The 115,343-nt window shown below is 37.9% G+C and carries 108 protein-coding genes and 5 pseudogenes (1 of these 113 running past the window's edge); 87 read left to right on the top strand and 26 right to left on the bottom strand.

What is annotated here, in order from left to right; genetic code table 11:
- From V7108_RS20305 to V7108_RS20260, 10 genes are all read left to right on the top strand, one after another.
- A protein-coding gene (locus tag V7108_RS20305; protein WP_335569240.1) for an NADPH-dependent FMN reductase crosses the window boundary here: on the top strand, nucleotides 1-299 show its 3' portion. It extends 265 nt beyond the left edge of the window; 299 of the gene's 564 nt are visible here — the last part of the coding sequence; its start codon lies off the left edge, out of view; its stop codon occupies nucleotides 297-299.
- A gap of 801 nt (nucleotides 300-1,100) precedes the next feature.
- Nucleotides 1,101-2,285 (top strand): MalY/PatB family protein, encoded by a 1,185-nt coding sequence (locus tag V7108_RS20300; RefSeq protein ID WP_335569239.1) that lies wholly within the window; start codon nucleotides 1,101-1,103, stop codon nucleotides 2,283-2,285.
- 526 nt (nucleotides 2,286-2,811) lie between these two features.
- Nucleotides 2,812-4,488: an extracellular solute-binding protein gene (locus tag V7108_RS20295; protein ID WP_335569238.1), complete on the top strand. Its 1,677-nt coding sequence runs from the start codon at nucleotides 2,812-2,814 to the stop codon at nucleotides 4,486-4,488.
- 100 nt (nucleotides 4,489-4,588) lie between these two features.
- The gene (locus V7108_RS20290) at nucleotides 4,589-6,277 is read left to right on the top strand and encodes a sensor histidine kinase (RefSeq protein WP_335569237.1); all 1,689 of its coding nucleotides are present in this window, start codon (nucleotides 4,589-4,591) and stop codon (nucleotides 6,275-6,277) included.
- Between the two features lie 9 nt (nucleotides 6,278-6,286).
- Complete coding sequence (locus V7108_RS20285) at nucleotides 6,287-7,390, top strand: response regulator transcription factor (protein ID WP_335569236.1); 1,104 nt, start codon at nucleotides 6,287-6,289, stop codon at nucleotides 7,388-7,390.
- A gap of 75 nt (nucleotides 7,391-7,465) precedes the next feature.
- Entirely contained in the window at nucleotides 7,466-8,398 is a 933-nt protein-coding gene (locus V7108_RS20280) for an ABC transporter permease (RefSeq protein WP_335569301.1), read from the top strand.
- A gap of 22 nt (nucleotides 8,399-8,420) precedes the next feature.
- Nucleotides 8,421-9,302 carry a carbohydrate ABC transporter permease gene (locus V7108_RS20275; protein WP_335569235.1) on the top strand — a complete coding sequence of 294 codons (882 nt, stop codon included), beginning with the start codon at nucleotides 8,421-8,423 and terminating at the stop codon, nucleotides 9,300-9,302.
- A 22-nt stretch (nucleotides 9,303-9,324) separates the two neighbouring features.
- Nucleotides 9,325-11,253, top strand: coding sequence for a beta-galactosidase (locus tag V7108_RS20270; RefSeq protein WP_335569234.1), 1,929 nt, complete (start codon nucleotides 9,325-9,327; stop codon nucleotides 11,251-11,253).
- A 259-nt stretch (nucleotides 11,254-11,512) separates the two neighbouring features.
- Entirely contained in the window at nucleotides 11,513-12,994 is a 1,482-nt protein-coding gene (locus V7108_RS20265) for a sulfatase-like hydrolase/transferase (RefSeq protein ID WP_335569233.1), read from the top strand.
- A gap of 195 nt (nucleotides 12,995-13,189) precedes the next feature.
- Nucleotides 13,190-13,570 carry an EAL domain-containing protein gene (locus V7108_RS20260; RefSeq protein WP_335569300.1) on the top strand — a complete coding sequence of 127 codons (381 nt, stop codon included), beginning with the start codon at nucleotides 13,190-13,192 and terminating at the stop codon, nucleotides 13,568-13,570.
- Between the two features lie 228 nt (nucleotides 13,571-13,798).
- Here the strand turns inward: V7108_RS20260 and V7108_RS20255 are convergent, their stop codons facing one another.
- Both V7108_RS20255 and V7108_RS20250 read right to left on the bottom strand, forming a co-directional pair.
- Nucleotides 13,799-14,287: a sigma-70 family RNA polymerase sigma factor gene (locus V7108_RS20255; protein ID WP_335569232.1), complete on the bottom strand. Its 489-nt coding sequence runs from the start codon at nucleotides 14,285-14,287 to the stop codon at nucleotides 13,799-13,801.
- 870 nt (nucleotides 14,288-15,157) lie between these two features.
- On the bottom strand, nucleotides 15,158-15,949 hold the full coding sequence (locus V7108_RS20250; protein ID WP_335569231.1) for a histidinol-phosphatase HisJ family protein: 792 nt from the start codon (nucleotides 15,947-15,949) through the stop codon (nucleotides 15,158-15,160).
- 223 nt (nucleotides 15,950-16,172) lie between these two features.
- Between V7108_RS20250 and yidA the strand changes: the two genes are divergently transcribed.
- The 11 genes from yidA to V7108_RS26945 all read left to right on the top strand — a co-directional run bounded on the left by yidA (nucleotide 16,173) and on the right by V7108_RS26945 (nucleotide 24,624).
- Nucleotides 16,173-16,985, top strand: a complete 813-nt coding sequence (gene yidA / locus V7108_RS20245) for a sugar-phosphatase (RefSeq protein ID WP_335569230.1) — start codon at nucleotides 16,173-16,175, stop codon at nucleotides 16,983-16,985.
- A gap of 145 nt (nucleotides 16,986-17,130) precedes the next feature.
- Nucleotides 17,131-17,502, top strand: a complete 372-nt coding sequence (locus V7108_RS20240) for an aminoacyl-tRNA hydrolase (RefSeq protein WP_335511990.1) — start codon at nucleotides 17,131-17,133, stop codon at nucleotides 17,500-17,502.
- Nucleotides 17,503-17,604: 102 nt separating this feature from the next.
- Nucleotides 17,605-18,813 carry a HAMP domain-containing sensor histidine kinase gene (locus V7108_RS20235; RefSeq protein WP_335511992.1) on the top strand — a complete coding sequence of 403 codons (1,209 nt, stop codon included), beginning with the start codon at nucleotides 17,605-17,607 and terminating at the stop codon, nucleotides 18,811-18,813.
- A 565-nt stretch (nucleotides 18,814-19,378) separates the two neighbouring features.
- Complete coding sequence (locus tag V7108_RS20230) at nucleotides 19,379-19,588, top strand: hypothetical protein (protein WP_335569229.1); 210 nt, start codon at nucleotides 19,379-19,381, stop codon at nucleotides 19,586-19,588.
- A 27-nt stretch (nucleotides 19,589-19,615) separates the two neighbouring features.
- Nucleotides 19,616-20,608: a DUF3895 domain-containing protein gene (locus V7108_RS20225; RefSeq protein WP_335569228.1), complete on the top strand. Its 993-nt coding sequence runs from the start codon at nucleotides 19,616-19,618 to the stop codon at nucleotides 20,606-20,608.
- Between the two features lie 253 nt (nucleotides 20,609-20,861).
- Nucleotides 20,862-21,869 carry a bifunctional metallophosphatase/5'-nucleotidase gene (locus tag V7108_RS20220; RefSeq protein WP_335569227.1) on the top strand — a complete coding sequence of 336 codons (1,008 nt, stop codon included), beginning with the start codon at nucleotides 20,862-20,864 and terminating at the stop codon, nucleotides 21,867-21,869.
- Between the two features lie 326 nt (nucleotides 21,870-22,195).
- Nucleotides 22,196-22,777, top strand: a complete 582-nt coding sequence (locus V7108_RS20215; protein ID WP_335569226.1) for a hypothetical protein — start codon at nucleotides 22,196-22,198, stop codon at nucleotides 22,775-22,777.
- A 265-nt stretch (nucleotides 22,778-23,042) separates the two neighbouring features.
- Nucleotides 23,043-23,177: a hypothetical protein gene (locus V7108_RS20210; protein ID WP_335569225.1), complete on the top strand. Its 135-nt coding sequence runs from the start codon at nucleotides 23,043-23,045 to the stop codon at nucleotides 23,175-23,177.
- A gap of 12 nt (nucleotides 23,178-23,189) precedes the next feature.
- The gene (locus V7108_RS20205) at nucleotides 23,190-23,453 is read left to right on the top strand and encodes a hypothetical protein (RefSeq protein ID WP_335569224.1); all 264 of its coding nucleotides are present in this window, start codon (nucleotides 23,190-23,192) and stop codon (nucleotides 23,451-23,453) included.
- 292 nt (nucleotides 23,454-23,745) lie between these two features.
- The gene (locus V7108_RS20200) at nucleotides 23,746-24,390 is read left to right on the top strand and encodes a hypothetical protein (protein WP_335569223.1); all 645 of its coding nucleotides are present in this window, start codon (nucleotides 23,746-23,748) and stop codon (nucleotides 24,388-24,390) included.
- A 78-nt stretch (nucleotides 24,391-24,468) separates the two neighbouring features.
- A complete protein-coding gene (locus V7108_RS26945) occupies nucleotides 24,469-24,624 on the top strand; it encodes a YolD-like family protein (protein ID WP_420489204.1) in 156 nt (51 codons plus the stop codon).
- 312 nt (nucleotides 24,625-24,936) lie between these two features.
- On the opposite strand, the gene V7108_RS20195 is transcribed toward V7108_RS26945, so the two are convergent.
- Together V7108_RS20195 and V7108_RS20190 are read right to left on the bottom strand one after the other, a co-directional pair.
- Complete coding sequence (locus V7108_RS20195; RefSeq protein WP_335569222.1) at nucleotides 24,937-25,347, bottom strand: spore coat protein; 411 nt, start codon at nucleotides 25,345-25,347, stop codon at nucleotides 24,937-24,939.
- A 514-nt stretch (nucleotides 25,348-25,861) separates the two neighbouring features.
- Nucleotides 25,862-27,181: a short-chain fatty acid transporter gene (locus V7108_RS20190; protein WP_335569221.1), complete on the bottom strand. Its 1,320-nt coding sequence runs from the start codon at nucleotides 27,179-27,181 to the stop codon at nucleotides 25,862-25,864.
- A 540-nt stretch (nucleotides 27,182-27,721) separates the two neighbouring features.
- Here V7108_RS20190 and V7108_RS20185 point away from each other — a divergent pair.
- Nucleotides 27,722-27,862: a hypothetical protein gene (locus V7108_RS20185; RefSeq protein WP_335569220.1), complete on the top strand. Its 141-nt coding sequence runs from the start codon at nucleotides 27,722-27,724 to the stop codon at nucleotides 27,860-27,862.
- A gap of 304 nt (nucleotides 27,863-28,166) precedes the next feature.
- On the opposite strand, the gene V7108_RS20180 is transcribed toward V7108_RS20185, so the two are convergent.
- Together V7108_RS20180 and V7108_RS20175 are read right to left on the bottom strand one after the other, a co-directional pair.
- Nucleotides 28,167-29,447 (bottom strand): SH3 domain-containing protein, encoded by a 1,281-nt coding sequence (locus V7108_RS20180; protein WP_335569219.1) that lies wholly within the window; start codon nucleotides 29,445-29,447, stop codon nucleotides 28,167-28,169.
- Between the two features lie 184 nt (nucleotides 29,448-29,631).
- Nucleotides 29,632-29,786 (bottom strand): annotated as a pseudogene (locus V7108_RS20175) (tyrosine-type recombinase/integrase); the annotation flags it as partial.
- Between the two features lie 231 nt (nucleotides 29,787-30,017).
- Here V7108_RS20175 and V7108_RS20170 point away from each other — a divergent pair.
- The 11 genes and pseudogenes from V7108_RS20170 (at nucleotide 30,018) to V7108_RS20120 (ending at nucleotide 40,410) form a co-directional block, all read left to right on the top strand.
- Nucleotides 30,018-30,370, top strand: a pseudogene (locus V7108_RS20170) (VOC family protein).
- A 368-nt stretch (nucleotides 30,371-30,738) separates the two neighbouring features.
- A complete protein-coding gene (locus tag V7108_RS20165) occupies nucleotides 30,739-30,957 on the top strand; it encodes a hypothetical protein (RefSeq protein ID WP_335569218.1) in 219 nt (72 codons plus the stop codon).
- A gap of 21 nt (nucleotides 30,958-30,978) precedes the next feature.
- Complete coding sequence (locus tag V7108_RS20160) at nucleotides 30,979-31,392, top strand: VOC family protein (protein WP_335569217.1); 414 nt, start codon at nucleotides 30,979-30,981, stop codon at nucleotides 31,390-31,392.
- 286 nt (nucleotides 31,393-31,678) lie between these two features.
- Nucleotides 31,679-32,137, top strand: coding sequence for a helix-hairpin-helix domain-containing protein (locus V7108_RS20155; RefSeq protein WP_335569216.1), 459 nt, complete (start codon nucleotides 31,679-31,681; stop codon nucleotides 32,135-32,137).
- 758 nt (nucleotides 32,138-32,895) lie between these two features.
- Nucleotides 32,896-34,182 carry an ADP-ribosylglycohydrolase family protein gene (locus V7108_RS20150; RefSeq protein ID WP_335569215.1) on the top strand — a complete coding sequence of 429 codons (1,287 nt, stop codon included), beginning with the start codon at nucleotides 32,896-32,898 and terminating at the stop codon, nucleotides 34,180-34,182.
- A gap of 45 nt (nucleotides 34,183-34,227) precedes the next feature.
- A complete protein-coding gene (locus tag V7108_RS20145; RefSeq protein ID WP_335569214.1) occupies nucleotides 34,228-35,097 on the top strand; it encodes an AbaSI family restriction endonuclease in 870 nt (289 codons plus the stop codon).
- A gap of 336 nt (nucleotides 35,098-35,433) precedes the next feature.
- A pseudogene (locus V7108_RS20140) lies at nucleotides 35,434-35,517 on the top strand (hypothetical protein); the annotation flags it as partial.
- A gap of 87 nt (nucleotides 35,518-35,604) precedes the next feature.
- Nucleotides 35,605-35,976: a YkvA family protein gene (locus V7108_RS20135; protein ID WP_335569299.1), complete on the top strand. Its 372-nt coding sequence runs from the start codon at nucleotides 35,605-35,607 to the stop codon at nucleotides 35,974-35,976.
- A 1,141-nt stretch (nucleotides 35,977-37,117) separates the two neighbouring features.
- The gene (locus tag V7108_RS20130; RefSeq protein WP_335569213.1) at nucleotides 37,118-38,011 is read left to right on the top strand and encodes a hypothetical protein; all 894 of its coding nucleotides are present in this window, start codon (nucleotides 37,118-37,120) and stop codon (nucleotides 38,009-38,011) included.
- A 91-nt stretch (nucleotides 38,012-38,102) separates the two neighbouring features.
- A complete protein-coding gene (locus V7108_RS20125; RefSeq protein ID WP_335569212.1) occupies nucleotides 38,103-39,059 on the top strand; it encodes a hypothetical protein in 957 nt (318 codons plus the stop codon).
- A 109-nt stretch (nucleotides 39,060-39,168) separates the two neighbouring features.
- Nucleotides 39,169-40,410: a helix-turn-helix transcriptional regulator gene (locus V7108_RS20120; protein ID WP_335569211.1), complete on the top strand. Its 1,242-nt coding sequence runs from the start codon at nucleotides 39,169-39,171 to the stop codon at nucleotides 40,408-40,410.
- A 29-nt stretch (nucleotides 40,411-40,439) separates the two neighbouring features.
- Here the strand turns inward: V7108_RS20120 and V7108_RS20115 are convergent, their stop codons facing one another.
- Nucleotides 40,440-40,649, bottom strand: coding sequence for a hypothetical protein (locus V7108_RS20115; RefSeq protein WP_335569210.1), 210 nt, complete (start codon nucleotides 40,647-40,649; stop codon nucleotides 40,440-40,442).
- 1,013 nt (nucleotides 40,650-41,662) lie between these two features.
- Here V7108_RS20115 and V7108_RS20110 point away from each other — a divergent pair.
- From V7108_RS20110 to V7108_RS20095, 4 genes are all read left to right on the top strand, one after another.
- Nucleotides 41,663-42,100: a CBS domain-containing protein gene (locus V7108_RS20110; protein ID WP_335569209.1), complete on the top strand. Its 438-nt coding sequence runs from the start codon at nucleotides 41,663-41,665 to the stop codon at nucleotides 42,098-42,100.
- A 59-nt stretch (nucleotides 42,101-42,159) separates the two neighbouring features.
- Nucleotides 42,160-42,459 carry an MTH1187 family thiamine-binding protein gene (locus tag V7108_RS20105; RefSeq protein WP_335569208.1) on the top strand — a complete coding sequence of 100 codons (300 nt, stop codon included), beginning with the start codon at nucleotides 42,160-42,162 and terminating at the stop codon, nucleotides 42,457-42,459.
- 39 nt (nucleotides 42,460-42,498) lie between these two features.
- On the top strand, nucleotides 42,499-43,014 hold the full coding sequence (locus V7108_RS20100) for a type 1 glutamine amidotransferase domain-containing protein (RefSeq protein ID WP_335569207.1): 516 nt from the start codon (nucleotides 42,499-42,501) through the stop codon (nucleotides 43,012-43,014).
- Nucleotides 43,015-43,456: 442 nt separating this feature from the next.
- On the top strand, nucleotides 43,457-45,601 hold the full coding sequence (locus V7108_RS20095; RefSeq protein ID WP_335569206.1) for a sensor domain-containing protein: 2,145 nt from the start codon (nucleotides 43,457-43,459) through the stop codon (nucleotides 45,599-45,601).
- A 424-nt stretch (nucleotides 45,602-46,025) separates the two neighbouring features.
- Here the strand turns inward: V7108_RS20095 and V7108_RS20090 are convergent, their stop codons facing one another.
- Complete coding sequence (locus V7108_RS20090) at nucleotides 46,026-46,493, bottom strand: VOC family protein (RefSeq protein WP_335569205.1); 468 nt, start codon at nucleotides 46,491-46,493, stop codon at nucleotides 46,026-46,028.
- An 884-nt stretch (nucleotides 46,494-47,377) separates the two neighbouring features.
- Nucleotides 47,378-48,841: a S8 family serine peptidase gene (locus V7108_RS20085; protein WP_335569204.1), complete on the bottom strand. Its 1,464-nt coding sequence runs from the start codon at nucleotides 48,839-48,841 to the stop codon at nucleotides 47,378-47,380.
- Nucleotides 48,842-49,336: 495 nt separating this feature from the next.
- Here V7108_RS20085 and V7108_RS20080 point away from each other — a divergent pair, with 495 nt between their 5' ends.
- Complete coding sequence (locus tag V7108_RS20080) at nucleotides 49,337-49,459, top strand: hypothetical protein (protein WP_335569203.1); 123 nt, start codon at nucleotides 49,337-49,339, stop codon at nucleotides 49,457-49,459.
- A 107-nt stretch (nucleotides 49,460-49,566) separates the two neighbouring features.
- Here V7108_RS20080 and V7108_RS20075 read toward each other — a convergent pair whose 3' ends face one another.
- The gene (locus V7108_RS20075) at nucleotides 49,567-50,040 is read right to left on the bottom strand and encodes a GNAT family N-acetyltransferase (RefSeq protein ID WP_335569202.1); all 474 of its coding nucleotides are present in this window, start codon (nucleotides 50,038-50,040) and stop codon (nucleotides 49,567-49,569) included.
- Between the two features lie 712 nt (nucleotides 50,041-50,752).
- Between V7108_RS20075 and V7108_RS20070 the strand changes: the two genes are divergently transcribed.
- The 7 genes from V7108_RS20070 (at nucleotide 50,753) to V7108_RS20040 (ending at nucleotide 56,564) form a co-directional block, all read left to right on the top strand.
- Nucleotides 50,753-51,820 (top strand): hypothetical protein, encoded by a 1,068-nt coding sequence (locus V7108_RS20070; protein ID WP_335569201.1) that lies wholly within the window; start codon nucleotides 50,753-50,755, stop codon nucleotides 51,818-51,820.
- Complete coding sequence (locus V7108_RS20065; RefSeq protein ID WP_335569200.1) at nucleotides 51,807-52,553, top strand: hypothetical protein; 747 nt, start codon at nucleotides 51,807-51,809, stop codon at nucleotides 52,551-52,553. The genes V7108_RS20070 and V7108_RS20065 overlap by 14 nt, the downstream gene beginning before the upstream one ends.
- Nucleotides 52,554-52,758: 205 nt before the next feature.
- Entirely contained in the window at nucleotides 52,759-53,352 is a 594-nt protein-coding gene (locus V7108_RS20060; RefSeq protein WP_335514109.1) for a DedA family protein, read from the top strand.
- A gap of 254 nt (nucleotides 53,353-53,606) precedes the next feature.
- Nucleotides 53,607-54,233 carry an IS607 family transposase gene (locus tag V7108_RS20055; RefSeq protein WP_420489203.1) on the top strand — a complete coding sequence of 209 codons (627 nt, stop codon included), beginning with the start codon at nucleotides 53,607-53,609 and terminating at the stop codon, nucleotides 54,231-54,233.
- The gene (locus V7108_RS20050; RefSeq protein WP_420489202.1) at nucleotides 54,209-55,375 is read left to right on the top strand and encodes an RNA-guided endonuclease InsQ/TnpB family protein; all 1,167 of its coding nucleotides are present in this window, start codon (nucleotides 54,209-54,211) and stop codon (nucleotides 55,373-55,375) included. The genes V7108_RS20055 and V7108_RS20050 overlap by 25 nt, the downstream gene beginning before the upstream one ends.
- A gap of 180 nt (nucleotides 55,376-55,555) precedes the next feature.
- Nucleotides 55,556-56,038 carry an LURP-one-related/scramblase family protein gene (locus V7108_RS20045; protein WP_335569199.1) on the top strand — a complete coding sequence of 161 codons (483 nt, stop codon included), beginning with the start codon at nucleotides 55,556-55,558 and terminating at the stop codon, nucleotides 56,036-56,038.
- Nucleotides 56,039-56,315: 277 nt separating this feature from the next.
- The gene (locus tag V7108_RS20040; protein WP_335569198.1) at nucleotides 56,316-56,564 is read left to right on the top strand and encodes a YjcZ family sporulation protein; all 249 of its coding nucleotides are present in this window, start codon (nucleotides 56,316-56,318) and stop codon (nucleotides 56,562-56,564) included.
- A gap of 128 nt (nucleotides 56,565-56,692) precedes the next feature.
- On the opposite strand, the gene V7108_RS20035 is transcribed toward V7108_RS20040, so the two are convergent.
- Nucleotides 56,693-56,968 (bottom strand): hypothetical protein, encoded by a 276-nt coding sequence (locus V7108_RS20035; RefSeq protein WP_335514104.1) that lies wholly within the window; start codon nucleotides 56,966-56,968, stop codon nucleotides 56,693-56,695.
- Nucleotides 56,969-57,231: 263 nt separating this feature from the next.
- On the opposite strand from V7108_RS20035, the gene V7108_RS20030 reads away from it, so the two are divergent.
- The 16 genes and pseudogenes from V7108_RS20030 to V7108_RS19955 all read left to right on the top strand — a co-directional run bounded on the left by V7108_RS20030 (nucleotide 57,232) and on the right by V7108_RS19955 (nucleotide 73,922).
- Nucleotides 57,232-57,432 carry a hypothetical protein gene (locus V7108_RS20030; RefSeq protein ID WP_335569197.1) on the top strand — a complete coding sequence of 67 codons (201 nt, stop codon included), beginning with the start codon at nucleotides 57,232-57,234 and terminating at the stop codon, nucleotides 57,430-57,432.
- 65 nt (nucleotides 57,433-57,497) lie between these two features.
- Nucleotides 57,498-57,602, top strand: a pseudogene (locus V7108_RS26940) (helix-turn-helix domain-containing protein); the annotation flags it as partial.
- Nucleotides 57,603-57,642: 40 nt separating this feature from the next.
- Nucleotides 57,643-58,575, top strand: coding sequence for an ABC transporter ATP-binding protein (locus tag V7108_RS20020; RefSeq protein WP_335569196.1), 933 nt, complete (start codon nucleotides 57,643-57,645; stop codon nucleotides 58,573-58,575).
- Complete coding sequence (locus V7108_RS20015) at nucleotides 58,568-59,512, top strand: ABC transporter permease (RefSeq protein WP_335569195.1); 945 nt, start codon at nucleotides 58,568-58,570, stop codon at nucleotides 59,510-59,512. The genes V7108_RS20020 and V7108_RS20015 overlap by 8 nt, the downstream gene beginning before the upstream one ends.
- Before the next feature lie 977 nt (nucleotides 59,513-60,489).
- Nucleotides 60,490-60,684, top strand: coding sequence for a hypothetical protein (locus V7108_RS20010; RefSeq protein WP_335569194.1), 195 nt, complete (start codon nucleotides 60,490-60,492; stop codon nucleotides 60,682-60,684).
- Between the two features lie 32 nt (nucleotides 60,685-60,716).
- A complete protein-coding gene (locus tag V7108_RS20005) occupies nucleotides 60,717-61,541 on the top strand; it encodes an aldo/keto reductase (RefSeq protein ID WP_335569193.1) in 825 nt (274 codons plus the stop codon).
- A 646-nt stretch (nucleotides 61,542-62,187) separates the two neighbouring features.
- Entirely contained in the window at nucleotides 62,188-63,435 is a 1,248-nt protein-coding gene (locus tag V7108_RS20000; protein WP_335569192.1) for a sugar ABC transporter substrate-binding protein, read from the top strand.
- 95 nt (nucleotides 63,436-63,530) lie between these two features.
- Nucleotides 63,531-64,460: a carbohydrate ABC transporter permease gene (locus V7108_RS19995; RefSeq protein ID WP_335569297.1), complete on the top strand. Its 930-nt coding sequence runs from the start codon at nucleotides 63,531-63,533 to the stop codon at nucleotides 64,458-64,460.
- Between the two features lie 13 nt (nucleotides 64,461-64,473).
- On the top strand, nucleotides 64,474-65,298 hold the full coding sequence (locus V7108_RS19990; protein ID WP_335569191.1) for a carbohydrate ABC transporter permease: 825 nt from the start codon (nucleotides 64,474-64,476) through the stop codon (nucleotides 65,296-65,298).
- Nucleotides 65,299-65,310: 12 nt separating this feature from the next.
- The gene (locus V7108_RS19985) at nucleotides 65,311-66,570 is read left to right on the top strand and encodes a Gfo/Idh/MocA family protein (protein ID WP_335569190.1); all 1,260 of its coding nucleotides are present in this window, start codon (nucleotides 65,311-65,313) and stop codon (nucleotides 66,568-66,570) included.
- Between the two features lie 37 nt (nucleotides 66,571-66,607).
- Nucleotides 66,608-67,360, top strand: a complete 753-nt coding sequence (locus V7108_RS19980) for a GntR family transcriptional regulator (protein ID WP_335569189.1) — start codon at nucleotides 66,608-66,610, stop codon at nucleotides 67,358-67,360.
- Nucleotides 67,361-67,777: 417 nt separating this feature from the next.
- The gene (gene nagA, locus V7108_RS19975) at nucleotides 67,778-68,953 is read left to right on the top strand and encodes an N-acetylglucosamine-6-phosphate deacetylase (protein ID WP_335569188.1); all 1,176 of its coding nucleotides are present in this window, start codon (nucleotides 67,778-67,780) and stop codon (nucleotides 68,951-68,953) included.
- 175 nt (nucleotides 68,954-69,128) lie between these two features.
- A complete protein-coding gene (locus V7108_RS19970; protein WP_335569187.1) occupies nucleotides 69,129-70,091 on the top strand; it encodes an XdhC family protein in 963 nt (320 codons plus the stop codon).
- A gap of 188 nt (nucleotides 70,092-70,279) precedes the next feature.
- Nucleotides 70,280-72,598: a xanthine dehydrogenase family protein molybdopterin-binding subunit gene (locus V7108_RS19965; RefSeq protein ID WP_335569186.1), complete on the top strand. Its 2,319-nt coding sequence runs from the start codon at nucleotides 70,280-70,282 to the stop codon at nucleotides 72,596-72,598.
- Nucleotides 72,598-73,434, top strand: coding sequence for an FAD binding domain-containing protein (locus V7108_RS19960; RefSeq protein ID WP_335569185.1), 837 nt, complete (start codon nucleotides 72,598-72,600; stop codon nucleotides 73,432-73,434). The genes V7108_RS19965 and V7108_RS19960 overlap by 1 nt, the downstream gene beginning before the upstream one ends.
- Nucleotides 73,434-73,922, top strand: a complete 489-nt coding sequence (locus tag V7108_RS19955) for a (2Fe-2S)-binding protein (RefSeq protein WP_335509664.1) — start codon at nucleotides 73,434-73,436, stop codon at nucleotides 73,920-73,922. The genes V7108_RS19960 and V7108_RS19955 overlap by 1 nt, the downstream gene beginning before the upstream one ends.
- 146 nt (nucleotides 73,923-74,068) lie before the next feature.
- Here V7108_RS19955 and V7108_RS19950 read toward each other — a convergent pair whose 3' ends face one another.
- Nucleotides 74,069-74,512: a hypothetical protein gene (locus V7108_RS19950; RefSeq protein ID WP_335509666.1), complete on the bottom strand. Its 444-nt coding sequence runs from the start codon at nucleotides 74,510-74,512 to the stop codon at nucleotides 74,069-74,071.
- A gap of 302 nt (nucleotides 74,513-74,814) precedes the next feature.
- On the opposite strand from V7108_RS19950, the gene V7108_RS19945 reads away from it, so the two are divergent.
- The 3 genes from V7108_RS19945 to V7108_RS19935 are packed head-to-tail and all read left to right on the top strand — an operon-like array spanning nucleotide 74,815 to nucleotide 75,787.
- Entirely contained in the window at nucleotides 74,815-75,069 is a 255-nt protein-coding gene (locus V7108_RS19945) for a spore germination protein (RefSeq protein WP_335509668.1), read from the top strand.
- Between the two features lie 22 nt (nucleotides 75,070-75,091).
- Entirely contained in the window at nucleotides 75,092-75,334 is a 243-nt protein-coding gene (locus V7108_RS19940) for a spore germination protein (protein WP_335509670.1), read from the top strand.
- A 21-nt stretch (nucleotides 75,335-75,355) separates the two neighbouring features.
- Nucleotides 75,356-75,787: an Hsp20/alpha crystallin family protein gene (locus V7108_RS19935; protein WP_335509672.1), complete on the top strand. Its 432-nt coding sequence runs from the start codon at nucleotides 75,356-75,358 to the stop codon at nucleotides 75,785-75,787.
- Between the two features lie 662 nt (nucleotides 75,788-76,449).
- Here the strand turns inward: V7108_RS19935 and V7108_RS19930 are convergent.
- Both V7108_RS19930 and V7108_RS19925 read right to left on the bottom strand, forming a co-directional pair.
- Nucleotides 76,450-76,959, bottom strand: coding sequence for a hypothetical protein (locus tag V7108_RS19930; RefSeq protein WP_335569184.1), 510 nt, complete (start codon nucleotides 76,957-76,959; stop codon nucleotides 76,450-76,452).
- A gap of 240 nt (nucleotides 76,960-77,199) precedes the next feature.
- A complete protein-coding gene (locus tag V7108_RS19925; protein WP_335569183.1) occupies nucleotides 77,200-77,787 on the bottom strand; it encodes an undecaprenyl-diphosphatase in 588 nt (195 codons plus the stop codon).
- Nucleotides 77,788-78,037: 250 nt separating this feature from the next.
- On the opposite strand from V7108_RS19925, the pseudogene V7108_RS26935 reads away from it, so the two are divergent.
- Nucleotides 78,038-78,561, top strand: a pseudogene (locus V7108_RS26935) (CBO0543 family protein).
- 127 nt (nucleotides 78,562-78,688) lie between these two features.
- On the opposite strand, the gene V7108_RS19910 reads toward V7108_RS26935, so the two are convergent.
- Nucleotides 78,689-79,171, bottom strand: a complete 483-nt coding sequence (locus tag V7108_RS19910) for a PepSY domain-containing protein (RefSeq protein ID WP_335569180.1) — start codon at nucleotides 79,169-79,171, stop codon at nucleotides 78,689-78,691.
- Nucleotides 79,172-79,596: 425 nt separating this feature from the next.
- Nucleotides 79,597-79,785, bottom strand: a complete 189-nt coding sequence (locus V7108_RS19905; RefSeq protein WP_335509688.1) for a hypothetical protein — start codon at nucleotides 79,783-79,785, stop codon at nucleotides 79,597-79,599.
- A 449-nt stretch (nucleotides 79,786-80,234) separates the two neighbouring features.
- Here V7108_RS19905 and V7108_RS19900 point away from each other — a divergent pair, with 449 nt between their 5' ends.
- From V7108_RS19900 to V7108_RS19835, 14 genes are all read left to right on the top strand, one after another.
- Nucleotides 80,235-80,531, top strand: coding sequence for a WXG100 family type VII secretion target (locus V7108_RS19900; RefSeq protein ID WP_335509690.1), 297 nt, complete (start codon nucleotides 80,235-80,237; stop codon nucleotides 80,529-80,531).
- Nucleotides 80,532-80,711: 180 nt separating this feature from the next.
- On the top strand, nucleotides 80,712-84,104 hold the full coding sequence (gene esaA, locus V7108_RS19895; protein WP_335569179.1) for a type VII secretion protein EsaA: 3,393 nt from the start codon (nucleotides 80,712-80,714) through the stop codon (nucleotides 84,102-84,104).
- Nucleotides 84,079-84,576, top strand: a complete 498-nt coding sequence (gene essA / locus V7108_RS19890) for a type VII secretion protein EssA (protein WP_335569178.1) — start codon at nucleotides 84,079-84,081, stop codon at nucleotides 84,574-84,576. The genes esaA and essA overlap by 26 nt, the downstream gene beginning before the upstream one ends.
- Before the next feature lie 16 nt (nucleotides 84,577-84,592).
- Complete coding sequence (locus tag V7108_RS19885) at nucleotides 84,593-84,844, top strand: EsaB/YukD family protein (RefSeq protein ID WP_335569177.1); 252 nt, start codon at nucleotides 84,593-84,595, stop codon at nucleotides 84,842-84,844.
- A 22-nt stretch (nucleotides 84,845-84,866) separates the two neighbouring features.
- Nucleotides 84,867-86,090 (top strand): type VII secretion protein EssB, encoded by a 1,224-nt coding sequence (gene essB / locus V7108_RS19880; RefSeq protein WP_335569176.1) that lies wholly within the window; start codon nucleotides 84,867-84,869, stop codon nucleotides 86,088-86,090.
- Between the two features lie 120 nt (nucleotides 86,091-86,210).
- Nucleotides 86,211-90,749 (top strand): type VII secretion protein EssC, encoded by a 4,539-nt coding sequence (gene essC, locus V7108_RS19875; protein WP_335569175.1) that lies wholly within the window; start codon nucleotides 86,211-86,213, stop codon nucleotides 90,747-90,749.
- Complete coding sequence (locus V7108_RS19870) at nucleotides 90,742-91,140, top strand: chorismate synthase (RefSeq protein ID WP_335569174.1); 399 nt, start codon at nucleotides 90,742-90,744, stop codon at nucleotides 91,138-91,140. The genes essC and V7108_RS19870 overlap by 8 nt, the downstream gene beginning before the upstream one ends.
- Nucleotides 91,133-91,432: a WXG100 family type VII secretion target gene (locus tag V7108_RS19865; RefSeq protein WP_335569173.1), complete on the top strand. Its 300-nt coding sequence runs from the start codon at nucleotides 91,133-91,135 to the stop codon at nucleotides 91,430-91,432. The genes V7108_RS19870 and V7108_RS19865 overlap by 8 nt, the downstream gene beginning before the upstream one ends.
- The gene (locus V7108_RS19860; protein ID WP_335569172.1) at nucleotides 91,429-92,139 is read left to right on the top strand and encodes a DUF5081 family protein; all 711 of its coding nucleotides are present in this window, start codon (nucleotides 91,429-91,431) and stop codon (nucleotides 92,137-92,139) included. Before V7108_RS19865 ends, V7108_RS19860 begins: the two co-directional genes overlap by 4 nt.
- Nucleotides 92,132-92,461, top strand: coding sequence for a hypothetical protein (locus tag V7108_RS19855; RefSeq protein ID WP_335569171.1), 330 nt, complete (start codon nucleotides 92,132-92,134; stop codon nucleotides 92,459-92,461). The genes V7108_RS19860 and V7108_RS19855 overlap by 8 nt, the downstream gene beginning before the upstream one ends.
- A 4-nt stretch (nucleotides 92,462-92,465) precedes the next feature.
- Nucleotides 92,466-94,163: an EndoU domain-containing protein gene (locus V7108_RS19850; protein ID WP_335569170.1), complete on the top strand. Its 1,698-nt coding sequence runs from the start codon at nucleotides 92,466-92,468 to the stop codon at nucleotides 94,161-94,163.
- A gap of 28 nt (nucleotides 94,164-94,191) precedes the next feature.
- Entirely contained in the window at nucleotides 94,192-94,605 is a 414-nt protein-coding gene (locus V7108_RS19845) for a hypothetical protein (RefSeq protein ID WP_335569169.1), read from the top strand.
- A gap of 417 nt (nucleotides 94,606-95,022) precedes the next feature.
- Entirely contained in the window at nucleotides 95,023-95,256 is a 234-nt protein-coding gene (locus V7108_RS19840) for a hypothetical protein (RefSeq protein WP_335569168.1), read from the top strand.
- A gap of 170 nt (nucleotides 95,257-95,426) precedes the next feature.
- The gene (locus V7108_RS19835; RefSeq protein WP_335569296.1) at nucleotides 95,427-96,923 is read left to right on the top strand and encodes an IS1182 family transposase; all 1,497 of its coding nucleotides are present in this window, start codon (nucleotides 95,427-95,429) and stop codon (nucleotides 96,921-96,923) included.
- 364 nt (nucleotides 96,924-97,287) lie between these two features.
- On the opposite strand, the gene V7108_RS19830 is transcribed toward V7108_RS19835, so the two are convergent.
- From V7108_RS19830 to V7108_RS19815, 4 genes are read right to left on the bottom strand one after another with little or no spacing between them, the layout of a single operon-like run.
- Entirely contained in the window at nucleotides 97,288-99,069 is a 1,782-nt protein-coding gene (locus tag V7108_RS19830) for an ADP-ribosyltransferase (RefSeq protein ID WP_335569167.1), read from the bottom strand.
- Complete coding sequence (locus V7108_RS19825; protein WP_335569295.1) at nucleotides 99,069-99,371, bottom strand: DUF5344 family protein; 303 nt, start codon at nucleotides 99,369-99,371, stop codon at nucleotides 99,069-99,071. The genes V7108_RS19830 and V7108_RS19825 overlap by 1 nt, the downstream gene beginning before the upstream one ends.
- Nucleotides 99,372-99,404: 33 nt before the next feature.
- Nucleotides 99,405-99,635, bottom strand: a complete 231-nt coding sequence (locus V7108_RS19820) for a hypothetical protein (RefSeq protein ID WP_335569166.1) — start codon at nucleotides 99,633-99,635, stop codon at nucleotides 99,405-99,407.
- The gene (locus tag V7108_RS19815) at nucleotides 99,635-100,342 is read right to left on the bottom strand and encodes a DUF4176 domain-containing protein (RefSeq protein WP_335569165.1); all 708 of its coding nucleotides are present in this window, start codon (nucleotides 100,340-100,342) and stop codon (nucleotides 99,635-99,637) included. The genes V7108_RS19820 and V7108_RS19815 overlap by 1 nt, the downstream gene beginning before the upstream one ends.
- A gap of 973 nt (nucleotides 100,343-101,315) precedes the next feature.
- Between V7108_RS19815 and V7108_RS19810 the strand changes: the two genes are divergently transcribed.
- Nucleotides 101,316-101,612 carry a hypothetical protein gene (locus V7108_RS19810; protein ID WP_335569164.1) on the top strand — a complete coding sequence of 99 codons (297 nt, stop codon included), beginning with the start codon at nucleotides 101,316-101,318 and terminating at the stop codon, nucleotides 101,610-101,612.
- A 217-nt stretch (nucleotides 101,613-101,829) separates the two neighbouring features.
- On the opposite strand, the gene V7108_RS19805 is transcribed toward V7108_RS19810, so the two are convergent.
- Both V7108_RS19805 and V7108_RS19800 read right to left on the bottom strand, forming a co-directional pair.
- Nucleotides 101,830-102,246: a PTS sugar transporter subunit IIA gene (locus V7108_RS19805; RefSeq protein WP_335569163.1), complete on the bottom strand. Its 417-nt coding sequence runs from the start codon at nucleotides 102,244-102,246 to the stop codon at nucleotides 101,830-101,832.
- Between the two features lie 113 nt (nucleotides 102,247-102,359).
- Entirely contained in the window at nucleotides 102,360-103,289 is a 930-nt protein-coding gene (locus V7108_RS19800; protein WP_335569162.1) for a hypothetical protein, read from the bottom strand.
- A gap of 330 nt (nucleotides 103,290-103,619) precedes the next feature.
- Between V7108_RS19800 and V7108_RS19795 the strand changes: the two genes are divergently transcribed.
- A complete protein-coding gene (locus V7108_RS19795) occupies nucleotides 103,620-104,303 on the top strand; it encodes a hypothetical protein (protein ID WP_335569161.1) in 684 nt (227 codons plus the stop codon).
- 110 nt (nucleotides 104,304-104,413) lie between these two features.
- Here V7108_RS19795 and V7108_RS19790 read toward each other — a convergent pair whose 3' ends face one another.
- The gene (locus tag V7108_RS19790) at nucleotides 104,414-104,905 is read right to left on the bottom strand and encodes a hypothetical protein (protein ID WP_335569160.1); all 492 of its coding nucleotides are present in this window, start codon (nucleotides 104,903-104,905) and stop codon (nucleotides 104,414-104,416) included.
- 172 nt (nucleotides 104,906-105,077) lie between these two features.
- Between V7108_RS19790 and V7108_RS19785 the strand changes: the two genes are divergently transcribed.
- Nucleotides 105,078-105,797 carry a VCBS repeat-containing protein gene (locus V7108_RS19785; protein ID WP_335569159.1) on the top strand — a complete coding sequence of 240 codons (720 nt, stop codon included), beginning with the start codon at nucleotides 105,078-105,080 and terminating at the stop codon, nucleotides 105,795-105,797.
- Between the two features lie 903 nt (nucleotides 105,798-106,700).
- Here the strand turns inward: V7108_RS19785 and V7108_RS19780 are convergent.
- Nucleotides 106,701-107,609, bottom strand: coding sequence for a nuclease-related domain-containing protein (locus V7108_RS19780; protein ID WP_335569158.1), 909 nt, complete (start codon nucleotides 107,607-107,609; stop codon nucleotides 106,701-106,703).
- A gap of 561 nt (nucleotides 107,610-108,170) precedes the next feature.
- On the opposite strand from V7108_RS19780, the gene V7108_RS19775 reads away from it, so the two are divergent.
- Nucleotides 108,171-109,127, top strand: coding sequence for a siderophore ABC transporter substrate-binding protein (locus tag V7108_RS19775; RefSeq protein WP_335569157.1), 957 nt, complete (start codon nucleotides 108,171-108,173; stop codon nucleotides 109,125-109,127).
- A 68-nt stretch (nucleotides 109,128-109,195) separates the two neighbouring features.
- Here the strand turns inward: V7108_RS19775 and V7108_RS19770 are convergent, their stop codons facing one another.
- Nucleotides 109,196-109,483 (bottom strand): HNH endonuclease, encoded by a 288-nt coding sequence (locus tag V7108_RS19770; RefSeq protein ID WP_335569156.1) that lies wholly within the window; start codon nucleotides 109,481-109,483, stop codon nucleotides 109,196-109,198.
- 145 nt (nucleotides 109,484-109,628) lie between these two features.
- Between V7108_RS19770 and V7108_RS19765 the strand changes: the two genes are divergently transcribed.
- The 4 genes from V7108_RS19765 to V7108_RS19750 all read left to right on the top strand — a co-directional run bounded on the left by V7108_RS19765 (nucleotide 109,629) and on the right by V7108_RS19750 (nucleotide 114,867).
- Nucleotides 109,629-110,861 (top strand): aminopeptidase, encoded by a 1,233-nt coding sequence (locus V7108_RS19765; protein WP_335569155.1) that lies wholly within the window; start codon nucleotides 109,629-109,631, stop codon nucleotides 110,859-110,861.
- A gap of 81 nt (nucleotides 110,862-110,942) precedes the next feature.
- Nucleotides 110,943-111,824 carry a GNAT family N-acetyltransferase gene (locus V7108_RS19760; RefSeq protein WP_335569154.1) on the top strand — a complete coding sequence of 294 codons (882 nt, stop codon included), beginning with the start codon at nucleotides 110,943-110,945 and terminating at the stop codon, nucleotides 111,822-111,824.
- A gap of 34 nt (nucleotides 111,825-111,858) precedes the next feature.
- Nucleotides 111,859-112,143 carry a hypothetical protein gene (locus V7108_RS19755; RefSeq protein ID WP_335569153.1) on the top strand — a complete coding sequence of 95 codons (285 nt, stop codon included), beginning with the start codon at nucleotides 111,859-111,861 and terminating at the stop codon, nucleotides 112,141-112,143.
- Between the two features lie 453 nt (nucleotides 112,144-112,596).
- Nucleotides 112,597-114,867 carry an excinuclease ABC subunit UvrA gene (locus tag V7108_RS19750; protein WP_335569152.1) on the top strand — a complete coding sequence of 757 codons (2,271 nt, stop codon included), beginning with the start codon at nucleotides 112,597-112,599 and terminating at the stop codon, nucleotides 114,865-114,867.
- Between the two features lie 56 nt (nucleotides 114,868-114,923).
- Here V7108_RS19750 and V7108_RS19745 read toward each other — a convergent pair whose 3' ends face one another.
- Entirely contained in the window at nucleotides 114,924-115,223 is a 300-nt protein-coding gene (locus V7108_RS19745) for a DUF3243 domain-containing protein (RefSeq protein WP_335569151.1), read from the bottom strand.
- Nucleotides 115,224-115,343: the final 120 nt, after the last annotated feature.

Below are 115,343 nucleotides of genomic sequence, written 5' to 3'. Positions count from 1 at the left end.
AATCGGTTACATCTGGTTTAAAAGATGCCATTGATTATCTATATGTTGAATGGAACCATAAAGCTGCTGGGATTGTAAGTTATGGTTCTACCCTTGGTGTTACCGTAACAAATGAGTTGCGTTTAATTTTAAGCGTTCCAAAAGTGGCAGTAGTAGGGCAAAGCGTAAATATGAGTCTTTTTACAGATTTCCAAGATATGACGAAGTTCAATCCAGCACCTCACCATGAAGGAGCTTTAAACACAATGTTGGATGAAGTGGTTGCTTGGTCTAATGCCCTGAAAACAGTTAGAGGTTAAAAGGCAGAATTTATTAAAATAACAAAAAGGAAAGAGTGGGCCATAGGGACGGTTCTCATGGTTTTTAATTGAGGTTATTTTGAGTTATGGTTAGAATTCTAAAAGTGTATAAATGAAACTCGAATCAGACAGGTTAATTCAATATTAGTGCTCGATTTTACTACACCTCTTAGAAGTTCGACGAAAAGGTTTAGTAGCTATGGCAGCAGTCAGGGGAGGCCAGGGGAACCGTCCCCCTGGCTGTGGCTGGTATTTTTAGAAATAATAAATGTAAATGAAGTAATTTGTAAAATAGTGTATGATAGTGTTGATACAAATGTTTTTCCTTTTTCTTCGCTGAAGATCCCCACGCGTGTTTATCCAACCATGAGAAGATTTCCTTGAACTTTTTTATTCCATTTTAGTCTTATTTATATAATCATGTATTTGTGCCTTATCTAGCTTCTTTATACTATTTGAACAAGCAATGGTAATTAGCGGTGGCACTAAAAGTAGGCTCTGGATGCGAATACTGGCCGATGTGTTTCAGGTAAGAATTATCACTCAATCCAATACGGGTGGGCCATCGCTGGGAGCAGCCATTTTAACGGCTGATCCCAGCGATGAAGCTTACCCATATTTACAGATAGCATGTGAGCAGTTGGACATTTCAAATCATATATATATATGCCAATTGAACAACATGCCATCATTTACTAGAAGATGTTCCCTGTTTTTCAAAAAATATATTCTTCTTTAAGAGGTGTATTTGAAGATATTTATTTGGTTGAAGATAGCTTATTACGTTAGGAGCAGCTGTTTATGAACACTAACTTTGATGAGGTTGTTGACCGTCTGCATACGAATTCTGCTAAATGGGACGGGATACCGGACGAATATGGTAAAAATGTAATTGCTTTATCTGTTGCGGATATGGATTTACGCGCACCGCAGGTCCTCGTTGATAAAATGACCGAAGTTGCTCAGCATGGGATTTATGGCTATACGGAACTTTTCCCACCATATTATGCAGCAGTTCAAAGTTGGTTTCAGAGGATGTATGACTGGAAAATTGATCGAGAATGGATTGTCTTTTGTCCGAGGATTGTACAAGCGGTATCCCTGATCATACAGCATTTTATCGACGAAGGAGACAAGGTTCTCGTCCATACCCCGTCCTATATGCCGATTACAAATGCGATAAAGGTGAATAGACGGAAATTGGTTGAAAGCCCGCTTTTATTAAAAAATGGCCGATATGAAATCGATTTCGAGGATACAGAAGCGAAGATGAGAACGGGGGTGAAAATCCTCTTACTGTGCTCACCACACAATCCAACCGGCAGGGTTTGGACAAAGGAAGAACTATGGCACATAGGAGAATTATGTTTAAAATATAATGTTCTTTTGATTTCCGATGATATCCATGCAGATTTTATCCATGGCAAGCATCGCCATACTTTTGTAGGGAGTCTCTCAGAACAGCTAGCACAGCAATCAATCATTTGTACTTCTCCGGGTAAAACCTTTAATCTAGCAAGCTTAGAAATTGCGAATATCATTATTCCTAATGAAAAATATCGTTCCAAATTTAAAGAATCTATGATTCAAGCAGGTATTCATAATCCAACCTTTTTTGCTGTACCTGCTTTAGAGACCGCTTATACATCCTGTGATGACTGGCTCATAGGTGTAAAGGACTATATTAGTGACAATGTATCTTTTACAAAGGAATTTTGCCGAGAACATTTACCGAAGATCAAATTAATCGACCCTGAAGGCACTTATTTAATATGGATGGACTGTAGAGACTGGAGTATGAATGAAGCTGATTTAAAGCAATGGATTTTAGAGGAAGCGAAGGTAAATGTAAGCTTTGGCTCTTCGTTTGGCAAGAAATACGAAGGCTTTATCCGCCTGAATCTGGGAACACCACGAGCCCTCTTACACGAAGGATTAAGACGTATTGCACAAGTTTATAGAAGTACAAAAACTATAAAAATATAATTAAGGGTGAACTCGATGATGGGAACACTATTAATCTGTTTCGCTGCAATTTCATTTGCTGGGACTTATACTGTTACCGGATCCCTTGAATTAATCATTAACAAAATGATGAGTTTTGTTAAAAAAATGGGGATGAATATAAAGCAAAAACATCCTATACTTTTAGAGTTCCTCTTCCAAAAGATGTACTAATTGAAATTGAATAATCGCTAGTATCAGGTAGAATTCTGGAAATTCCAGTGCCAAAAATTTTATAAGATTTAAGAGGAAGGCTCCCTATTTTGGAGGTACAGCATGTTGTGAAAGAGTTCAGTCCCGCTGCTTTGCTGAGGGACTGAACTCTTTTACTATTATTTAATTATTACACCTATCGGCAACTTTTTCATATAATGTTGAATTCTATCTGTATATTCGAAACAGTTATAATAATACCGTGAATATTAAAATGTTACTATGCCAATTTGAACTAGCCTCCCTTAAAATAGAGATTGTAATCGCTTACTATATTCAAAAAGGGGGATAATAAATGCTAAAACATGTTAAGCAAATGGGAGTATTAAGTCTAATTTTATTGTTTAGTTTTTCTTTATTAGCATGTAGTAATGAAAGCAAAAAAGTATCAGGCACGGAAAAAGAGTTGCTCACTTCTGATAGTAAGGAGCTGCCAGAGAAATTCGATAAAGAAGTTACTTTGACAACGGTAAGACATGTAGCAGGAGATGTAACCTTTAAGTCTGGTGAAAGTATTGAAGATAATGTAATGACGCGATGGGCTAAAGAGAAATTCAATATTAATATTAAATATAATTGGACAACAAGCGGTCCTCCAGATGCATTTACTACCAAAATAAGACTTGCATTATCAGCAAATGAGGAAATGCCAGACATTATTGCGTTGCGAGATGATGTCACACAAGATCTTATTGACTCAAAAAGATTTATGCCGGTAGGAGAGTTGTTTGAAAAATACGCATCCGAAACGTGGAAAAACGCGATGGGAGAAGATCCATCGGTTTGGAACGCATTCATGCGTGATGGTGAAAAATATGCGATTCCAATCCTAGACTATTCTATGAATGGAGACCCTGTCTTATTTATCCGTGAAGATTGGATGCAAAAATTAAACCTAGAAGCCCCAAAAACAATAGAGGATCTTGAAAAAATCATGGATGCATTTGTGAATCAAGACCCAGATGGTAATGGAGTTAATGACACCTTTGGATTAGCTACTGGATTTAAAAACAATTTTAATACATGGATGAGTGATTCAGGTTGGGTATTTGGTGCTTACGGAACAATGCCAAACCAGTGGAACGAAACAAGTGATGGAAAACTTGAATATGGATCTATCAATCCTGCCGTGAAAGACGGACTTGCCACAATGAATAAATGGATGGAAAAAGGATATATCCATAAAGAATCCGGCCTATGGGATGAAACGAAGGCGCAAGAATTATTTGTTTCTGGTCGTGCTGGAATCATCGCCGGGCCACATTGGATGGCAAATTGGCCGTTAAGCGACATCAAAAAGAATATAGATGGCTCACAATATAAAGCATATCCGATTCCTTCAGGACCTGATGGAAAAGCAGGAAGGCATGGTACATTTAACTATAATGGTGCGGTTCTCATTAATAAGGAGGCTGACCCTGAAAGCATTAAGGCATTTTTCCTTTATCAAAATTATCTATTTGATCACTATGCAAACCCTGAAGAAAGTAGTGAATTTGAATATGGGTTTGCAGAAGGCTATGATTACGTCTTAAAAGACGGAGTACCTACAAAGGATGTACCAGGTGGAGCTCACCCAGTAGGTAAATATTCTTTGACTTTTGATGTGGCAAGAATTCCGTCAATACAGATGAATACCCTTTATAACCTTGCAAATGGGGCTGAACCAAAAACACCATTTGAAAAGAAAGCAAAACACAATGCTGATGTTAATCCAGAAGTATATGAAGCTGCAAAAATTGTTGTGGAGCAAAAAGACATCACGATGCCAAGTATGTTCACAGGGGCACCAACTGAAACAATGAAATCACGAGGGCAAGCGCTCGATAAAATTCTTGATGAAGGCTTCAATAAAATTGTATATGGGGAACTTTCAGTCGATGAGTTTGATAAAATAGTAGAAAAGTGGAAAAAATCCGGCGGGGATGCAGTTACAGAAGAAGTGAATAAGTGGTATGAATCCGTCAAATAAATGAATGAATAATCCGGGTCACTGTTCCATATGACCCGGGTTTCACTCGTACATAACAATTCATTTCGTTAAAAGAATGATGATATGAAAGGGCTCAACTATGAAATGGCGTAAAACTCTCTTTTTCAAAGTGGTTATGATTCTATTATTGTTTGCAATTCCAATTACAACTTTTTACACATACTCGTATTATAAAGGTTTACATATTATGAAGAACGAGCTAAAAGAGCGAAATTTAAATCGCCTTTCTCTTGTTAGAAATCAAATTGACAGGAACTTTGATAATTTGTCAATCCTTTTATTATCTTTGAGCGGGCATTCAAGTGTTCAAGAACTCAGAAATATAGAGCTTTACAATAATTATCAGCAATTTAGGGTGAAATCCGAATTGAATGATCAATTATCATTGCTTAAGGGAATCAGTTCTTGGAAGGCAGATTTTGCGGTGTATGTACCTAACAATGGGATTACGTTAAAAACATATGGAGATGACAAAAAAGATGTAATGGTTGCAAGTGAATGGGAGGTAAGAACAGATCCTGCAACTGGCTCATCTTATTATATCAAACATATTGTACAGCCGCTTAATAGCATTATTAACCACAAAACGCCAGATATTATTATTGAAGTAAAAACTCCCGTAAAAAATATAGAGAACTATTTAGCGCAGTTAAAACTAAATCAATATAATGATCCATTTATGTACAAAATTGATAGTCAATCCATTTTGTCTTCTTCTAAAAACAAAGACAAAATGACAGAAATGATTAAGGGGATTCCTATTAGTAACCATTTAAATAAGGGGAATGTGATCGTTAATTATAACGATAAGCAATATTTAATAAGTTATATGAAATTAGAAAATCTAGACTGGATGATTGTAGATTATATGCTCGTTCAAGATGTTTTTGCTTCTTTGGCCAATACAAGAAATATGTTTTATACGTTTGTTGCTATTATGCTGCTATTAAGCTTGCTAACCGCCTATTTATTATATCGGAATATTCAATTTCCAATAAAAAATTTAATCAAAGGAATTCAATATATTAAGAGTGGAAACTACTCGGTTAAAATTCAACCGAATAAAATACAGGAATTTGAGTTTGTGATTTCTAGTTTTAATGAAATGACTCAACAATTAAAAACGTTAATCGAAGAAGTCTACCAAGAAAAAATACGATATCAAGAAATTCATTTAAAGCAACTACAATTTCAAATTAACCCTCATTTTTTGCATAACTGTTTGTTTATTATTAAGAATATGGCAAAGTTGAAACAAACCGAAGCAATAGAAGCGATGTCTTTGCATCTAGGAAACTACTATAGGTATATGACAAATATAGATCATAAGGAAGTAACGATTGGCGAAGAACTAGAGTTTATTCGAAATTATTTAGATATACACAAAATTAGATCACAAAGATTTACTTATGAAATGAATGTTTCCGATGAAATTCTTAATCTTTTGATTCCTAGGCTTCTTATACAGCCTTTAGTAGAAAATGCGTTAGAGCATGGTGTGAGAATAGGCAACGAGGGAATCATTCAAATTTCTGGAAGCAAGATTAATGGAAAGAACATTCTGATCATTGAAGACAATGGCAAGGGATTAACGGAAAAAGAAATAATAGAGTTAGAAAAACAAATTCAATTACCGGTGAGTAGTGAGGATGGACATGGTGTTTGGAATGTCCAACAGCGTTTGGCATTTCACTTCGGAGAAGGGGCAAGACTTAATTTCAGCACATCTTCTTTGGGTGGACTAAAAGTAGAAATGCGTTGGAAGTGAGGTAATTCTATGTTTAATTTGTTAATTGTGGACGATGAACCGTGGATTGTAGAAGGGTTGGCAAGTCTGGACTGGGGAAAATTAAATATACAAAACGTATATAAGGAAACTTCCGGTCAAAAGGCGCTACAAGTGATGAAGGAGAATCAGATTGATATTGTTATCACGGATATTCGAATGCCTGATATGACAGGTATTGAATTGATTGCATCTGCAAGTAAAGGAAGAGTGAGGAAATATATTATTCTTTCTGGTTATGCTGAATTTGAATATGCCAAGCAAGCTATACAGCTTTCTGTCTGTGATTACCTGCTTAAGCCTGTTCCTGATGAAGAAATTATGGAAGCGGTATCTAAAGCTATCCATTCAATTCAAAACGATCAGCGTTCCTTTGAGGAATTGATGAAAAGCATGTCGCTTATCGGAGATGGTCCCTTCTTATCGACTTTAGACTTTTTATATGAAAAACCTCAATTGATTGAGTTAATGGAGTACGGAAATTGGGATGTTGCTGAAAAAAAGATAAGAGATATTTTTACACAGCTGGGAGAGAATGTACATTATTCTCATGAATTCACCCTTCAAGTATATTTTATGATTTGTAATACATTTACGTACTTTACTCATAAACATGGATATTTACTAACAGACATAATCAGAAGTGAATTTCATTCAATGTACCAAAGGGGTTCCAAACATTCAATACAGGAATTACAAGAAATAACTTTAGCCACTTTTCTAAAAATAAAAACAAACATTAACAAAGAGAAAGATACCAACCACTTTACAGTAATTGAACAAGTCAATCATTATATTGACAGTCATCTACATAAAGATATTTTCTTGCAGGAAGTGGCCAATCATGTTTATTTACACCCTACCTATCTATCAAAACTTTATAGAGAAAAAACCGGGAAAACATTTAGCGATTGTGTTTATTCGCGAAAAATGGAAAAAGCGGCAGCGCACCTTAAGGAGTCTAATGAAAAAATATATAAGATAGCCGAAGGGGTTGGCTACAAAGATTCTTCTTATTTTATAAAAAAATTCAAAGATTATCATGGGGTTACACCCCAAGAGTATCGCTTCCATACGTATCCCAACATACGTTAGGCTGATAGAACAAAATTAATCTAGGGCGGGTGAAGAGATGTGAATGTACAGATTAATAAAAATGAAACGACTTCTATTCATGTGAAGAAGAAAGTTACAGTCAAAAAACAAAAATGGAACCTAAAACGAAATTGGCCTTTACATATGTTTATGCTACCTGCGGTATTATTGGCGCTTGTCTTTAATTATGCTCCTCTACCCGGGGTGGTAATGGCCTTTATGGATTTTAAACCATATCTAGGTTTTTCTGAATCGTCATGGGTTGGGTTGGAGCACTTCAGGAGAATGATACAATTTGATGATGTAAGACAAGTGATTTGGAATACGTTGATTATTTCCTTTTTAAAAATACTATTTAATCTGGTTATTCCGATTATATTTGCCATTTTACTAAATGAAGCACGTCGATCATTATTCAAGAGGACCATTCAAACCCTCGTTTATTTGCCTAACTTTTTATCATGGGTTATTCTTGGTGGAATTTTACTAGATATGCTGTCTGTAGACGGTGGGATTGTAAATAAGTTCCTTGTGGCATTGTTTGGAATCGACCCTATCTTTTTCCTTGGTGATGGTGATTGGTTTAGATTTACTGCTGTTGTGACCGATGTTTGGAAAGAATTCGGATTTGGCGCCATTGTATTCCTGGCTGCGCTAGCTGGAATAAATCCAGATTTATATGAAGCTGCAACCATTGATGGGGCGAACCGTTTTCAACAAGTACTACACATTACATTACCTTCATTGATTCCTATTACCGTGGTAGTGGCGACTCTTGCATTAGGTAGTGCATTGAACGCGGGCTTTGACCAAATCTTCAACTTATATAATCCACTGGTCTATGATAAAGGCGATATAATTGATACTTTTGTATATCGCGAAGGCCTACTAGGGGGGCAATTCAGTTTTGCCACGGCTGTTGGATTATTTAAATCGGTGATTGGAATGATTTTAATTATCACAGGTTATAAACTTGCCCATAAGTATGCTGGATATCGTATTTTCTAATGGAGAAAAAGGAGTGTGACCCATGAATTATAAAAGCGTACCCTATACGATTTTTACCATTTTTAATTATACCTTTCTAGCTTTATTAGGAATTATATGTGTGCTGCCCCTTATTCATATTTTGGCTGTATCATTTAGTGGATCGGCACCCGCCAATGCGAATTTAGTCACATTTTTTCCGATTGAATTTACTTTGGATGCATGGGAAAAAACCTTAGGTAATGAGCGGTTTCTTCGTTCATTATGGAACGGTATTTTTCGGACGGTGCTGGGAACAGCAATCAGTTTATTTTGTATAACACTCGCTGCTTATGCACTATCGAAAGAAGACCATGAATTCAAGGGTAGAAAGTTATATGTCTATTTTTTTATCTTTATTATGCTCTTTCATGGAGGTCTAATACCATCCTATATTTTGATCCAAAAGCTAGGATTAATTAATACGATCTGGGCATTGGTATTACCAACCGCGATTAATGTGTTTAATATGATTTTGTTAATGAACTTCTTTCGCACAGGGGTGCCGAAAACATTAGAAGAAGCTGCGATCATTGATGGTGCCAGTCATTTTAAAATTCTCTTTCAGATCTATCTTCCAATTTCCATGCCTGCGATTGCGACTGTAGGATTATTCACAATGGTGAGTCAATGGAATTCATGGTTTGATGGATTAATCTACATGACAGATGCGATGAAATATCCTTTATCTACCTTTTTACAAACAGTTATCGTACAACAAGATTTATCACAAATGAATGTAGATCCAGAGGAATTAAAAAATTTATCAGAAAGAACGTCTAAATCTGCACAAATCTTCATTGGTGCTTTACCAATTCTACTGGTATATCCATTCTTACAAAAATACTTTGTAAAAGGGATTGTATTGGGATCGGTTAAAGAATAGGTTAAACAAGGAGGAGTAGTTGTTGAGACAGTCGATTGATTTAGAGCAAACCCGTTTTGAGTTTCCACCAGAGGGTGGTGAAATAGTGGTAGCAGGTATGCAGGAACTAGATTGGAGTAAGGCCAATTATTTAATATGTAAAATTGAAACGAAAAATGAATGGTTGGTTCCGCTCATCTTCCGATTTTATAAAGAGCAAGATGAGTATTTACAAGTAACAATGGGAACCATTCCTCAAACAGAGGTGATCGTGTCGTTCCCACTATCAGCCCTAGATCGGCAGAAGGTCTTTTTACCTCGTACACCAGGGAAACTGAAAACGCTTATATCAGGTACCGGATTGAGTAAGGAAGAAATCAGTAGAATCACGATAGGCACAAGTAAATCTTTTCAGTCCCAGTTATTCGAAATTAAAGATCTCTATCTTGATGTAGAAGAGCCAGAATATCTATTACCAGATAAAGTAATGGTGGATTCTTTCGGACAATCGAAATGGAAAGACTGGCCTGGTAAAACAAATAGTGAAAGCGAGCTTGTGACATATTTAAATCAACAGGTAGGTGTGGAAAAGAAGTTTCCGTCTGAATGGAGTGCTTATGGAGGCTGGAAAAAGAAGCAGTTTGACTCAACTGGCTTTTTCCGAACGGAACATGATGGAAGTCGTTGGTGGCTGATCGATCCTGAAGGGTATGCTTTTTGGAGTGTTGGTCTAGATTGCGTTCGACCAGAAATTCAAGGATTGTTAGAAGGACTTGAAAAGCAGTATGAATGGCTTTCTGAAACAGATGAATACAAGGATATGTATTATCAAGAAAAGGATCTACAATTTGTGGACTATTCAATTGCCAATCTCATTCGGGCTTTTGGGAATTCTTATCGGGAAAAATGGAACGTTATGACGGAAAACCGATTGATAGAGTGGAGAATTAATACAGTTGGAAACTGGTCTTCCGGAGATTTTATTAAAAACACAAAGCTTCCTTATGTTTGGCCGTTGAAGGACTTTCCAGGAACGAAAAAAAAGATCTTTAGAGATTTCCCTGATGCGTTTAGTGAGGAATATGTGGCAGAGGCAAAAAAATATGCAAAGCAGCTTGAGGAATTTAAAGATGACCCATATATGATTGGCTACTTCTTAACAAATGAGCCTCTTTGGGCTTTTGCTGAAAATGTGAATCTAGCAGAAGAGTTACTAGAGAAAAATGAGATTCTTTCATCAAAATTTGTTTTCATTGATCGGATGAGAAAAAAATATAATGGAAATATCGAGCGATTTAACCAAGCTTGGAATGTGTCATTCAATGATTTTAAGGAGTTGCTAGCACCATTAAAAAAATCATCGACCTTATCACAGCAAGCAAAAGACGATTTAGAAGCATTCACTCGAGAATTAATATACAAATATACAGAAGTTGTCTGTCAAGCGGTTAAAGAAATAGATTGCCGTCATTTAAATTTAGGTATGAGGTATGCATGGATTTCTTCTGAATTCATCTTTGAAGGGAGTAGCTTGTTTGATGTTTTTACATTGAATAACTATTCAATGGTACCGAATAAAGAAGATATCATGGAAATTAGTGAGAAATCGGGATTACCCGTTTTAATTGGAGAATTCCATTTTGGATCCGTTGATGCAGGTCTTCCTGCTACAGGACTGAAGGGAGTGGCAAGCCAGGAGGACCGTGCAAAAGCCTATCGGTACTATATAGAAAATGCCGCTACTATACCCAGCTTAATCGGGGCTCACTATTTTACTTTGTATGACCAAAGTGTATTAGGAAGATTTGACGGTGAAAACTTCCAAATCGGTTTACTAGACGTGTGTCACAAACCTTATGAAAATTTTACTAACGGAATTACCAAATCCAACGAAAGAATCTATTCCGTCGCGGCAGGCACACAACAACCATACACACACAATGCAAAAGAAATCCCACGAATCGGCTTTTAGGGATACAGGGATAGGGACAGGGGATAGTCCCAAACCCCATCAGTTTGCTTGCAGATTACACCTTTGCTGGACTTAATTTCAAAGGAATGTACTTCATTTTCAAGCAATATTGCTGGGATTGATTGCACCACCTCAATCAATTATTATTCCTCAATTTATTATCACGAGAAGCATTCCTTTGTTTGATGGCAATGATATCTTGGTAACAGAGGATCGGGGTGGTTAGATACTAATTTAGGATAGTAAAGGTGTGTTAAGGATGGTAAATAAAAGAAAATCTCAAAGGCCTAACGTTATTGTTATTATGAGCGATGATCATGGCCATTGGGCGCTAGGTTCGGCTGGAAACACTGAAATTCATACACCAAATCTTGATTCTTTATCCAAAGCAGGTATTCGTTTTGAAAATTTCTTCTGTGCTTCTCCTGTCTGTTCACCTGCAAGAGCTTCGTTTTTAACAGGACGAATTCCATCTCAACATGGTGTTCATGATTGGATTCGTTCTGGGAATGTGGCGAAGCATGAATTAAATCCTGAAATTAAGAATGAACCTATATTTGCAGACGAAAATGAACGAATCGAATATTTACATGGCATTCAGGCATATACGGACATTTTATCAAAGTCTGGATACCAGTGTGGACTTAGTGGGAAATGGCATTTGGGAGACAGCTTAAATCCTCAAAAGGGATTCTCTCATTGGTTTACTATTGCAAGGGGAGGCTGTAATTATTATGAATCTGATATTGTAATAGATGGTGATATTAAGATTGAAACGGAATATATAACGGATGTAATTACAAAAGATGCCCTTTCTTTTATTGATAAACAGGCGAAAACTGAGGATCCATTTTATTTAAGCGTTCATTATACAGCTCCTCATTCTCCTTGGGAATATGGACAGCATCCAAAAGAAATGATTGATTTGTATAAGGATTGTCCGTTTGAGTCGGTGCCAGAAGAACCAAACCATCCCTGGCAAATTGACAGTGCACCACGTGGAGAAGGGGAGAAAAGAAAGGAACTTTTACAAGGTTATTATGCAGCCATTACTGCTATGGACAGAGGTATTGGAGAAATTTTAAATAAGTTAAAGGAGATAAATCTATTAGAAGATACACTCATTTTCTTTACGAGTGATAATGGAATGAATATGGGACATCATGGCATTTGGGGAAAAGGAAATGGTACTTTTCCACAAAATATGTTCGATACGTCAGTAAAAGTACCGACAATTGTTTCGAGACCAGGTCATATTCCAGCAGGAGTTGTAAATATGGATCTGTTAAGTCATTATGATTTCATGCCAACACTTCTAGATTATTTAGGATTGAAAGATGAGTATGCCGCGGAGCGTCCCGGTAAGAGTTTTGCGCCGCTTCTGCGCGGTGAATCACTTAACAATCCTGATGATGTGGTCATTTATGATGAATACGGGGCTGTTCGAATGATTCGTACACAGAAATGGAAATATATTCACCGTTATCCATATGGGCCTCATGAACTGTATCACTTAGTCGAAGATCCAGAAGAAAGACACAACCTTGTTAATATGGAAAGTACGTTAGTCATTCGTGAATCACTCAAAAGCAAGCTTGATGATTGGTTTGTCCTATATGCGAATCCCCATAAAGATGGCGTGAGAGAATGTGTCACTGGGTATGGTCAATTGGGGTTAGCGGGTACGTTTGCAAAGGGAAGGAATAATTATAAACAGAGAAGAAACAGGAATGATTATTGAAATAGGGAAATGGGTGAAAGCAACGGCATGCCTCCAAAATAAGGCATGGTAGGATGCAGAATTACCAGCGATACCCATCTCTATCAATCTCTCGGCGCATCGTTTCTTACAAAAAGACTTACTCTTAAATATAAGAGAGATATTAGAAAAAACGAAACTTGATCCAAAGTATCTTCAAGTAGAAATAGTGGAAACATCTCTTCTAGAAACCGAGAAAGTAGTTTTTCAATTTTAGACGAATTAAGGAAAATAGGAATCAAAATTCTTATGGATGACTTTGGTACAGGTTATTCATCACTATCTTCCCTTAAACGATTTAAAAAGAGAATCGATACTTTAAAGATTGATCAGTCCTTTATTAACGCGTTGAGTCGAACAGACGCAGAGGGCTCTAATTTTATTACAAAGACCATTATCCAATTAGCACACCATCTAGAAATGTTAAAAGAGTATAATTGCAACAATATTCAAGGCTATTTATTTTCCAAGCCTCTCCCAGCTGATGGGTTTGCTGTAGTCTTAGAGTATGGGAAGATGGAACCTTCTAAGATCCTCAATCCTCTGGAGACGGTCTGAGGATGCTGAAAATATATCCCAAAATCGCCAAATGAAATATAAATATGCAGACTTAAGCCCATTCATTGTACGAGACTGAAAAAAGCAGCCTGAGGAACCATCATCAGGCTGCTTTTGCATTTTAACTGCTAGGTTCTGTTATTACTCGATTGTTATCTTTGAACAGTTTTTGCATAATGAATTTTAGCTTCGTCTTCGATTCACAACACCGTTAGGATTAAAAAAATATTAGCTTTCCATTGCCATCTTTTCTTTCAATTTTCTCTTTGCCCCAGACTTCCACTGCTTAACGGCAGATAGTGACACCTTCTCCCTTTCTGCAATTTCCTTCGTCGATAGTTGTCCAATAGATGTGGCAATGACCCACTTTGCTTCTTTTTCTGTTAGACATTCACAATAGCTTTGAATGGTTTCTTTCTCGAGAAAGAGGGAAGAGGCCTGATCCTCAATCGTTTCCCAGAACTCTTTCTCCGAGTGAATATACCGATCGTTAAATTGATTGTTCTTGGTCATTTGGGATAACATTTTTCCCTTCATATAGGTGTAAGCGTAATTCGAAAAGCAGCCCTTTCGTTCATCGAAGGTCTGTGTCGCTTCCCAAAGCCCAATTAATCCCGTTTGGTAGAATTCATCTTGATTCTTGTAAATATGCAGCGATTGGATAATCTTATAAATCATCGGTTGATACTGTACAACAACTTCGTCAAAGCTCTCCACTAGTACGATCCTTCAGGCAGCGCGCTTCCGATTTATTCCTAGGTAGCTCTACCATAAATCATTCGCGGAAAACCTTCGAATCAAGGAAAATCAAATTTAACGCAAAAAAATAGCTTAAACGTGCAAAATTCGCTTCAAATTGGAACGAACTGCTCCTTGATTTGATTTGTTTATTGAAAAGGGTATGAGTTAAAAGATATTGTCATACTTTGAAGCTTTTCTCGACAAAAAATTTCCTAGAAAATGAGAAAAAACCCTTTTTCAAAAGGGATAATTGCAATTTTAATCAAACGATTAGTTGGTATGTGTGATTGTTATTAATTGTAGGAATATGTATTTACCTAGTTTTTATTGTCAGAGTTGGGGATTAATCTTAACCACCACGCTTTTTTTACGACAATTATTATTCTAGAAACATGTAAATTTCGTTTATTAAAAGGGTTTAGCCAGTATTTAATCAAATGATTGATTAGTGGAATTGGTACTAATCAAACGTTTGTGTAGAATGGCTATAAATGCTGCTATACCTATGTCTAACTCTCATTTGTGAGAGGGGATTTTGTCGAGAAGGGGGCCTAGTAGAAAACTCCCTTGCAATGTTCCGAAGAACTATGGAGGAAAACGAAATTTAAAAGAGTGAGGGTTTGATCGAAGCTGACCCAAAACTATGGATAGAGTAAGGCTAAACAAGCAGGATTGTGTCCGAGGTCATGTCAACATCGGACAAGGGAGAGCTAAAAAAGCAAGAGCGAGTCTGAAGTCGGGTCAACATCGGACAAGGAAGAGCCAAAAAAGTAAGAGCGAGTCCGAAGTCATTCTAACTTCAGAGAAGGAAGAGGCAAAAAAACAAGAGCAAGTCCGAAGTAGTGCTTAGAATATTTTAACCGCTATCGGCTTCCTTTTTTCAAATTTATAAATATAGTTGAAGCCACATTGTTTGGCAAGCGCGTAGGCCTCCGCAAGATTTGCTCCTACATCCTTAGCGGTGTGAGAGTCGGAACCAACCGTTAAAATTTCTCCGCCTAACTCTTTATACAGACGGAGGATTTCAATCGATGGTAATGTTTGTTTTAATCCCGTTCGAAGTCCGGATGTATTAATCTCCATTCCTATATTTCTATCAATGGCTTTTTTCACAATTTGCTCGATGATTTCTTGATGTTCTTGAAAATTATATAGACCGTATTCTTTATACGCATATCGTTTCATTAAATCGAAATGCGCGATGATATCTATATCTGCTGTCGAGACCATATGATATAGTTCGGTAAAATACCGTTCGTAGGCGGTTACTGGATCTTCTTTGAGGGCCAGACGAAGCTTTTGATTCTTCAGATTATGCACGGAACCTAAGATGAAGTCCAAATCTAGTGGCTGAAGTGTTTCATCATATTGTTCTTTTAAAAGGTGAGGCTCACACAGTTCAATTCCAGCCTTTATGGTTAATTGAGTATGAAATTGTTCCTGACAGTACCGAATCTCTTGTAGGTAGTTTTCAAAAACCATGTGGCCGTAGGTAGGAGCCAGCGGATTAACGGAGAAATGCTCGGTAAAACAAATTTCCTTAATCTCGTTTTCTATTGCTTTTTTGCATACTTCCACCATGCTAGCTGTGGAATCAAAGGAATGATTGGTGTGATGATGGTAATCCATTGCATACATCGTTTTTTCACCAGCCTTTTTTACAACTACTATAGTGAAAACTTTCACAATTGTCTAGAATGAGGTTTTTCTGATCACGCTGCCTCATTAATTTTGCGCACTTCATAAACAGCTAATAGTGCACTGGCCTTTATGAATAGTCTGGAAGTCTGGATTATTAATTGTCCTTCTTGTAGTATGGAAATATGCTATATTCACAACCAAGAATTAGGGGGACCAACATTTGTATAAATTAGTTGCAATAGATATTGATGGAACGCTGATGAATGATCGAAAAGAAATCACAAAAGAAGTAAATGACGCCATTCAGGCTGCTAAAGCGAAAGGTGTGAAGGTGGTAATCTGTACGGGGAGACCAATCGTTGGTGTCCAATCGATTATTGAGGAATTGAAATTAAATGATGAAGATGACTTTGTGATCACCTTTAATGGTGCGCTTGTGCAAAATACGTACTCACACGAAGTAGAATCCCAAATTACCTTATCCTATGAAGACTTAAAAGAAATACACGAGTTAAGCAAGAAAATCGGTTCACCGCTCCATTACTTTGATACAGAACATCTTTATACACCACATCGAGAGATTAGCACATACACTATTCATGAAGCCCATATTAATAAAATGCCTCTCAACTATTTGCCAGTTGATGAAGTACCGAAGGACATGCTTATTCCGAAAGTAATGTTTATTGATGATCCAGAACGTTTGAATACGAATATTGCAAAAATACCTGAATCATTCTGGGAGAAATATACGTTTGTTAAAAGTACCCCGTTCTTTTTAGAAATCCTTGACCCACGTGTCAGCAAAGGAAATGCCGTCAGACTGCTTGCTGAAAAACTTGGCATTAAACAGGAAGAAGTCATTTGCATCGGAGATGGAGAAAATGATCTAAGCATGATTCAGTATGCAGGCATGGGAGTGGCAATGGCAAACGCGGAATCTGTTGTAAAAGAAGCGGCTCAGTTCCATACATTATCTAATAATGAACATGGAGTAGCCTATGCGATTGAAAAATTAATACTTAACAATTAACATAAATGTGGTGGAACTGTGGGGAGACCCCAATTCCACCGCATTTTATTTTTAACTGGGTTTGGCAGGGGGAATCAAAGGGCAGTATCACTGTCCTTTTTGGAAGGATAAAGCATTTTTAATAATATTTAATGAAGGACTGATAATGAAGATGGATAAACGAGATCTTGTTCAATATTTCATTGTAAATTCAGACTTAATAATGTCAAAGGGTAAAACGGCAGCACAAGTGGCGCATGCGGCAACTTTAAGTACGATTAACCTGATGTCTTCACAATCATCTTTTCATGAAATGCATGATGATTTTGTAGAATGGATACAGACTGGAATGAAAAAAATTATTTTAAAGGGAAAACAAACCGAGCTGGAAAAGTTAGAAAAAAGAGGATTTTTCAGTATTCATGATAGTGGTTTAACCGAGATTAAATCGGGTTCTTTGACCGTTATTGCACTGCCGCCGATGGAAAAATCTGAAGCGAAAGAAATCGTTGGTCATTTAACTCTCTTAAAAAACTAAAGGGGGTCAGACCCCCACTAACGTCCCTCGGGATTACCCTAGTATACCTATAAATGGTATATTTTAGAGAGTGCATTTAAGATTATGATAAAAGAGGTTTGTATGACTACGAATAAATTGAATAAAAGAATCTATTATATTGTCGTGTGGATCGTAATCGCCATTATGATTTCAGGTTTGTTAATTGATAACCCGCGTTTAGGTGAATTCGGAGTTGTTTACATATCACACAGCATACTGGTGTTCATTCTGTCTCTTTGTTTACTGATTTATCCTAAGAATGGTACTGCTGTTCTTAGAGTGACCATCATCATCGTCGCATCCGTTTATTTTTACGTCCTTTTCCTTTTTTATCCTGATACGTGGTCCACGTTTATATTTCTATGTTTTATTCCAGCACTTTCAATCTTGTTTTTCGATTCAAAGCTTTTTTACTTTTCCTTGTTATTAAACACTATATTAATCATGATAGTATTTGGATATATTCTTTTGATTGATCGAGGACTGCAATATCCCTATATAGAAGAGGATCCATTAGGAAATTTCTTTAACTTTATTGCTAGTCAAATCATTATTTATTTTATTTTTTATTTAACAAGTGGAAGAATTAAAAAACAACAAATCTATTACGAACAAATACAACATTCTGAGCGTTTGAAGACGACCGGCCAGCTTGCAGCGGCTGTTGCCCATGAAATTAGAAATCCTCTGACCGTTGTGAAAGGTTTTTTGCAGCTATTTGAGCAAGATTCTTCCTTTAGTGATGATCGAAAAGGACAATTTTCTTTAATGATTGATGAATTAAATACGGCTGAACAGGTTATTTCGCAATTCTTATCGATTGCGAAACCAGATAAAGAGAATGAAACTGAAAATGTCAATGTAAATGTTGTTCTTCAGAGTGTTACAGATTTGCTTCATTCATATGGACTTTTACACGATAATCGGATTGAATTAAAAGTAACCGGAGATTGTATGATTTCAGCTAACATCATAGAGTTTAAACAATTATTTATAAATATTATAAAAAATGCCATTGAGGCTTCCAATATTGGTGACCTGGTTCATGTGACCACCGAGAGGGAAAAGGAATTTGTCGTCATTAAAGTAATTGATCATGGACAAGGAATGTCAGAAGCACAAATTGCATCCTTAGGTACTCCTTTTTATTCTTTAAAAAGTAAAGGAACAGGATTAGGGATGATGATTTGCTTTAACATTGTGGAAAAATATAAAGGCACGATTGATTTCCATTCCTCTATAGGTCATGGAACTACAGTCACGATACGGTTTCCATCTTCCAAACCTTGATTGTATTCATTTTGTGCATAGTTTAACCAGAGGTATAAAGATAAGCGGAATGTAAGGTTGGCTTTACCTTGGAGTACAAGTTGAAGAGCAATCTAATAAAACATACTTTGTTTTGACAAATTCCACTCCTAGAATCAAGAAGAAACCCATATATCTTAGGGTTCATGCGCTATTTAATCAAGCGTTTGATTAGTAGAATTAGAGTTAACTAATCGTTTGATTAGAAATGCATTATGTGTAGTTATTACTTCGTTTGCTCGTTATTAGCAGGAAGAAAATTGTCGAGATATTGATTAAATACTAACAGGTTATTAGCAATTAAAACTCAACATAGGAAGGGTCTCTTGCATATTTGTGTAAGGGACCCTTTCCTTTCCAGCTAACTAAAAATAGATATTTTCTCAGTTCTCCCTATTAATATCCCTTAACTAGTCAATTTATAAGAACTAAGAAATTTTACTAATCTAGTAAAAACACATGGGTGATATTACCTATAATGTTATAATTTAGATGTTATAAATTTAAAATTCAGCTTTTTTAGAATGTGCATAAAGGGGTTGCTAAAATGACGAATTCAGAAGTAGTTCTTGGCTTTATTAAAGACAAAAAGATTCAATTTTACTGTGACGATTGCTTATCTGAAGTTTTACATATTCATCCCAGACAACAAATAAACCAAATTTGCAACCATCTAAAAAACAGTATGGTTATCGAACGGAGAAGGGAACAATGTCACTCTTGTTCTGAACATAAGCTGGTTAACAAATTATTATAGATAGGTTAAGGAGGTTGGATAGAAGTAATGAATATGACGCTAACAAATGATGAACGTGAATCATTATTATCAGTATTGACTGACCAGCAGAGAACCTTCATACAAGAGCACGTTAAGAGAGGAAAAAAAACTATTTTTGCTAACCAGATGGCAATGGACAAAGGAATTATTTTGCCCGAGTCTGCATCTATTGATGAAATTGAAATGTTACTAGATGAATGGATATTAGAAGATTATATAGATAATGGATTTGTGAATTCTGAAACCCCATGTGAGTGCGGGCGGCCTTTAAGATATCAGTATATTGTGAAGCATAAGAGTACGAATGAGAAAAGACGTTTCGGAATTACTCACTTCGAAGAACATACAGGAATACCAAGTGAACTTGTAAATGCCATAAAAAGGGGATTTACTACTATTGATTATGAAATGGATGAATTGCTTAACAAAATTACTCAAAATTGGACACTAGAGGAAGTAAGTTCAAATATTCCAAGTGAAATTGTCCTTCCGAAAGATATAAATGATCATCTTGCAAACAACGTCCCGTTGCTTGAACGGCAAATAAAACGGTTGAAACAATTAATAAATGAATTCGTATCACAAAGAGAATTAAAACGTCCAAGAGTGATAGATATGCCAACCATTAAAGAATCTACCGAAACCGATAACTACACAAAAGAAGCTAATCAATTCACATTGGAATTTGATTTATTTGAAGATACAAAGGATCAATCAGCAGCTCAAGAAAAAGAGAAGAAAAAAATACCATTAACCAATAACTTAACAGTTGCCGTAAAAGATAAGGTTCTTCACTACCTTGAAACCGTTTCTAGTGTCCGGATTATTTGTGAATTATTAATTAAAAATCACATTGTTGCTGACCAAAGATACATAACAGGTAAACCAAAGATTTATCCAATGGTTTGTGTCTATTTAGAAGACCTCATTAACCAAAATGTTGTTTACCTTGAAGAAGTTAATGGTACAGACGATAGAAAATATAAATTTAAACAATAGATTTTAAGGAAAGGCCTTCTCTAATCTAGATAGAGAAGGCTTCTATATTAATCTTCGTTTTAAATGCTTAAATATATCATTTAAGAACGGTTATGTGTTATTCAAGACATGAAAATACAGAATCGTTCCCTAGGAGAAGGATAGTGGATAGGAATGCTCCATCTTATCATGATTTTAATCCCAAATTAATCATAACTTTACAATCCTGTTTTACTATTTAATTGAGTAAAGAATAGGAGGAGAGTGTACGAATATGATGAGGAAAAATTTATTGATGGGCAGTTTTTCATTGGCGATGGCTGCTGCTTTAGTCGCGAATCCTTTTACAGCTGAGGCTGAGGGGAAGCTTAAGGAGGGAGAACAGTTTGAACTCACCATTCTCCAAACGAATGACTTACATGGTCATTTAGATGATATACTTACGCTGGATGATGGAACGGTTCATCACAATTCAATTGCGAAATATGCTACCATCATTGAAAATGTTCGTAATGTAGAGGAGAATGTGATGCTCGTTGATGGCGGGGATGTCTTCCTGCGCGGCGAGTTTCAGGCGGGTCAAGGAGAGCTTGAGACATCACTTTTGAAGGCAATGGACTATGATGCGATGGTTCTTGGAAACAACGACTTTCGCGTATACCCGGCTGGAGAGGGTACGCCGTATAGCCGTTATGAACAGTTAAAAGATTACCAACGTAATGTGAATTTCCCAATTCTCACTGGTAATGTCATTAACAAGGAAACTGGAAAGTACATACAGAATGTTAAGCCTTGGAAGGGGTTTACTTTCGATGGTATTAAAGTCGGTTTGATCGGCCTTACTTCGATGAAACCTGAAATTCGCGGATGGAATGATGTTGCGGACCTCGATTTTATTGAACCGGTTGATGCCTTGAAAGCATTACTTCCTGAAGTAAGTGAAAAGTCGGACATTAACATTGTCCTTTCTCATGCCGGAAATCCGGAAGACCACAACTTGGCTAAGATTCCTGGAGTTTCAGCGGTACTTGGCGCAGATACACACAAGGTCATCAAAACGCCTGAATACGAGTTCAACGGTGAGGTAATGGTGCCGATCACTCAAGCTGGCGGCGAACAAGAGAATTATTTAGGTCGCCTGGATTTGACTTTTGAAGTTGTTAACGGTCAAATGAAGTTGGTAGAATCGGATGGATTCCTCTACGATGTTACCAACGTTTCTGCAGATCCGGAGATACAAGCGATTATAGATAATTATCGTGCAGGGATGAATGCACAATAATATAGTTGAAGTAGGATTGGGGCTTGTCCAGAAAGTCGGTGAAAACCAACTGACTGGCAGCCCTTTTGTTTTTCTTCTGTTACCTCCCTCTACATGGAGGGGTGTTTCATAAAAGAACTCGCGTATATCCTCATCAATCCTTGCACTTCATAAATCAAAAGAATCCGTAATCCTATATTTGAAGAACGACCTAATTTTGTTAAAGGGTTTGGTATCAGTTTCTCCTTGTAAAAAACTGGATTAAATTTAGTTTTTCATTGCTAAAATTGGGTAGTTGCTTCACAATGGTATGGACAAAGTAAGACGACTAGCGGGAGGATTTAACGGTGCATTTATTAGTAGAAAACAAGGAACAAAGAGAAGAATTTATGAATCTATGGAGTCAAATTGCCAGTGAGAGAAAATATCAAGTATCAACGCTTACGGATAGCTCAGAGGCTTTTATTTTAAAGGATAAAACTGCAACGAGTGTTGGAACAATCGAATTTGTACCATGCGATGCCAATCTCTTGGAGAATAACGATTTAGTGGATATATCGAAAGAAACGCGCATCCTGCAAAATCTAAAGCATTCTTACCAGGTTCGAAAAATGGGAGTGAAAAAAGAGTTTGCCTCGAAAGCTATTCTTTTGGATCTGCTTGAGCTGGCAGCCATGCATGCTAAGAATAAACAGGTTCGCTTTTACGTCAGCTATTTAGAGCTTAGACATTATGAAAAATTAACGGAAACTTTTAAATTTAGAATTGAAAAAGTTGGCGAGGAAGTCATGTTTGGAAAGAAGAAGTTAGTCCCAGCATTAATTGATGTTGAAGATGCTATTCAGAACACTCAAGGTTATCCAATCTATATTAAATCCATTGCTTACTTAGTAAAAGGTACTCAAAAGGTAAAAGCGTTTTTTGCATAAGTTATTCTTAGAGAAGGAATAGCTAATATTGATTTTTTTAACAAAATTGGTATAATGAGGGATAATAAAACCCTAACAACTAAATCAAACAATAACTCATTGAACATTTGATAAATATGACAGCTAGAACGGTAAGAAATGCAAGGAACCTGGATTAGGGGCGAAGTGTGCCTATCCATTTGGTTTTATTTGCTCTCTGCCTTTCTGTGCTGTCTTTTTTTATTTTGTCTGATCATGGGTAATTGGTGGAAAGGAGGGATGGGAGGTGCCGTTAGAGTATATTTCACTATCATGGGATTTACCTATAGGGGAATTTGAACTGGAAATAGGTTTTGGTAATGAATATTGTGACAGTCTAGAAGACTTCATTGATGAATGCCTTGGAGAAGAGGGGGTATAGGAGGGAAACAAGTTGACGAAAGTTAATGGCATGAAGAGGTATGAGTTTCAAGTTGATCCAAAGGAGTTTACGATTACACCTGAGTTGGAGGAGGATTTTAAGCGGTTCCCAAAGGGGAAACCGGCCTTTGGCGCATCGCTAGAAGAATATGCGGAAGTACTTCCGAAACGGATTATGGAACAATTCCCTGACCAGAAGGGGTATGTCGTGATTAACTTTGAAACAGGATTGGTGATAGTGGATATCTTTGAAAAGGAAGAAGCCATACAGGGGTAAGAAATTGGTAAACAAATGTGCTAGAGCTTATAAGGTAAAGGGTTCCGTTTTCGGGTGCTTTCTTAGTAAATGACACAAGGCTTCTGCAAAATTTATTTAACTTTGACATAGCAATTGACATCATTTTTATGGATGGACATTAAGGGTTTACACTTAAAAAAAGACAGCCAAAACCGCTGTCAATTTCAGTGCAGCTTTAAGTATTAACATTATTGATCCTTCTTCAACGTTACGATACTTTAATAGGTATTTTAGTTTTTTCGGTAAAATGTTAAATGATGGAGGGGATGTTTTGAATAAATTTCTAAAAATCACACTTGGTGTTTTGGGTGTCATCTTATTAGGAATTGGACTACTTGTAGTTACCTTTGTATTAGAAATGAAGCCTGATAAAGATGAAGAGGAAAAGATAAAGATTCAAGCGGAGCAATATTTAGAAGATAAATTTAATGATAACTTCGAGGTATATGACACTCTGTATGATAATATGGGAAACTTTGGATTTGAATATGCTGCTAAGGTTAGGGATAAGAAAGGTAATACAGAATTTTTCGTTTATTATGATAATGAAACAAAACAAATAGTTGACACATACATTGCTGATAAATGGGAGGATGATTTAGAAACTGAAATACATCCTTTTATTATAGAGAATTTTGGAAAAACAACAGATTTTCATGTTTCCATTATCAATGATAAAATTGGGCAGGAATTGGGTATTGACCCTGTTAATCCTAAAAGTTATAAAGAATTTGACGTTGCACCTACCATCCGTATTACTGTTCATCGAAAAAGGAGCGACGGGGACGAAAAAATTCTCAATGAGTTCATATCTTTTCTAAAAAGCGAAGATAAATTGCAACATGGTTCGGTTATTTTGGAGTATATCGCTGAAAATGGTGTAATTTTAGAAGATGAATGGGGTAAAGAATTTTAATTAGATATTTTCTTCAATTAACGGGTTGCGTTCGTTGAACCTGCGTATAGTATACGCAACAGAATACAATCATGCGGAATGCTAACAGTATGGGATGATGGATTTACTCACGACATTACTGGTCGTGTTCATTACGTCGATCCTATAACTCATGAGCTGCGGATTGTACTAAAGTCTGGGAAATTTGAACGGGTGGCTTTCGATAATTTAATTGGAGTGAAGGTTTTGAATTAAGCTAACATAGAATATAGAAAAGCCATTTCCTTGGCTTGCAAGAATAGTTATTAATGAATGTAAGAGTTATTACGGGGATTCTTGGAGCGAAGTCTTATCTGACTTTTTACCTGAAAGGAAACAAGAAAGCAGTGAAGAATCCCATCTCCGAAGTGTTCAGAAGAAGAGATACATTACGACGTCTATGATCTACGGAAATATTATAGTTTGCAAATGATTAAAAGGAAAGGTGAATAATAATTATGACAACACTTGAACCAAAGTAATGACATAATTATCATCTCCTTTCCTCTAAAATATTAAGGTGTAAATTTAACCAACTTTCAAAGCTATTTCAGCTAACAAATTAATAGCAGCTTGTACGACTGCAGTAATTTGTAGCTCAGTTTGAGTAACAGTAATGGCGGAAGAATTGTCGATTAAGATTGATTGAGATTCTGATTGAGACGCTGATAGACGCTGGGAAATCGCTTGAAGAGTTTTAACATCTTTATTGCTTCTACCTAGCGCTGTAATAGCTGCTTCGATGGCAGCCTGTAAAGCTGCTTGTACGACAACTAATGCCTGAGCTTCAGTTTGAACAACATTAATGTTATTAGAATTGCGAACGACTAATGACTGGAGTTGTCTTTGTGAAGTGGTTAATGATTGCTGAATTGTTTGGTCACCACTAACAGAATCATCGTTTCTGAAACTGACCCACTTATATTCACGTGAACGCATATTTTTCACCTCCTTAATAACAGATTACAAAATTAATATATTCGAAAATAGTGAAATGAATTGGACAAACAGACTGAAGAAAATGTGGAAATTTTAAATAAGTGGATTATACAAGAACAAACTTCCTTTTGTGACTTTATAGGGTTGAATTAATAGTTCGCAATTCGAGTAAAGTATAACATGATAAAAATTGCGACAAAAAAGACCACCCAAAAGAAGGGGAGTCAGTTTGGGTGGTCTCACGACAACATTAACTCTAGAAATTAGGAGGAAATTCCGAGACAGTGTCAATCGTATTATGAACAATTTTTGTACATATATTCCGTAAGGTTGATATTTATTAAACTTTATTTCTCCCACAGTTTCTAGGGGATCAGACCCCCGCTTCACTAAAATTTTAACGCATTAAAGTACTGTGTGACAATTAAATTATTAAAGAAGCCTCCCAACAATAGACCCAATCAACATAAAAAGAGAGGATGATTCATTTTCTCAGAATCATCCTCACTGCTGTTTAGAAGAATAAGAATCCTAGTGAAATGACTACACCGCTGACAACAAGGACCATTACAAGGTACCCCATGATGTCCTTCGCCTTCAGACCAGCGATTGCCAGTGCTGGAAGGGCCCAGAATGGCTGGATCATGTTGGTCCAGGCGTCGCCCCATGCAACTGCCATCGCGGTTTTTGGAAGTGAAGCACCAAGTTGTGTCGCTGCATCCAGCATAATAGGGCCTTGAACTGCCCATTGCCCTCCGCCAGAAGGAACGAAGAAGTTGACAATTCCAGCGCTTAAAAAGGCAAGCATTGGGAAGGTAAATTCATTTGAAATGGCAATAAACGCATCAGAAATGACCGCGGCTAATCCTGAGGTCGTCATCAATCCCATTAATCCAGCATAGAAAGGGAATTGGATGATAATGCCGCTCGCTCCTTTGACCGCATTCAACACAGCTTCCAAGAATTGTTTTGGAGTACCGTGAAAGAGAATACCAAGGAATAAAAATAAGAAATTGACGATATCGAGATTTAACTTAAATCCATTAGTAGCGAAATAGTAAAATAGAAAAACAAGTCCAAGTAACCCAATTAATAAAGAAACAAGTTTGCTGTTTTCAAGTTTGTCAGCAGGTGTTAGAGCATCCTTTTCAATGGCCGCTGCCTGGATATCACCCTCCAAAAGTACGGGGTCAACCGTTATTGTTTGTTCCTTTGACGGCATACTTAAGCGGTTGATAATCGGAATGGTTACAAGCAACCCTAATACAATCACGATATTAAAGGTTGAAAAAATTGTTTCACTTGTTGGTATAACACCGATTAGATTTTCTGTAAAGTGTCCTGGAGTGGCAATTGTCAATGGGACAGACCCTGAAATTCCTCCATGCCATACGAGAAACCCTGAGTAGGCGCTCGCAATTAGCAGCCTGTAATCAACATTTTTTACTCTTTTCGCTAATTCCTTTGCAAACAAAGCGCCAATGACAAGCCCGAATCCCCAGTTAATTAGGCTGGCAATCATCGATACAATCGTGACGATGACAATAGCTTGCCCTGGTGACTTGGCAAATGAAGCAAGAGATCCTAACCCTTTTTTAAAAATATAGCTGCTTGCCAAGACATGTCCTGTTACCAATACGAGAACCATCTGCATCGTAAAGGACAAAAGTCCCCAAAAGCCATTTCCCCAGTGCTGGACCATTTGGTATGGTCCGTTATCTGTAAAAATAAGGCCTAGTCCAAATACAACAAAAGTTAAAATGATGACGAATAGAAATGGATCTGGCAAGTACCTCTGCATGATGCGGTTAAAAAATGATACCAATACTTTCATAAAGTTCTCTCCCTTTGATGTGTTATTGCAACAATAGTATGTATTTTATAAAGATTCAGAAATACCTTCCTTTTCCTGTGGATTTTTTGTAAATTTGGGAAATTGGTTGAAAATACCCAGTAAATTAGGATTATAATATTTTAGTAGAATCAGTTTTTACCAAATGATTGAAGTGCTGTAAAGCCAGTGTTTTATCCCCCTTACTACGAAGAATATTGTCGAGAAGTGGATCTAGTAAAAATGGCGGAAAGCTTTTAAGGGATTGATAGGTTTCCTGACATTAGATTTGGATTCTATAATTCATGATAAATTGAAAGAAACGCGTATCCTAGAACATCTAGAGTATTCCTACCAAGTTAGAAAAATGGGGGTAAAAAAAGATTTTGTCTCGAAGGCTATTCTTTTGGATCTGCTAAAACTTGCAGCCATGCATGCTAAGAATAAAAAGGTTCGCTTTTATGTTTGCTTTTTAGAGCTTAGACATTATGAAAGTTAACGGAAAAGTTTAAATTTAGAATTGAAAAAATAGGAGAGGAAGTCATGATTGGGAAAAAGAAATTCGAGCCAGCATTTATTGATGTTGAAGACGCTATTCATAACACCCAAGGATATCCAATTTATATAAAATCTATCGCCTACTTAGTAAAAGGCTCTCGAAAAGTAAAAGCGTTTTTTGCATAACCAAATTGCTGAGGTATAGTTTGATGAACCTTATTCTAGCCATCCCTGTTGGGGTGGTTTTCTTCTGTTTTAGTTCAATTTGAAAAAGGAGAATCAGAGATATCGGTTGGTTTGCTGGAAAAAGTTCATTTTAGAGAAGGTTGTGGGACTTTTATTCATTTGTTTGATTAGAGCAGAATGGTTAATGGCGACGGGGAACTAAGAAGAGCGGATACGTTTTTTCCTGCCATAATCTAACACAATAAAAGGGCCATTCCTACTCATTTTCATAGCGGGAATGGCTCTAGATTCGTTTGCATGAATCCTATTGAATAGAAAGGAGGATCATTTTCTTGCCTCTTTTTGCTTCGAGCGTTATGGTTACTTTTTCTCCTTGATGGTCGAATAGTTCGTTTATCATGTTGCCTTCTGCCTTTGCGGTGTATGTGCTTCCGTTGGACGTGATAAATCGGAAGGTTCCATTCGGTTGGACACCCCCAATGGAAGCTGTCACCATTATCTGATTCGCAGTAGTGACTGTTGCTGCAGGGACTTTGATTTTTTGTCCAATTTGCAGCCGGGTTGGTTCCAAGGCTGGATTGAGTGCTTGTATGGTTGAGGCAGGGACCCCTAAGGCTTTGCCGATTTTTGTAAAGGTATCCCCGCTTTTAATCACATACACAGTTGGATTAACTGTTGTGCTGCTGGTGTTACTAGACTCATTTGGTGCAGGAGCTGGCTGTTTTTTCGTTAAAAAGGTTTCACTCACATACGCTGTTTTGCCATGGAATTGAATCTTGGCCCACCCTTTTGAACTGGAGATTACAGTTACACGATCATCTAATTGAAATGAACCTAGTACAGCACTGCTGGTAGTAGCAGCTGCACGAACTCTTAAGGATGAGGCCGTTACATACATGGTTTTCGTTTGAGCTTCGACTGTAGGTGTGCCTGCTTGTGCAGGTGCGTTTGTGAGGTAATCCGCGCTGACGAAACAAACCCGCCCTTTGATCAGAATGCCAGCCCAACCATCTTCAATAAATGCCACCTTCACGACATTCCCTTTTTTATAGGTTCCAATTATACTGCTTTCCGTTGTTGGCTGTGAGCGAATATTTAGTGTGGTAGCGGTCACCGTTCTGTCTTCTACTTTTGGTAAAAGAATTTTTTTGCCGTCAATGGAAGTCAGTCCATTAGCCTCTAATATTTCTTGGGCGGTGACACCATGCTGCATCGCAATGGTTTCAATTTTTTCGCCGCTTTTTACCTGATAGGTGTATTCTTGAATATGAATGGCTGCATTTGCTGTGCTGGTGTACAAGCCAAGGACAACCATAAAAATGCCTGTCACTACCAGTTTTTTTACAACATTTTTTTGAATCCATTCGTGAACCTGTGATACATATGTATTCCAATTAGTACGGATATCCTTTAAAAACCCTTGGGCGTCTAGTACATTTCGAATATCAAAATGGATACTCTTATAATATTCGCGTTTTTCCATTCTTGTGGTGAAAACAGGTACACTTTTTGCTAGCTTACCTTTTCCGTAGGTTTCTTTCCTGCTAAGTGTCCATTCACCATTTACAACTAATTGTGTAGTCAAAATAATCAATTCCCCTATTCTCTCTCTAAATTAACTCTTACTATGTAATATTCGTAATACTTCACCATTTTCTGTCCCAAAATTGTCATAATTAGTCGAAATATGATTATGTTGGAGGTATTTCCACCTTTTGTATGAGCACCTATACCAAAGGAAATGCATTGGCTTAACTTTTCCAGCATTTCTAAAAATAGTTTCTATAAAATTCTCTTCTAATGCTTCCGCTTAACTGAGCATAAATTCTAGTGGTCTCGCTTTTTTCGTGTCCTAGTAAACTTTGAATAACATCGAGAGAGATCCGTTGTTCAATAGGGGTGTTGCATAGCTGTGGCGTAGTTGGATGTTGAAGAAGGAATTTTTCCAATAGATGTTGAAATGCTTTAAGACCTAATTATCTCCAAATGTGGTGTTTTAAAATGAAAAGGATTACCTGAAACGGAAGTAGCGTTTTTTAGACGTACAGGGAGTAATTTTGGACCACAAGAAGATATAACAACAAATCTGTCAAATTTTAAAATAATACATATTTACAAGGAGTTGAGGATATTGAACACCCTGGTTTTTAAGGGTATGGAAGGAGTTTTTATTCCTGTGAAGGACCTGCTTTTTCAGCAAAATGGTATGAAGAAATACTTGGCTTTAAACGAATATACATTGAAGAAGAGGCAGCTGTGGTGCAGATTAGCGAGCAATCCCCAACGGTAGTATGTTTGGTAAGAACCTTAAACCACAAACCAATGAGGTTTCCAGAAAATAAGTTTGGGGTGGGAAAATATTATAATTTTATTCCTGCCGACATAGAAGAAACCCACAAACTTTTACTAGAGAATAATTTAAAAGTGAATCCAATTGGAGGAGCAGGAACAACTAGGTTTTTTACATTCTATGATCCAGATGATAATCCATTAGGAGTTTGCCAATAGCACATCTTTTTTCATTATAAATGCAGTAAGCCAACATAGATCAATATCAAATCCTTACTTCAATGCAGGAAGTAAGGATTTTTTGTTGAATTAATAAAATTAGAATATTATGGAATTTTGTGTGACTGGAGAAGTTAATATGCCGTTTATGATGGTTAGAAAAGAATTTAAGCTTGTTGGATTAAAAGGTAGGGGGGGAGTTTGGTAACTTTGGTCATGTAGTACCCTTGCTTGCAAAGCAGCTGTTACGCCGCTCAAACGAAATCCAACATTCACAGAGACCGAAATTGCATTATTTGAGCCTAAAAAGGATGAGGAGCATAAGATAGGTCATTATTATGTAGGGCTAATGGTGAGTGAGAAATTAAATGAAGTACCAACGGGAATGGAAAAATATTGAAACAAATAGAAGTTACATCACTACAAGAGGGAATATATCAAATTTGGGAGAACTTCATTTGAATTTATTGAATTGGGGAGAAGAACAAGGTTATCAAAGAGACCTTGATGCTTATATTATCGAGACATATCACCCAATAGGTGAAGGAGATGAAGAAGTACAGATTTATTTAGCAATTCAGGCTTAAAGATTTGAAAGGAGACAAAAAATGCGTGAGAAATTATTAAGGATCGGAACAACGTATATACCAGTAACGAATGTAGACCTTTCTTCTGATTGGTATGTAAATAAATTAGGAGCAGAGTTAGGCTACAAAGATCAAGACAAAGCTATTTTAAACTTTGCCAATCAAAGCATTTTTCTTGTGAAGTCTAATGAAAATCAAAGCGCCAATTTCTTTGATAGTTATGGTAATGAGCGCTTTTCGCTAACATTCGAAGTGAATGGATTAAATGCCTTAGAAGCCATACACAAAGACTTTAAGCAAAGTGAAATTAGAGTAGGAGAGATTGAAGACAGAGGGCACGCTGGAAGAAATTTTGTTTTTTATGATTTAGATGGTAATAAATTTGATGTATGGAGTGAGCTTAGTCCAATCTTTAAAGAAAGATATCTTATTTAAATAAGGTGATGTTAATAAATCATTGCCTGTTAATTGTAGGATAATGGAAAACTTGCGTTAGGAATTATGAAAAATGGGAAGCTGGTTTATTTTACATATTATTGTTTCATCGTAGGAGCATTACTTCAAATTTTCTTCTAACGGATATTAATTTATGAACTTCCGGTTGCGTTTCTTTCAGATCAGCTGCCATTTCAGGCGCTTTTTCTTATTTAACTATAGGGTTTGTTTATGAAGATTACGTGAATAAATGAATATTTAGTATTTGGATGAGGAGGTATTATTTATGAGTTCCATTCCTAAATTGCCCTTAACAGACGGCGAAAAATCAAAACTTAGAAAAGCGAAAGTAAAAATTAATGAAATACATACTTTTACTAGAGAACAAATAGCTCTTATGTTAGACATTTCTGTTGATAGAGCTAAAGTTTTAAAGGGGTTAGCAGATTTCCAAAGCGTCCCTTCTATTGGTTCTAAATTATCTGAAAAACTGGTTTTTGAGTTGAACCTTTTTTCATTATCTGAAATCAAGGAAAAAGATGGTGCCAAACTCTTTGATGAATTAGAACAAAAATTAGGTGTATGGACTGATAGTTGTGTTGAAGACCAAATTCGTTGTGTGATTAACTATTCAAACAATCCAGAGAGTAGTAAACAGTGGTTTGATTTTACAGAAGAGAGAAAGTCTTACCGTGACAAAGTAGGTTTTCCTAGTAATAGACCAATAAAAGCTTGGTATGAATAAAAATGGAAAGCAAAATCAGATAAAACTTGTGTAGAATTATCTCTTAACCAACGGGGGGCTAGGGTTCATCAAGGTGTTGCTGCGGCACATCTTTTTTTATTGAACAAACGAAGGTTTCGCCTTTTTATGTCCCTCCTGGACAGAAATCTAGAAGGATGAATTACGATCATCAGAATTTCGTACTCTTTAATATCCTTTAGAAAATTGAAAGATTATTTCCTCGACAATAATTTTTCTGAAAAAAACAGATAAAAGCTCTATTTAAAAGGGTTTACTGCCCTTTTAATCAATCGATTAGTTAGTAGGAGAACTTGTTGATTTTGCAGGAATTTGTATATTAATTGTTTCTATTGTTAGTTTTGAAGATACATTCCAAAAACTACAACCATAAAACGACAATTATTTTTCTTGAAAGCGGGCAAGAGTTCGTTTTATAAAAGGGTTTACCCGAATTTTAATCAAATGATTAATTAGTAGAATTGGCACTAATCAATCGATTGATTAGAAAAGCCTTAAATGCTGTCAATCCTGTGTTTTATCCTTCATAGTACGAAGGAAATTGTCGAAAAGAAGATCTAGTAAAAATGGTTGAAGCACAGGTATCAGTCCGTTTTTTTTTATCTTTAAATTTGTCTAGAGAAACTTATTACGTCGTTCTGGGTTGGTACAATACTGGAAGATATTAAATTAACGGTGTTGTTCCTCAAAGGTAACAGCCTAGAACTATTAAACAAAAAATTAGGATGGGAGCGATGTTCATGCTAGATAAGATGAAAGGCGGTTTGCTTGGATTTGCCGCTGGGGATGCAATGGGGGTAGCGACTGAGTTCATGAGCCCTGAGGAGATAAAAGAGCAGTATGGGGTGGTAACGGAAATCTTAGGCGGCGGTGTGTTTGGCTTTGAAAGCGGAGAAACGTCCGATGATACGGACATGACGATTGCGGTGGCAAAGGGTATTATTGCAAATTCTACTGACCCTATTGAAGACATCGGCAAGGAATTTTTGAAATGGAGGGCTACGAATCCAAAGGATATCGGGATTACGATTGCCACTACTTTTCGCAATTATCAGGGGGATTGGTTTAATGCGGCTGAGTTAACCCATCAACACCTTGAACAGAGTGGCGGAAACGGCACCCTCATGAGATGTTTACCAATTGCATTCGCCTATTCGGATATTAAAAAAATGGAAGAGGTGTCAATTCTTCAATCGAAAATGACTCATCATGAGGATTCAGCCTCCGAGGCATGTGTGATCTATAACCGTATTGCGAGACGACTTCTTCATGGTGAAGAGTTGAAAAGTGCAATAGCAACTGAAATCAAGAACACCCAATATGATATTGATTATAGTAAAGAACCTGATTGTCCCCCGAGCGGCTATGTGGTTCATACCCTAAAGTGGGTATTCTACTGGCTGCTCAACAAGGATAGTTTTCTTGATGTCATGATTGGTGCAGTTAACATGGGCAATGATAGTGATACCATTGCAGCCATTGCTGGCGGGCTAAAAGGGTTGGAAGTGGGCTACGGCAGGATACCTTATAAAGATTTTCTTCTAAACCACAAATATCTGGATGAGCTGGCGGAAGTCCTCTTTGAAATTAGAGACAAAGACACGTTAGAGGTAAAAGAAAACCAAGCAGACTATCTTCAGGAGGTAGTTAACGTAACTCACCAGATCTATGAATTGGCTGAGCGGGGAGGTAAGCCTGCTGCGATGATGAATAGTTTGAGGGAAAATCTATTTTTATACAGAGCTTCGCTTTTAGAAGACCAAGTTGATTTTAAAAAGAAATATGATAAATGGTGGAAAATACAAGTTCGGTTCAAGCGCTCTAGACGGCTAATGGATCTCGGCGCACCAGACGTTATTATCCAAAACGAATTATATTGGTTAAAATTAGAGGCTGAACATCTGAATCAAATACACCAAGGCGTTGAGCCCGAATATACGAGTGATGAATTCGAAGAATTAGAGAGTTTAAGACAAACTGAGCTTGCTATGGAAGATGATATGAGGCAACAGGGGTTTATTAAATAGAGGGGGGCTGGGGTTTCCCAGCCTTTGTATAAAGGGGGAAAAGGAATGACAAAATTAGAATTTATTCTGAAGCAGTTGGCTAAAACAAATAAGAAAAACTATGAGAATTATGTGGTGACAAGAATTTGGCATATTCTCGACGATTTAGATATTAAGTTTATTACACAGCAATATGTTACAAGAGACGATGGCAGGTATGCGCTAACCGACATGTACTTTCCACAGTTCCATCTTCATGTTGAAGTGGATGAATTGCACCATGAAAATGATGTGAATATCAAATCGGATAAGATTAGAGAGCAGGATATTATCCATTCTACAGGGCATGAAATACATAGAGTGAAGGTTGTTAATGGAATAGAAGAGATTCATAGACAAGTCCAATCGATTGTTGAGCATATACAAGCTTTAAGGCTTCAAATGGGGGAGGATTTTGTTCCTTGGGATATTGAAAAAGAAGTCTCTCCACAAACCTATATAGATTTGGGATATATCGACCTAAAAGATAATGTTGCGTTTCATCGCTCTTTTGAGGCATGCAATTGTTTTGGGTACAATTGGCGGGCGTTAATGAGAGGCGGAGCCAAGCACCCCATTGAAGAAGGGGTAACGATTTGGTTTCCAAAACTATATCCAAACACCGAGTGGGATAATAGCATTTCTTCGGATGGAATGATCATTCGTGAAAAACATATTGACCCTGTTCGAGCAATCGAGCACATCAACGATCATATAGATTCAGGGATTCACAAGCGAATTGTATTTGCAAGGGTAAAAGGGCCGCTGGGTGATATTATGTATCGCTTTAAAGGTGTATTTCGGTTAGATATAGCAAAGACAAGAGAAGAGGGAAATCTTCATTGGGTAAAATATTCGGATGTGGTTAAAACCTATGCTCCGTTGGGAAGGAACTAGATTCCTTGTATGGCTGGCTGCCAGGTTACTGTAGCGAAAGACTTAACTATTGGTAAAAAAAGTTTTATGAAATGTGGGTGTATGGTAAAATATTCCCATGTTTATAAATGATGGAGGGGTGCCAAATGGCTGAGATCGTTTGGGGGAGTCCTGCTAGTCTATTTTATGGATTGGGGCAACCTTTTTATTTATAATCCTAATTGTTTTATGTTTGGAGTCTCAACTGAGTATTTCATTTTTATATGATTTAGATGGGTAAGTTTAGTAATTCTTTATATACTACTTTTATACTAAATTGTATAATATATCTAAATAATTCAACTGGAGTGAACAAAAATGCCTATGATTATTGCCGAATGCCCACATTGTTCTCAAAAAAACAGAGTAGAAAGTGAAAGATTATCACTTGCAAAATGTGGTATATGCAAGCAGTCACTATCAAAAGATAATATTCAGCGGGAATTTGGAGAGAAAATAGCAACCACACAAGAAGAAATTGAAAAAGAAATGGAAGCAGCGGGTAAGAATTTTTCAGATGAAAAGTTTTGGGGGAAATTAAAGAAATTTGCAAAGAAAGCAGGTTCTTCTGTTGTCTATGCCGTATTACTTTTGTATTATACCCTGCAAAAACCAAACGTGCCAATGAAGGCAAAAGCTATTATCATTGGAGCATTAGGATATTTCATTCTACCATTTGATTTAATACCAGACGTTGCAGTTGGTGTGGGTTACACTGATGATTTAGGAGCTGTAGGTTTAGCATTATTGCAAGTTGCGATGTACATCGATGATGACATAAAACAGGAAGCCAAAGCTAAGCTTAAGGATTGGTTTGGAGATAATGTAGACACATCAGATATTGATGCAAAATTGGGATAAACAAGCATTTTTTTAGAGGAGAGGACACCCTCTCTTTTTTATTTATGAAAAGTGCTCTTATTTAGTAATACCTTACCCTAAAAAGATAAATAGGCAAGACCAGAGTACTATCTAATAGATTAGCTTTTTTAAATCAATGTAAAACTCTTAATTCGGTATATCGAAGATTAGTTAGAAATTAACTAACCAAATCAGTTGCCCCGGATTTTTGGGGAGGTATTGTAATTTATTTGAATATATAAAGAGAAAAAATCAGTATTGTGTAGTGATGCACTTAATCTATAGGGTGCTTTAGTGGAAAAAATAGCTAAAAGAGTCTAAATTATGCAAGTTTTTTACACTACTTGTATATTTCGGCTCTTTTTATATTAATAAAACATACTGCCTTAAATAGCTTTTAATATCATTGTGTTCCACAAAGGTTTTTAATCTAACTTCCGATTAATTGTGTCACTTAAATGAGTAAAAACTGTGTCATTATATTTGACGGTCACAGTATTGTGCTTTTAAAAAGAGGTACACAACTTTTGTCATTTGTAGTGCTGTTTTGAGTCCCAATCTTATTGATCTTTAGCTGCAGAATCCCTCAGCTAGGATCAAGAGGGTCCGGACTTATCAGGTGGAGGATAAGGTTAATAACCGAGCTGATAAATAGACGGAGAAATTTCGCTTAATAAGTGATTACTATTAAAAATGGCTTAAATTGACGGAGAGATTCCGCCTATTAACTCGAAAAACGTGAAAATGAGGGATTGTGCTTTGCATAACCGGAAATTCTCCCCTTCTTGACCCCGAAAAGAGCTCCATTCTGTAACTAACCGGAAAATCTCCGCTTATTATACTTTTGCTTGTAAATAAAGAAGCCCGCCGATTGTACAATGGCCAGTTTAACCTTTTTATATATTAAAAACCGATTCCAATATGATTGTCATTACGCCAAGTATTATAAGGGAAGGGCATTTTCTATAGTATCTGTACATTTTAAGTACAACAACCTAATAAGTCGTTGTGTTGTTATACACTAGTTATAAATCCCATGCAAGATATGCTCTCAGACTAGTAATAAAGTCTCGAAAATAATCTATGTAAAATATGTAAAAAGTGGGATAATTATGATGATATTTTTGAAAGGGTGAAACGATTGGATATCAATATCAATACATTAAATTCATTTTTAGGGTACGGAGACTTTCGAAATGCAGACATGCTTGTTTGGAGTAAGCATGAAGGTGCGAATAATGATTTTCTAAAACAGGAGCTTGATGCGAGAATTCGCCATTTTGGAAAAAACGAAGAATATTGGTTGGATAAAACGAACCGATTAAACGGATATTGGCATTCCTCCGCTGAAGAGGCAGGGGAAATTAAACGTTCCCTAATGGCTGATGCAGGATTACAGCAAATGGATGGGGGAGGTGTTCCATTTGTGGTGAACTATCCATCTCGAATTCTATTGGCTTTAGAGGAAGCACTCGAAAAAAAGAGTAATAGAAACATTGATCAATGGTTTAACTCATTAGGTACTGATCGTTATTCTGCGAAGATCCAGCATACCTTTGGCGAAATCTATGAATATAATCCATCATCTAACTGGAAAGCAGCCCTATCCCATTATCAGCCTCTTCCAAGAAGAAATGGCACCTGGCCGTATGCTGATTTATTCAATCACAAAGATTATGCTAATGTATTCGGTCTCGGAGAGTTGCCAGAGAATCAAGCAATAGCAGCAATCAGAGATCGACGTGAGGAAATTTTTGCTGACCTGCTAAAAAGATATCCAAAGAAGCTCATCTTTTGTACCGGTAACTATACAGGTTACCAAGATTCATTTTATAACTTCTTTAAAAGGGAATTTGACTTAACGCTTAAACCTTTTAGAATAGGAAGACAAGTTAAAGGGTTGTCTGGTGTGTTTACCTATGAAGGAAATAAAACAGTAGTAATCAACACACAAGGATTTGCATTCGGTGGCGGCTTAGCCCTAGATGAAGTCCGACTAATTACAAGACTTATTTACAGTTACTTAAAGGATTGAACCCCTATCATTGTTGATTAAATGGTTTATAGCTACTTATTGTGTTGTTCTACACTACCTTCGGTGACAGGCACCGAAAGGGAGGGGTTTTATGTTAGGCATATTAGAGGGATTCTTAGAGAAGGTAGTTAAGTTAAAAGATGTTAAGGAGGAAGCTTGTCGTAATGGTCTGTTGATAATTCTTGCGCAGGAGATTACCCATCATTATCGTTTTTTGATTCCTAATGAGCGAAATAAGCTGGAGGCTACTAGCTTTCAACAGTGGCTGGAGAGTGCACCAGTCATTAATGAAGCCAGAGAATTCAATGATGAGTTTGATTTGTACTTTGTCTTAAAGGGAGAACTTGATAAAGCCAATCCAAGCAGCGAAAGAATATTGGAGTATTTAATTGCGAACTCAATCATATTGAAAGAAGGAGAGGAAGTAAGGAACTTTTGTACCTATTACAAACCTTTCACTAAGTCAGGTTCATGTTTTGCTCGAAATCATCGGATTTTCAAACGAACTGAACTCGCTGAGCCATATAGAGTTGCATTTAATAATTATTTAACCAGCCTTATGTTACGAGAAAACATTGAGTTTAATAGAATTAGTTATGATTATAACTTTATTATGAATTTCAATTTATTGTACCCAATTGTTGGCTATCAGGAAAGAATCCAGTTAGCTATCAAAAGCCCATCTGATGCAAGGATGTTGCTCTCAACAATTAATAATTGGATCAAAAAGGATTTAGAAGGTCTTTACTTCAATGATTTATTTAAGAATAGTACAAAAGTAAAAATATGTATTCCTTTTAACAAACTAAGAGACTATGGTTTTTCTGATTTAGAACAGTTTGAAGAATATTATGGTGAAAATAGGAAGGTGTATCCTGAGAGGAATCCTTCTGGATATAAGTATGATATAAGTAAGAATCTCTCGTTAATCGTAACTAAAAATACAGCGGACCAAAATATTATTTTTTGTTGTGTCACTTTAGCATTGGGACGAAAGGATTTATTTAACCGATTATATAAGAAGGAAGTACAGTGCTCCATTCAATAAATAGAAATAAGGGAGGAGTTATTCTCCCTTTATATATTAGAAATACATAATAAGTTGTTCTACAGTACCTACGGTGACAGGCACCGTTTGTACCAAAGGAGGAGCGTTAATGTTAGAAGCATCAAGAGTTTATGGTTTTAAGAAGGATGGTGAACTGGTTACTCTTTTTGTTGATTCGGTCCGGAGAAAGGGGGAGTATTGGCTTGAGGTTAAGGGGCCAGATGGGGAGGCCCAGATTTCTGATAAGGTTTATTCCTGGGATGATGCAGTTGGTTTGCTAGAGGGGCAAGATTGGACTAGGTATGAAATGGCCAACATGGATTTTTCCTTTACTGACAGTATATTGGAAGCAAAGGGAAGGAAGAAAACCAAAGCTAAATCCAAACGCTTTAACGCTCAACAACGAGTATTGGAAATACTTAAAAGGCTCCAAAGAAATGAAACGATTGAAATGGAAAACTCTATTAAAGTGTTTGGCATTTCGCGAACCATGATACAACGTGATATTAAAGCAATAAATGAATTTTTTGCCCATAGCAATAAAGAAGTAGAATATGTTCGAGGGAAAAAGGGATATGAGTTAAGTGCAAAAGGTGATTATTTCACCATTGATGATGCTTTATTTGTTCTTATTTTTCTATATGGTTCTCGCGCTTTAAATAAAGAGGAGATGAAAGGTCTTTCAGATAAAATAATTGATCTTTTTTCTAAGTCAGAACAGATTAAATTGAGGGAGTTCTTCCAAAGTTACCTGTTTCACTATCACCCAGTACAGGAGCAAAATCTTTTCGAACTGTTCTACATGTGTTTTCAGGCGATTTCTCAGAAGCGTATTTTAAAATTTGCCTATACCAATAATGCAGGCCAAACGAATATACGTGAAGTAGTACCTTTAACGATTTCATACCATGATCGTAAATTTTACTTGATTGCTCGAAGGAGAGGGTATGAGGATGGTAATCCTTCTCTTTGGCAAATGGATAGAATTGAAGACTGTAAGATTACGAATCAAAAATTTTCATTGTCTTCATCAGATGCGAATGTTGGTGAATTTCTGCAGCAGGCATTTTTTATGCATAGTGGGGACCTGCAAAAGGTTAGGCTGAGAGTAAAGGAATCCAACCTTCCCTATTTGAAGAGGCAATTCCCTTTAGCTTCCATTGCGCCTACTACTAACAGTGAGTGGTTTGAAGTCCGCCTTGAAGTAAGAGGATTAGCCGGGATAAACTTGTGGGTCCTCCAGCAAGGGCAATATGTTGAAGTTATAGAGCCAAAGGAGCTTCGCGAAAAAGTGAAAGAGGATATTTCGCAAATGTATCAAATATACTTTGAGCCTGCAAATGTAAAATAAATGACCAAAGGTAGTGGTCGTTTCCGAGTTTAATAGTTATTGCTGTTATCATACGTTTCCCATTTTGGACAATATGAACCTTCACCCATTTCAACTCCTCGAAAGGGCCCGAATGGCTTTTGGCACGATGCAGCAGGTTCATTTGCGTAAAAATGAGAACCAGTAAAATCAATTTCCCTTTTGCCTGACCAATAGCGGCAGGAAGCACACACTTGCTGATCCCTATTCCAGCTGCCCATAAAATCATCTCCCTTTTAATTGGTAGCTTCATTGTAAAATATATGAGCAGCATAATAAGTTGCTATGATCTCAATTAAAGAAAAATTGTTAAGTAGCTAAATGGAGTCCTGGTTGCTTCTGGTATTTTACCGAGGTTGATACCTTGTTTCGTAGCTGCAGCTGAATAATTTCCATTGATAAATTCGAAGTTTACCAACAACTCAAATAAAAAGAAATGGCTCACGATACTGAGCCATTTTCTGATATTTACTTATTTTTAAGTAAGGAGTCAATATATTCCTTGGATTCTTTTAAACCAAGTCCAGTGGCCATTCTATATCTTTTTACAGCTTGAATTTTTTTACCTTCCCTAAGAAGACTTCTTAATTCTGCCTCAATGTTTTCTGAAGCTCCATCCGTTACACCAATTTGTTTTGCAATTTTATCTAACGTTACGTTTAAACGTGCAATTTCACTTTTTAATAGAATGCTATCAATTACTTTGCTAACGATTAATATTCCGCCTATAAACCAAATAACGTTTTAATCCATATTTTTTCTCCCTCTTCCTAACCGATATACTCACCCATGGGGAACGAGACTTCCACTGTTAGAGTTTCTGTTCGAACTATCTCCTCATTTTCTGAAAGGCACACTAGTTTATTTTCATTTCTAAATATCAATTTTGCGAGATACATTGATTTTCAGGCCATGGACTCATCATTGTATAAGGAATAATTAGTTTTTCAAAAGTAAACTCCGCCATGTTGTTCCCTTATAGGGTATTTAATATTAGGAATATACTTCCAATTATAAGAGAATGGTTGCAATTACTTCAATAACTTTTGATCATTCATACAATACTTTTTCAAAGGGTGCTTTCTAGCTACTGAGACCCTAGTTTACTAGCAAATAGCATGAATTAGCAGTTAAATTGCCTTGTTTGATTGCGAAGATGAATTTCAGAAAACACGTTTAGAATATGATGTGGCGGGTAGTACATAAAATGAGAAATCATAAAGGAGGAATGAACATGAACGTAGCTGAAGTAATGACTGCCAATGTTGATTGCTGTAAGCCTGAAAGTACTTTTAAAGAAGTAGCTTTAAAAATGAAGGAACTTGATGTAGGGGTCATTCCAATTTGTGATAATGAAAAATTAGTAGGAATCGTAACCGACCGAGATTTAGTCATTAACGGATTGGCCCAGGATTTATCGGCTGAATCCAAGATTTCTGCATTAGTAACCGATGATGTTGTAAAAGGGAGCAAAGAAATGTCAGTGGAAGAAGCTGCTAAAGTCATGTCGCAGCACCAAATTCGTCGCCTTCCCATTGTAGAAGAGGACAAATTGGTTGGAATCGTCTCCCTTGGTGATTTAGCTGTAAATAATCAATCGAGTGACGAAGCAGGACAAGCCCTTAAAGATATTTCGAATCCTGCCAAACCTAAGAATTCACAAGCTAATTAGAAAGTCCGGTGTTTTCCGATACTAATGCTTTTTAAAAAATGACAAAGGGGTGCAAAGAAATGCCATTATTAGAGATTAGTATAGTTCCAGTTGGTACAGATTCCACAAGTATTAGTTCACAAGTGATCGATGCAGTACAGATCATTGAGGAAAAAGATTTAAAGTATGAGGTGACACCTACGGCAACTGTTTTAGAAGGCGATATCGACGATTTGTGGGAAGTGGCCAAAGAAATGCACCAAACTGCACTCGATGTGGGTCCGGAACGAATCGTTACCACTATTACAATTGACCATCGTACAGATAAACAAATGGATATGGAGCAGCAAATTGACAAGGTTGAAGATCAATTGGATTAGATGAAGAGAACGGTACGTTTTAGATAAGGAGTTGTAATAATGAGTAAAAAAATTGCTGTTTTAGTAACGAATGATTTTGAGGATTCCGAATATGCCGAGCCTGTACAGGCCTTTAAGGAAAAGGGGCATGAGGTAATCGCAATCGAAATGGAAAAGGGAAAAACCGTGAAAGGAAAGCAGGGAAAGAGCCAAGTCGTTATTGATGAAAGCATTGATGATGTCTCCCCTGAGGAATTTGACGCTCTCTTCATTCCAGGAGGATTTTCACCGGACAATCTTCGTGCGGACGAGCGTTTTGTCACTTTCGCAAAAGCATTTATGGATGCAAAAAAACCAGTATTAGCCATTTGCCACGGACCTCAGCTGCTGATTACAGCTAAAACACTTGAAGGGCGTGATGTAACAGGCTATAAATCCATTCATGTAGATTTAGAAAATGCTGGCGCTAATTTACACGACAAGGAAGTGGTCGTTTGTCAGAACCAACTGGTCACAAGCAGACAGCCGGATGACCTGCCTGCCTTTGTGCAAGAGTCCCTGCGAATAGTAGGATAATAGGTAGGGATGGATCGGAATTAAAAGAGGTTGGCTCCGTTCCATGCATTATCCAATAATGAAAATGGAGTAGCCTATTTGATTGAAAAATGAATAAGAGTCAGACCCCCACTAAACTAAAGCTAACACCTTTAAAGCCCAGCAACATCCAGGAAAAAGTCGATAATTTAAAAAAGTATCGGCTTTTTCCAATTTAAAAGTAGATTTTTAATCTTGATACTTTCTGTTTCAGTAACAAAAACAATCATTCCGGTCCTTTCAAAACAGGCCAGATGTAAAGTGAAATTGGTGAAACTTAAAAAAAACTGGTAAGAAATAATTGGGAATTAAATCACAGAAGTATAGGGAGTTCGTGCTATAGTAGTATGTGGAATTAAATTCAAAATTAGAAAAAATCACTTTTATCGGTTAATCGTATCAAATGATATAAAGGGGTAGGATGATGGTTAACACTTCAATTGAAGATTCGCTAAATGTTTGCTCTAACAAGAATGAAATAGTAGATTCTGATCTGTTTTATCGTTCACTATTTAAGTATAACCCTGATATGGTCTTCTTTTTAGATATTTATGGAATCATTGCAAAAGCGAATGGGGCATTTTCAGAAACCCTTGGATATACACACGAGGAAATCCAATTAAGCCCATTAGAACAATTACTACCATCAAATGAAACTTCAATTTATAAAGAACTTTTAAAAAAGGTCGTTGCCGGAGAAACACAATATACATACACAACCTTCTTACATAAAAATGGAAGTGCCATTGATATTAGTCTAAATATGATGCCTGCCATATCCGAAAACAAAGTGATCGGCATTTTTGTCATTGCAAAGGATATTACAACTATTAAGAAGTCTGCAATCCAGTTGGCTGAGTCTGAATTGAAATTTACTAGTATTGTAGAAGAAGCTCTTTTTGGCGTTTATATCGTACAAGAGGATGGGAAAGTCTCATATGGAAATAAGAAATTTTATGAAATAGTAGGAATAACGGATAGTAGAACGGAAGTGAATTTTCGGGATTATGTTCATCCAGAAGATTTACCTAATGTTGATTCACTCGGTGAAGTGCTAATGAATAGCAGCAATGGTATTACCCATGCATACAGAATAATTAGGAAAAATGGCAGTGTCTTGCATATTGAGTCGCATGCAGCAAAGATTTATCTCGAAAATAAGCCATATATAGTAGGGTCACTTCAAGATGTAACAGAACGTAAAGAGGCGGAAGATTTAAATGAATATTTAGCCTATCACGATTTTTTAACCGAACTCCCCAACCAAAGGTTATTGAATAAAAAATTGGAACAAGCGTTAATCACAAGTAAAAGATTGCAACAAAAGTTATCCGTTATGTTTTTAGACTTGGATCGTTTCAAGTATGTGAATGATACATTAGGTCATTCCATAGGGGATAAATTACTCAAAGAGGTTTCGGAAAGATTAAAAATGTGTCTTAGAGATGATGATGTTCTAGCACGGTTAGGCGGCGATGAATTTGTTGTTTTATTACCAAACACAGGAAATACAAACCAGGTTGTCGAGTATGCCAAAACCATCATTGAATCATTAGAAGAACCCTTTCATATTGAGGAATATGAACTATTCATTACGGCAAGCATTGGAATCAGTACCTTCCCTGATGATGGAGAAGACGCTGAAACTCTTATTAAGCATGCCGATTCGGCTCTTTATAAAGCGAAAGCAAAAGGGAAGAATACGTATCACATCTTTACCTCTTCCATGAATAAAGAAGCTTATAAATTATTTGCATTGGAGTCCGACCTCAGGAAAGCATTGGATTTGAATCAATTGGAGTTATATTATCAGCCCCAAATTTCTGCGGTCACGCATGAGATTATTGGTGCAGAGGCACTTATTCGTTGGAATCACCCGGAATGGGGAATTGTCTCCCCTGGTGAATTTATTCCGATAGCAGAAGAAACAGGAATGGTCATTGAAATAGGGAAATGGGTGAAGGAAACAGCATGCACCCAAAATAAGGCATGGCAGGATGCCGGTTTACCGGCCATTCCTATATCCATCAATCTCTCGGCTCATCGTTTCTTACAGAAGGATTTACTCGAAAATATTAGAGATATATTAGCAAAAACGAAACTTGATCCCAAGTATCTTCAAGTAGAAATCGTGGAAACATCTCTTCTAGAAAATGAGAAGGTGGTTTTCTCGATTTTAGATGAATTAAGGAAGATCGGAATTAAAATTTTCATGGATGATTTTGGTACAGGCTATTCATCCCTTTCCTCCCTTAAAAGATTTAAAGGGAAGATTGATACCTTAAAAATCGATCAGTCCTTTATTAACGAGTTAAGCCGAACCAACGAGGATGGCTCTAACTTTTTTACAAAAACGATTATCGAATTAGCACAACATCTAGAAATGGATGTGGTTGCTGAAGGTGTCGAGACAATCGAACAACTAGAAATATTAAAAGAGTATAACTGCAACAATATACAAGGATATTTAATTTCCAAACCAGTCCCAGCAGATGAGCTCGCTGTGCTCTTAAAAGATGGAAAAATAGAACCACCTAATACGAAAGAAGCGGATCTTATGGCTTTTTAATTGGTGGTATTAGAAACTTAAACGTAGGGATGGACATCTACGTTTAGTGTATAATGATTTAAAAAAAACAGGTGCCGAGCAATATATTATGCCCGGCACCTGTTTTTTTTAGAGAAGAGATTGAGTAACTTTCATCCTCCAATCTATTGATTTACAAGGAAATTGGGATTGGGAGGAATAATCTCACTCTTAAGAAGCTTAATGAATTTATCGACAATAAAGATAGACTAGAAGATTTGATTGAGAGAAAGAAAGGATAATTGGGGATACAAATCATGTAGGATTTGTATCTCTTTTTTTTGACCATGGGGGTGGTTTTTTTTAAAAGGCACAACTAGGGATCTCTACTAGTTGTGCCTTTACTCTTTCTTCCACTTAATTAATTTAAAAAATACAATCATAGCTATGGAAAATCCATGTCCTATTAATTCTGCATTCGTTTAACTAAATTCTCCCACTCTTCAAATGACAACTTTTCGGTAATATGTTTTAGTTCATTTGGAACATCGACATAACACATCAACTCTAAACTATTCCCATCAGGGTCCTCAAAGTATATCGATGCATTGCCTTGATTGGGTCTTACGAAAGGTTCAACCGATGTTCTTCTTCCAAAGGGAACGGCTTCAACTTGGATGGATTCAAGCCATTTTAAAGATTCTTTTAAATCCGGATATGTAACTCGAAAAGCTATATGCCTTAAAGAAGGGTGGTAGGGTGTTTGGAACGTATCGCCTTCCCACAATCCCAACCAACTTGTACCTTCTTCTATCCAAAAGAAGGCGGTGTCTTCATCACGCCAAGCTTCCTTCAAACCTAATTTTTTGTAAAATCCAATCGATGTTTCTAAATTTTTCACAGGTAAGTGTGCTTCATACAGGCCCTTAATCATAAACAAAACCTCCTTGCATTAATCATACCAACATCATATCTTAATTAATTCATAAAATAGCTGTAAATTCTCTACGACTTTAGATGTAGAAACTAGCGTATTGGGTTCACCAAAACGGTCATCACGTAATGAGGTCAAATCTTAATGTAGAAAACGGAAGTTATCCTGTCATTTTTTACTTTGCCAAAAGAAAAAAATTTGGTGATGAATTTGCGGTTAGATGATAGAATGTTGTCAAGAACTGTGTGTCTATTCAAAATTTGGGGATATTTCGAAAAAATAAGTTAATGATAGCGTTTGCATAAATATTTAGTATATTGAATATTTATTCATGACGTGCTACTATAATATCAAGTTTAAATTCTTCTGAGTTTAGACCTCCTAAAACGGACTTAGCCTAGACCACTAAGTTCATCTTTGGCCTTTGATCGTATCGATCAAAGGTCCTTTTTGTAGTAGTGAAAAAAGCCCCCAAAAGAATCAATAGAAAATAAATTACCACATTTTTGAAACAAACCTATAGTCAAGGTCGTCTAAATATTTGCTCCCTTTAGAAAAAATTGTTCTATGACCCAGCACCTTGCTGGGTTGAAATCTTTTTAGCTTTGGGGAGTAAGAATATCCTGCTTGTTACAGCAACAACAAGATTGTGATGATCGGAAAGCCATAGGGAAAGCCATAGGGACGGTTCTGGTGGCTTTTTGATCCACCAGAACCGTCCCCATGGTCCTTCCCATGGTCCTTAAAACTTTGTAAGTGGGAATCGAAAGAAAAGATGAGTGTCACTCCCTGAATATTCTTGTTTCATAAAGGTATCACCCAAGAAACGCATTCCTTTTTAATTTTAAAAGAACCACTGAGATTAAACTCAGTGGTTCTACTAATTACTTCTTATCCTTTGACAAGAAGTTAAAAATATTCGCTTCGCCTGACCCATAAAGTGGATCTACACCAACTTTGCCAAAATCAATGGCACTTTGTCTGATGGCTGCTGCTACTTGTGCAGGGTTATACTCAGGATGAGCGGCTTTAATGACTCCAGCTACTCCAGCTACTTTCGGTGCTGCCATGGATGTACCATGCAAATAAGAGTACCCATGCCATTTTCCATCGCTAAATTGCGTTGTAGCATTATTTCCCCCACCTACTTCATAAGTAGGATAAGTAGATAATGTGCGATACGTAAAATCACGTTTATTTAAAAAGTCCCCTGCTGGATCTTGACGGTAAAGACTATCGTATAATGGACCATTATCACCGCCAGGACCAGCAACATCAATGGCATTACCGTAATTTGAGTAGAAGGCAATATTTCCAGTTGACCATTGATTTGATGAAGAAACCGTAATTACCCCAGGAATTTGTGCTGGAACCACACGAGATGGACCCTTAATGTCCAAGCCGTAGGTAGTCTTCCAATAAGCTTGCATATCATGTAAATTGTTTAGATCTCTTGAGTCGTTACCAGAAGATACGACTACTGTTACCCCTTTTTGAATCGCATATTGAACGGCACGGTGATAGGCAACCATAGAAGCGGAATCACCTTTCTCTTCTAGGTTATGAGCCATCCAGCGCCAGCCGCCAATGGACATATTAATAACTTCCACGCCATCGTTTGCTGCTGCTACAATGGCATCGGTAATCCATGATTGCTGTGCTCCTCCGGTTGCTCCAAAAACACGATAAGCTCTGACAGTTAAATCTGGACCAACACCCTTTACTTTGCCGTTAGCAGCAATCGAACCAGCTACATGTGTACCGTGGCCATTTTTGTCCCAAGCATCAGTAGTTCCTGGAACAAATGTTTTTGATCCAGCCTCATCTGCATTTGCCTTTAAATCCGGATGGCTAAAGTCAATACCTGTATCGATTACTGCAACTACAGTATCTTTATTTCCATCATTTAGATCATAAGATTTCCCATCGTTAGTAAGACGGTGCATGTCCCATTGTTTATCCCAATAGCTGTCTGCGTTTGCATCTAAAGTAACTTTTTGTCCATTAGGAGTTCCTGGGGTGAAATTGACTTTGGTATCTGGGTCTGTTTCTAAATATGCTTCAAGTTCTCTACCTGCCGTTTGTATGTTTGAATCTTTTTTTACATTGGTAAGGAAAGTAGGATTAGCGGATGCAACTTCAACAATGCCAACTTCCTCTATGATTCGTTCTACTTTCCCTCCTGATTTTTCAATTCTCTCAGAGAAATTGGATGGCAGTTTCCCCTTATACGCTACAATATAATGTTCCAGCTCCGGTGCAGCCTTTGCTTTGTACGGTTGTACCCCGACTAGTAGTGAAAATGATAGTGCAGAACAAATAGATAGTGCAGCTAGTTTCTTCTTCATTTAAATCCTCCCATTATATGTAATTGTATGTGATACACGTAGAATTACATTCTATTACAAGCTCTTAAATATATTTGTCGAAATACAAACCTAAAAAATGGGAATGTTCCGACAAAATGCAATACAAATGCCTGTACTTCCGGCTAATGAGCTATCTTTATTTCGAAATAGATGGATCTCCTCTTGCACTACATTTAATAAATCGATTAGTTAAAAAAGAAAAGCAGCGAATATTGACGAAGTATTATTGATGGGATTACTAGAATATAGATAGTAGTAGTTTTAATAAATGGGGAAATGATAAGGGGTAAAACAATAGAAGGATTTAGAAAATGGAATTAAATTTTTGTTCCTACTGATTGTATGCATCAGTGAGATTACACTTGCATATTTCTTTCGGAATAGTATTTTAGAAAACAAAGAAGACCACCCTCGCCGTGAACTGCACCCGAATTGTTAGACACACAGCTAACAATCGGAGGTGCAGTTTTTTATATGTCTAAATTTAATAATGAGAAAAAAATAGAAGCGGTTATTCGTTATCAACAGGGGGCTGAGGGGATAAAATCTATTACGAAATCCATTACAATGTTTTTAGTAAGAAGAAAGGATTGGTAATTTAGGATATTGGAAGAAGTAAATAATGTTAGTTAAAGGGCATTTCATAGGACAGAGCACAAAGATAACCCTTTAGGAAGAGTGGTTATTTGTAGGGGGATATAGAATCAAGAAATATGATTTTTACAATACATAGAATAGATTAACTCATCTTCACCAGCCTTTATGACTCTGCCAGTATCCTTAAAACCAACAGATAAATATAGTTGTTTTGCTTTTTCATTATCGGGAACAAAGGTTATATATATTTCGTCACACTTAAATAGATTTACCATTTCCTTTATGACTAAGTTTAATGCTTGCTTCCCATACCCATTCCCTTGGTATTTGTAATCAATCATGATTCTGCAAATTTCAAAGCCAGAAAGTTCCTCTGAATATCCATACATGGTAAAACCGACTGGAGTTTCATCTTGATAAATGGCTTTTACTGTCCAATTCTCTTCAATACTGGCTTGGGCTAAGGATAAACTGTTTGAGGCAATTGTTTTCTCGAATATTTTGTTTCTTTGATCTTCCGCACTACTAAGTCGCACAATGTCTAACCAATTTTGTTTATTTATTTCTTTTAATGTAATCATGTAATTTCCCTCTAATCATGTTTTTACTATCCTTAAATAAATTCTCCTTTTGATGAAAATAACCTTTCTTATCATCCTCACTACCCGACATAATTTGAATTGTGCCCAAACTTATTGAAGACTGGCGGATGGGCAAGAAATACTGGCGGATAGCGAGAAATACTGGCGGATAGCGAGAAATACTGGCGGATAGCCAGAATTACTGGCGGATGGGGAGAAATACTGGCGGATAGCGAGAAATACTCTCGAATGGAGGAATATACTCTCGGATAGCGGGGTGCCGTCATCGGAAATCAACTCTAATAATTACATATATTAACAAAATGGTAATTGTAGATAAATAGGGATTAATGTCTAATGTTATAATAAATGGTAATATTAGGTAAGTGCGAGCTACCTGGGGTTTCTGTTTCTTAGGATCAAGAGGACATGTTATTTTTTAAAATTAAAAAACATGTTTTCATAGACAGGGTTTTATTTCTAAAAATTTTTTTAGGATTCTGACTAGGGAAGGTACAGCCATTTGATAGGCAGGAAATATGTGGTGAATTGTCGAAGTCTGACTGGTATTATAGTAAAATGGAAGAATATAGTCCCATGGGGTGAAGTAGATGGTAAATGGAAGTTGTGATTTTTCAACAGGGAATCTAAATAACAGAATGAGCGTGATGGCAGGGGAGTTCCGGACACTTGACTTGAAGGTGAAGAGTACATGATTGCCGATTTGCTTACTAGATTGGAAGAAGAGAAGGACCAATGGATGTATGAAGCGATTGCTCGTTTCCATGAAACTGTTCTGCTGGTTGATGGTCAAAAATATACGTTCACCACGGGGGAGACACTTGAAGATCAACTGATTCAGATTCGAAATCTCGAGCATAGCTTATGGAAGCAGAAAAGTCTCGACCTCGAACAGATGGAGAAGGAGATGCTATCAATCAAGGATAGTATCGATAAGGATCAGCGGGACCTAGAGAATTTAGCGTCAACTCTTGATGATTTACATAACGAACTTGCTGTTTATGAGGAGAAACAAAAGAGTTTGGACGGGATTCAACTAGAGAAATTTACGTGTTATTTGCATCACGAATTCAACTTTGATAAAAAAGATCAAGTGGTCTTCAAGGAACGGAAAATATCCAGGTTGATGGAAAGCTATCAAAATGTTGAGATGGATATACTTGATTTTTACCAAAGGCAGTTATCCAGCATCTGGCTGGTATTGACACACAGCATGGAAAATCTTCCATCCACCGCAAAGTTTGATTTTAACACCAAGCCGCCACGAACGGTTCTATCCTTGAAACATGGCCGTGGACTTGATCAATATATAAAACCAGGGAATTTTGAAGAGGATTATCAAATTGTGCTGGATACCTTAGAACGAAATAACGCAATGGTGTATGACTATTATGAAAGCCAGGTGAATCAGTTTGTGCAGGATAGCACAGCCGAAATCACCCGCCTTCAAACTCTTGCGAATGAGCAACAACGGTCAGCAAATGAAAACATATTAGAGCTGCAGGAAAAGAAGAGGAAAAAGGAAGCTCAGATGATAGAGCTTCAAGATAGATTGAGTAATGCAAAGCAGGAATGGGTACAAGATTCGCTGCGGCCCCAACTGCTGGATGATCTTTTAAAAGAAGAGTTTGTGAAGGCCGTATCTGGCTGGCAGGAGAAGCTGTTCGCGGAGAATGCCTCGGATGAGGAACGTTGGGTGTATCACCATTATTGTCAAATAATTCTAAAGCAAGCGGAGAGGATTTTTGAAAATGAATAGTTCTACAATGGATGAGAAATATACTGAGGCGATTCAATCACTTAAGAAAATAAATAATGAACTTTTCTATGATGAGCTTAAGCAGCTGATAAAAGACAGGGAAGAAAACATTGCAGAATTGAATGGTGAAGTCCATGAAACGATTGAACACCTGCAAAAAAGGATGGAGCAGTTCCCTGTACAAGTCAGCGAGCACCTAAAAGAAGGGGTCTTGAACCAGCAGATTGAGTTATTTGATAACCGGATGGAACGTTTTGATGAGAATAACCTCGTACTGGAAAAGAGAATTTCCTTTTGGCACCAGCAATATCAGGAGTCTCTAGAGAAGACTGAAAAGCTTTTAGCCGAGGCCAAAGGATTGCAGCCGGATGACCAAGCCTTTATCGCAGGGGAATCAGAAAGGTTGATGACGGCTGTAAGGCAGCTGACGGAAGCGATGAGCGAGCAGGCTTCCGCCTTGAATGTGAAATATGAAGTGGTGAGTGAACGGTTAGATATGATTTTAAAAGAGATTGCAGCTGTCGAAAGTAGAAACAGGGAAGAAATCGATCAGTTGACGCAGCAGGTGCTGAAAGGCAAAAGAGACATCCAGGACAAATGGGAAGAACAGTGGAAGCTGAATGTAAAAAGTGGAGAACGGAAAGATAAGATGTTTAAAAAGTGGCTGATTGGTCTGGCACTTGGGCAGGGAGTCTCGGTTTTATTGATGGTTTTGTATTTTATAATGAAGTAAATGGGAGGGCAGCGATGCCTTCTTTTTTTTCATTGTTTATAGACCATGGGTAGACCATGGGGACGGTTCTGGTGGTCGGAACAGACCAATTAAAAACCGTGAGAACCGTCCCACTGGTACTTGTATGGTATAATTTTTTATTGTGGGTTATTTATGTATAGTTTATTGCCTGATGTTAAAATGAAAAAATGGTGGAGGTACTTAAATGGAAGCTCTAATCATGCAAATGGTGGAATCTTTTAAAGAACTATCTTATTTTGGGATTATGCTAGCATTAACATTTGAATTTGTACCAGCGGAGCTTGTATTGCCATTGGCTGGTTATTGGGTATATCAAGGAGAAATGAATTTAGTTGGAGCGATTTTGGCGGGTTCCATTGGCGGGGTGTTGGGTCCGCTGACATTATACGCTTTGGGTCGTTATGGAGGCAGGATCGCCATACTAAAGTTCGGAAAGTATTTTTTTATAAAAGAAGAGCATATGGACAAATCGGATCAATTTTTTGAAAAGCACGGCGGAGCTGTTGCCTTTTTAGGGAGATTTATTCCTGGAGTCCGGACGGCTATCTCGATTCCCTGTGGAATTGCAAAAATGAGTGTTTGGAAATTTATCATTTACACGTACCTAGCCATGCTGCCAGTTACGGCTGTCTATGTCTATTTAGGATATGCGCTTGGTCCTCAATGGGAAAAAGCGGGTGAAATTTTCGGCAAGTATGCAAACTTTTTGTTAATTCCTATCGCTCTGTTTATTATCTGGTTGATTGTAAAAAGACGGAAAATAAGCGTACAGAGCTAATTATTGCTTAAAAACAGATGACTGCTGATTATCTTTCTATAAGAGTTCAAGGTATTTTTGAGTTGTATACATTTGTAAGGCAGGCTGACTTCTCGGTCTGCCTGTTTTTATCGTTAACCTGATATAGTTAGGGTGAACAGGAATATAAATTTTTTTATTAAGCTTTATCAAAGGAGGAATTTACTGTAAATAAAAAGGTGTATATACGTGAAGGAAGGTGTTGATATATGTCCTCTATATGAGATAATAAAAATATGGAAAAACATTACAATATTACTCAGATGTCTAGTCTATTGAATGTCACAGTAAAAACCTTACAGCGCTGGGATCGAGATGGGATTTTAATCGCAAATAGGGGCCCGACCAATAGAAGGTTTTATACACATGAACAATATTTAAAGGCTTCTGGTAAATGGCCTAACACCAAACTAAAAGAAAGGAAAACCGTTATATATGCTCGTGTATCTAACAGAAATCATAAGGACGATTTGTCAAATCAAGTAGAATTCTTAAAACAATTTGCAAATGCAAATGGGGTTATCGTAGATGAAACCATTGAAGACATTGGCAGCGGATTGAACTATAAAAGAAAAAAGTGGAACCTTTTATTAAATGAAGTGATGGAAAACAAAATAGAAACCATTTTCATTGCACATAAAGATCGATTTGTACGATTTGGATTTGATTGGTTTCAACAATTATGCGAAAAGTTTGGAACAAAAATGATCATTGTTAAAAATAAAGCATTATCACCCGAAGAAGAACTTGTGCAGGATTTAATTGCCATTACTCATGTTTTCAGCTGTAGGATTTACGGTCTTCGAAAATATAAGAATCGTTTAAAGGGTGAGAAGAAATGTTTGCCTACAAAGTTGAAATAGAACCGGTAAAAAAACAAAAAGTAAAAATCCATAAAGGTATAGGAGTTTGTAGATTTTTATATAACGCCTATATTAAGCACAATGAGGAGGTATACGAAAGAGAAGGAAAATTTGTCTCGCATATGGAATTTGCTAAATATGTGAATCACACGTTGAGAGCGGATAAGCCTTGGATTAATACCTGTCATAGTAAAGCAAGAAAGAAAGCATTAGCCAATGCGGAAACGGCCTTTCTAAAATTCTTTAAGGGAAAAGCGAAGTATCCAAAATTAAAGAAAAAAGGGAAACAAGACGTAAAAATTTATCTTCCGAAGAACAATGAAAAGGACTTTGTCATTGAACGGCATAGAGCTAAGATTCCCTTTCTTGGATGGGTCCGTTTAAAAGAAAAAGGATATGTACCCCAAGGCACTGATATTTCCAGTTGTACCATCAGTCAAAAAGGGGATCGATATTTTATAAGCTTTTTAGTCAAATCGGATAGGAAAGAAACCAAACAAACGCTAAGTAAAAAAGGGATAGGCATTGATGTAGGTCTAAAAAATTTCGCAACCACTAGTGATGGAAATGTGTTCGGTAATATCAATAAAAGTAGAAAGGTTAGACGATTAGAGGTAACCATAGAACGAGCCCAAAGTAGTTTGGCTCGAAAATTAGAATCGAATAAAGTACGGAAAAAACAAAATAATATCCATCCTAGTGAATACGGAGCTAACATTAAAAAAGCGATTGTAAGAATTCAAAATCTTCATAGAAGGCTAGCAAATATTCGTTGGTCCTATACTAAAAGTGTGGTCAATGAAGTGGTAAAAACCAAGCCGCTTTATATTACCATAGAGGACTTAAATGTTCGCGGAATGATGCAAAATAAACATTTAAGTCGAGTGATTGCTAGTCAGAATTTTTATCGTTTTAGAGTATGGCTAGAGCAGGCATGTAGAAAAGGTAAGATAGAATTGCGAATGGTAGATCGATTCTATCCTAGCAGTAAATTATGTTCAAATTGCGGAACCAAAAAGACAAACCTTTCTTTGTCGGAGCGCACATTTGTATGCGAACACTGCGGAACGAACCTGGATCGGGATTACAATGCTAGTCTAAACTTAGAAAACGCAATACTATATAAAGTTTTAGTTGGATAATCTTCACCACTCGAAGGTTACCAATAGACACCGGCGGCTCGCCGGGGTGAGTTTGCGGAGCACGGAATCAACCTTAGTAGAGAGCTATTGTCGAGGAGGCGTGCATTGAAGCAAAAAGGGGTCTTTGCCCCATCATTTAAGATGTGCACATTTGAACACTTAAAAAGGAGCAGGCGGCACATGAAGCAACTTTACATAAAGCAGAAGGTATTTAGTTTAAGTGGAAAATTCACGGTAAAGGACCGGCAGGAGAATGATGTATATTACGTGGAGGGCAGTTTTCTGCGGGTTCCAAAGACTTTCTCCATTATGAATCCAAAAAGAGATGAAGTGGCACTTATTACGAAAAAGCCGTTCAGCTTTTTACCTCAATTTCATGTGGAGGTAAATGGCCGAGAAGCAGCAACGATTAAGAAGGAGTTTTCTTTCTTAAAAGCGCGTTATACGATTGATGCAGCAGGCATTGAAGTCCAAGGTAATTGGTGGGATATGGATTTTCAAGTTTTGCAGCATGGGAAAGTCGTCGGTACAGTGAGCAAGGAGTGGTTCACTTGGGGCGACAGCTACCAGGTTGAAATCATGAATGATGAGATGGAAACCATGATGATTGCACTTGTTGTCGCCATTGATTGTGTGAAGGCGGACCAGAATGCTGGGTCCTGAGCAGCGACGGCTTAATGTGTTTACTTTTGGCAAAATGATTGATATTAATTGACCTATCAAAGAACGATTTTCGGTGTGGATTCCACTCGAACTCATGGAAGATTGAAAGATATGGTAAGAATCAGGTGTGGATTCTACCCCAAAATAGGAAAGAACCCTCCTGTGTGCTGTGGACAATAAATTTATTTTTTTTATTCTAGACGGGCTCGAGTTTCCTTCGCATGTATATTATGTATTGACATACTGTTTCTCCATGCGAATGAAAGGGAGTGTTACGATGGATAACATGATTCCATCAAATACAATGGGGGCTAATTATCTTCCCCAGCCACAAATGCAATACGGATATGCTACTCCGTGTATGCAGCCACAAATGCAATACGGATATGCTATTCCATGTGAGCCACAAATGCAGTACGGATTTGCTGCCCCATGTATACAACCACGTGGTTGCAATAGTTTTATTATTATAATTGTGTTGTTTATTTTATTAATTATTATTGGTGCGTTTGCTTTCTGTGATTAATAGGATTGACCTATCACGGTCTTCTTAAATGAAAAAAGAGGGAGACGGGTGAATCTTAACGGGTTCTCTTTTGGGAGGAAAAGTTAATTTAAAAACAAGAACCACTTGGAATCAAATTCCAAGTGGTTTTACTTAATCAAAGAAATTAAATAAGTTCTTTCTTGTTCATCATTTATTATTTTTTCAACAATTTTGTCTTGACATAAGTATTCTCGGAATTTTTGATTTTGATATATCTTCTCATAATATCTACCGTTATCAGCAAGTTCTCTGAACCAACTCTCTCTTTTTAACTTCCTGATATTTCTGCTGAATCTAATATCGTCCATATCAAGACCGCCCATAAATAACAACCCTAAAATTACACTACCAATAAAACCCACTATCAACTTAATAAATTTCACAACTATCACCTCTTTAAGATTATAGTATACTTCTTCATTCTATCAATAAAATAAACTCCCCAAAGTCTAACCCTAGGTCTGGCGTTCGCCAGGCTTTTTCGTGTTTGTGAGCAGTTCTTTGTAATGCGGTATGATTGTTGGGCTAACCAATAAAAATTAACAAAGTAACAATAAATATACTTCAAAATTAAATAAATATTTATTGCGAAACGATAAATAATGTGTTAAATTTCAAAAGACAATAAATTAATGAGGTGTATTCGATGAAACAAGGATCAACGCTCTTTTTACGAATAGTAGTTTTTCTTATTGGCATTCCGTTTCTGCCCGTTTGTATTTTGGGGTTGTCCAGATTGTCACCCAATTCCCCTTATTGGCAGCTTCCTGAACTATCAAAATTGCAATATCCGATATTAGTCGGAATGTATGCTGCCATGATTCCGTTTTTCCTTGCTTTGTATTAAACCTTGAAACTATTAAGCAATATTGATAGGAATGAAGCTTTCTCTGAATTGTCTGTAACGGCGCTAATGGGAAGGCAAAAGCCGTTAGGCTTTCAACTTTAGAGGCAATCTGTAAGGCTTTAGAATGCCAGCCTGGCGATATTTTAGAATACAAAAATGACGAAGGCTAAATGTGCAAAAAGGACAAATCTAACATTTTAGGAGGACATTATGAGCAACGAACCTATCATCAGCTTGAGGAATGTGACCAAAAAGATTGGCCGGACCACCATCATCGACGATCTTACCTTTGACGTACCACGAGGGGAGATTTTCGGCTTCCTTGGTCCAAATGGGGCCGGTAAAACAACCACCATCCGCATGATTGTTGGGTTGATGTCGATTACGAAGGGCCAGATCCTGATTAAGGGGAAAAATATCAAAACTGAATTCGAGCAGGCGATTCGCCACGTCGGCGCCATCGTGGAGAGTCCGGAAATGTACAAGTATCTGAGCGGCTACCAAAACCTTATTCATTACGCCCGCATGGTGCCGGGGGTAACCAAGGAACGGATTGACGAAGTGGTTGCGCTGGTCAAGCTGGAAGAACGCATTCATGACAAAGTTAAAAAGTACTCGCTCGGCATGCGCCAGCGACTGGGAGTGGCTCAGGCCCTGCTGCATCGGCCGTCATTGTTGATTCTTGATGAACCTACGAATGGTCTTGACCCGGCGGGGATTCGCGAGCTGCGCGATTATTTGCGGCAATTGACGCGTACGGAAGGAATCACCGTGGTCGTCTCCAGCCATCTGTTGTCTGAAATGGAGCTCATGTGCGACCGGGTCGCGATCATTCAGCGCGGCAAGCTGGTCGATATCATGCCAGTACAGCAATTTACCGGAAGAAACGATCAAGCCCAAACGTATTTAATTCAAGCGAAGCCGCCGGAACGGGCGTTGGAGGTATTAAGTGAAATGGAGAGGGTCCACGGGGTCAAACTGAATCAGGAAGGGCTCATCGAGGTCAGCACTGAACAGGAACGTGTCCCGGACCTTCTGGTTGGACTGATGCTAAACAATATTCGCATTTATGGCGTCCAGATGGTTTCTCAATCTCTGGAAGAACGATTCTTGGAAATAACGGGGGGTAAGCAAATTGTTTAATCTCGTACGCAATGAAAATATGAAGATTTACCGGCGGGTGAGAACCTGGGTCCTGATCGGACTCATGGCTGCGCTCGTGCTTTATATCAACTTTATTGAATGGCATTCTAGTGGAAAAAAGGCGGAAGGAGAAGGCTGGCGGACAGAACTGCAGCAGGAGAATCAACAATGGAGTGAAATGTTGAAGATGCCCGAGTTGAGCGAAGAGAATCGAACGTTCTACCAGGAGCAGATTGCGATTAACAACTATCACTTGGAAGAGAATATTCGCTCGACGGACGGCACGATGTGGAATGGTGTGAACGGTTCGGCCAATCTGGTCATCTTAATTACCCTTTTCACCATCATCATTGCGGGAGACAGTGTGGCGGCTGAATTTTCGACCGGCACGATTAAGCTGTTACTCATAAGGCCGGCGAACCGGGTCAAGATTCTCCTCTCCAAGTACATCTCGTTTCTGTTGTTCGGCATCCTGTTATTACTCATTTTGTTTGTACTATCCATTGTCATGAATGGAATTTTATACGGCTTTGGATATATGGATCTGCCGTTGGTTCAAATGACGGCGGATGGGCAAATCGTCGAAACGAATATGGTTATCAATCTGTGGAAAACGTATCTGCTTAACAGTGTATCCACGGTCATGTACGTAACAATGGCCTTTATGATCTCGTCTGCCTTCCGAAGCAGCACAATGGCCATCGGGTTTTCCATCGGCGCTTTCTTTGCGGGTAATATTATTCTCGAACTCCTGCAGCGGTACGATTGGAGCAAGTACTTGTTGTTCGCTAACACCGACCTCACCCAGTACTTGAGCGGACATCCTTTCCAAGAGGGAATGACCATGTCTTTTTCTATCGGTGTGCTCGTTGTCTATTTTATCGTGTTCAATTTGCTTTCATGGCTTTTGTTTACACGGAGAGATGTGGCGGCTTAGTTTTATTTGTCCCAAATCTTACAAATATCGTAATGAGTCTATTTTTAATAGGTGCATTACGATTTTTTTTATGCATAAAAAGTTGATGAAGGACAAATTAGAAGGTTCCTCGAGAAGTTCGTACGGCTTCGGTAACGACCATGCATTTTTGCCTCATCCTTGTCCGAAGGTGGCACGACTTCAGACACGCCCATGCATTTTTTGCCTCATCCTTGTCAGAAGGTGGCACGGCTTCGGACACGCCCCTGCTTTTTTGCCTCATCCTTGTCAGAAGGTGGCACGGCTTCGGACACGCCCGTGCCTTTTTGACCCATCTTTGTCCGAAGTTGAAACGGCTTCGGACACGCCCCTGCTTTTTTGTCTCATCCTTGTCAGAAGGTGGCACGGCTTCAGACACGCCCATGCATTTTTGCCTCATCCTTGTCCGAAGATGACATGACTTCGGACACACTCCTGCATTTTTGCCTCATCCTTGTCCGAAGGTGGCACGGCTTCAGACACGCCCATGCATTTTTGACTCATCCTTGTCCGAAGATGACACGACTTCGGACACACTCCTGCCTTTTTGACTCTTCCTTGTCCGAAGTTCGTACGGCTTCGGACACGCCCATGCATTTTTGCCTCATCCTTGTCCGAAGGTAGCACGACTACGTACACGACCCTGTTTTTTTACCTCTTCCTTTAGAATTTGTCCTTCATAAAGAGTTCCAAACCACCCCATAACGCTTGCAAATTGCCTTCTATATCGTTATTTGATAGGATAATTTGGAAAAAGTATTCGTATTTGCTACGCCGATATTCAATCAATTACTTGTTTTCTCGTTTGAACGAACGCAGGTTGGGTAAATTTATATGGGGGTGTAAAAATGAAGGTACATATTACGAAAGATGCGAGTGAACAGCTTATCAAAGTCTTGGGGGCAGAACCAATTGTTAGGATTAATGAAATTCGAACAACTGGTTGAGGCGCTACCTATGTGTACGAACTTGCTCAGGCTGAGCAGATGGAGAATGATGAGGTATTTAAGGTCGCGGAAATTTCAGTTTTAATTGACCCGGTGGTAATTAGCCATCTAGATGGGGATATCGTAATCGACCATAAAACGAATTATGGTTTTATTTTAAAAAATAGTTTTGAGGTTTTAACCTTTGGGATGAAGCTAGTACAGTAAATACATATTGATTTGAAAAGGAGAATGCTCCCATGAATTTTGTAACCCTGAATAATGGTTTGAAAATGCCGCAGCTAGGATTTGGTGTGTGGCAAGTAGAGAGTGATCAGGCAGCAGAGGCAGTTGCTGTCGCGCTAAAGGTTGGTTATACCTCGATTGATACGGCGATGATCTATAAAAATGAAAAGGGCGTTGGGAAGGCGATTGTTGAATCATCGATTCCTCGTGAAGAATTATTTATTACAACCAAGGTGTGGAATAGTGATCAGGGCTTTGACAATACGCTGCGTGCCTTTGACGCAAGCTTGGAAAGATTAGGTCTTGATTATGTTGATTTATATTTGATACATTGGCCAACTCCTGATTTTGACCAGTATGTAGATACCTATAAAGCGCTGGAAAAGCTTTACCATGATGGCCGAGTGAAGGCCATTGGGGTTTGTAACTTTGAGATTGAACACTTAGAGCGCATTTTAAAAGAATGTGAAGTTGTGCCGGTATTGAATCAGATTGAGTGTCATCCATATCTGACTCAAACTGAGATAAAAGAGTTTTGTGCCAAGCATAATATTTTTGTTGAAGCATGGAGTCCTCTAGAGCAAGGTGGAGAGGTGCTGAAAGATGAAGTGGTTACCAGTATTGCCGAGGCACATGGCAAATCGCCGGCACAAGTGGTGCTGCGCTGGCACTTACAAAATAACACCATCGCCATTCCGAAATCGGTTACACCATCAAGAATCGAAGAAAACTTTAACGTATTTGATTTTGAACTCACTTCCACTGAAATGAACCAAATTAGTGAACTGAATCGCGACCGACGCAGAGGGTCCCATCCTAATAAAATGCATGCGCGGTAGTGGTACCCTTCACCTTACCTGTTAAAGCCTGGCCAATAGTAGCCAGGCTTTTTAGACATTAATCGTTAATGGAATAAAGTGGCCGGTAAACAAATAGTATAGGTGTATGAATTTGTTAGGCAGATAAACAAAGGTAATATGCAGGTAAAATGGGATCTATGCAGGTAAGTGAATAAAATTCGCAGATGAAGAACACATATTCGCAGGTAGGGGGTTTCATGAAGCCCGAAATCAAAGATTAGTAGGAAAAATAGTCCTCATGAAGGCTCCATGAAGTCTGAAATCAAAGATTAGTAGGAAAAGTGGTCCTCATGAATGGGCTTTCCACCTAGTAGGCAGACGGACAGCCAATTTAGTAGATTAACAATTACACAGTTAGACAAAATACTACAAAATATAAGTTTTCCGAAAAAAAACTACTTGAAAGCGTTTTTGCATGTGCTATAATGAAATTAATTCAACTGGTAATGACAACATTACTTGTCGCTCGGAACTCTGACAATAACATCATTATTTATCCGATGGTAATCTGATAATGACATCACTATTTGCCCGAAGTTAAACTGGTAGTGACATCATTATTTGTCTAAAAGCAAACTGGTAATGACATCATTATTTGTTGAACATGATCAAGGGAGGAACAACGATGAAGAAGAGTATTGGTTTTTTAATGCTACTAATTACTATGATGGTTTTGGCAGCATGTGGTAGTTCTAGTTCAGGTGGAGAGAAAAAAGCTGGAGAAAACGTTACTCTAAAATATGGGATGTGGAATAAGGACCAAGTACCAGCAGTTGAAAAAATTATTGAGAATTTCGAGAAAGAAAACCCAACGATTAAGGTGGAAATTGAATTAACACCTCGTGAGCAATATTTTCAAAAACTCGAAACCGCTGCCAATGGTGGAGCAATGCCTGACGTATTTTGGATGAATGGACCGAATGTAGCTCGCTTCGCAAATGGTAAAGCGCTTTTACCATTAACTGACCTTATTGAAAAAGATAAATTTGAGATGTCCAATTATCCAGAAACACTGACATCCCTATACACCATTAATGATGATATTTATGGCGTTCCAAAAGACTTTGATACAACAGGATTATTTTATAATAAGAAAATATTTGACGAAGCAGGTGTTCCATATCCAGATGAGACATGGACATGGGAAGATTTAAAAGAAGCGGCTGTCAAACTAACAAATAAAGAAAAAGGAATTCATGGTATTGCAGCAGATTTGAAAAACCAAGGTTCCTACTATGACTTAATTTGGCAAAATGGCGGGGAAATCATTACGGACAATGGTAAGAGCACCGGTTTTGCTGAGTTAGAAGCCATTGAAGCGTTAGAGTATTGGTATAGTTTCATCGATGAAGGATTATCACCAACCTATGCACAGTTAACAGAAACTTGGTCTACTGACATGTTTATGTCTGGTAAATTAGCGATGACGTTTGATGGTTCATGGAGGGTGGCAGTGTTTAAAGACAATCCAGATTTAGATGTTGCCCCATTACCACAAGGAAAAGAGCGTGCCGTTACGATTCACGGATTAGCGAACGTTATTTCAGCTAAGACAAAAAATCAAGATGCTGCATGGAAGTTTGTTCAGTACCTTGGATCAGCTGATGCAGCACAAGTATTTGCAGAAACTGGAACAGTCATTCCTGCATACAACGGTTTACAAGACGCATGGTTAGAAGCTGTACCTACTATGAATTTAAAGGCATTTATCGACGCAGTTGAATATTCACGTCCATTGCCGAATATTGAACAAACCAGCGCATTATGGGCATCTGAAACAAATATTTTAAAGAGAGCATGGAGTGGAGAAATCAGCGTTGAAAAGGCTGCAAAAGAATTAGCAGCTGAGGCTGAAGGAATTTTGAAAAAGTAGATTACTAGGAAGGTTAAGCGAGAGTTTGGCTTGACCTTCCATTCTATTAAGTGAGGTGACACAATATGAGCAAGTCTATGACTGAAATCCAAGAAATGGGTACACCCAACAAAGTTGAGAAAGCAAAAGTAACATCTTACGCTAAATCCCAAAAACGATCAGATTACTTTTGGGGATATCTAATGATCGCACCCGTTATGATTGGATTATCCATCTTTTACTTTTGGCCGATTCTACAAAACACGTATTTTAGTTTTACGGAAAGAAGTGCTTTTGGTGCTTCCGAATGGATTGGATTGGATAACTACGTTCGAATGTTTACAGACAGTCAGTTAGGACAATCCTTCCAAAATACATTTGTTTATATTGTTTTTACAGTACCGATTGGGATATTTCTTGCCATCCTTGTAGCGGTATTGCTCAATCAAAAAATTAAAGGAAAATCCATTTATCGTACGATTTACTTCTTACCGGTTATCACAATGCCAGCAGCGATTGCGATGGTTTGGAAATGGTTGTATAACGGTGATTATGGGTTAATCAATTTCCTTTTATCTAAAATCGGTATTGAAGGACAAAATTGGGTAACGGATCCGAAATATGCTCTTTACGCGGTTATTGTGGTTGCGATTTGGAGTGGTATTGGTTACAACATGATTATCTTCTTATCCGGTTTGCAAGGAATCTCTAAAACCTATTATGAAGCCGCTTTAATTGACGGTGCTGGTCCATGGCGAACCTTTTTTAGTATTACGCTGCCATTACTTTCACCGATTATCTTTTTCGTATCGATTATGTCGTTTATTCATGCCTTTCAAGTGTTCGATTTGATCTTTATGATTGTCAGCGACAAGAGTATTGCCATTGATAAGACGCAATCAATTGTCTATCTGTTCTATCAGCATGCATTTGTTTTAGGTGATAAAGGCTATGCTTCAGCCATTACAACCTTATTGCTTGTGATTATTCTCTTGATTACTGCGATCCAAATGAAGCTGCAAAAGAAATGGGTACATTACGATTAAGGAGGGAATTGAAATGGAAGTTAGTTCTAATAAGGGGAAATATTTTGTCCATATATTACTAATCATCGGTTCGATATCGATGCTTGCTCCGTTTGTTTGGATGATTCTTACAACATTTAAGACATATGCAGAGTCCATTCAAGTACCTCCATTGTTGTTTCCCACACAATTCAACTGGGATAATTATGTAGAAGTATTTGAATTACTGCCATTTTTAACTTTTGCGAAGAATACGTTCCTTGTCACGATTGGAATCACGGTTGGACAATTGGTTTTCTGTTCATTAGCAGCTTATGCGTTTGCTCGAATCGAGTTTCCTGGAAGGAATGTATTATTTTTACTGGTTCTTTCTGTATTAATGGTACCAAGCCAGGTGTTTTTATTACCACAGTATGAAATTATGGCGAATTTAGGATTACTCAATACCTTGCCAGCGGTTATTATACCCGGGTTGTTTAGCGCTTTCGGAACGTTTCTCTTGCGTCAATTCTTTATGGGACTGCCAAAAGAACTAGAAGAAGCAGCACGATTAGATGGTTGTAACCATTTCCAAATCTTTTGGAAAATCATGCTTCCGTTAGCGAAGCCAGGTCTCATTGCCTTAGGTATTTATACAGCACTGTTCGCGTGGAACAATTTTATGTGGCCGTTAATTGTGAATAGCTCACCAGATAGCATGGTGTTATCGGTTGGATTAGCATCATTACAAGGTCAGTATGCGACAAACTATCCGGTATTGATGGCAGGTTCATTCTTAGCGATGATTCCGATGTTGGTTTTATTTATGTTCTTGCAGAAGCAGTTTATTGAAGGTATCGCCCTTACAGGTGGAAAATAAGGAGGTCTTTACATGATAACAGCAGCAATGATTGGAGCTGGCGGAAGAGGTTATTATGCATACGGAACTTATGCTTTACGGTATCCGAATGAAATTTCGTTTGTAGCTGTAGCTGACCCAGACGAAGAGAAACGGAACAAGTTTGCGAAAGCGCACAATATTGAAGAGAGTATGTGTGTAGGTGACTGGGAAACATTATTAGTTCAAGATAAATTTTGTGATGCGATTTTAATCTGTACACCCGATCAAATGCATTATGAACCAGTAATGGCGGCGATTAATAAGGGATACAACATCCTCTTAGAAAAACCAATGTCTCCAAATCCGAGTGAAGTATTGGCGATTGCGGAAGCAGCAGAAAAGAAAGGTGTTTTGCTAAGTGTTTGTCACGTGCTCCGTTATGCGCCATTTTATCAGGAGCTTAAGCAGGTTTTGGAAAGTAAAGTAATTGGCGATATCATGTCGATCCAATGGATTGAGAATGTTGGCTATTATCGCCAAGCTCACAGCTTTGTCCGTGGAAATTGGGGCAAGGAAGAAACCTCAAGCTCCATGCTTTTACAGAAATCCTGTCATGACATGGACATGCTTCAGTGGTTGATTGGTGAGAAGTGCCAAAAAGTATCATCGTATGGCCAATTATCGTATTTTAAGGAAGAGAACGCACCAGAGGGATCAGCCGAACGCTGCCTGGATTGTGCAGTCGAAAAACAATGTCCATATTCAGCCGTTAAATGGTATCTGCATGAACGAGATGAATGGCCAGCGAATACGATAACAGCAAATTCAGATATCAATAGCCGGTTAAAAGTGATTCAAGAAGGGCCGTATGGTCGCTGCGTATGGCGCTCAGACAATGATGTAGTTGATCATCAAACCGTGAATTTACTTTTTGACAAAGACATCACTGTAGCCTTTACGATGTCTGGATTTACGGCAAATAATTGTCGTCAATTTAAAATTATGGGTACAAAGGGGACGATTGAGGGTGATGATACGAAAAATGAAATCCTTGTATCTTACTTTAATGGTAAAACAGAAACCGTAACGCCAATGACCATGGATGGAGGTCATATGGGAGCTGATACAAGTATAATGGAAGACTTTGTCTATCGAGTAGCAAATGGAATCACAGATAGTTTATCTTCTCCATCTGTTTCAGTGGACAGCCATTTAATTGTATTTGCCGCTGAAGAATCTAGAAAAACAGGGAAGACGGTTGATTTTAATGAATTTATTGAAAATCATCGGACGCTAGTATCGCTTCCTTAATTGAAATGATAAAATGTGAAATAAAAAGAGCGACTAAATGAAAGAGGGATTTTTAATTATGACTCACGATGTTCGACTGCCACTGTATTATCAACTGCTAGAAATGCTTGTAAAAAAAATAGAAGATAATTCATGGCCGGAGCACCACCAGTTACCCTCTGAAAGAGAGCTGTGCGATCAGTATCAAATGAGCCGTACGACGGTTCGAAAAACCATGCAATTATTAGAACAAAATGGATATATTGTAACGAAGCATGGCAAAGGAAGCTTTGTTGCACCGAAAGTTTATGACCAAAGCCTTGTTAACTTTTATAGCTTTACGAATGAAATGAAAAGCCTTGGTAAAACACCTTCATCACAGGTACTTGGTTTTGAAAAGGTTGATTGTAATGCGGAAATTGCATCGAAATTACATCTTGAAAAAGGTGAAGAGGTTTATGTAATCACACGGCTTCGTTTAGCAGACCTTGAACCCATGATGTATGAAATTTCCTATTTACCGACGAAAAGGTTTGAGAACTTAACGAAAGAACGTTTTGAAGATTCACCGATGTATGAAATTTTTAGTAAAGACTACAGAGTGCAAATCACAAAGGCTCATGAACGATTTCATGCTGTCTTAATTGATCAAGAGGTAATGGATATCTTACATGTTCCAGAGTCCATTCCAAGTCTAAGGATTGAACGGTCCACGTTTGAGCATGAGGCAGTCGTTGAATACACCGTATCCTATGCGAGAGGCGATAAATTTTCGTATTCGATAGAATTAAATCCAAGAAATAATTCGTAAATGTATGGAAAAGTACCATACATTTACGCTAACTGATAATGATGACATTATGAGAGGATGAGCATGGGTGCTGCATTCTTGGCATTCTAGTCGGAAAACATGTTGGATAAAGAGGTATGAATGGGATGCTGGGCTGAGGTAGATATTGGTTTAGCATAAAAATAGCTAAAATCGGGCGGAGCTTTTGCCCGTTTTTTTCTTTTTAAACCTTGGTAAAGACAAATAGTGGTTTTTCTGAGAAAATCCTTATGAAGGAAAAAACTCATTGAATCTGTTCTTGATATGTCCTTCATCCGGCTAATGAAGGACAAAGTTCAATGAAGAAACTCCGGATTTGACCTTCATCAGCCATTTTAGCCGCTGTTCTGATAATAAACAATGAATTTTAACACAGTCTATAAAATAAGGAGTGATCATATGAAAACAATTGTCCTAACTCATGCCCGTATTGCTGCTGAAACGAATGTAATTGAAAATGGGTATATCGTGATTAAGGGTACTAGCATAGAGGCTGTTGGTGAGATGGAGAACTGTCCATCTGTCGAACATGCTAATCGGGTCATTAATTGTGAACAAGCTGAATGGGTGATTCCAGGAATGATTGATGTACATATTCATGGGGCTGGTGGAAGTGATGTAATGGATGGAACACCAAACGCCCTTGAAACCATGGCAAGACTGCTGCCTGCTGAAGGAACGACTTCATTTTTGGCCACTACAACCACGAGCCCGAAAGATAGTATTGAAAATGCATTAACGAATGCTGGTGAGTTTATTCGTTCTGAAAACAACCCAGGTCAGGCTGAAGTCATCGGTGTCCATTTAGAAGGACCTTTTATTAATAAAGAAAAAAAGGGTGCCCAAAATGAGGATTATATCCTTGAACCGAATGTAGAATTATTTAAAAAATGGCAGAGCTTATCAAACAACAACATTAAACTAGTGACATTGGCACCAGAACTGGACGTTGATCTAGCGCTAACGCGTCATTTGGTTGAAACCGATGTTATTGCTTCCATGGGGCATACAAGTGCAAGCTTTGAACAAGTGAAGGAAGCGGTTGAAAAGGGTGTATCGCATGTTACCCATTTATATAACGGAATGAATCCTCTTCATCATCGTGAGCCAGGTGCTTTAGGCGGGGCACTTTTACACAATGAATTAACGGTTGAATTGATTGCCGATGGGATTCATAGCCGCCCTGAAATGCTGCAATTAGCTTTTCAGGTAAAGGGTCCTGAAAAGGTCGTATTAATTACGGACTCCATGAGAGCGAAATGCTTAAAAAATGGGGTGTATGATTTAGGTGGACAGGATGTCATTGTGGAAGGCGGGCGTGCTGTTCTTCGAAGCGGGTCATTAGCGGGAAGTGTTTTAAAGCTATCTGAGGGACGACGCAATATGCTAAATTGGACGAATGCCACGATTGAAGAAATGATTCAAATGACATCGGTCAACCCAGCAAAAGAATTAGGCGTTTTCGATCGGAAAGGTTCTATTAAAGAAGGAAAAGACGCGGATATTTTTCTCGTTGACCGTCAAGGGGAAGTACTGCTAACTCTCTGCCGTGGTGAAATTGCTTTTGAAAAATAAACAAAACCATGGGGACGGTTCTGGTGGCCCAAAAAGCCACCAGAACCGTCCCCATGGCAAAAACTTAAATTGTCACCCCTAAAAATTTCATCACTAATTCATTGCATTTTTTCCATTATATATTCATAAATTCTAAATCGAAGAGTTAAAGAATATAGTAGGAGATGGAATGTGTATGCCAACCTTATTTCGGATTTTAGATGCCCTTCAACTTTCACCAATAAAAAGCATATTGGCAACCATCATTCGTATCGATGGCTCAGCTTACTTAAAAGAAGGGACATCCATGCTTATGATGGAAAATGGTGAAAGGATAGGAATGATCTCTCCAGGCTGCCTTGAAGAAGATCTTTTTTTGCGGAGTAAGGAGTTATTCCAATCACCCTATCCACAAGTTGTCACGTATGATTTAAGCAGTGTAGATGACTACGGCTGGGGACAAGGAATGGGGTGTAATGGAGTCATTAAAATCCTGTTGGAACCTATAACAGAAAAATTAAGAACAGATTTGCTTTTTCTAAAGAAGTCTTTAGAAAAAGGATTATCCGTCCTTCATGAAAAGGTATTTTCAGATGACTATACTTTTAAAAAATCTACATTTCAAATCGTTTCTAAAAAAGACATAAAGAATCATCATTATGAATTTCAGCCAATTAACGAGGGTTATAAATACAGCTATCTTTTTACACCAGCTCCTCGGATACTCCTATTCGGTGCTGGTGAAGATGCAAAACCATTCGTTTCATTAGCATCAAAAATAGGGTTTACTATAACACTTTGTGATTGGAGACCTGGACTTTGCCACGAATCTCATTTTCCTTCCGCCAATCAATTTATCATAGGATCCCCACTACATATCATCCATTCAATCCACTTTTCAAAAAATGACTACATCGTTATCATGAGCCATAATTTTTTAAAAGACCAAGAATTCCTTGCAGGTTTAAAAAATTCTGAAGTAAATTACATCGGTCTATTAGGTTCAAAGGAAAGAACCACACGTCTGCTAGGCGGGGGAGAATATCCCAATAATCTATATTTCCCGGTCGGGCTGCCAATTGGGGCACAAGGTCCCGAAGAAATTGCTGTCAGTATAATGGCTCAAATCATCCAATTATATAGAAATGCGTCGAAGTAAAATGATGATGAAGCAAAATAAAATAGTCGGAATCTATCTTGCAGCCGGCATAACCCATCCATTAAAGGAAAAATCATTCATTATGAATCCGAGGACCCATTTATAGATATTGATACGACCGAAGAATACGAGAAAGTTGTACTCAACTTCAATCTCTATTTATGAGAGAAGAAAGGGGATAAAAGTTCATGTATATTATTGGGAAAGGAATACCCCGGAAAGATTCTCATGAAAAAGTCACAGGGCATGCCAAGTATACAGCTGATTTTCAGACAAACGAAATGCTGCATGCAAGATTAGTGACTAGCCCTTATGCACACGCCCTCATAAAAAGTATCGATAAAACCGAAGCACTAAAAATCCCAGGTGTTAGAGCCGTTATTACGGGAGAAAAATATCCCCTCACCGGAGAGGAGCTAGTAGACCGGCCCCCCATCGCGACCGAACGTGTCCGGTTTCATGGTGAGGTTGTTGCGATTGTCGTAGCGGATTTTCCAAATATAGCTGAGCAAGGCGTTCAAGCGGTGCAGGTTCAATACGAATTACTTCCTGTTGTCAATTCACCATCCGAAGCACTAAAACCAGATGCCCCCCTTCTACACCCTAATCTAGACAAGTATGAAAAAATCCAAGGAGTTTATCCCGAACCTGGAACCAATATTGCCACAAGAACAAAAATTCGGAAAGGTGATTGGGAAAAGGGCTGGGCAGAAAGTGAGGTAATCGTCGAGGAGCTCTTTGCCTTTCGCCCCTCCGATCATGCGGCAATGGAAACAAGAAGTTCGTTTGCCCAAATCCATCCTGATGGAATGATTGAAATTACTTCTTCCTCCCAGGCGCCATTTATGATTAAAAGATTAATAGGTCAGTATTTTGGAATTAGCAACGGGAAAATTAGAGTACATACTCCATTAGTAGGTGGAGCATATGGCGGAAAGGCCTCCACCCAGCTAGAGATATTGGCGTATATTGCTACAAAGGAAGTAAATGGTCGTTTGGTAAAAATCATCAATACCCGTGAAGACGATATGCTGACATCTCCGGGTCATATCGGGTTAGAGGCGAAGGTAAAGCTAGGAAGTACAAAGGATGGAATTCTTAAAGTTGCCGAACTTCTCTATCTTTGGGATGGTGGTGCCTACTCAGATAAATCGATTGATTTAAGCCGCGCGGGAGCTGTCGATTGTACAGGTCCTTATCATATTGAAAATATTTGGTGCGATTCATTATGCATGTACACGAACCATCCATACGCCGCTCCCTTTAGAGGGTTCAGTCATTCAGAGGTTCACTTTGTCTTTGAACGGACCATGGATGTTCTGGCGAAAAAATTAAACATCGACCCACTTGAATTAAGGAATAAGAATGCAATTTTACCAGGTCATACCACTCCAACCCAAGTACTTTTAAATTCTAGTACAGTTGGAAATTTACCAAAATGCATAAGTAAATTAAAAGAATTAATCAATTGGCAGGAAGGTCAGATTAAGGATCTTGGAAATCATCTTGTTCGTGCAAAGGGAATTAGTTGCCTTTGGAAGACTTCTACAATTGACCCAAATGCAAGTTCGGGGGCTATATTAATTTTTAATCCTGATGGGAGTATTAACCTTATTGCGGGGGTGATAGAAATCGGAACAGGTACCAAAACGATACTTGCACAAATTTTAGCAGAACGATTAAAAATGGATGTGAATGACATTCATGTTCAACTAGAAGTCGACACATTAAATACGCCGGAGCATTGGAAAACGGTTGCAAGTAGAGGTACGTATATGGGAGGAAGAGCGGTATTAGCAGCTGCAGAGGATGTTATCCGACAACTAAAAAATATCGCCTCCTTTGTTTTAAGGGCACGGGAAGATGATTTAGAAGTCGGATATGGAAAAGTGTTTATACGCGATGAACCGAACGCCAGTATTCCCATTAAAGATATTGCCTATGGATATACCTTTCCCAATGGCAATACGATTGGGGGACAAATCATCGGGAGAGGCCACTTTGTGATAAGAGGAATGACGTATTTAGACAAAGAGACTGGGGCAGGAAGACCAGGACCAGAATGGACCGTAGGAGCAGAGGGAGTTGAAATCGAACTCGATTTAAGAACCTACAGGTATAGAATTATTAAAGCAGTGGCTGTCATTGATATTGGAAAAGTGCTGAACGAAAAAACAGCCACCGGTCAGGTAAAAGGTGCCATGAGTATGGGCCTTTCCTTTGCCGCTAGAGAAACGTTTTGGTTTGATGATCATGGCAGAATTCTAAACCCACAATTACGAACATATCGCCCAATTCGATTTGGTGAACATCCAAAGTATGAGGTCGCGTTTGTGGAGACACCGCAGCTGGATGCCCCATATGGAGGAAGAGGTGTTGGGGAGCATGGTTTAATCGGGATGCCAGCAGCACTGGCAAATAGCCTCTCCACTGCTTTATCAGTCGACATCAACTATTTACCTCTTATTCCTGAATTACTTTGGAAAATAAAGGAGGGTGAAAAATAGTGCTAGCCGCCAATATTGAATATCATAGACCCACTACGATTAATGAAGCTGTGGAACAATTTTTTATGTTAAAAAAAGAAAACAAATATCCAATGTATTATAGTGGAGGGACCGAAATATTAACACTCGGCCGTCTCAATTTTATTCAGACTGGAGCGGTTATTGATATAAAAGCAATAAAAGAAACCCTTTCCCACGAGTTTGATCAAGATCATTTTATTTTTGGAGCTTCTCTTCCGCTTACTTATATTGAAGAAAGTAATATCTTCCCTTTGCTAACACAAACATCAGTAGGAATTGCTGACCATACGGCAAGGAATAAGATAACACTCGGTGGAAATTTATGTGGAGTTATTTTTTATCGTGAGGCCATTCTGCCATTCCTCCTTTGCGATTGCCAAGTGGTTGTAGCAGGAAAAGATGGCCTAAAAACGCTTCCCATCCAGCAAATTTTTAATAAAACCTTTCAATTGGAAGAAGGCCAGTTTCTCGTTCAGCTCTTCGTAGAAAAAAAGTATCTTTCTTTACCATTTGTCACAATAAAAAAACGCCAGCAATGGGATACTGGTTATCCCTTATTAACAGTAGCTTGTATTCAAGTTGATCATCAGATTCGGTTTGCTTTTAGCGGGCTCTACCCATATCCCTTCCGCTCGCAAAGGGTAGAGACCGAATTGAACAAAACTAATTTACCTGTAGAAAAACGAATCGATAACGCAATAGCGCAGCTCCCAACCCCTATACTACATGATTTGGAAGGTTCGAAAGAGTTCCGATTATTTGTATTACGGAACACATTAACAGACATGATCTTGGAAATGGAGGGAAGAAAATAATGCCCAATCCCCCTGTTAAAAAAATAAGTGTTTCACTTGAGGTCAATGGCGAAACGCGTCAGGTTGATATACGACCTATCGACACTCTTCTATATGTTCTTCGTAATCAACTATCACTTACAGGAGCAAAACCCGGATGTTTAAATGGGGATTGCGGTGCTTGTTCTGTGATGGTCAATGATAATGTTTATAAATCATGCATCATGCTCGCCATCGAGACTGTTGGGTCAAGAATTACAACGATTGAAGGTTTGAAGGATTCTCCAATTCAACATGCATTCATCAAGCATTTTGCCTTTCAGTGCGGTTATTGTACACCGGGATTTATCATGAATTGCCAAGCACTCCTTTTAAAACATTCACGCCCAACCTATGAGGTAATGAAAGAATGGTTAGCTTCTAATATTTGTCGTTGCACCTGCTATGAAGAAATAGAAGAAGCCATGTTTTCAGTAATAAAAGGTAATGCCGATGGCAATGCTGAATAACCTATCATCCTATTTGGCTTGAATCACTTTCTTTTCGTTCGGTAAAAAAGAAAATAAAAATCCCCACTACTAATGCCAAAAGAAAAATCTGAGAATCAGAAGGTTTAATTGTTGGTAAATCGGTTAATGACATGTTCACCATTCCCTTATTTACGATTAAATACAAGAGGGTCAATATCAAAATGCTTCGAAACTATTTTTCTATAAAAACGATAATTCCTTTTTAGGGACGGAAGTGTTGGCTGATAGAGCGGCGCTCCAAAAATAGGGCCGCTAACATTAATTGAAAATCTGCTTGGACCTAGTACAGAGCTTATCACGCGGATTTCATCGACGATTAAAAGAATGGCAATGATGATATCAAGAACATCAATCAATCCAGTAGCAACAATATTTCCATTTTTACCGTGCAAGCGGGCTCTACCGAATAAAGGACCGCTTAAGGAAAGACTAAATTCAGGTGGCGTTATAAAAACTCCAATGATTGTGATCTGCCCTGTTAACAATAATCCAGCTGTAACTAAATTTAATTCTCTTTGAAGAACAGCAATAATCCTAAGCTCTTCTTGAATTTGACAATCATTTTGCATGTGATATCAACCCCTACGCCCATTTTATTCTGTGGCAGATGGAGTGTGAATAAACTTTACTTAAACTTCAATGGACCGAATCATCTTGCCCGGTCCTTTTTCTCATTCCTACACATACTGAATAACATCTGAACGATTAGTATTGGAAGAGCTTGGAGCCAGTGCAATCGGAGTGTTGGCAGCATTGGCCTGTTTGGAGTAGATAGCCAGTATTTTCGGGACTTCCCAAAAACTCTGGTGTCATTTAGGCGGGTATACGCATACGCTATTCTAAAATTGCTACCTAGAATGAGGGAGAAGTTATGCCATCTATCGTAATCAATTTATATAATCTCAAAATAAATAGCATTTCTGGAAATGGCTCAGTAACTATTGGTGAAGCTTCACATAATAGTCATACTGCAAAAAGCAAGATACAGGGAGTTAACTCATCTTATGGTGACCTGTCCCCAACCGAAGCTAATTTGCAAAATATACTGATTGATCCAGATGTAAATGATATGACGGATATTGGGAATTCCGATAGTACCAATATAGGAAGAGTCCCGGGTTTCTAAATTAGAGGAGGGAGAGGAAATCATGCCTTATCAGATTAATATCTTCAATATAAAAGTCAATGGAGCAACCCAGAATGGAAATATTGATATTGGACCAACTGTTCATAATAGCCACACTTCGAATACTAAATTAATCGGTGCAAATTTTTCCCAAGGGGATTTTTCACCAACCTTTTCACAAATGAACTCAGGAATGTTTGATACGGACGTAAGTGACCAAGATCAAATTGCCAATCCATCCATGCCAATTTCGAACCTAATATAAAATGAACGGGGAGGGGATATAATGGACATTGAAAAAATAAGAAAATGGATGGAAATCACAAATGAATATAGACAAAGTGATTTTTGGAGCAGTGTTTTAAATCAGCAGCCCCCAAAAGAGTTTTTTGCCAGAACATTTGATATGGATGTACCCAAACACGATATCTATCAAAATGATACAACCATCTGTATTCTTGTAGAATTACCTGGTATTCAAGTGAACAATCTATTATTTAATTTAATATCAAAAAGCCGGATTTCAATAAAAACGACTGCAGTCCCGCCTATTTCAAACGAACTGGCAATAAAGCAGGGAAGATATTACGGGGACATAAATTTTGAAATTGATTTACCAGAACCAACTGAGGCACATTTATTAACCGTTCAGTATCAAGATGGACTCCTTTACATCAGTTATCCAAGACAGATAGAAAGTATAAAGGTCAATATCTAACATTAAAAAATAGCCAGAGTACACACTTCACACCATTTTCAAAAATCCCAAAGCAATTTCAATGACTCTTCCTCATCCAATTTTCTGCTATCTCTTATTCCTTTATTTTGTTACTAGCCTTGCCAACTAGTAAAATAGCTTGCTGATTACTTGTTGGTTCATCCGAATTACCGTCATAGAATGCATCTAATTCCCCGATAAAATAGGATTCCTCAACGGTTACAGAATAGCCTTGATTGAATTCATATCACATAAATTAGATTTTTCTTTTAAATAGATTTGCTGCTTTTTCCGCACCTAATGCATTTACTCGTGTAATAGTTGTACTTGTGTCGTCTGCGAAAGAAACATAGGATGGATTTAAAATTCAAATCGAACAACTCCCTTTGAATGATTAAAACCTGAAGTTCAGCTGCTTTATTGATTTTATTTTAGAACTGTGACCGGTAAGTTCCTTACTATTAGCTGGTTGGACTCATGTAAGATATAATATGGTTCTATAGTAACGTTTATTTGATTATTCTGAAAGTAAAAATCACTAAACGGGTAATTAGTACCAGAGCTGTATTTTTTTCTTATTCTATTAATGTGAAAAAAACTAACCCAAATGGTCGCTCAACAACGATCTTCTGGGTTAGTCTCTTTTTTGATTGCTTTTTTTATCACTTTAATTTTTCTTCAATTACCATCGTTGGGAAGTAATCACCAAATTCATTTGTTTCCTTTTCATTGCGATTCATACTGATTGTCCCAATAGAAGGATAGACAATCGTTAAGATGTCCCAACCTTCATGGTTTAATAATTCATCTGATAATTGGCTGTATCGATTAACGGCCATATCCTTAGCAGGAACCATTTCATTCGGAGCTAAAGCAATCGTCGCTTTAATTTCACCATTTACAAAAGAAACATTAGATAATTGGTCACCCTCCCCAATGCCAATATAGTTGATAATTTCCTTCACCTGATCTGCTGTAATGGGTTGGGGTGTTTCTTGTGGTTGATTTTCCTGAGATTGTTCATTTAACTTTTCTTCTGTCTCCTCTTTTGGAGTATCTTCAGCTTCCTCTTTTACTGGCTGGTTTGTTGATTGGTTTGGACTGGGTTCTTCTGCATTACATGCAGCTAAAAGTAGTAAAGCAGCCATTAAAATATAAATTGTTTTTCTCATTTTATAACCTCCAACAATTGGTCATACATGCTTATGATGACCAATTTCTCGAACAATTTACCTTAAAAATACTGTAATACTGATTATCACCAAGTTAATCCAGGCTTTTAAGATCTTTTTGGTTGTGGGGAATAAATTAGGCATGTAATCAAAGGAAATTTGCAGGTAACGAACAAAATCTACAGGTATAGGAACTATTTAGGCAGGTAAGAGGGTTACTAGACAAAAAAAGGGAATTCCCTACTTAATTAAGGATTTCCCTTGATGATTTTTCATTCTCGAGCAGTAATCATGATAAGCTTGTATTATCCGATCAATAATCGGATTCCATAACCATCCTGTCATCTTTACTACTATGCTGGTTATACTTCCTAGTAACGAACTACCTAAAATATCCAAAGGATAATGTTGTCCCATCCAAATGCGAGAGAGTCCTGTTAGGATAGCGGAAAGGTACATCACACTGCCTAGGAAACGCTTATAAAACATGACAGAAGTTGCTGCTGCAAATGCTAGAGCGGTATGTTTACTTGGAAATGAAGAGTTCTTTTTTGATGGAAATGGGGATAATAAATGGGTCCCAAGATTCAAGAAAGGGCGAGGTTTAAAATAAAATAATTTAATGATTTTATTTAAAACCATCGATACCCCCGCCGAAATGATTGCGTATAAAGTGACTTTCTTATGTGAGTTATCTCGAAACCATATGAAGATTAAAATAAATAGAAAAAAGTATCGAACCTTTTGAGAAAAGATAATCACCATCATATCTAAAAGCCGATAACGACCAGCAAATTGGTTAATCGCTCTAAATATCCTGTAGTCCATATACATATCTCCTTTGTCCCCAGTCTACTAACATGTCTAGTTTTCCTGATTAAAAAGTTAATATGTATGGAATAGGTGCCTGTTCACTACTTTACTTGGTCAATGATTGACTTGAAGCATTGCCGAATCCAACAAAAAATAATAAGAGGGATTATGAAAAAGATGTTTGTATAAAAGCCTTATCTGAATATTTTTTAAACTTTGGGTAAATAGTAATATCGATAATAATTGTTTATATAGGAGTTTTGATATGGCTTCTAACCGGAAAGAAAAAAACGTTTTATTTTTTGCTTATACTGTAAGTGCGCTATTATTGTTTAAATTTGTTCCAAAGGAAAAAATCCGTCATGCCTCAGTCATTTTTCTATTTAAACAGGTTATAACTTGGCTTTTTGGTTTACTTGTTGTCGAGAAGAATCTTATCCAATATCCATTCCGTCTCTATTTTAAAAAGGCATATAAAGGTAGTTTTTGTTTTGAATACTTTTTTTACCCTGTATTTAGTGTTTTATTTAACCTTTATTATCTGATAAAAGAAATATTGTGATAAAAGCTTTATACAATTTTTTTCATACATCTTTTATTACAGGTCTCGAGGTCCTGCTTGTTAAGTATACAAGGTTAATTCGATATAAAAAGTGGAATTGGTATTGGAGCTTTTTTACGATGTTTGCTGCGAATCACCTGTCACATGTATATTACAAGTGGTTCTTTAAAGAACCTTCAAAGAAATCAAATTGTCCCACTCATTCGCATATAACTAATCGGTCGTAAGAGAGATCTTTTTGTCAGAGAAGAAGCAGGTCATTTAATAATAAAAATCTCCCAAGCTGTTTCTCGGGAGATATTTATGTCAGGGGTTCTTAATTGTATTTAAAGAATGGTATAAATTTGGGTTTGGTTAATCATCACTGTCATCATTATCGTCATCATCAAAGTCAACTCTCGTGATTTCACCTGTTTGGGCGTCAACCCGCACGTCTGCTTCACCACGATTAGATTCAATTTCAAATTTAAATTCTAGTCTTCCATGTTCAGTTTCTTTTTCCACTTCTGTTATGGTTCCATTCACTTTGTTAAGGGCGATCCTTGCTGCTTCATCTATTGTTAAGTTTGAGACAGTATTGGGCTGACTAGAAGAAGTGTTGCTGGAATCATCTGTCTCTACTTTATAAAAGGTTGTGCCGTGCTCGGTTTCCAACTCAATTTCTTGTCCTTTGGAGATTTCAGGTAAGTTTACTGAATCCACAATAATAGAGGTGTTTTTGTCGTCTAGATGAATAGAATCATCTGGCTGGGTCCCGTTTTTTGAAGCTCCCACAGCAGCTGCGCCGCCAAAAATTAATAATGCTGATAAACCACCAATAATGATTTTCTTTTTCATTTTAATTCCTCCTGTTTCTTTATTTTTTCTACACTTTCAATATATCCAACGAAAATGAGAAGAAAAGGATAGAAACATTAGAAATAAATGAGAGATTTTTTATTTATGTGGAAAATACTCTGCTGCTTCTATACGGCATTACAGGGTTTAATCGAAACGAAGCAGATGGTTGATGAGGTAATCTATAATTATTGGGATTAGTCATAAATGCCATTTTGTTAGTCAAGTATGATCGAAATTAACAAAAAAATAGATTCGGTCGATTGCCGAATCCAAAAACTATATAAAAAAGGGGGGTATGAAAAAGTTTGAAAAAAGCATTCCTCTTCATGTATCTATCATAGCTTGTACTAATGAATAAACTATGAACAAGGGGTTAAAGATTTATTAATTATGAACATCCATAAGGAAAATCTATAACCTACTTATAAAAGCTCCTTATTTTTATGATAAGAACGCTTCAAGGAAATATAGCTAGCTAAAAACCACAGTATACTTACACCCACTACTATGCCTAAAATATCAAACCATGTTTCACTGTCGGTAGGTACCTCAACGAAAATCATATAGATCAAAATAAAAGCAACTACAAATCCAATGATTCTAGCGTTCAACATTTGTCCCTTTCACGTAAACTTGGAAAATGGCACGAAAAGCATAGCAAGGCCCCGTTCAAAAATAATTCCATGAAAAAAAGTAGAGAAGACCTAATTTTCGCAATATTCATTCTAAATTCCTAGAAAAGCAAGCTATTCTTCTCAGGAAGAAAGAAACGTGTACAGCCTGTTTTACTGTGAAAAAATTCTACATCAAGATAAATATAAGAAAATAGTACTAGAAGCGTTTATATCGCCATTCAGTGACATTTGAATGTTTTTTTTATTCGTGATATATACATATACAGGAAAAACTGTATAAGTTTGGGTGGGATAAATGGGAAATAAATCAAATGTTTTTTGCTAATTAGGTAGAGGAAGCGTGACCCATGTTTTATCATGAAATTTTTATGATAAAAAATGTCTATTTTCTATAGACAAAAATAAGGGAGAGGAGATGAAGAGATATGTCTGGACAAATTCGTATGACCCCAGCTGAGTTAAAAGCAAAAGCAACACGATATGGCCAAAGCGCCCAACAAATTGAACAAATTTTAAGGGATCTTACTAATTTACAAAATGAACTTCGCGGCGAATGGGAAGGTCGTGCATTCCAAAGATTTGATGATCAGTTCAACGAGTTGAAGCCAAAGGTACAAAACTTTGCACAATTGATGCAAGATATTAATACACAATTGAACAAAACGGCGGAAGCTGTGGCTCAACAGGATGAGCAATTATCACAGAATTTTGGTTTACAATAATAATTCTATCAGTCTAAAAGTAGATAAGTAGAATGAGACGTTCGCGACTATGCTGCCCGAGAGCAAAAAGCCATACGACAATTGTTGTGTGGCTTTTGTTCTTGTTTATCTTCTTTCCGGGGATTCATAAAAGGATGATTCACTTTTATACATAAGAATGATTTACAGGGGTTGATTGGAATGAAAAAGCTTGAGCGGGGTATCTTGTTATTTTTAATTCTAGTGCTTGTTCTTTCATCTGGGATTTCTTATTTGGCGTTAAATCAAGCTTCAAAAGGCAAAAACAACATAGATAACCAAAAAATGAGAATCGCGTTAGTTAATGAGGATCAAGGTGCGGAATTTAATGAGGAATACTATGAATTTGGTAATGGGTTTATCAAGGGTATTGAAAAAGACAGTCAATATGACTGGTATGTCGTCAGTCGTGGGGTGGCAGAAAACGGACTGAAGCGGAATGTTTACCATATGATCATTGTCATTCCCAATGACTTTACGCAAAAAGCATTATCCATTGACTCGAAATCACCAGAGAAGGTTGTGTTGAATTATAAAATTAATGCATCTGAAAACAGTAATATGAAAGCAGAGGCAGAGAAAACGGCGAGCTCCATCTTAGGAGAGTTTAATCGGAGAATTATTGATGTTTATTTTGCAAGTGTCATTGGAAATTTACATGATGCACAAGACAATGTTAGTACATTGGTTAATAAAGAACAATTATATACAAATGTTTATCATCAGGATATTCAGCGTCCGTTAACCGGTTATACCTTACGGCTTGGAGCAGTACAGGATCATACAAACGTATCGAGAGATAGTTTTAAAGGCTTACAGGATATTTTAAAAGAATTTGAGAGCAGCATGGGCGAAGGAGTTCAAACAAGCCATACGTATCAGTCCAGCTTCATGGACTTTACTAAAAAGCAGGCAGCTGACATGCTTCTTTCAAAGGGTTTTTCAGAACAGTTAGGCGATTTTAACAGCAAAATGAATCAGCGTAATGTCCTTCAACAGTTAGATGATTTACGTTCCGCGAACAAGGCAATCAATGGCCAGTTCCATTCAACAAAGGATAAAACCGCTACTATGTTGTCTGAGTCAGCAGCCATTCAAGCGTACCTGACAAGTACAAAGGAAAAAATGGAGAAAGTGAATACAGAGTTAGTCGATCAATTGGCAGCTGACATGCAGCAATTCGTTGCTGAAAAGCTAAAAAGGGAAATCAATCATTCTGCTGGTAAAGAGCAAAGTGTGCACCTCAATCATATTTTTGCGAGACCGGATGCAAATGTCCGTACTCTTATCCAAAAGCAAATGGATCTGCTTCCGTCCTTAGACCAAGAAGATCTAGATGGATTAGGATTGAAAAAGATAACACTTACACAACTAAAAAATGTCATCGCCGTATCGAAACAATACAATAAGGAGTTTGGTTATACCCCAAACCTTGAAACAAATAGCCTGCCATTATCAGACCAAGTGAAAGAAATCAAACATCACTTGATGATAAATGGCGTCATGGTAACGGATTCCGTCATCCTACCTGAAGCGAACAAGAGCGGTCAGGAGTTTACCTTATCTATTCCAAAGGAATTTTCTGTTGCTCAGGTTTTATTGACATTACCCAATCGTCCTGAAATGGATTATACTAAGCCTTTTCTTAAAAACAAACAGATTACGCTTCCTGAAACAGACAAAGGATCATTCACCGTAAAAGTAAAGGTGAAGTTAAAAGAAATAGCGGCAACTATTGATGTTTTCCAACCAATTACATGGAATTGGGAGATGGAACAAAAGGATGTCACACAAGTGGATACACCTGTTCCGCCGGAAACGGCAGGAGAACCTTCATCGCCAACTGAACAAAAAACAGGACAGTTAGAAGAAGTGACGCCGGGCGTATCCGAAGAAAAGGGTGGACCTGCAAACGATACGATCGCTAGCGTGATGGAAGCAACGGAAAATGAACGAAAGACTGTTGAGCAAAATAAAAATGCAGAAAACAAAAATGAACCCACTACTGGTGACCAAAATAATAATGAGCCAAAGAATGATCCGAAGAATCCAGCTGAAATAGTAATGATGGTAAATAACACCATTCAGCATCAGGTGATGTCACCTCTGATGAGTGACGCAACAAGTGTGTTAATCAATGCAGCAAGTGATACGGTCAGTGAGTACCAAAAATTGTTGATGCTTTATGGCGCCTATTTTGGAATTGGGTTGGAGCAGTTTAATCAACCTAATTTGGAAAATCAGTTGATTCAAACCAATTTAAGGGATATGGCAACAGTGGATTCTCTCTATTATTTATTTAACAAGGAAGATATTGTAGAGGTTTTAGCCAATTATGTTGCGAAGCAAATTACAGAAGAAGTCCGGCAGCAAACAGTGAACTTGAAAAGTAAGATGGATGAGTATGTTCAACTTGTCAACGGTGCAAACCAAAATTCCATGCAAATGATGGAGATGATCAAACAAACCATGGCACAAGCTGAAATACTAAATACGAATCTGTCTAATACACTACAGGATTTGGCAGCATGGCGTGAAGCAAGTCTTCAGCTGCAGGAAGCGGAATCTACTATCTTACTCAATGAAGGTGAAGAACAAACTGCGATACTTGCACTAGGCAGTGGATTGAATTCGTTACTTGCTGCCAGCCAGGCGCTAGCCGATCAATCGAAAAATAATGCAACTACCGCCGACCATGTATTTAAAACCTTCGCTGCCATTGATCAACAGGCGAAAGAAATTCAAGTCAGCGGTACAACTTTAGTGAAACAGGCTGGCGATCTTTCGGAAAATTTAACAAATAAATTAGTAGAAGATAAGAATTTCGCTCAGAATTTTGGAGGAGTACTTGCTAATAGCCGTATTGGGCAGCGGCCAAATGAACATCTTCTCAGTTTCCTGTCCAATCCTGTCCAAACCAAAAATGCTGGAGTCATCCAAGCAGGTGATACATTTACTCCCTATTTTCTTGTCTTGATATGTTTCATTGTCGCTTTATTTACGGCATATGTTCTTTCCATTCATGAACGCAAACGGCTTCAGAATGATTCATTTGCAGAAGAAACAACATTAATAGGCAGGAACACACCGCTCACGATTATTACAGCAAGCATTGGTCTTGTCGAAGGGCTAGCGATCGGATTGCTTTCCAGTTATTTATTGCAAATAAGTGAAGAAAAAATCCTGCTTTGGATTGGTATGATCACATTGATCATGCTAGCGATGCTTCTTGTAGCCGCCTATTTATTACGTCAATTGAAAATGATTGGCATGTTTATCCTATTGGTGATGTTGAGTTTATATTTATTCTTTACGGAAGCACTGGGACTTCAATTTGATAAAGCCTCTTTAGCGGCAAAACTAAGGGAATATTCACCATTGCAATACATTGAGAAGTTATTCATGCAGTTTAGTAGTGGAGCAGCGGACAATAAGATCATCATTGGCAGCTTACTTGCCTTAATCGTGTTGAGTCTGATTGGTCATTTGTTAGTACTGCACCATGTACCGAGGAACAAGGAGGCACCTAATGAAGAAATTAGTGAATCCCTTTAGTTTTTTCATTGTTTGTTTAGGAATGTTTTCCTTCGTTTCTCTCCATCCCTTAGCGGAGACTACACTAGATCATAGTGGGAAATTAAGGCTGGAAACCGACCGCATTAGTAAAGAGGCTGCTGAAAGGGAAAAGCCGGAAAGTCAAGATAATAAAGAAACTGTATTGGAAAAGGTTGCGCCCGATTTGTTCAAAGAACAAACTCGGGCGGCCATTCAAACCAAACAAACAGAAATGGAAAAATCAATTAAGAAGGTGAAACAAAAGCTTTTTATAAAGCCTAGTGGATCCGATACCTCCTTAAGGGATAAGGAAAAGGCTCTGTTTGCCAGTGATTATTCGTTTCAATCTGCCGAAGCATCCCACAAGAATCATAAAGAAAGCTTCATGAGCAGTAAAATGGTGGTGGTCCTCATTGGAATGGTCGCAGCCGGTTGTGCAGGAATTTATGTGATGTCGAGAAAAATACTGTAGGAAAGGTGATAAAACAATGCCCAGAGAAACACATGTTAACGTGACGGTTGATTTTAGCAAATGGAGTAAAGGGCAATACGACGTACGAATCCCTGCCCACCAACCGATTAAACAGCTGCTGGGGAATTTGATTGAAACATTGAATCTCGAAATAGCAAAGGTTTCTCTTTTTGCGATAAAGATCCCAGATAAAGAGCTATTATTGACGGATGATGATCGTCTTATCGATTATCCAGTGACAAATGGTGATATTTTACAAGTTTTATAGCTTTTAAAAGGAGTAGAAAAACATGAACGAAAAAACTATCCAAATGGAATCAATGACCTATCAGTTTCTCATTCATGAAGACAAATGGCAGTTAAAACTGCCGAAATCACAAACACGTGTGAACGATATCCGTCAAATGGTACTGATCAATCAGGACTCAGATTTATTCGTACCATCATTCGTCGAAGAGGAAGATGACCAATTTATCTTTACCTTTATGGTGGATCCACATGCTAAACAATGGGAAGATATCCGCAAGCTGGACCGAAAAGATAAATTGCGGCTGTTATGTAATCTAGCTCGCTTCAGAATATGTCTAACCACACGAATGACTTTCTTCCTGCATCCGGATCATCTCATCGTTGACGATAATCTTATACCATCATTCGTGTATCGTGGAATCCGGGATGTAGTTCCCCCTTATCAATTCGATGAAGAAACATTTCTTTTCCAATATAAATGTTTGATTGTCGCACTGTTTTCGAAAAAATATCGTTTTGATGAACTTTATGCTGGTTCATTGAATCATGCAAAAGATACCGAATTTGAGCGCCAAATAGGTGAAATCGACGATCTTGATGCTTTAATCAAGCTGTTGAATAATCATTACATCCAAGAAAAAATGGAAACTGAAAAGAAGATGCAAATTGTACCGAAAAAGCAATTTCGTCTGTTTAAACAGTTAACATTTATCATGATTTCGTTATCTGTCCTTTTAACGATTGTGTTGATTTATCTGAATTTTGTGAAAGTACCTTATCAAGGGCATCTCCTTGAAGCCAATCGTTATTTTTTATCGTTGGATTACGGGAATGTCATCCATGAATTAGAGGATGAAAACCCGGAAAAATTACCAAGCGCAACGAAATATACGCTTGCCTATTCTTATATCAAATCAGAGCGGCTCTCTAACGTTCAAAAAGAGACAATCTTAAAAAATATTAGTATAAAGAGTGATCCGAATTATTTGTTGTACTGGATTTACAATGGCCGGGGTGATTTTAACAGGACCATTGACATTGCCAAGTTTATCGACGACCCACAATTAATTATGTATGGTCTGATTAAACAAATAGAAGGGGCGAAAAATGACCCTGCATTAAGTGGTACGGAGCGTGAAAAGAGAGTTCAAAATTATGAAGAACAATATAAAAGCTACGCTGAAAAATATGGCCTTGATCCAGACACATCCGACCCTGCCGGATTACAGGATCCAAATCAAATGAAGGACCCAAAAAGCCAATAAGTAATCCGTCAAGAAAAAAAGAATGAAGAGGAATAGACGAATGCCAAAAGTAGTGAAACGAATGAAGCGCCAGGAAAAAATTAGATTGGTGTTTACTCGTGTGTAGAGAGGGAGAGAAAGATGGCACAACGATTATTATTGCTAAGCTATAAAAATCAATTGCACAAATGCCATTTAAATAGAAATAACCCAAAAATATTAACAGTTGGAAGTGATAGGTCTAACACGATTACCTGTACAGAGATGCACACATCATTTGAGATTCACTGGGATGGTGTTGGCTGTAAAATAGGTGAAAAGCTGCTTTGTCTAAATGAAAGTTTGACAATAAAGCATCACGATGACCTCATACAACTGTATTTGAAGGAAGAAACTGAGTGGCAGGTATACGATACAGCAAAGCATTATAGTATTACGATTGGTGCAAACGATTATGATGATGTCACATTAACCAATGCAACTGTGGATGTGGTGCTGATTCGCGAGCATCTTGGAGATCCTTTTACATTGGAAGCCTTTCATGGTGAGGTGTACCATAACTTCATCCGTATATCAGAATCTGTGGTGTTAGAACCGGGCGACCAGCTTTTTTTTGCTGGAATCTTAGTAAAGATTGGAAGGCTTGACCTAGAGGTTTTAGGGATTGAGTGGATAAAGGAAACGAAACTAATTCGGTTATTCGGGACCAATCATGTCTTTGACAGTGATTATCCTGATTATCACCGTTCACCAAGAATTATTTATCGTGAGCCGACGGATAAAAGGAAAATCGCAAAACCATCCAATAAACCGACGAAGCCGAGTGAACAACTGGCACGTGTCATTGTTCCACCGCTTGTAATGATTGCTGCAATGGTGGTGGTCTCTATTTTTCGGCCCAATGGGTTCTATATTATTGCGATGCTGGCCATGACGGTCACAACTGTTATTTTTTCCATCACGTCCTATTTGAAAAGCCTGAAAAAATATCGTTCGGATCTAAAAGAACGGAATCAAAGTTATCGGGACTATTTAAAACAAAAAACCCATGAGTTATATAAAGCAAGTGAAGAACAGCGGCATGCTTTACATTATCATTATCCAGACGCTGAACAAATCCGTCAAATGGCAAGAAACGTCCATTCGCGTATTTATGAAAAGACGATGTTCCATCATGATTTTCTCACCTACCGCGTAGGATTAGGGCGGATTGATTCGAGTTTTGAGATTGAATTCAATATTGAAGAATTTACTCTTGAAAAGGATGAACTTCTCGAGGCAGCAAGCCTCTTAAAGTCGCACTATCTTACATTGGACGATGTGCCGGTGGTGACATCCTTAATGAAAGGTCCTGTTGGATATATCGGCCAGCGCCCATTTGTGCTAGAACAATTGCAATTATTGGTGATGCAGACAGCCCTTTTCCATAGTTATCATGACCTGCAGTTTATCACGATTTTTCCGGAAGATGAGAAAGAAAGATGGGACTGGATGCGCTGGCTCCCTCATGCAAGCGTACGGGATATCAATGTACGTGGATTTGTGTATCATGAGCGGTCGCGTGATCAAGTGTTACATTCTCTTTATCAAATTTTAAAAGACCGCAAACTTGCGGTAGATGAAAAAACCAATAAAAATGAAAAGCTGTATTTCTCTCCGCATTATGTTGTTCTGATTACCGATGAAAAACTGATTTTTGATCATACGGTGATGGAGTACTTTAATGAAGACCCTAGTGAATTGGGTGTTTCGCTTGTATTTGTAGAGGATGTGATGCAGTCTTTGCCAGAGCATGTCAAGACCATTATTGACATTCGCGATGCTGAGACAGGCGTGATTCTTCTGGAAGAGGGAGAATTGGTCAATCGAAGATTCAATCCGGATCATCTGCCGGATGACTTTAACAAAGAAGGTATGTCAAGGGCATTGGCCCCGCTTCATCATTTACAAAACTTAAGGAATTCGATACCGGAAAGTGTGACATTCCTGGAAATGTATGGAGTGGAAAAAGTCGAGGAACTTCGAATTCAAGAGCGCTGGGGAAAAAATGAAACCTATAAAAGCCTTGCTGTTCCACTCGGTTTACGTGGAAAGGAAGATATCGTCTACTTGAATCTGCACGAAAAAGCACATGGACCGCATGGTTTAGTCGCTGGGACGACGGGATCCGGTAAATCGGAAATTATTCAGTCGTATATCATCTCACTTGCGGTCAATTTCCACCCTCATGAAGTGGCGTTCCTGCTAATCGACTATAAAGGCGGCGGGATGGCCAATTTATTTAAACAGCTACCGCACTTATTGGGAACAATTACGAACTTGGACGGTGCCCAATCAATGCGTGCACTTGCTTCCATCAAAGCAGAATTGCAAAAACGACAGCGTCTGTTTGGCCAATATGATGTGAACCACATTAACCAATATCAAAAGCTTTATAAATCAGGTGAGGCCAGAGAGCCGATGCCGCATTTATTCTTAATTTCAGATGAATTTGCTGAACTTAAATCCGAACAGCCAGAGTTTATGAAGGAGCTTGTTTCAACAGCCCGTATTGGACGTTCCCTAGGGATTCATCTCATCTTGGCGACACAAAAGCCAAGTGGTGTAGTAGATGACCAGATTTGGTCCAACTCGAAATTTAAACTGGCCCTTAAAGTCCAAAATGCCAGTGATTCCAACGAAATTTTAAAAACACCGGATGCTGCGGAAATCACACTGCCAGGCAGGGCTTACTTGCAAGTCGGCAACAATGAAATTTATGAATTATTCCAAAGTGCCTGGAGCGGTGCTGATTACACCCCTGATAAGGATGAACAAGATTTAATGGACACCACGATTTACGGGATAAATGATCTCGGCCAATATGACATCCTTTCTCAAGATTTAAGCGGCCTTTCAAATAAGAAGGATATCTCAAAAGTCCCGACAGAGCTTGACGCGGTTGTGGATTACATTCATGACTATGCAAATGAAAAAAGGATTGTGGAACTTCCTAGACCATGGCTGCCGCCACTCGAGGAACGAATTTTTCTTCCTGAGTTAGATGATGTCGACTATAAAGAAGCTTGGTATATCGATAAGAAATCACTCGAAGTGACATTCGGTTTTCTTGATCTACCAGAAATGCAGGAGCAAAAACCACTTACCTTGAATTTGACCAAGGATGGCCATATGGCGGTCTTTTCCAGTCCCGGGTATGGGAAGTCGACCTTCTTACAAAGCGTGGCCATGGATATTGCCAGACATCATAACCCGGAAAGAGTTCACATCTTTCTTATTGACCTAGGAACAAATGGGCTGCTCCCGATGAAGGACCTGCCGCATGTAGCAGACACGATCATGGTCGATGAGGAAATCAAACTAGGAAAGCTTTTCCGCAGACTACAACATGAATTAAAGGAGCGAAAGCGAAAATTAAGTAAATATGGTGTAGCTACGATCCGCATGTATGAGCAGGCAAGTGGTGAAGAAGTCCCTGCGATTCTATTAATCATCGATACTTTCGACTCCATATCCGATGCTCCTTATCGTGAGGAGTTTGAAAAAGTCGCCGCTCAAATTGCCAGGGAGGGAGTAAGTGCAGGGATTCACCTGGTGATTAGTGCCGGACGCCAAAGTGCGTTAAGAGCTCCATTACTTTCAAATATCAAACATCAAATTGCTCTCTATATGATTGACGGGACGGAACCGAGAAATATCGTTGGAAGAACAGAGTTAACAATTGAAGAAATCCCAGGACGCGGCTTAGTGAAATTGGAGCAGCCTGTCGTCTTTCAAACAGCACTTCCTGTAAAAGGGGTGGATACGTTAGCGGTTATTAAACATATACAAGAAGAGTGCAGGGAAATGAGGAGCGCTTGGAAAGGAGAGATGCCGCTTCGGATTCCAATGGTTCCGGAGATGATTGAATTCACTGCCTTGATGAATCAATCGAAGGCAAAAGCCATTTTAAGCAAAGGAGGCATCCCATTTGCTGTTGATTTTGAATATGTAGAGCCGCTGGAGTTAGGATTTTTTGAAGATCAAAATACCTTGATTTTAAGTGATCGAGTCGACCTAGTTGAGCAAACATTCTTAACACTTGTTTCAAGTACCTCGATCAATGAACACATCGATGTTGGCTTACTGGACAATGCTTCTTCAAGATTTAGCGGATTCAAGGAAAACGTGAATATCTATGCGGACACAGACCTGGAAATGGATGGTTTTGTAGAGCGGCTGCAGCAATTATTTGAAACAAGGGAAGACGCATTCCGGCAAATCCAATCAGCATCAGATGGCCGTGTGACAATGAAGGAGTATCTGAAAGAAATTCGTCCGATGGTTGTCCTTATTACGGATGTATCATTTGTTATGGAAACCATGTCCTTAACAACACAATCGTTGTTGGCAAGATTAATGGAAACGGGTTCTAGAGTAGGAATTTATTTTGTTATCGGAGCTGTTCACGGTGCGATCGAAAGAAAGTATGATGAGATCGCGACCTTCGTAAAGAAACAAAAGTCAGGTATTTTAATCAGCAGAATCACGGACCAGAGCATCCTGGAGGTCTTACATCGACCTTACAAAGAGCAGAACTTACTTCCATATGAAGCTTATTATATTAAACATGGCAAAGCAGAAAAGATCAAAATAGCTGCTCCTTTCCAAAAAAGAGAGGAAGTGAATATAGGTGTTTGATTGGTTTAAAACAGAGATAGAAAAAAAAAGAGACGATTACCATGAGCTGTATGAAAATCTAAAAGACGCGATTTCAGAGCATGATAATCTGGTTTCTGAAGCAAATTCGGCATACAGTTCCTATATTTCGGCTGTTCCGAATTTATCTCATACAGATATACCTTCCAATGATTTTGAAAATACACGGGAACATTTAACTGAACAATTAAACCGGTATTTCCAACAGGACAAAGATAAACGGGATTCGCTCGTTGCCGCCAAAAATAAAGCGTATGAGAGATACGTACATTATAAAAATTTAGCCATTAAAGAAGCAGAGGCTGAAAGAGCTGAGAGAGAAAAAGAATTACAAGAGTTAAAAGAAAAATTGGAGGATTTGTTCAATGGGTGACGTTAAAATTGACACTGGTAAAGTTCAAGAGGCGAAAGCTGCAGCCAAGGCATTAGAAAAGTCGATTGCTAGTACGTATGATCAATGCCAACAATTAATTTCTACCGTCCATTCCGCTAAGTGGAGCGGAAAATCCAGAGATGCTTTTTTAACTTATATCGAAATCATTCAAAAATACCATCATGATATGAAGTCAGCAGTCGCAAAACAGACAAAAGCTTTAAATAACCTAGATGGTTACTTGGATGACTTCCTACAGGACAGTTCCGTAAAAGAAGTGAGGAACTTATGAGAAAAGAGTCTGCTGATGTATTTACAGCACCTGAGCTATACCTATTAGCGGCAGCTTTTGGCGGTCATGTCCTGTTTGGGTTACCTGAAAAAGAGATGTATCAATTAAAGGGTGATGAGGTCTTTAAAGAGGCATACCAACGGTTAAAGGAAAAGGGGATTTTATCCCCTGAAGGGAAAATAACCAAACCGGGGGCGATCATCATTCAAGCGATGGAATTTTATCATCAAAGTGAAAAATATGTCCGCATTAATAACTTGATGGTTGCCTTTCGTGAAAAAGAACATGATGAAGTCATTGTACTCGTGGAATTGGAAGAACAAGGCCATTATCAGTTACGTGTCACCTCGAAAGCATTGTTGCTTATCATGCTGAGTGAACATTTTCCGCTCGTCTTAAGAGAACCGGAGGAAAAAGAAAAAACCTTCTTAAAAGTTGAATTATCTCATCAGGAAAGACGAGAGACACAAGAATTTGAACCAGAACAGTCGTTGATGAATCTAGAATTCTTTCATTTAAAAGAGGAACCAAAAAGCAAATTCAATGCGAATTACTATCAGCAATGGCTTGTTTTTACCAAGGATAAGAAGTTAATCATGGTCGATACGGTGAATCAAAAATATTATCATGCAAGTCAATATTGGTTCTTAAAAGTACTCTTTGATGAATTGGATTTTCCTTACAAGGAGGCAAAGTCATATGCTTGAAGCTATGGACGGGGGCGGTTCCAGCCAGCTTATTAATATTGATCCTGATGAGATCACAACCATTTATAAATTATTGATGGGGATTATCATGGAACTGGATACCAATGCCGTTCCAAATATTGAAAAACTGGGAAATCTCCATTATTACACCGCAGGAAAAGCAAAAAAGACAATGGAAGTATATGCGAAAGCAAATCAAAAGGTAATGGATTTACATGACAATTACTCCCGTGCAGGAGCATTGGTTGTGGATATCCTCAATAAGATGATACAGGCAGACGAGGCCATAGCCGAACAAATCATAGCGAAACTGGGGGTATGATAAGGTGGATGTTAAATATATCCCCTCCGACTGGGAAAAGATGAGGGACGGGATTGGTGATTTGATTGGTTTATGGCGCTGGGGTAAAGGGATGATCGATAACCTGAAAGACATCAGTGAAAATTTGGAGGATGCCAAATCCGATATCGCCGACTATGATCATGATGGTGTCATATCTTTTCAGTATACAAGTCTGGAAAATAAATACCAAAACTTATATGAGGACTTTGATGTACTGCATAGTTTTGCGGGAAAGGTCGGCGGTATTGTCGACCGTACGATTGATCAGCCATTCTATGAAGATATGGATGCCTTTGTGGAAGCGATGCGGGATTTAACGATTTCCAACTACACAACGAAAAACCGGATTGGTGCAACTGAAACACAAATTATTTACGATGGGGGCTATGGTCCTTATCAATCGATGGAAGTTCCCAAAACAGAAGTAAGCCTCGATGATTTATTCAGCAGCAGCGATTTCTATGGGGAACAGATGAAGCTGGAATATGAGGAATGGAAGAAACTCAATCCCGACAAGGATATTTCACAAGAGCAGTACCAGCAGGCAGCCCTAAATACCCGTGCTTTTGAATATGAATCGATTCGGAACCAGCAGGAAAACAAGGAATTTTGGGTGCAATTGGGCGCACTGGTGGTAATCGTTGGTGTTTCAATCGTCTGTCCTCCCGCAGGTATGGCCTTAGGAGTTGCCTATGGTACGCTGGAATTGAGTTCGGCCGTGTCCGGGAAAGACTGGGTCTCCGGCCGGGAACTGGGTACGGGAGAACGCTGGTTTCGCGGATTATTAGCGCCATTGGATATTATCCCTGGTGTGGGTGCTTTAAAGAAATTGTCCGGCACAGCACGGCTCACTCACATTGGTAAGGATACGGCTCTAATCAGCATGAAAACAGGGGTAAAAAGCAGTTTCCAAAAAGGGATGACAAAAGTAAATAATCTGGTAAAAACGGCTGAACAGTTTGCTGTCACACGCCTAAAGAGTGCTGGTGCTGTTATAAAAGATGTGTCGAATCTAGTGATAAAGAAGCTGGCAAAAGATACAATAGAAGTGGGATGGGTAGTAGACTCTGCTGTCACATTTGGGAAAAACATGATTCCTTCTAAAAAGAGGCTTGTAGTGACCGATACGGGTGAAAGGTATTATCTTCGTGTCGATAATACCCACACGGTGGAGAATAAGCTAAGGGATTTCATTAATCGGATGGAGGTCAATCTTAACGGGGGACCTCGGGGGACGGGCTCAGGATCATCGAGTACTAGTATTAGTTCAGATATGAAAGCTAAAATATTGGAAGGGCAACGAAAAGCACAAAGGAATATTATTATCGGTGGACATTCCCCAAGTATAAACAACGATAATGTAGATTTTGCAGTGGAAGTGCTGTCAACTAATGCTGATGGTACAAAAAATGTTGTGTTTACCAAACAATTTCCAGATGGTAATATCTCTAGACTTAAAAAGAGTACATTATTTCCAGATTCGTGGAGTGATGATCAAATTATTAAAAGCATCATAGATGTTGGAGAAACACCGGCTATATCAACTAGATTAAGAGATGAAGCGACTTGGCATAGAGCAACAATAAATGGAGTTGAAATTGATGTCATCAAAATGGGTGATGATGTAACGAGTGGATACCCAACAGGTAAAGTGAATGCACCTCACCCATCAGGCTATTAAGCTTAATAAAAAAGAAAGGTGGTAAAAAATGTTTAGAGAATTGGATCATCTTATATCTGCTGATACAACTGAGGACTCATGGTACGACGATGGTTGTATTATTGCTAGTGAGATATTGTCAGAGTTTAGTCCAAAAGATTGGGAGGATCTATCAAGAATTGTGCATACTAAACCTTTGGAATGGCAGAAAAAACTTGTATATTGTTTTGACAATTCTTGTAATAAATATGAACTAGAAATTTTGTCATCATTACTTGTTACTGAAGATGAGGAACTATTCGAGGTATGCATAGATACTTTAAGAAGTTTTACCACCCCAGAAAGTAAACAAATGATACTAGACAATCCATTCATACTGAATCGTATAAATGATTTGCTCCCTAAAGCTGGTATTGCAACTAGGAAGATCTTGGAGGATTTTCTCAAGCGATTCAACGTCTAGTAAACGTAATAGTATTAATTTGACAGGTCAATTACGGTCGTACCCTCCATGATTGACCTGTATTTTGTTATGGGTAAAAGTAGCAACAATCTCGGTTCGGCATCTTCTAAATTATTTCAAGTACCTTCGGATTATTAATCAATCCTTCGCTTCAGTGCCATAAAAAGGGAGGAAATTCCTAATTGCATCCTCCAAATATAGGAAAAAGTGAAGTTAATCATTAACATTTATTACCTTATAATGATGAATAAGATCTTTCTTTTTTTTACAATCGGTAGTTATGTTGCTAAGGGAAAAGGGGTTTCTCTAGAATTAGGAACTTCAGATAAAAACATGAAAAGGAGCTTTTTCATGGATGTAAAGTATATCCCGTCCGACTGGGAAAGGATGAGGGCTGGAATTGGTGGTTTGATCGGTTTGTGGCGCATTGGTGAAGGGATGATCGATAACCTGAAAGATATCAGTAATAATTTGGAGGATGCCAAGTCTGAGATTGCCGACTATGATCATGATGGTGTGATATCGTTTCATTATACAAGTCTGGAAAAGAAATACCAAGAGTTATATGAGGAGGACCAAGGGGACGGTTCTGGTGGTATTCTCCAATGCATAAGAAACCAAAAAGCCAGGAGAACCGTCCGAGACCAGTGAAAAAGTCTAGATTAACCTTCGGTTAATTAAAAATTACAATTTAAAACTCTATTTTAAACACAAAAAAGCCCCACCAATGGTAAAATTAAGGAACGACCAAGAACCAAAATTTCCATTAGGAGGGCTTTTTTATGCTTCGACATGAGCCAAAGTAATCAAGTTTTCATTCCATATTATACGATAAAATACCAGAAAATCATACCCTTAAAAAGATATCCCAAGCGGTAGATTTCAGTTTTATTAATAAGTTATTAGAAGATAGTTACTGTAAAGGTTTTGGCCGCCCTGCGAAAGAACCAGAATTAATGTGTAAACTTCTGTTACTACAACACTTGTATAATCTATCTGATGAAAAGGTTATTCAGGAAGCAAACTTAAACCTTGGTTATCTATACTTTTTAGGTGTAAATCCAGAGACTATCCTTTCTGATAAAAGTTTATTATCAAAGTTCAGAACACAACGTCTGGGGGAAACAACACTTGATGAGATGATCGTTGAAATTGTTAGACAATGTGTAGAAAACGGGATTATTGAAGGAAAGAGTGTAAGTATTGACGCTACTCATATAGAGGCAAATACAAAGAAGAAAACTCCTGAAAGATTAATGAAACACTTAGGTAGGAAAATTATTAAGACTTACGAAGAAGAAACAGGACAACCATTAAAAGATGTGCCGGAGGCACCAGACTATAAAGAATTGGAAGATCATAAAGAAGCAAAAACTGTAATGAAAACATATTTGGAGACTGTCATCAATCAAGTTGAATTGAAGACTACAACAAAAGAGGTTAAAACCAATCAGGCTCTCCAAAAATCAAAAGAGATATTAGCAGATCCTAAGTTTATTAATCAAAAAGGAATACGTTCTTTAATAGATGAGGATGCCAGAGTAGGCCGTAAAAGTAAAACCCAAGACTTTTATGGATATAAAACTGAATTTGTGATGACAACTGATGAGCGCATTATTACCTCTGTGAGAACAGCAGATGGCGCTTATATGGATGGAAGTTATGCAAAGGAAATGTTAGCGGAAACCAAAGAATCCGGCTTGACTGTACAAGAGGTATATGGAGATAAGGCCTATTTCAGAAAATCCATATTAGATGATATTGAAGGGTTAAATGCAAAAGCATACATACCAGTAAGTTCGTTAGTCTATAGATTGGATGAAAGTGAATTTACATACAATAAAGATTCTGATGAATGGCAGTGCAGTCAAGGGAATATTACAGTAAACAAGAAGCGTTTTAGTGCCAAAAGAAAAGAAGGTGGAGTAAGAGAAGGCTATAAATATTATTTTGAACTCAATCGGTGTAAGACATGTCCCTTGCATGATGTTTGTGCCAAAAAAAGTGCAAGGAGGATTCTTACTGTTGGATTAAACACCGCAGATTTCTTCGAAATCTCTCAATATCAGAAAACAGATGAGTTCAAAGAAAAATATAAAAAGAGAGCTTCCATTGAGGGGAAAAATGCGGAACTCAAAAGATTTCACGGCCTATCTCGAGCAAGGGGGTATGGTCTATTAAGTGTGTCAAAGCAATCGAAACTGGCTGCATTGGCAGTAAATTTAAAGAGGATAGCAGCGATACTATCCTCTTTTTCTAATGGATTTATAAGAAATATGATGATTTTTAATCCAAAAATTGTAACAATAACTTTTTAAAACAATGCAGGGGCAAAAAAACGCTAGTTTTTCAGCGGTCTCGAACCGTCCCGGTGGCTCAAAAGAGAATGAAGAAGTGGAAGTAGTCTGTCCTTTTTGTAATGGCACAATGCGAAGAGCGAGGAATGTCCCAAGTGAATAATACTCACTTGGGACGTGGTTAAGTTGCGTTAGCGATTTTGTTCTTCGGAAATCATTTGATCGATAATAACTTTAGGAAGGTGACGATGTAACGATTGTTGTCAGGTATTGGACGGTTAAGATTGCAGAAATTAATCTTTCTTTTATTCTGAGTCTTAAATAACTTCGGTTATCCTCTTCCCATCTTTCTTTTATTGATTTTCTACTCATAAAGTTCAACTATTTATTTATTTATTAAATCTACAACTAAATGTATCTGTCCTTTTGAATCAACCAAAGCATCTCTAATTATCATTTGTTGTCCTGAGTTAAAAAGTATTTCTGTTTCTGTTTCAAGATAACTAATCTTTCCTAAATATGCTCCATTTGCACCTTTTGGAACATTAATTGTCCAAAAAACACTTCTATTACTAAACGAGGATTCTTTAACAACAGATGTACTTAAAAATGCATCATCTTTAAACTCTTTTCCAATAAGATTCCTAATCATGGCATTTGTAAATTTTTTATTTTTGTATTGAGGTAGTAACTTTTTAATTAAAGTCAAACCTGTTCCACGATATACAACCATATCTTCTGGAATTTTAGCTTTTTTTAATGCATTTTGAATCTCAGTAATTCTATTGGGATTAATCCCATCTAATGAAGTAGTTTTTCCCCGTAAATAATCATTAATTTTTGCAAAAGAATAATTAGTATAACTGTATAAAGCTTGTTTTTCTAGGTTAGTTAATGAATTAAACCATTCATCGAAATGCTTTTCTCCCCAAGCATGAGCTTGCTCAATGGATTCAATGGATCTAATATTTCCAGTATCACTAACCGCCTTTTCTCTGTCAACTTCATTATCACCATTATCTGAAGTAGAGTCGTTATCTTTACTATTTTCATCATTTGAAGTAGAGTTATCATGTTCGCTATTCCCATCATCTGAGGTTGGGTTGTTACCTTCGTTATTTTCATCTTCTGAGTTGGAGTTGCTGCCTTTGTTATTTTCATCTTCTGAGTTTGAGTTGTTATCTTTTTTCTTATTAAATAATTTTTTAGCTACTATTGCTGATAAGGAAATACCTGCACCATACATGATCCCTTCTTCTTCCACTGTATCTGTAAAAGATTGAAAGGGAGATTCAACTAAAAAGTCCCAAGGATCATTTACTAATTGTTGAAAAGATTTTGTGTACTCATCAATCGTTTCGTCAGCTTCCTTTATTATAAAATCTGGCACTATTACATCAGGAAGAACTACTGTTATGATGACTACACCAGAATCAACTATGAATGTAAAAGTTCCCTCTATGATTCCATTTAAACCTACTCCAAGCCCTTCTATAAGATCCCAAGCCCCTACAATGATTATTTCAACAATATCCACTGTACCTTCAAAAAAGGTTGTATACTTATCTTTTATTTGAGCGGCTCTATAATTATATGCATCATCAGTATTTTCAAACTTTACAATTTTTGAATCATAAAGGTCCCACAACTCAGACATATACTTTTCCAGTCTATTTTTAGAAACTTCAATTTCATAGCGGATGTTTTTCATTTTCGCCTTATTTTCTTCGCTTTTTTGTTTTTCTTGTTCAGTAGGGTCTATAAAGCTAATAAAGGAAGCAGGAGTTTTATGGGCTAATTTTAAAGCTTTTGAAACATTATTTAATATTCCGGTTTCAATTTGATCTAAATTTACCCATATATCATTTCGATCCACTCTCATAATTGCATTTCTTGCGATTGGCCTGATGTATGCCGTCGTATCTGTTACATAATTTTCAAATAATGATAGGAGATCTTTGATTTGAGTTTTATAGCTTTTTATATTTTCTTTTGAATTTTTTATCATTTTATCCCATGCATCTATACTTTCACCACTGTTGCTTTCAATAAATACTGAAATGTTAGAAAGGGAAGTGTGCATTCCATCAAGTGCCTTGTTATACATATAAAGCTGGCCGATAATGTGATCAAGAATGCCATAATTTATTTTTAAATCGCGTTTCATTACTTCCCACCCCAGAAAGATTCACCAATCTTTTCGTCTGTTTCTTTCATATTTCTTAGCAATTCTTCTCCTGCTTTGTGAATGGCGTTCACATTTTTAATCAAATCCGTATTCATATTATCATTCATGTTCTCTAACAAGCCGTCTACCTTTTCGATAAAGTCTGAATTGAAACTTTCTAATTGATTTCTCGTATTGGAATTAAAAGTTGTCGTGTAACTTTTAAAATCTTCAATTGACTTTTTTAATTCATTTAAAGTTGATTGCAGACTTTCTATATCCAATTTGATTTCTTTTGCCATCAAACCGCAAACACGCTCCCTCCGTTCGGCAATTTATCTGAACTGCACAGAATTGATCGTATCGATTAAGCTTTTTAATTCGGAAATCATTTGATCGATAATAACTTTCATTTCTTCCTGAACCGAGGCATTTTCAAGATCCATATCTTCAAAATTTTTCTTGATTTCATCTATTGCATCTTGTAAATTATTAATAATTCCAGAATCAAATCCCCATGATCCATAAACAATGTGTTTGCAAAAATCATAATCATACAAAGCCATTAAAGTTCACCCGCTTTTTGTTTCGATTCCAGCTCTTTTTGAAGCTTTTTCATATCATGGACGGAAAACTCAATGGATTTCATATTTTTATCAACGATAAACTCCTTTTTTATTAATAGTTCAAACGATTCATCCATTTCATCTTTAAACCCTAAATGAATGATATTTTTGATTAAAGGTGCTGTAAAATGTATTTGCGAGCCGGGTTTCATTTCCCCAAAAGGGTATACAACACCGGAATACGGAAAATATGTGTTATAGCCTTTTGGCGCAATAAACCGACCTGTTATGATTATTTTTGATGGTGATGTCATTTGTTGATCAGGTTTAAAATATGTTCTATCTAATTCGACAACAGAACCTAAAGGCAAAACTTCCCTCATAATTTCAATAGAATAAGATAGTATATGAACATAAGCATCTTCATCTAATGAAAATTGCTTATCTGTAAATTCAATTGTATGTAGACTATTTTCTTTTTTATATAAAATATCAAGACCATTACTTTTCAATTCTAAAAGTGCTAGATTTTTCTTATATGCGCGATAAAGTGTTTGAAGAATTGATTGATCCTCTATAAATAACTTAATAAATTCTTTTATGATTAATCCTGATTCCATTTGTTTTTCTTTTTCCAATGAATATATAATTTTATCTACCTTTTCCATCGCAAGCGCTTTTAATTTCTGTTTAAATTCTTCTTTCATGAACGGAAAACACTCACTTTCTAATAAATGAAATTTGTTGTTGAGAAAAATCATTTTTATCTAGACAGAAATTTAAACAAAATGTAAAACTGTACTTTTATTGTAGATGTCTAGCTTAAAAGCTAAGAGATAACAAGAAGAGTACAGTAGTAAAAAAGACTATTATGAATAATAATGCATAGAGAAGTAAAAAAATAAGTGTAGTATTTAGATGCATTTAATAAGTGTAAATTTCATTATGTGGATTTGGATTAACTATTTTCTTTTATTTGTGATGACTAGAATCATCAACCAACCGGGCGGTTTTAATAATTGAATTATATTTCCAAAATTTCGTAAATGCAATATTGCTTTTTTCCTATTTTTGGGAAAAATATAATGCGCTGATTGCAGCACCAATCAAGATCATCATGTTATTAGCTCTACTATGGGAAATTCAGCGCAAAAAATGAATTCAACAAACGATTGGAACAGGCAATATTAAAACCTAATGGGCGCTTTAATTGCCCTTTTCCATATTTGGTAAATCACCCCTATAAGTTAAGTGTAACACCATCTTGTAGAAGGGTCTTTTTACACTGTGTCTACTTGTAGAGGATAATATCACAATACGGTCTTTTTAATAGTAGAAAAACACCCTAGGTACCAAAAAGAAGGTGCCGAAATCGGTATTTTTGCATTTTGTTGAGTGAATATTATTAATGGGAATGAATGTTCTTGAATGTACTAAAATTAGGGTTTGATGGCATTATATTATTATTTAAAACCTTACAATCTATGAGAGGTATGATGTAAAAAAACATCATATCCCTTGAACAAGGAACTTGAAGTGAACCCCTTAATTTAGACTAAACAATCCCGCTTAGGGGTTCACTTCAACAGGAGGTGATCAAAGTATATTTTAGAGTGGAGCACATCTGAAATTAAGATAGCAATTGATGTTGCAAAAAACGATTTCTATATAAATCCTAGAATGGATTCTCTAGGCCTGAGTTTTAATGATGGGACTGTTAAAATTAATGATGCCGAAAATGTCATAAACATCTTAAAAAAGCATAACGTACAGGAGTGGAAGCGTGACTATAGCTTTGAAGATCCAGCTTCTTTTCAGGATGGGTACAGCTGGAATCTATGGCTGCAATTTGAAGATGGTACTGTTGAAAAACACGTAGGTCAAGGAAAGGATATAGTTGATATTACACCTAAAAACTTTGATGATTTTGCCACCGAATTAAATGGTTTTGTTAAGGAAAGATTGGAAGGGAAGTAATACAGTCTTTCAGGATCATGCAAGGAATGGGGATTGGACATTAATTGGAAAGAAATGAAGTCATCCCATTTTTTTATAAAAACAGAAAGGATACTAACAAAGAATTGAGAAGTAAAAAGGCTTTTCTAAATTACCAAATTAAGAGATTGTAAGAACTACTAATAAAGCATTCAAAACCCCCATTAGAGAAAAGGTCATCTCCATTGGGGGTTTTTGATTAAACACTCAGTTTTAATAAATCGTCCTTTGGTGTAACGGCCCCGTTTGTTAGAGGTTTTATATCGAGATATTCTTCCTGATTGGTAATGACAACCGGTGTCGTCGTTTGGTAACCGGATGCTTTAATATTATTTGTATCAAATTCAATGAGCAGGTCACCTGGTTTTACTTTGTCTCCCTGCTTGACATATTGTATGAAAAATTGGCCATTCAAATTTACTGTATCAACACCAATGAAGATTAATACTTCCGCTCCATTATTGAAGGTCACACCTACTGTATGCTCCGTTGGAGATTGAGTAGTTACCACACCAGAAACAGGGGAATAAACTTTGCCTTCTTCAGGCTCAATGGCTACCCCCTTTCCAACTGTACCTGTTGAAAAAAGCGAATCATGAATACTGGATAGCGGCACCACCTTGCCTTATATTGGGAGGCCTATGGATTCAGGTTTTACCCCAACAATCATGCGGCTGTATTAAGACATCAAGCAAATTCGAGTTTTGCCTTTTTTCAAACGAACAGTATTTATTCATACGAGATATAATAGTACTGCTTCGTTTCTGGATTGTATTGAAAAACTGAATAAAAATCCTCAGGATTTGCATCCTCTTCAAATTCCATGTCAACCTCAACAAAGTCCCATTCTTTTTCATATAATTTATCGGTCGTAAGGGAGATCTTTTTGTCAGCTAAAAGTTCTTTAATTTGTAAGGAGTTTTCTAGGCTGTATTTTGAGTAGGCAAATGGTCCAAACTCCTGAGTTTCTCCATTTTTTAAAAGAAATACAAACTTCCATTTAAAACTGCTGCCTGAATTTCTACTAAACCCATCACTCGATATGTTTCCTTTTAGATTTACATGTTTTACTACTGACCAAGAAATCATTTCTTTGTTCCCAAGTGTACTAATCACAAGGCCATCTTGATTAATGGCTTTATAGTCGTTATGAATGATGAAGGAAATTGATACCGTTAGTGCAAAAGTAAGGATAAACGTAAATTTAACGGTTTTCTTGCTTTTCTTCCATCCGATCACAAAGAGACCTATAAAACACATGAATGCACCAAGTCCAGCAAACACGGTAGTATAGCCCAGCCAATCTACGGATATATTCTCAAAATAAACATCCCCTGTGCTTGATAAACGATCGATACTACTGAACTTTCTGCTGTCGAAAAACCTAAGCAATAAAGGTGTAACAATCGTAATCAGTACATATACTCGAATTCCAGGGTGTGTGAGTAAAGACTTGAAACTTGCGGCATTAAACGTAAAGCCTTTTCTTCCTTCATATAAGAAAATAGCTAATACTAAAGGTAAGATACTTGTTAGTAGATACATCATAAGGGTTGGAAAAAGGGGTTCCCCATAACCCATTCCTACTGCTGCAGTTCCAAAAATTAGCGAAGTAATAATCAAAAGGAATCCAAAAAATTTCCTAATCTTGCCTATCAACGTGATGTTCCCCTCTCTAAGATGATTTGTTCATTATACGTTTTTTTTCAAAAGTTGGATTCATCTAGTAAAAAAACAGTCAAAAAGGACTATCTAGATACTAGAGGCAGGTCCTACTAAAAAAATTTGCAAATCTAGTTTATTTTCTTGTAGAAGCGGGTAAATAAAAGAAACTTCTTTTTTAGTCATCTATTTTTTCATAAGTGGTCGTAACGGAGTGTTTCTATTTTTTGAAAATTGTAACTAATGTCCTATTTTTAAGAAAAGGGGAACTTTTCCATCATTAAAACGTCTTATACATATAGAGATAATTTGGGAGGGAATAATAAGATGAAGCATGGTTTAATTTTGATCACTTTTTCGATGTTACTGGCTGCCTGTTCTTCTGAAGATGTATCTCAGAGGAAGGTAGATACGACGAATGAATTATCTCCACAAACTATCACCTTGGAACAAAACGAAACGATAACTGAAATAGAAATGAATGAAAGTAACCAAAATATAAAACTTGTAAATAGTGAAAATAATGACAACGTTGAAACGCAAAGTACACTTTTCATTTCTTCGCAGACAAGTGAGGAGAAGGAAGATGAAATGCCATCCCTGCTACAGGAGCCTGTGGAACCGGAAGAACCACTTGTTGAAGATTATGTGATGATCGGAGATTCGAAATATATTAATCTCATGCAGGAAGAAAAATTCCAAGATTGGATCAATGTTGCTGAGAAGTACGGGGCAGCACTTTATGCAATTCCATATTCTGATGTTTTTGCCATTGTAAAAGAGGGGGAAGTGCTTGTCGGTATGAGTACTGGGGTTGCGAGTGCTGCACCAAACAATATCGATATTCTATGTGATTTAATGGTAGATAAAGGAGACGCCACAGAAGAAATTATCGAAGGTATCAAACAAGTGGCGGAAACGGGAGAAAGTGTTCAATTAAATGGTCCGCAGGAATTTGGCGATGATTTCACCATCGAAAAGCTGGAAGAGTGGATTGTTGTTTCTTGGTAATAAAAGGGCGGATTTCACTAACAGGTTCTATTCCTGTCATAAAACTAAATGAAGGAAGGCGAAAAGACCATTAAAATGCAATTATATTTAATGGTCTTTTTAAAATGCAACTAACACAAAACAATGATTTTATAGGGTGTGGTTTGAGCTGGAATGCTAAATGTGGCAGGGCCATATACAACAAGCAGATTTCTGTTGGCAGGACTCAATGTAAAGGGTTGGCCGTTTTGTAATAAAATCGGAGTATAACTAGAGATATTCAATTGTAACTGACCATCACTACTCACGAGCTGCATGTTAAAAAGGTCTACCTTTACATTTTGATAAGGGTTATTTTTTACGATAATGAGTGCCTGATATTGTGGCGGGTAAATAAGAATAACAGGTAAATTTACATCATAATATCCGGTTACCCGGTCTCCAACTGAAACCACAACATGATCTAGAAAATAGGTTGTTGGACTAATCACGAAATTTACGATTGATCCATCTTCTCTTAATAGGGACATTAATTTAAAACATCCTTTTAACTCCTCATCCGAACCTACTAAATAATCCTGAATCATGGTAACCGTACCAGAGAAAGAACCATATTTCTTCATTTTTTTCCTCCATTTTGATGAATCATTAACGAAAACCAACCTTCGGAAACATCGAGTGCGGAGAGCGTATAATATTTTAATTGACCTTATAAATTTTATGATGTTGATGATTAGATATTACTTAATAAAGGCCAGTTAAGATGATAGTCGTCATCATGAAAAGGAGCATGTTATGTATAACTATTATTCTAGGACAGCGATGAATCAGCCGAAACTTGTTTCGTTTGCACGAGGTGATGTAACGGGCGATCGAATACCTGATACTGTCTATTTAACCGGAATAAAGACTCCAGCTAGTCCATTTACTCAAAATATCACCCTGCTTGTTCAAGATGGAAGAACTGGTGAGGTAAAAAGTGTTCCCCTTCGCGAAAATACTGGCTACAATCCTACGATATTTTTGGGGGATTTTACTGGTAATGGAGTAGATGATATTTTAATCAGTATTGCTACAGGTGGAAGCGGTGGAATCATGTACCATTATCTTTATTCCTTTGTGGAAAATACTGCTCAATTACTATTTGATTTCAATGTTTATAATGAGCAATATCAATATGAGGTTACCTATCAAGACCATTACAAAGTGGAAGTTGTCAGCAAAATCAATAATAAAAAGTACTTGATAGACATTTCAACAAGAGGTGCTGAGTATTTAAATGAAATATATGATGCAAACGGTAAACTGAAAAGTCCTATCACTGGTTTTGTAAATCCTCTAAGTGGCTTATATCCTGTCGATTTTGATTCAAATAAAGTGTATGAGCTATTGGCGTATCAAAAAATTGCCGGAAGATATAATGCAGATTCTTTAGGATATGTTTTGAATACTTTAGGGTGGTTAGGTAATCAATTTGTTTTGCAAAATCAGTATGTAGCTGTTTTTGGGTATTAGTCTAAACTTCGGAAGGATAGATTTTTAAAATTAGTCATTATGCACATTTTGATACAACATTGTGAACCGTATCATAAATAGAGGCAGTTTAAAATATCGGATCAACCTCGGACAAGGCAAGCCCAAAGAAGCAAGGTCGTGTCCGAAGCTGTGTCCCCTTCGGACAAGGCAGGGCCGAAAAGCAAGGTCGTGTCCGAAGCTGTGTCCCCTTCGGACAAGGCGGGGCATGAAAAGCAGGATCATGTCCGAAGTTGTGTCCCCTTCGGACAAGGCAGGGCATAAAAAGCAGGGTCATGTCCGAAGCTGTGTCAACTTCGGACAGGGCAAGACCAAAAAGGCAAGGTCGTGTCCGAAGCTGTGTCCCCTTCGGACAAGGCAAGACCAAAGTAGCAGGGTCATGTCTGAAGTCGTGTCCCCTTCGGACAAGGCAGAGCCGAAAATGCAAGGTCGTGTCCGAAGTTGTGTCCCCTTCGGACAAGGCAGGGCCGAAAAAGCGAGGTCGTGTCCGAAGCTGTGTTACCTTCGGACAAGGCAGGGCCGAAAAAGCAAGGGCGTGTCCGAAGCTGTGTCACTTTCGGACAAGGCAGGGCATAAAAAGCAGGATCATGTCCGAAGCTGTGTCCCCTTCGGACAAGGCAGAGCCGAAAAAGCAGGGTCGTGTCCGAAGCTGTGTCATCTTTGGACAAGGCAAGCCCAAAAAAGCAAGGTCGTGTCCGAAGCTGTGTCCCCTTCGGACAAGGCAGAGCATAAAAAGGAGGATCGTGTCCGAAGCTGTGTCCCCTTCGAACAAGACAGGTCCAAAGAAGCAGGGTCATGTCCGAAGCCAAGCAAACTTTGAACAGGGTAGAGCTAAAAAAGTGTAATTGTGTCTGAAAGAATACCAATCTGACATCTAAACAAAGATTATATATAATAGGAATCACTCGTTTTTCCAAAGGACTGGAAGTTTTTCTTTAATACCCTGCAAAATGTCTTTTTGGTTAAATCGACGTTGCACCACTCATAAATATTGGTAGTAGTTATCTTTCGTTCAGGAAATAGCAACTGGAATTCCCTCACATTCCGTAGAATGACATCTTCAACGGTTTCATGACCTCCACACTTTCCGCAAACAAAGAGATGGTTTTGTAAAGAAAGCAAAAAGGAACGACAAAATTTACAATATATATCCTTTTTTAGCTGCTCAAATTGATAGTTTGGCACCTGTGTAAAGGGGTTCTTTGTTTGATGTAATGAAAGTAATTGTTGGGCCAATTTTTTGTGACCATCATTCAACCTGGATGATGTATCATTTATACCTTTTAAAAACCGGTTCACTTGATTGGGAAGAATAATTGGGTGGTCCACTTGCGCGTTGTATAAATTGAATTCAGGGTTAATAAAAATAGTGGTGGCTTCAACGAGGTAATTAAGCTTGAGGTCTTGGAGCAGCTGGCGGAATTGTGAGGCGCATTTGTTTAATTGATCGATTGGATTTTTATATTCGCGACCGCTTTTAACGAGAAAGAATCTGTCCTTTTCAATGCAAAAGTCTCCTTCAAAATTTTTGACATCCAACAAGCGAATGACTTCCTGTGAAATAAGCATTGAATCAATTTGAAAATAGGAATTGTTTATTTTAAGCAGCAAGTCATTGATGATATACCTTTCTTCTTGAAGAACTTCTGCCTTCCGGTCAAATTGCACCTCACCCTCATAACCTTTTTCAAGGTTGAAATAATGGAACTTTTCTTCTTGTGTTAACTCCATCCGCGTGTTTAAAGCGCGCATTTTCAATAATTCATCTGATTCTGGTCGGCTTCTAAGTATCATTGGCCACTTCCTTTCTAAACCTATTTTATATAAAAACTGGACAGATGAATGTGAATTTTTCGTTAAATATTGACAGTATTTTTAAATAAAACTTTTATAAAAAACTGCCGCTTAAACAGGTGCGGTGAACCGTATCATAAGTTAAATGAGTTCTATATGAAAAATGGCAACAGCACCTTCTCAAGATAGCGAGAGAGGTGCTGTTATTATGTGATCGACAAACATTTGTTAAATCCCTCTGCTGTAAAGCCTTATTACGTTACTTCCCCGTTATTGCAATAAGGTGATCCAATGCCGATTTTCGCCCCAACCCCTCTAAATTTACGATTGTGACCTCATTTTTAAACTATTAGGAAATTTTGGTTGAAAATAATTCTCAATTACCTATTGACACAATTTTCTTGTGATTATATTATATACATATGATAATGATAATCGTTTTCAATTACAATTGATAAATAAGAGGAGCTGAATACAAGATTAAATTGATAGACAGATAGATTTTTCCTATGTTCTACATAAGTATTTTGACCAAACTTATTTCTAAAGGAGACTATAAAGATGAAAAAATTCAAATTCATAGCTATTATGTTCGCATTGATTTTAATATTAGCTGCATGCGGCGGCAAAGAGGAAGCGAGTAATTCCACAGGTTCTGATGATAAGAAAACAGAAGAAGTGAAAGAAGTAACCATTACCCATAAGTACGGTGAGGTTACCATTGAAAAGAACCCAAAGAAAGTTGTTGTATTTGATTTTGGTGTACTAGATGCGTTAGATACATTGGGTGTTGAAATTACTGGTCTTCCACAAGCAATCGTTCCGAAGACGTTAGAGAAATATGCAGGTTCAGAATATACCAATGTTGGAAGCTTAAAAGAACCTGATTTTGAAGCGCTGCACGAATTAAAGCCAGATGTGATTTTCATTTCTTCAAGGCAAGCAGAGCTATATGACCAATTTGCAGAAATTGCACCGACCGTTTTTATAGATGTTGATTATGCAAACTACATGTCCTCACTTGAAAAGAATTTCAAACTTTTAGCTGAAGTTTTTGAAAAGGAAGACGTACTTGAAACAAAAATGAGTGAGCTAAAAGCTAGTATTGGAACATTAAATAAAGAAGCAACCGCTTCTGACAGCAAGGCATTGATTTTATTGGCGAACGAAGGAAAAGTAAGTGCCTTTGGCCCAGCATCACGCTATGGATTTGTCCATGATGTGTTTGGTTTTAAAGCAGTAGACGAAAACTTGGAAGTTTCACAGCACGGTCAAAGTATCACGTTTGAATATATTTTAGAAAAAAATCCGGATGTTCTATTTGTTATCGACCGCTCTGCTGCAATTGGCGGCGAGATAGGGGCAAAAGATACCCTTGAAAATGAGTTAGTAAAGAAAACAAATGCGTATAAAAATGGAAAGATCATTTATCTAGACGCGGTGAACTGGTACATTGCAGGAAATGGAATTACTTCCACACAATCAATGGTAGAAGAAGTGAAAGCAGCTCTAAAATAGAAGGAAGCTGGAACATGGGGGGACGGTTCTGGTGGCATTTTATGCCACCAGAACCGTCCCTTTGGTCTTTATTGCTTCCGTTTGCGCGCATTTGATTTTTTAGTTTTCATCAGTTTTGTTGAAGGCTGTTTACGAATCCATTTCAGGAAGCGCGCTAGTTGGGCATCTGCTTTTAATTCAGGGATCGTGGTTAAACGGGCAGCGATTTCTTCATTTGTATAGAGAGCATGGATTTGTTTGTGGCAAGGGATGCACAAATGGGCGGTAGAACCAAATGTACCGCCCATCTCTTTAGGCAATAAATGATGGACAGTCGTCTCAACGGATTCTCGTTCGCAAAGTTCACATTTCCCCATACTAACACCTCCTGCTCAATTCCCATCCATTAGCAGCCATTCAGCTTGGCAGCAAATAGAAATAAATGGATGTATTTATTTATTTGCATATAGTACATGAATTATAATAAATGCATAAGTCTATTTTATTTTTAGGGGGAGAAATATGAAAAGTTTTGAAGAGAAGTTAGATCAATATGCAGAACTAGTGGTCAAGATTGGTCTAAACGTTCAAAAGGGGCAGAGATTACTGATAAACTCTCCTATTGAAGCGGCCGATTTTACCCGGAGAGTTACGAAATATGCGTATGAATACGGATGTAAACGCGTGTTTGTTGACTGGGTGGATACAGATTTAAATAGAATTCATTATTTAAACGCATCGGATGATGTTTTAAAAGATTTCATTCAGCCATGGGAGATTGATAAGTTTAATAGTCTGGCAGACGAGAATGACTGTATGCTTTATATTGCAGGGACCGACCCGAATGCATACGCAAATATCCCGCCTGAACGGATTATGTACGTTCAAAAAAACGGGGCTGACAAACTCAAATCAATCTCTCAAAAAAGACTAAGAGGTGATGTGCCCTGGGCGATCATTGGTGTACCAACGGAAGCTTGGGCAGTGAGTATTTTTCCAGATTTGAACAAAGAGGAAGCAGTCGCTGCATTATGGGAAGCAATATTTAAAACCGTAAGAGTCGATCAGCCAGATCCAATCGCCGCATGGGAGGAGCATTCTGCGACTCTTACAAAAAAAGTGAATTATCTAAACGAGCAGAACTTTAAGACTCTGCATTATAAATCCAAGGGAACCAATCTTTCCATTGATCTACATCCAGATCATAAATGGGTTGGCGGCGGGCACCCATCCACATTTGGTCCCACTTACATTCCGAACCTTCCAACCGAGGAAGTGTTTACGACACCTCATAAATTGGGGGTAAACGGTACGGTTGCAAGTACAAAGCCATTATCTGCTTTAGGAAATTTAATCGAGAACTTTTCATTAACCTTTAAAGAAGGAAAAGTAGTGGATTTTTCTGCTGAAAAAGGTTACGAGACATTAAAACAGCTCCTTAGTATGGATGAAGGGATGCTATTTCTTGGTGAAGTGGCCCTAGTACCACATGATTCACCGATTTCGAATTCTGGTATCATCTTTAATAATACCTTGTTTGATGAAAATGCTTCTTGCCACCTGGCGATTGGGAACGCAATTTCCATGGCACTTCATGATGCAAAGAATATTAACTTGGAGGATTATAAGAAAAAAGGTATTAACCATAGCAGCGGGCACACGGACTTTATGATTGGCTCAGCACATTTAGAAATTGTGGCCGAATATCACGATGGGAGAAAAGTTAAATTGTTTAAAAATGGAAACTGGGCATAACAGGTTGCCAGGGGGACGGTTCTAGTGGCTTTTTAAGCCGCCAGAACCGTCCCTGCGGTTTTCGGCAGGGAGATGATGATTATGTACACGTTTAAAAGACTGAATGAACTGACTTTTAATGAATCTCTTCAGATATGGAATGAAGGCTTTAAAGGTTACTTCGTCGAGGTATCTATGACTCTTGATGCTTTTATTGCAAGAATCGTTAAAGAAAACCTTTCGATTTCCAAGTCGATTGTGGCGTATGATGGGAACAAACCTGTTGGGATTCTATTAAATGGAATTCAGGAAATCAATGGGGTGAAGGCTGCCTGGAATGGTGGAACTGCCGTAGTCCCCGAGTACCGTGGTAAAGGCGTTGGGAGATTTTTAGTGGAAACATCAGAAGCGATTAATCGTGAAGAAGGAGTAGAAGTTGCTACGCTCGAAGCCATTCGTGAAAACACACCCGCTATCGAGCTGTATCAAAAGATGGGCTACGAGGTCGCAGATTCCCTATTATGGATGAGTCATGAAGATTCCTTGGCGTTTGAAGAAGCTGACCCTTCTCTTACTTATGAAAAAGGAAACGCTCACGATATTCTTTCACTAGATATCTACGATCAAAACATCAAACCATGGCAAACACAATGGTTCAATATTAAAGACGCAGAGCTGCTAACCATATCAGATTCAGCTGCAGACAAAAATGTTGGGTATTTTTTATACCGCAGGGTTTTGGATAATAGCGGGGTTCAAATAGGCACTGTTTTGTACCAAGGGATGGCTGTTCAGGACAGGAGTGATCAAAAGCAGATCATTTTAGCTGGTTTAAAGAAGGTATTTCATCCCCATGATGCGAAGATGAAAAATATCATAGTGAACATCCCTCTTAAAAATAAAGTTTTAGTAGACGCTCTTAAGGAGTTAGGATTTTCTGTCTCAACGGAACAGGTATTTATGATGAAAAGGATAGGGAGTTAATCATGAATACCATCCACCAAAATACAGCGAGAGGATGTACATTTTATTAAATGCGGCCTACCCATTTTTTGCATTTGCTTCTAAAGTTGAATACATGACCATCGAGTTTATGGACCATCAGGAACTGGCAAACGAAATAATAGCCCTTAATAAGGACTATCGGGTTTTGACCACGAGTGAACTTCATGAACCGATACAACCTGATGGGCGAAAGTACCTGTTGAGAAATGAAAATACATTAAATAAAGATGAAATACAGAATATTTTATATTGGAAGCCTCAAACCGTTGGAGAGGTAATCTATAATTATTGGGATTAGTTATATATGCCAGTATGATAAAAATAGACAAAAAAATAGATTCGGCCAATTGCCGAATCCAAAAACTATATAAAAAAAGGGGGGTTATGAAAAGTTTGAAAAAGACTTTCCTCTTCATGTAATTATCATACCCCCAATTAATGAATAAACTATGAACAAAGATTTAAAGATTTATTAATACGAGCCTTTATTCTTATCATACGAGATATTTTGACACTGTTTGGGCTCTTTTACATGGAGAGATGTGACAGTCTAATTTGACAGTAAATCTAATATAAATATTTTGAACATGGACATGGTCCATGATTTTTTTGTGTTAAGATGTAAATTTTCAGGAGTTAAGCGGTTGGATATAAAGGGCCGTTATTGGTGACTTTCAGTTGCTCGACTTTCTATTCTCGCTAAATGTACAATGTGAATAGAAGAATTAACACTATCGGAAGGATGTTAATCATGAACGAAATGAATCAGGAATATATCGTTATCTCGGGTGCGAGGGAAAACAATCTCAAGAACGTTTCGTTAAGAATTCCCAAGCGTAAGATTACGATTTTTACCGGAGTTTCCGGATCGGGCAAGTCATCGATTGTCTTCGATACGATTGCCGCTGAATCCACACGCTTGCTGAATGAGAACTTCAGCATGTTCGTGCGCACGTTCCTGCCCCGCTATCCGCAGCCGGAAGCGGATGCAATCGAGAACTTGAGCATGGCTGTGATTGTCGATCAGAAACGGCTAGGCGGCGGCTCCCATTCTACGATGGGCACAATTACCGATATCTCTCCCATTCTCCGTCTTCTCTTCTCTCGAGTGGGTCTGCCCTATGTTGGACAAGCGAACATGTTCTCGTTTAATGATCCGCATGGCATGTGCCCGGAGTGTAACGGGATCGGCCGCAAGCTCGGTGTAGATATGGAGAAGGCGGTGGATATGTCAAAGTCGTTGAAAGAAGGGGCGCTTATGCTGCCGGACTATAAGGTGGACGGCTGGGATTTTAACTTAATTGTGCAGTCAGGTTCCTTTGATCCCGATAAGAAGCTAAGCGACTATTCGCAAAAGGAGCTGGAGGAGCTGCTTTACGGCAAAGCGAAGAAGGTGAAGGTGGATTTTGCCGGAAAGGAAATGAATATTACCGTAGAAGGCGTCATCGAGAAGTTCACTAACAAATACATCAAGCAGGATGTGAAAACGAAGTCCGAGCGTACACAAAAAGCGGTTGCGCCGTACATTTCTGAGGGTCCTTGCTCCAGCTGCCACGGCGCGAGACTCAGTCAGGCCGCGCTCAACTGCAGGATCAATGGACGAAACATTGCGGAGATGTCGTCCATGGAGGTCGGACAGCTCATCACCGTCATTCGGGAAATTGATGACGCGAAAGCTGCACCAATCGTTAAGTCGTTGAGAGAGCGGCTGCAGCATCTTGTGGATATCGGTCTTGACTATTTGACGCTGGATCGTGAAACAGATACTTTGTCCGGCGGTGAGTCGCAGCGCGTCAAGATGGTGAAACACCTAAGCGGCAGTCTGGTGGATGTCACATACATCTTCGATGAGCCTAGCGTTGGCTTGCATCCCCGTGACGTACACCGGTTAAATGGCTTGCTTCAAAAGCTGCGTGATAAGGGCAATACCGTGATTGTGGTTGAGCATGATCCTGATGTGATCAAAGTGGCGGACCATATCGTAGACGTTGGCCCTCATGCCGGCAGCCGCGGTGGTACCATTGTATATGAAGGAAGCTTCCAAGGACTGTTGGAGTCAGGTACACTGACAGGCACCCATATGAAGCGGCCGCTCCAACTGAAGGGTGACTGCAGGACACCATCTGGCAACCTATCCATCAAAAATGCCATACTGCACAATCTGCAGAACGTGAGTGTCGAGATTCCAACTGGAGTGCTGACAGTCGTTACGGGAGTCGCCGGCTCTGGCAAGAGTACGCTTATTAATGAAGTATTCCTCGGAGAGCACCCAGATGCGATTGTCATTGATCAATCAGCGGTAGGTGTGTCAACACGCTCGAATCCTGCAACCTACACGGGCATCATGGATGATGTTCGTAAGGCGTTTGCTTCCGCAAACAAAGTAAAACCAGGCTTGTTCAGCTTCAATTCAACTGGGGCTTGCGAGAATTGCCAAGGACTAGGAGTGGTTTATACAGACCTTGCATTCCTCGACAGCGTGAAGCTGCCATGCGAAGTATGCGGAGGCAGGCGGTTTAAGGAAGAGGTGCTTGCGTACAAACTGAACGGCAAGTCCATTGCTGATGTGCTGGAGATGAATGTGGAGCAGGCATTGGAATTTTTTGAGCTGAAAGAGGTTGTGAAGAAGCTCAAGGCGATGAAGGATGTAGGGCTGACCTATATTACACTTGGCCAGCCGCTCAGCACACTCTCTGGTGGAGAATGCCAGCGCATCAAGCTGGCAAGCGAGCTGCATAAGAAGGGCAGCATCTACGTGATGGACGAGCCGACAACCGGCCTGCATATGTCTGATATCGGTCACCTTCTAGAGATGATGAATCGACTCGTGGATGCCGGTAATACGGTGATTGTCATCGAGCACAACCTTGATGTGATCAGTCAGGGTGATTGGATCATTGATATGGGTCCGGATGGAGGCAGCAAGGGCGGCCAGGTGGTGTTCGAGGGCACACCTTCGCAGATTATCAATAATGAGCAGTCGATCACGGGAAGATACTTGAAGGAACATATTAAAGGGTAACAACATGGGGACGGTTCTGGTGGCTTTTTAAGCCGCCAGAACCGTCCCCATGGTTTTTAAGTTTGTTGCACTAAGCGGACAAGCATATGAGCTAGTTTATGCTGCTCTTCCTCAGTCCCCACGTTCCAAAGCTCCTGCAATAAACGCTCCTCGGAATTCTTAGGCGGCTCCTTTGACGAAAGGTAATCGGCTACTTTCTGAGCCGAGTTGGCTAACTGCTCTTCATCCATACCTAGTTTTTTTCCTAAATTAACTTTTCCACTAAGATATTCTCTGAAATCACCAAAATCTGTTAAGGCATCTCCGTTTTTGTAAACCTGGTTTTCTATCTTTTCCTCATCTAAATGTTTGTCCATGAATATCACTCCTTTAGGTGTGCATCCTGTTATAATGGTGTGCTTGTCCTATACATACCCTATCTATTCCTAAATAAAACCTATTAAAATGTTTCCTGAATGACATGGGGGACGGTTCTG

Source organism: Neobacillus vireti, from assembly GCF_036962345.1.
Classification (GTDB): Bacteria; Bacillota; Bacilli; order Bacillales; family Cytobacillaceae; genus Neobacillus; species Neobacillus vireti_A.
Note: the sequence above shows the minus strand (reverse complement) of the source record. Positions and strands in the feature narration are given on the sequence as shown.

Coding starts and splice junctions, on each gene's coding strand:
- V7108_RS20300 (WP_335569239.1), top strand. CDS start 1,101: ATGAACACTAACTTTGATGAGGTTGTTGACCGTCTGCATACGAATTCT.
- V7108_RS20295 (WP_335569238.1), top strand. CDS start 2,812: ATGCTAAAACATGTTAAGCAAATGGGAGTATTAAGTCTAATTTTATTG.
- V7108_RS20290 (WP_335569237.1), top strand. CDS start 4,589: ATGAAATGGCGTAAAACTCTCTTTTTCAAAGTGGTTATGATTCTATTA.
- V7108_RS20285 (WP_335569236.1), top strand. CDS start 6,287: ATGTTTAATTTGTTAATTGTGGACGATGAACCGTGGATTGTAGAAGGG.
- V7108_RS20275 (WP_335569235.1), top strand. CDS start 8,421: ATGAATTATAAAAGCGTACCCTATACGATTTTTACCATTTTTAATTAT.
- V7108_RS20265 (WP_335569233.1), top strand. CDS start 11,513: ATGGTAAATAAAAGAAAATCTCAAAGGCCTAACGTTATTGTTATTATG.
- V7108_RS20250 (WP_335569231.1), bottom strand. CDS start 15,949: ATGTATGCAATGGATTACCATCATCACACCAATCATTCCTTTGATTCC.
- V7108_RS20240 (WP_335511990.1), top strand. CDS start 17,131: ATGAAGATGGATAAACGAGATCTTGTTCAATATTTCATTGTAAATTCA.
- V7108_RS20235 (WP_335511992.1), top strand. CDS start 17,605: ATGACTACGAATAAATTGAATAAAAGAATCTATTATATTGTCGTGTGG.
- V7108_RS20230 (WP_335569229.1), top strand. CDS start 19,379: ATGACGAATTCAGAAGTAGTTCTTGGCTTTATTAAAGACAAAAAGATT.
- V7108_RS20225 (WP_335569228.1), top strand. CDS start 19,616: ATGAATATGACGCTAACAAATGATGAACGTGAATCATTATTATCAGTA.
- V7108_RS20220 (WP_335569227.1), top strand. CDS start 20,862: ATGATGAGGAAAAATTTATTGATGGGCAGTTTTTCATTGGCGATGGCT.
- V7108_RS26945 (WP_420489204.1), top strand. CDS start 24,469: ATGCTAACAGTATGGGATGATGGATTTACTCACGACATTACTGGTCGT.
- V7108_RS20195 (WP_335569222.1), bottom strand. CDS start 25,347: ATGCGTTCACGTGAATATAAGTGGGTCAGTTTCAGAAACGATGATTCT.
- V7108_RS20190 (WP_335569221.1), bottom strand. CDS start 27,181: ATGAAAGTATTGGTATCATTTTTTAACCGCATCATGCAGAGGTACTTG.
- V7108_RS20185 (WP_335569220.1), top strand. CDS start 27,722: ATGATTGGGAAAAAGAAATTCGAGCCAGCATTTATTGATGTTGAAGAC.
- V7108_RS20165 (WP_335569218.1), top strand. CDS start 30,739: ATGAAGTACCAACGGGAATGGAAAAATATTGAAACAAATAGAAGTTAC.
- V7108_RS20160 (WP_335569217.1), top strand. CDS start 30,979: ATGCGTGAGAAATTATTAAGGATCGGAACAACGTATATACCAGTAACG.
- V7108_RS20155 (WP_335569216.1), top strand. CDS start 31,679: ATGAGTTCCATTCCTAAATTGCCCTTAACAGACGGCGAAAAATCAAAA.
- V7108_RS20150 (WP_335569215.1), top strand. CDS start 32,896: ATGCTAGATAAGATGAAAGGCGGTTTGCTTGGATTTGCCGCTGGGGAT.
- V7108_RS20145 (WP_335569214.1), top strand. CDS start 34,228: ATGACAAAATTAGAATTTATTCTGAAGCAGTTGGCTAAAACAAATAAG.
- V7108_RS20135 (WP_335569299.1), top strand. CDS start 35,605: ATGGAAGCAGCGGGTAAGAATTTTTCAGATGAAAAGTTTTGGGGGAAA.
- V7108_RS20125 (WP_335569212.1), top strand. CDS start 38,103: ATGTTAGGCATATTAGAGGGATTCTTAGAGAAGGTAGTTAAGTTAAAA.
- V7108_RS20120 (WP_335569211.1), top strand. CDS start 39,169: ATGTTAGAAGCATCAAGAGTTTATGGTTTTAAGAAGGATGGTGAACTG.
- V7108_RS20115 (WP_335569210.1), bottom strand. CDS start 40,649: ATGGGCAGCTGGAATAGGGATCAGCAAGTGTGTGCTTCCTGCCGCTAT.
- V7108_RS20110 (WP_335569209.1), top strand. CDS start 41,663: ATGAACGTAGCTGAAGTAATGACTGCCAATGTTGATTGCTGTAAGCCT.
- V7108_RS20105 (WP_335569208.1), top strand. CDS start 42,160: ATGCCATTATTAGAGATTAGTATAGTTCCAGTTGGTACAGATTCCACA.
- V7108_RS20100 (WP_335569207.1), top strand. CDS start 42,499: ATGAGTAAAAAAATTGCTGTTTTAGTAACGAATGATTTTGAGGATTCC.
- V7108_RS20095 (WP_335569206.1), top strand. CDS start 43,457: ATGGTTAACACTTCAATTGAAGATTCGCTAAATGTTTGCTCTAACAAG.
- V7108_RS20090 (WP_335569205.1), bottom strand. CDS start 46,493: ATGATTAAGGGCCTGTATGAAGCACACTTACCTGTGAAAAATTTAGAA.
- V7108_RS20085 (WP_335569204.1), bottom strand. CDS start 48,841: ATGAAGAAGAAACTAGCTGCACTATCTATTTGTTCTGCACTATCATTT.
- V7108_RS20080 (WP_335569203.1), top strand. CDS start 49,337: ATGTCTAAATTTAATAATGAGAAAAAAATAGAAGCGGTTATTCGTTAT.
- V7108_RS20075 (WP_335569202.1), bottom strand. CDS start 50,040: ATGATTACATTAAAAGAAATAAATAAACAAAATTGGTTAGACATTGTG.
- V7108_RS20070 (WP_335569201.1), top strand. CDS start 50,753: ATGATTGCCGATTTGCTTACTAGATTGGAAGAAGAGAAGGACCAATGG.
- V7108_RS20060 (WP_335514109.1), top strand. CDS start 52,759: ATGGAAGCTCTAATCATGCAAATGGTGGAATCTTTTAAAGAACTATCT.
- V7108_RS20055 (WP_420489203.1), top strand. CDS start 53,607: ATGGAAAAACATTACAATATTACTCAGATGTCTAGTCTATTGAATGTC.
- V7108_RS20050 (WP_420489202.1), top strand. CDS start 54,209: ATGTTTGCCTACAAAGTTGAAATAGAACCGGTAAAAAAACAAAAAGTA.
- V7108_RS20045 (WP_335569199.1), top strand. CDS start 55,556: ATGAAGCAACTTTACATAAAGCAGAAGGTATTTAGTTTAAGTGGAAAA.
- V7108_RS20040 (WP_335569198.1), top strand. CDS start 56,316: ATGGATAACATGATTCCATCAAATACAATGGGGGCTAATTATCTTCCC.
- V7108_RS20030 (WP_335569197.1), top strand. CDS start 57,232: ATGAAACAAGGATCAACGCTCTTTTTACGAATAGTAGTTTTTCTTATT.
- V7108_RS20020 (WP_335569196.1), top strand. CDS start 57,643: ATGAGCAACGAACCTATCATCAGCTTGAGGAATGTGACCAAAAAGATT.
- V7108_RS20005 (WP_335569193.1), top strand. CDS start 60,717: ATGAATTTTGTAACCCTGAATAATGGTTTGAAAATGCCGCAGCTAGGA.
- V7108_RS20000 (WP_335569192.1), top strand. CDS start 62,188: ATGAAGAAGAGTATTGGTTTTTTAATGCTACTAATTACTATGATGGTT.
- V7108_RS19995 (WP_335569297.1), top strand. CDS start 63,531: ATGGGTACACCCAACAAAGTTGAGAAAGCAAAAGTAACATCTTACGCT.
- V7108_RS19990 (WP_335569191.1), top strand. CDS start 64,474: ATGGAAGTTAGTTCTAATAAGGGGAAATATTTTGTCCATATATTACTA.
- V7108_RS19985 (WP_335569190.1), top strand. CDS start 65,311: ATGATAACAGCAGCAATGATTGGAGCTGGCGGAAGAGGTTATTATGCA.
- V7108_RS19980 (WP_335569189.1), top strand. CDS start 66,608: ATGAAAGAGGGATTTTTAATTATGACTCACGATGTTCGACTGCCACTG.
- nagA (WP_335569188.1), top strand. CDS start 67,778: ATGAAAACAATTGTCCTAACTCATGCCCGTATTGCTGCTGAAACGAAT.
- V7108_RS19970 (WP_335569187.1), top strand. CDS start 69,129: ATGCCAACCTTATTTCGGATTTTAGATGCCCTTCAACTTTCACCAATA.
- V7108_RS19965 (WP_335569186.1), top strand. CDS start 70,280: ATGTATATTATTGGGAAAGGAATACCCCGGAAAGATTCTCATGAAAAA.
- V7108_RS19955 (WP_335509664.1), top strand. CDS start 73,434: ATGCCCAATCCCCCTGTTAAAAAAATAAGTGTTTCACTTGAGGTCAAT.
- V7108_RS19950 (WP_335509666.1), bottom strand. CDS start 74,512: ATGCAAAATGATTGTCAAATTCAAGAAGAGCTTAGGATTATTGCTGTT.
- V7108_RS19945 (WP_335509668.1), top strand. CDS start 74,815: ATGCCATCTATCGTAATCAATTTATATAATCTCAAAATAAATAGCATT.
- V7108_RS19940 (WP_335509670.1), top strand. CDS start 75,092: ATGCCTTATCAGATTAATATCTTCAATATAAAAGTCAATGGAGCAACC.
- V7108_RS19935 (WP_335509672.1), top strand. CDS start 75,356: ATGGACATTGAAAAAATAAGAAAATGGATGGAAATCACAAATGAATAT.
- V7108_RS19930 (WP_335569184.1), bottom strand. CDS start 76,959: ATGAGAAAAACAATTTATATTTTAATGGCTGCTTTACTACTTTTAGCT.
- V7108_RS19925 (WP_335569183.1), bottom strand. CDS start 77,787: ATGGACTACAGGATATTTAGAGCGATTAACCAATTTGCTGGTCGTTAT.
- V7108_RS19910 (WP_335569180.1), bottom strand. CDS start 79,171: ATGAAAAAGAAAATCATTATTGGTGGTTTATCAGCATTATTAATTTTT.
- V7108_RS19900 (WP_335509690.1), top strand. CDS start 80,235: ATGTCTGGACAAATTCGTATGACCCCAGCTGAGTTAAAAGCAAAAGCA.
- esaA (WP_335569179.1), top strand. CDS start 80,712: ATGAAAAAGCTTGAGCGGGGTATCTTGTTATTTTTAATTCTAGTGCTT.
- essA (WP_335569178.1), top strand. CDS start 84,079: ATGAAGAAATTAGTGAATCCCTTTAGTTTTTTCATTGTTTGTTTAGGA.
- V7108_RS19885 (WP_335569177.1), top strand. CDS start 84,593: ATGCCCAGAGAAACACATGTTAACGTGACGGTTGATTTTAGCAAATGG.
- essB (WP_335569176.1), top strand. CDS start 84,867: ATGAACGAAAAAACTATCCAAATGGAATCAATGACCTATCAGTTTCTC.
- essC (WP_335569175.1), top strand. CDS start 86,211: ATGGCACAACGATTATTATTGCTAAGCTATAAAAATCAATTGCACAAA.
- V7108_RS19865 (WP_335569173.1), top strand. CDS start 91,133: ATGGGTGACGTTAAAATTGACACTGGTAAAGTTCAAGAGGCGAAAGCT.
- V7108_RS19860 (WP_335569172.1), top strand. CDS start 91,429: ATGAGAAAAGAGTCTGCTGATGTATTTACAGCACCTGAGCTATACCTA.
- V7108_RS19855 (WP_335569171.1), top strand. CDS start 92,132: ATGCTTGAAGCTATGGACGGGGGCGGTTCCAGCCAGCTTATTAATATT.
- V7108_RS19845 (WP_335569169.1), top strand. CDS start 94,192: ATGTTTAGAGAATTGGATCATCTTATATCTGCTGATACAACTGAGGAC.
- V7108_RS19830 (WP_335569167.1), bottom strand. CDS start 99,069: ATGAAACGCGATTTAAAAATAAATTATGGCATTCTTGATCACATTATC.
- V7108_RS19825 (WP_335569295.1), bottom strand. CDS start 99,371: ATGGCAAAAGAAATCAAATTGGATATAGAAAGTCTGCAATCAACTTTA.
- V7108_RS19820 (WP_335569166.1), bottom strand. CDS start 99,635: ATGGCTTTGTATGATTATGATTTTTGCAAACACATTGTTTATGGATCA.
- V7108_RS19815 (WP_335569165.1), bottom strand. CDS start 100,342: ATGAAAGAAGAATTTAAACAGAAATTAAAAGCGCTTGCGATGGAAAAG.
- V7108_RS19810 (WP_335569164.1), top strand. CDS start 101,316: ATGGATTCTCTAGGCCTGAGTTTTAATGATGGGACTGTTAAAATTAAT.
- V7108_RS19795 (WP_335569161.1), top strand. CDS start 103,620: ATGAAGCATGGTTTAATTTTGATCACTTTTTCGATGTTACTGGCTGCC.
- V7108_RS19790 (WP_335569160.1), bottom strand. CDS start 104,905: ATGAAGAAATATGGTTCTTTCTCTGGTACGGTTACCATGATTCAGGAT.
- V7108_RS19785 (WP_335569159.1), top strand. CDS start 105,078: ATGTATAACTATTATTCTAGGACAGCGATGAATCAGCCGAAACTTGTT.
- V7108_RS19780 (WP_335569158.1), bottom strand. CDS start 107,609: ATGATACTTAGAAGCCGACCAGAATCAGATGAATTATTGAAAATGCGC.
- V7108_RS19775 (WP_335569157.1), top strand. CDS start 108,171: ATGAAAAAATTCAAATTCATAGCTATTATGTTCGCATTGATTTTAATA.
- V7108_RS19770 (WP_335569156.1), bottom strand. CDS start 109,483: ATGGGGAAATGTGAACTTTGCGAACGAGAATCCGTTGAGACGACTGTC.
- V7108_RS19765 (WP_335569155.1), top strand. CDS start 109,629: ATGAAAAGTTTTGAAGAGAAGTTAGATCAATATGCAGAACTAGTGGTC.
- V7108_RS19760 (WP_335569154.1), top strand. CDS start 110,943: ATGTACACGTTTAAAAGACTGAATGAACTGACTTTTAATGAATCTCTT.
- V7108_RS19755 (WP_335569153.1), top strand. CDS start 111,859: ATGTACATTTTATTAAATGCGGCCTACCCATTTTTTGCATTTGCTTCT.
- V7108_RS19750 (WP_335569152.1), top strand. CDS start 112,597: ATGAACGAAATGAATCAGGAATATATCGTTATCTCGGGTGCGAGGGAA.
- V7108_RS19745 (WP_335569151.1), bottom strand. CDS start 115,223: ATGGACAAACATTTAGATGAGGAAAAGATAGAAAACCAGGTTTACAAA.